At 69.5% G+C, this 110,461-nt stretch carries 127 protein-coding genes and 1 tRNA gene (1 of these 128 cut by a window edge); 49 read left to right on the forward strand and 79 right to left on the reverse strand.

Annotated features, from left to right (window positions below; all coding sequences use genetic code 11):
• Positions 1-526: 526 nt before the first annotated feature.
• The 10 genes from ACFYY8_RS32985 to ACFYY8_RS33030 form a co-directional block, all read right to left on the reverse strand.
• Positions 527-1,042, reverse strand: a complete 516-nt coding sequence (locus ACFYY8_RS32985; RefSeq protein WP_390047806.1) for a hypothetical protein — start codon at positions 1,040-1,042, stop codon at positions 527-529.
• Positions 1,039-1,548 carry a hypothetical protein gene (locus ACFYY8_RS32990; RefSeq protein WP_390047808.1) on the reverse strand — a complete coding sequence of 170 codons (510 nt, stop codon included), beginning with the start codon at positions 1,546-1,548 and terminating at the stop codon, positions 1,039-1,041. The genes ACFYY8_RS32985 and ACFYY8_RS32990 overlap by 4 nt, the downstream gene beginning before the upstream one ends.
• A 615-nt stretch (positions 1,549-2,163) precedes the next feature.
• Positions 2,164-2,556, reverse strand: coding sequence for a 50S ribosomal protein L7/L12 (gene rplL / locus ACFYY8_RS32995; protein ID WP_352014742.1), 393 nt, complete (start codon positions 2,554-2,556; stop codon positions 2,164-2,166).
• Positions 2,557-2,641: 85 nt separating this feature from the next.
• Positions 2,642-3,166 carry a 50S ribosomal protein L10 gene (rplJ, locus tag ACFYY8_RS33000; protein ID WP_352014741.1) on the reverse strand — a complete coding sequence of 175 codons (525 nt, stop codon included), beginning with the start codon at positions 3,164-3,166 and terminating at the stop codon, positions 2,642-2,644.
• Positions 3,167-3,545: 379 nt separating this feature from the next.
• Complete coding sequence (locus ACFYY8_RS33005; RefSeq protein ID WP_386188470.1) at positions 3,546-4,382, reverse strand: DUF1396 domain-containing protein; 837 nt, start codon at positions 4,380-4,382, stop codon at positions 3,546-3,548.
• A 152-nt stretch (positions 4,383-4,534) separates the two neighbouring features.
• Entirely contained in the window at positions 4,535-5,248 is a 714-nt protein-coding gene (gene rplA, locus ACFYY8_RS33010; RefSeq protein WP_352014739.1) for a 50S ribosomal protein L1, read from the reverse strand.
• A gap of 156 nt (positions 5,249-5,404) precedes the next feature.
• A complete protein-coding gene (gene rplK / locus ACFYY8_RS33015; RefSeq protein WP_184712590.1) occupies positions 5,405-5,836 on the reverse strand; it encodes a 50S ribosomal protein L11 in 432 nt (143 codons plus the stop codon).
• Positions 5,837-5,952: 116 nt separating this feature from the next.
• Complete coding sequence (nusG, locus tag ACFYY8_RS33020) at positions 5,953-6,738, reverse strand: transcription termination/antitermination protein NusG (protein WP_390047811.1); 786 nt, start codon at positions 6,736-6,738, stop codon at positions 5,953-5,955.
• A 66-nt stretch (positions 6,739-6,804) separates the two neighbouring features.
• Entirely contained in the window at positions 6,805-7,053 is a 249-nt protein-coding gene (secE, locus tag ACFYY8_RS33025) for a preprotein translocase subunit SecE (RefSeq protein ID WP_352014737.1), read from the reverse strand.
• Between the two features lie 75 nt (positions 7,054-7,128).
• Positions 7,129-7,201: transfer RNA gene (locus tag ACFYY8_RS33030), tRNA-Trp, on the reverse strand.
• A gap of 260 nt (positions 7,202-7,461) precedes the next feature.
• On the opposite strand from ACFYY8_RS33030, the gene ACFYY8_RS33035 reads away from it, so the two are divergent.
• Positions 7,462-8,667 (forward strand): pyridoxal phosphate-dependent aminotransferase, encoded by a 1,206-nt coding sequence (locus ACFYY8_RS33035; protein WP_390047814.1) that lies wholly within the window; start codon positions 7,462-7,464, stop codon positions 8,665-8,667.
• 136 nt (positions 8,668-8,803) lie between these two features.
• Positions 8,804-9,835: an adenosine deaminase gene (locus ACFYY8_RS33040; RefSeq protein WP_390047816.1), complete on the forward strand. Its 1,032-nt coding sequence runs from the start codon at positions 8,804-8,806 to the stop codon at positions 9,833-9,835.
• On the opposite strand, the gene ACFYY8_RS33045 is transcribed toward ACFYY8_RS33040, so the two are convergent.
• A complete protein-coding gene (locus ACFYY8_RS33045) occupies positions 9,832-11,697 on the reverse strand; it encodes an ATP-binding protein (RefSeq protein ID WP_390047818.1) in 1,866 nt (621 codons plus the stop codon). The genes ACFYY8_RS33040 and ACFYY8_RS33045 overlap by 4 nt on opposite strands.
• A 32-nt stretch (positions 11,698-11,729) precedes the next feature.
• Entirely contained in the window at positions 11,730-13,772 is a 2,043-nt protein-coding gene (locus ACFYY8_RS33050) for an ATP-binding protein (protein ID WP_390047820.1), read from the reverse strand.
• A 360-nt stretch (positions 13,773-14,132) separates the two neighbouring features.
• Between ACFYY8_RS33050 and ACFYY8_RS33055 the strand changes: the two genes are divergently transcribed.
• Together ACFYY8_RS33055 and ACFYY8_RS33060 are read left to right on the forward strand one after the other, a co-directional pair.
• Positions 14,133-14,864: a class I SAM-dependent methyltransferase gene (locus ACFYY8_RS33055; protein WP_352014732.1), complete on the forward strand. Its 732-nt coding sequence runs from the start codon at positions 14,133-14,135 to the stop codon at positions 14,862-14,864.
• Positions 14,865-15,056: 192 nt separating this feature from the next.
• Positions 15,057-15,209 carry a hypothetical protein gene (locus ACFYY8_RS33060; RefSeq protein ID WP_390047822.1) on the forward strand — a complete coding sequence of 51 codons (153 nt, stop codon included), beginning with the start codon at positions 15,057-15,059 and terminating at the stop codon, positions 15,207-15,209.
• Between the two features lie 51 nt (positions 15,210-15,260).
• Here the strand turns inward: ACFYY8_RS33060 and ACFYY8_RS33065 are convergent, their stop codons facing one another.
• The 6 genes from ACFYY8_RS33065 to ACFYY8_RS33090 form a co-directional block, all read right to left on the reverse strand.
• Positions 15,261-16,412: an acetyl-CoA C-acetyltransferase gene (locus tag ACFYY8_RS33065; RefSeq protein ID WP_390047824.1), complete on the reverse strand. Its 1,152-nt coding sequence runs from the start codon at positions 16,410-16,412 to the stop codon at positions 15,261-15,263.
• A 70-nt stretch (positions 16,413-16,482) separates the two neighbouring features.
• Positions 16,483-17,970: a DUF2079 domain-containing protein gene (locus ACFYY8_RS33070; protein ID WP_390047825.1), complete on the reverse strand. Its 1,488-nt coding sequence runs from the start codon at positions 17,968-17,970 to the stop codon at positions 16,483-16,485.
• A gap of 5 nt (positions 17,971-17,975) precedes the next feature.
• Complete coding sequence (locus ACFYY8_RS33075; RefSeq protein WP_390047827.1) at positions 17,976-18,785, reverse strand: class F sortase; 810 nt, start codon at positions 18,783-18,785, stop codon at positions 17,976-17,978.
• A gap of 12 nt (positions 18,786-18,797) precedes the next feature.
• Positions 18,798-19,703 (reverse strand): hypothetical protein, encoded by a 906-nt coding sequence (locus tag ACFYY8_RS33080; RefSeq protein WP_390047829.1) that lies wholly within the window; start codon positions 19,701-19,703, stop codon positions 18,798-18,800.
• Positions 19,704-19,882: 179 nt separating this feature from the next.
• Positions 19,883-20,665, reverse strand: coding sequence for a class I SAM-dependent methyltransferase (locus ACFYY8_RS33085; protein ID WP_390047831.1), 783 nt, complete (start codon positions 20,663-20,665; stop codon positions 19,883-19,885).
• Positions 20,666-20,793: 128 nt separating this feature from the next.
• On the reverse strand, positions 20,794-21,207 hold the full coding sequence (locus ACFYY8_RS33090; RefSeq protein ID WP_390047833.1) for a DUF4259 domain-containing protein: 414 nt from the start codon (positions 21,205-21,207) through the stop codon (positions 20,794-20,796).
• A gap of 156 nt (positions 21,208-21,363) precedes the next feature.
• Here ACFYY8_RS33090 and ACFYY8_RS33095 point away from each other — a divergent pair, with 156 nt between their 5' ends.
• A complete protein-coding gene (locus ACFYY8_RS33095) occupies positions 21,364-22,350 on the forward strand; it encodes an alpha/beta fold hydrolase (RefSeq protein ID WP_390047835.1) in 987 nt (328 codons plus the stop codon).
• Here the strand turns inward: ACFYY8_RS33095 and ACFYY8_RS33100 are convergent, their stop codons facing one another.
• Positions 22,351-22,878: a GNAT family N-acetyltransferase gene (locus ACFYY8_RS33100; protein WP_390047837.1), complete on the reverse strand. Its 528-nt coding sequence runs from the start codon at positions 22,876-22,878 to the stop codon at positions 22,351-22,353. It lies immediately after the preceding gene.
• 9 nt (positions 22,879-22,887) lie between these two features.
• Complete coding sequence (locus ACFYY8_RS33105; protein ID WP_390047839.1) at positions 22,888-23,805, reverse strand: hypothetical protein; 918 nt, start codon at positions 23,803-23,805, stop codon at positions 22,888-22,890.
• Positions 23,806-23,912: 107 nt separating this feature from the next.
• Between ACFYY8_RS33105 and ACFYY8_RS33110 the strand changes: the two genes are divergently transcribed.
• Complete coding sequence (locus ACFYY8_RS33110; protein ID WP_390047841.1) at positions 23,913-24,692, forward strand: methylenetetrahydrofolate reductase; 780 nt, start codon at positions 23,913-23,915, stop codon at positions 24,690-24,692.
• A gap of 27 nt (positions 24,693-24,719) precedes the next feature.
• Here ACFYY8_RS33110 and ACFYY8_RS33115 read toward each other — a convergent pair whose 3' ends face one another.
• The 3 genes from ACFYY8_RS33115 to ACFYY8_RS33125 all read right to left on the reverse strand — a co-directional run bounded on the left by ACFYY8_RS33115 (position 24,720) and on the right by ACFYY8_RS33125 (position 27,982).
• Entirely contained in the window at positions 24,720-25,685 is a 966-nt protein-coding gene (locus ACFYY8_RS33115) for a threo-3-hydroxy-L-aspartate ammonia-lyase (RefSeq protein WP_390047843.1), read from the reverse strand.
• Between the two features lie 181 nt (positions 25,686-25,866).
• The gene (locus tag ACFYY8_RS33120; protein ID WP_390047845.1) at positions 25,867-26,748 is read right to left on the reverse strand and encodes a class F sortase; all 882 of its coding nucleotides are present in this window, start codon (positions 26,746-26,748) and stop codon (positions 25,867-25,869) included.
• Positions 26,749-26,809: 61 nt separating this feature from the next.
• Entirely contained in the window at positions 26,810-27,982 is a 1,173-nt protein-coding gene (locus ACFYY8_RS33125) for a hypothetical protein (RefSeq protein ID WP_390047847.1), read from the reverse strand.
• A 466-nt stretch (positions 27,983-28,448) separates the two neighbouring features.
• Here ACFYY8_RS33125 and ACFYY8_RS33130 point away from each other — a divergent pair, with 466 nt between their 5' ends.
• Positions 28,449-29,594, forward strand: coding sequence for an acyl-CoA dehydrogenase family protein (locus tag ACFYY8_RS33130; protein WP_390047849.1), 1,146 nt, complete (start codon positions 28,449-28,451; stop codon positions 29,592-29,594).
• A 54-nt stretch (positions 29,595-29,648) separates the two neighbouring features.
• On the opposite strand, the gene ACFYY8_RS33135 is transcribed toward ACFYY8_RS33130, so the two are convergent.
• Positions 29,649-30,176 carry a hypothetical protein gene (locus tag ACFYY8_RS33135; protein ID WP_390047851.1) on the reverse strand — a complete coding sequence of 176 codons (528 nt, stop codon included), beginning with the start codon at positions 30,174-30,176 and terminating at the stop codon, positions 29,649-29,651.
• A 120-nt stretch (positions 30,177-30,296) separates the two neighbouring features.
• On the opposite strand from ACFYY8_RS33135, the gene ACFYY8_RS33140 reads away from it, so the two are divergent.
• A complete protein-coding gene (locus tag ACFYY8_RS33140) occupies positions 30,297-30,458 on the forward strand; it encodes a hypothetical protein (RefSeq protein ID WP_352014715.1) in 162 nt (53 codons plus the stop codon).
• Between the two features lie 61 nt (positions 30,459-30,519).
• Here the strand turns inward: ACFYY8_RS33140 and ACFYY8_RS33145 are convergent, their stop codons facing one another.
• The 5 genes from ACFYY8_RS33145 to pdxH form a co-directional block, all read right to left on the reverse strand.
• Entirely contained in the window at positions 30,520-31,296 is a 777-nt protein-coding gene (locus ACFYY8_RS33145; RefSeq protein WP_390047855.1) for an alpha/beta fold hydrolase, read from the reverse strand.
• A 137-nt stretch (positions 31,297-31,433) separates the two neighbouring features.
• Complete coding sequence (locus tag ACFYY8_RS33150) at positions 31,434-33,662, reverse strand: SpoIIE family protein phosphatase (protein ID WP_390047858.1); 2,229 nt, start codon at positions 33,660-33,662, stop codon at positions 31,434-31,436.
• Between the two features lie 120 nt (positions 33,663-33,782).
• A complete protein-coding gene (locus ACFYY8_RS33155; RefSeq protein WP_352014712.1) occupies positions 33,783-34,487 on the reverse strand; it encodes a metal-dependent transcriptional regulator in 705 nt (234 codons plus the stop codon).
• A gap of 172 nt (positions 34,488-34,659) precedes the next feature.
• A complete protein-coding gene (locus ACFYY8_RS33160; RefSeq protein WP_390047862.1) occupies positions 34,660-35,877 on the reverse strand; it encodes an MFS transporter in 1,218 nt (405 codons plus the stop codon).
• 91 nt (positions 35,878-35,968) lie between these two features.
• Positions 35,969-36,622 carry a pyridoxamine 5'-phosphate oxidase gene (gene pdxH / locus ACFYY8_RS33165; RefSeq protein WP_390047864.1) on the reverse strand — a complete coding sequence of 218 codons (654 nt, stop codon included), beginning with the start codon at positions 36,620-36,622 and terminating at the stop codon, positions 35,969-35,971.
• 168 nt (positions 36,623-36,790) lie between these two features.
• Between pdxH and ACFYY8_RS33170 the strand changes: the two genes are divergently transcribed.
• Entirely contained in the window at positions 36,791-37,897 is a 1,107-nt protein-coding gene (locus ACFYY8_RS33170) for a citrate synthase 2 (protein ID WP_390047866.1), read from the forward strand.
• Positions 37,898-38,054: 157 nt separating this feature from the next.
• A complete protein-coding gene (serC, locus tag ACFYY8_RS33175; RefSeq protein ID WP_362915210.1) occupies positions 38,055-39,164 on the forward strand; it encodes a phosphoserine transaminase in 1,110 nt (369 codons plus the stop codon).
• 138 nt (positions 39,165-39,302) lie between these two features.
• On the opposite strand, the gene ACFYY8_RS33180 is transcribed toward serC, so the two are convergent.
• Genes ACFYY8_RS33180 through ACFYY8_RS33195 form a run of 4 tightly spaced genes read right to left on the reverse strand, consistent with a single transcriptional unit; the run spans position 39,303 to position 42,336 of the window.
• Positions 39,303-39,884, reverse strand: a complete 582-nt coding sequence (locus ACFYY8_RS33180) for a TlpA family protein disulfide reductase (protein ID WP_390047868.1) — start codon at positions 39,882-39,884, stop codon at positions 39,303-39,305.
• Between the two features lie 14 nt (positions 39,885-39,898).
• A complete protein-coding gene (locus tag ACFYY8_RS33185) occupies positions 39,899-40,438 on the reverse strand; it encodes a MauE/DoxX family redox-associated membrane protein (RefSeq protein ID WP_390047870.1) in 540 nt (179 codons plus the stop codon).
• A 47-nt stretch (positions 40,439-40,485) separates the two neighbouring features.
• On the reverse strand, positions 40,486-41,679 hold the full coding sequence (locus ACFYY8_RS33190) for a sensor histidine kinase (protein ID WP_390047872.1): 1,194 nt from the start codon (positions 41,677-41,679) through the stop codon (positions 40,486-40,488).
• Between the two features lie 3 nt (positions 41,680-41,682).
• A complete protein-coding gene (locus ACFYY8_RS33195; RefSeq protein WP_390047873.1) occupies positions 41,683-42,336 on the reverse strand; it encodes a response regulator transcription factor in 654 nt (217 codons plus the stop codon).
• Positions 42,337-42,505: 169 nt separating this feature from the next.
• On the opposite strand from ACFYY8_RS33195, the gene ACFYY8_RS33200 reads away from it, so the two are divergent.
• From ACFYY8_RS33200 to ACFYY8_RS33230, 7 genes are all read left to right on the forward strand, one after another.
• Positions 42,506-42,982 carry a hypothetical protein gene (locus ACFYY8_RS33200; protein WP_390047875.1) on the forward strand — a complete coding sequence of 159 codons (477 nt, stop codon included), beginning with the start codon at positions 42,506-42,508 and terminating at the stop codon, positions 42,980-42,982.
• Positions 42,979-44,124 (forward strand): peptidoglycan-binding protein, encoded by a 1,146-nt coding sequence (locus ACFYY8_RS33205; protein WP_390047877.1) that lies wholly within the window; start codon positions 42,979-42,981, stop codon positions 44,122-44,124. Before ACFYY8_RS33200 ends, ACFYY8_RS33205 begins: the two co-directional genes overlap by 4 nt.
• Positions 44,121-44,798 (forward strand): ABC transporter ATP-binding protein, encoded by a 678-nt coding sequence (locus ACFYY8_RS33210; protein WP_390047879.1) that lies wholly within the window; start codon positions 44,121-44,123, stop codon positions 44,796-44,798. The genes ACFYY8_RS33205 and ACFYY8_RS33210 overlap by 4 nt, the downstream gene beginning before the upstream one ends.
• The gene (locus ACFYY8_RS33215) at positions 44,795-45,997 is read left to right on the forward strand and encodes an ABC transporter permease (protein ID WP_390047881.1); all 1,203 of its coding nucleotides are present in this window, start codon (positions 44,795-44,797) and stop codon (positions 45,995-45,997) included. Before ACFYY8_RS33210 ends, ACFYY8_RS33215 begins: the two co-directional genes overlap by 4 nt.
• 838 nt (positions 45,998-46,835) lie before the next feature.
• Positions 46,836-47,714 (forward strand): JmjC domain-containing protein, encoded by an 879-nt coding sequence (locus ACFYY8_RS33220; RefSeq protein WP_390047883.1) that lies wholly within the window; start codon positions 46,836-46,838, stop codon positions 47,712-47,714.
• 107 nt (positions 47,715-47,821) lie between these two features.
• Entirely contained in the window at positions 47,822-49,855 is a 2,034-nt protein-coding gene (locus tag ACFYY8_RS33225; RefSeq protein WP_390047885.1) for an ABC transporter ATP-binding protein, read from the forward strand.
• Positions 49,852-51,693, forward strand: coding sequence for a S9 family peptidase (locus ACFYY8_RS33230; protein ID WP_390047887.1), 1,842 nt, complete (start codon positions 49,852-49,854; stop codon positions 51,691-51,693). Before ACFYY8_RS33225 ends, ACFYY8_RS33230 begins: the two co-directional genes overlap by 4 nt.
• Positions 51,694-51,705: 12 nt before the next feature.
• Here ACFYY8_RS33230 and ACFYY8_RS33235 read toward each other — a convergent pair whose 3' ends face one another.
• From ACFYY8_RS33235 to ACFYY8_RS33280, 10 genes are all read right to left on the reverse strand, one after another.
• Positions 51,706-52,311, reverse strand: a complete 606-nt coding sequence (locus ACFYY8_RS33235; RefSeq protein ID WP_390047889.1) for a GntR family transcriptional regulator — start codon at positions 52,309-52,311, stop codon at positions 51,706-51,708.
• Between the two features lie 62 nt (positions 52,312-52,373).
• Complete coding sequence (locus ACFYY8_RS33240; RefSeq protein ID WP_390047891.1) at positions 52,374-53,009, reverse strand: rhomboid family intramembrane serine protease; 636 nt, start codon at positions 53,007-53,009, stop codon at positions 52,374-52,376.
• Positions 53,010-53,118: 109 nt separating this feature from the next.
• Positions 53,119-53,883, reverse strand: a complete 765-nt coding sequence (locus ACFYY8_RS33245) for a crotonase/enoyl-CoA hydratase family protein (RefSeq protein ID WP_390047893.1) — start codon at positions 53,881-53,883, stop codon at positions 53,119-53,121.
• 24 nt (positions 53,884-53,907) lie between these two features.
• Positions 53,908-54,681, reverse strand: coding sequence for an SDR family oxidoreductase (locus tag ACFYY8_RS33250; RefSeq protein ID WP_390047895.1), 774 nt, complete (start codon positions 54,679-54,681; stop codon positions 53,908-53,910).
• A 56-nt stretch (positions 54,682-54,737) separates the two neighbouring features.
• Positions 54,738-55,076 carry an STAS domain-containing protein gene (locus tag ACFYY8_RS33255; protein WP_352014697.1) on the reverse strand — a complete coding sequence of 113 codons (339 nt, stop codon included), beginning with the start codon at positions 55,074-55,076 and terminating at the stop codon, positions 54,738-54,740.
• Positions 55,077-55,346: 270 nt separating this feature from the next.
• Positions 55,347-56,096 (reverse strand): energy-coupling factor ABC transporter ATP-binding protein, encoded by a 750-nt coding sequence (locus ACFYY8_RS33260; protein ID WP_390047897.1) that lies wholly within the window; start codon positions 56,094-56,096, stop codon positions 55,347-55,349.
• Entirely contained in the window at positions 56,093-56,869 is a 777-nt protein-coding gene (gene cbiQ / locus ACFYY8_RS33265; protein ID WP_390047899.1) for a cobalt ECF transporter T component CbiQ, read from the reverse strand. Before cbiQ ends, ACFYY8_RS33260 begins: the two co-directional genes overlap by 4 nt.
• Positions 56,869-57,909, reverse strand: a complete 1,041-nt coding sequence (locus ACFYY8_RS33270; protein ID WP_390047901.1) for an energy-coupling factor ABC transporter permease — start codon at positions 57,907-57,909, stop codon at positions 56,869-56,871. The genes cbiQ and ACFYY8_RS33270 overlap by 1 nt, the downstream gene beginning before the upstream one ends.
• Before the next feature lie 69 nt (positions 57,910-57,978).
• The gene (locus tag ACFYY8_RS33275; protein ID WP_390047903.1) at positions 57,979-59,922 is read right to left on the reverse strand and encodes a glycosyltransferase family 2 protein; all 1,944 of its coding nucleotides are present in this window, start codon (positions 59,920-59,922) and stop codon (positions 57,979-57,981) included.
• A gap of 211 nt (positions 59,923-60,133) precedes the next feature.
• A complete protein-coding gene (locus tag ACFYY8_RS33280) occupies positions 60,134-60,679 on the reverse strand; it encodes a flavoprotein (RefSeq protein WP_390047905.1) in 546 nt (181 codons plus the stop codon).
• Between the two features lie 177 nt (positions 60,680-60,856).
• Here ACFYY8_RS33280 and ACFYY8_RS33285 point away from each other — a divergent pair, with 177 nt between their 5' ends.
• A complete protein-coding gene (locus ACFYY8_RS33285; RefSeq protein ID WP_390047907.1) occupies positions 60,857-61,027 on the forward strand; it encodes a hypothetical protein in 171 nt (56 codons plus the stop codon).
• Here ACFYY8_RS33285 and ACFYY8_RS33290 read toward each other — a convergent pair.
• The 4 genes from ACFYY8_RS33290 to kynU form a co-directional block, all read right to left on the reverse strand.
• Positions 61,021-61,566, reverse strand: coding sequence for a hypothetical protein (locus ACFYY8_RS33290; RefSeq protein WP_390047909.1), 546 nt, complete (start codon positions 61,564-61,566; stop codon positions 61,021-61,023). The two genes, ACFYY8_RS33285 and ACFYY8_RS33290, sit on opposite strands and share 7 nt — an antisense overlap.
• Before the next feature lie 82 nt (positions 61,567-61,648).
• Positions 61,649-62,347: an alpha/beta hydrolase gene (locus ACFYY8_RS33295; protein WP_390047911.1), complete on the reverse strand. Its 699-nt coding sequence runs from the start codon at positions 62,345-62,347 to the stop codon at positions 61,649-61,651.
• A 29-nt stretch (positions 62,348-62,376) separates the two neighbouring features.
• Positions 62,377-63,690, reverse strand: a complete 1,314-nt coding sequence (locus ACFYY8_RS33300) for an FAD-dependent oxidoreductase (protein ID WP_390047913.1) — start codon at positions 63,688-63,690, stop codon at positions 62,377-62,379.
• The gene (gene kynU / locus ACFYY8_RS33305) at positions 63,687-64,970 is read right to left on the reverse strand and encodes a kynureninase (protein WP_390047915.1); all 1,284 of its coding nucleotides are present in this window, start codon (positions 64,968-64,970) and stop codon (positions 63,687-63,689) included. Before kynU ends, ACFYY8_RS33300 begins: the two co-directional genes overlap by 4 nt.
• Before the next feature lie 201 nt (positions 64,971-65,171).
• Here kynU and ACFYY8_RS33310 point away from each other — a divergent pair, with 201 nt between their 5' ends.
• Positions 65,172-66,110: a 1-aminocyclopropane-1-carboxylate deaminase/D-cysteine desulfhydrase gene (locus ACFYY8_RS33310; RefSeq protein ID WP_390047917.1), complete on the forward strand. Its 939-nt coding sequence runs from the start codon at positions 65,172-65,174 to the stop codon at positions 66,108-66,110.
• A gap of 6 nt (positions 66,111-66,116) precedes the next feature.
• Here the strand turns inward: ACFYY8_RS33310 and ACFYY8_RS33315 are convergent, their stop codons facing one another.
• A complete protein-coding gene (locus ACFYY8_RS33315) occupies positions 66,117-66,857 on the reverse strand; it encodes a TetR/AcrR family transcriptional regulator (protein ID WP_390047919.1) in 741 nt (246 codons plus the stop codon).
• Positions 66,858-66,973: 116 nt separating this feature from the next.
• On the opposite strand from ACFYY8_RS33315, the gene ACFYY8_RS33320 reads away from it, so the two are divergent.
• From ACFYY8_RS33320 to ACFYY8_RS33335, 4 genes are all read left to right on the forward strand, one after another.
• Positions 66,974-67,693 (forward strand): DUF2306 domain-containing protein, encoded by a 720-nt coding sequence (locus ACFYY8_RS33320; protein ID WP_390047920.1) that lies wholly within the window; start codon positions 66,974-66,976, stop codon positions 67,691-67,693.
• Positions 67,694-67,843: 150 nt separating this feature from the next.
• The gene (locus ACFYY8_RS33325) at positions 67,844-68,665 is read left to right on the forward strand and encodes a protein phosphatase 2C domain-containing protein (RefSeq protein WP_390047922.1); all 822 of its coding nucleotides are present in this window, start codon (positions 67,844-67,846) and stop codon (positions 68,663-68,665) included.
• Positions 68,666-68,815: 150 nt separating this feature from the next.
• The gene (locus tag ACFYY8_RS33330; protein WP_390047924.1) at positions 68,816-69,253 is read left to right on the forward strand and encodes a MarR family winged helix-turn-helix transcriptional regulator; all 438 of its coding nucleotides are present in this window, start codon (positions 68,816-68,818) and stop codon (positions 69,251-69,253) included.
• Between the two features lie 107 nt (positions 69,254-69,360).
• A complete protein-coding gene (locus ACFYY8_RS33335) occupies positions 69,361-69,825 on the forward strand; it encodes a hypothetical protein (protein ID WP_390047926.1) in 465 nt (154 codons plus the stop codon).
• A gap of 230 nt (positions 69,826-70,055) precedes the next feature.
• Here the strand turns inward: ACFYY8_RS33335 and ACFYY8_RS33340 are convergent, their stop codons facing one another.
• The 3 genes from ACFYY8_RS33340 to ACFYY8_RS33350 all read right to left on the reverse strand — a co-directional run bounded on the left by ACFYY8_RS33340 (position 70,056) and on the right by ACFYY8_RS33350 (position 71,550).
• Positions 70,056-70,355, reverse strand: a complete 300-nt coding sequence (locus tag ACFYY8_RS33340; RefSeq protein ID WP_390047928.1) for a hypothetical protein — start codon at positions 70,353-70,355, stop codon at positions 70,056-70,058.
• A 178-nt stretch (positions 70,356-70,533) separates the two neighbouring features.
• The gene (locus ACFYY8_RS33345; RefSeq protein ID WP_390047930.1) at positions 70,534-70,839 is read right to left on the reverse strand and encodes a hypothetical protein; all 306 of its coding nucleotides are present in this window, start codon (positions 70,837-70,839) and stop codon (positions 70,534-70,536) included.
• Positions 70,840-71,187: 348 nt separating this feature from the next.
• Positions 71,188-71,550 carry an ATP-dependent metallopeptidase FtsH/Yme1/Tma family protein gene (locus ACFYY8_RS33350; RefSeq protein ID WP_390047932.1) on the reverse strand — a complete coding sequence of 121 codons (363 nt, stop codon included), beginning with the start codon at positions 71,548-71,550 and terminating at the stop codon, positions 71,188-71,190.
• 282 nt (positions 71,551-71,832) lie between these two features.
• Here ACFYY8_RS33350 and ACFYY8_RS33355 point away from each other — a divergent pair, with 282 nt between their 5' ends.
• The gene (locus tag ACFYY8_RS33355; protein ID WP_390047934.1) at positions 71,833-72,258 is read left to right on the forward strand and encodes a tyrosine-type recombinase/integrase; all 426 of its coding nucleotides are present in this window, start codon (positions 71,833-71,835) and stop codon (positions 72,256-72,258) included.
• Between the two features lie 207 nt (positions 72,259-72,465).
• Here the strand turns inward: ACFYY8_RS33355 and ACFYY8_RS33360 are convergent, their stop codons facing one another.
• Positions 72,466-72,918 carry a GntR family transcriptional regulator gene (locus ACFYY8_RS33360; protein ID WP_390047936.1) on the reverse strand — a complete coding sequence of 151 codons (453 nt, stop codon included), beginning with the start codon at positions 72,916-72,918 and terminating at the stop codon, positions 72,466-72,468.
• 93 nt (positions 72,919-73,011) lie between these two features.
• Complete coding sequence (locus tag ACFYY8_RS33365; protein ID WP_390047938.1) at positions 73,012-73,263, reverse strand: winged helix-turn-helix domain-containing protein; 252 nt, start codon at positions 73,261-73,263, stop codon at positions 73,012-73,014.
• An 84-nt stretch (positions 73,264-73,347) separates the two neighbouring features.
• Between ACFYY8_RS33365 and ACFYY8_RS33370 the strand changes: the two genes are divergently transcribed.
• Positions 73,348-73,494, forward strand: coding sequence for a hypothetical protein (locus tag ACFYY8_RS33370; protein WP_390047940.1), 147 nt, complete (start codon positions 73,348-73,350; stop codon positions 73,492-73,494).
• A gap of 889 nt (positions 73,495-74,383) precedes the next feature.
• Here ACFYY8_RS33370 and ACFYY8_RS33375 read toward each other — a convergent pair.
• Positions 74,384-74,635, reverse strand: coding sequence for a hypothetical protein (locus ACFYY8_RS33375; protein ID WP_390047942.1), 252 nt, complete (start codon positions 74,633-74,635; stop codon positions 74,384-74,386).
• The gene (locus tag ACFYY8_RS33380; protein ID WP_390047944.1) at positions 74,632-74,919 is read right to left on the reverse strand and encodes a DUF6247 family protein; all 288 of its coding nucleotides are present in this window, start codon (positions 74,917-74,919) and stop codon (positions 74,632-74,634) included. The genes ACFYY8_RS33375 and ACFYY8_RS33380 overlap by 4 nt, the downstream gene beginning before the upstream one ends.
• A gap of 130 nt (positions 74,920-75,049) precedes the next feature.
• Between ACFYY8_RS33380 and ACFYY8_RS33385 the strand changes: the two genes are divergently transcribed.
• Complete coding sequence (locus ACFYY8_RS33385) at positions 75,050-75,439, forward strand: hypothetical protein (protein WP_390047946.1); 390 nt, start codon at positions 75,050-75,052, stop codon at positions 75,437-75,439.
• Between the two features lie 10 nt (positions 75,440-75,449).
• On the opposite strand, the gene ACFYY8_RS33390 is transcribed toward ACFYY8_RS33385, so the two are convergent.
• The 3 genes from ACFYY8_RS33390 to ACFYY8_RS33400 all read right to left on the reverse strand — a co-directional run bounded on the left by ACFYY8_RS33390 (position 75,450) and on the right by ACFYY8_RS33400 (position 78,007).
• On the reverse strand, positions 75,450-76,010 hold the full coding sequence (locus ACFYY8_RS33390) for a hypothetical protein (protein ID WP_390047948.1): 561 nt from the start codon (positions 76,008-76,010) through the stop codon (positions 75,450-75,452).
• On the reverse strand, positions 76,007-76,528 hold the full coding sequence (locus ACFYY8_RS33395) for a hypothetical protein (RefSeq protein ID WP_390047950.1): 522 nt from the start codon (positions 76,526-76,528) through the stop codon (positions 76,007-76,009). The genes ACFYY8_RS33390 and ACFYY8_RS33395 overlap by 4 nt, the downstream gene beginning before the upstream one ends.
• Positions 76,529-77,299: 771 nt before the next feature.
• Positions 77,300-78,007, reverse strand: coding sequence for a GntR family transcriptional regulator (locus ACFYY8_RS33400; protein WP_390047952.1), 708 nt, complete (start codon positions 78,005-78,007; stop codon positions 77,300-77,302).
• Positions 78,008-78,196: 189 nt separating this feature from the next.
• Between ACFYY8_RS33400 and ACFYY8_RS33405 the strand changes: the two genes are divergently transcribed.
• The 22 genes from ACFYY8_RS33405 to ACFYY8_RS33510 all read left to right on the forward strand — a co-directional run bounded on the left by ACFYY8_RS33405 (position 78,197) and on the right by ACFYY8_RS33510 (position 90,846).
• Positions 78,197-78,442: a helix-turn-helix domain-containing protein gene (locus ACFYY8_RS33405; protein WP_390047954.1), complete on the forward strand. Its 246-nt coding sequence runs from the start codon at positions 78,197-78,199 to the stop codon at positions 78,440-78,442.
• Between the two features lie 33 nt (positions 78,443-78,475).
• Positions 78,476-78,736, forward strand: a complete 261-nt coding sequence (locus ACFYY8_RS33410; RefSeq protein WP_390047956.1) for a hypothetical protein — start codon at positions 78,476-78,478, stop codon at positions 78,734-78,736.
• A complete protein-coding gene (locus ACFYY8_RS33415) occupies positions 78,733-79,050 on the forward strand; it encodes a hypothetical protein (RefSeq protein ID WP_390047958.1) in 318 nt (105 codons plus the stop codon). The genes ACFYY8_RS33410 and ACFYY8_RS33415 overlap by 4 nt, the downstream gene beginning before the upstream one ends.
• A complete protein-coding gene (locus ACFYY8_RS33420) occupies positions 79,047-79,232 on the forward strand; it encodes a hypothetical protein (protein WP_390047960.1) in 186 nt (61 codons plus the stop codon). Before ACFYY8_RS33415 ends, ACFYY8_RS33420 begins: the two co-directional genes overlap by 4 nt.
• Positions 79,229-79,438, forward strand: a complete 210-nt coding sequence (locus ACFYY8_RS33425) for a hypothetical protein (RefSeq protein WP_390047962.1) — start codon at positions 79,229-79,231, stop codon at positions 79,436-79,438. The genes ACFYY8_RS33420 and ACFYY8_RS33425 overlap by 4 nt, the downstream gene beginning before the upstream one ends.
• Positions 79,435-79,842: an ATPase gene (locus tag ACFYY8_RS33430; protein WP_390047964.1), complete on the forward strand. Its 408-nt coding sequence runs from the start codon at positions 79,435-79,437 to the stop codon at positions 79,840-79,842. Before ACFYY8_RS33425 ends, ACFYY8_RS33430 begins: the two co-directional genes overlap by 4 nt.
• Positions 79,843-80,034: 192 nt before the next feature.
• On the forward strand, positions 80,035-80,253 hold the full coding sequence (locus ACFYY8_RS33435) for a hypothetical protein (protein ID WP_390047965.1): 219 nt from the start codon (positions 80,035-80,037) through the stop codon (positions 80,251-80,253).
• A 284-nt stretch (positions 80,254-80,537) separates the two neighbouring features.
• On the forward strand, positions 80,538-80,840 hold the full coding sequence (locus tag ACFYY8_RS33440; protein ID WP_390047967.1) for an HU family DNA-binding protein: 303 nt from the start codon (positions 80,538-80,540) through the stop codon (positions 80,838-80,840).
• A 64-nt stretch (positions 80,841-80,904) separates the two neighbouring features.
• The gene (locus tag ACFYY8_RS33445; RefSeq protein WP_390047970.1) at positions 80,905-81,081 is read left to right on the forward strand and encodes a hypothetical protein; all 177 of its coding nucleotides are present in this window, start codon (positions 80,905-80,907) and stop codon (positions 81,079-81,081) included.
• Between the two features lie 75 nt (positions 81,082-81,156).
• The gene (locus ACFYY8_RS33450; protein ID WP_390047972.1) at positions 81,157-82,173 is read left to right on the forward strand and encodes a DUF2637 domain-containing protein; all 1,017 of its coding nucleotides are present in this window, start codon (positions 81,157-81,159) and stop codon (positions 82,171-82,173) included.
• A complete protein-coding gene (locus ACFYY8_RS33455) occupies positions 82,173-82,574 on the forward strand; it encodes a DUF3307 domain-containing protein (RefSeq protein WP_390048235.1) in 402 nt (133 codons plus the stop codon). The genes ACFYY8_RS33450 and ACFYY8_RS33455 overlap by 1 nt, the downstream gene beginning before the upstream one ends.
• Positions 82,571-83,032 (forward strand): hypothetical protein, encoded by a 462-nt coding sequence (locus tag ACFYY8_RS33460; RefSeq protein ID WP_390047974.1) that lies wholly within the window; start codon positions 82,571-82,573, stop codon positions 83,030-83,032. Before ACFYY8_RS33455 ends, ACFYY8_RS33460 begins: the two co-directional genes overlap by 4 nt.
• A gap of 10 nt (positions 83,033-83,042) precedes the next feature.
• Positions 83,043-83,453, forward strand: coding sequence for a hypothetical protein (locus ACFYY8_RS33465; protein WP_390047976.1), 411 nt, complete (start codon positions 83,043-83,045; stop codon positions 83,451-83,453).
• 404 nt (positions 83,454-83,857) lie between these two features.
• Positions 83,858-85,357, forward strand: coding sequence for a hypothetical protein (locus ACFYY8_RS33470; RefSeq protein WP_390047978.1), 1,500 nt, complete (start codon positions 83,858-83,860; stop codon positions 85,355-85,357).
• Between the two features lie 11 nt (positions 85,358-85,368).
• Entirely contained in the window at positions 85,369-85,788 is a 420-nt protein-coding gene (locus ACFYY8_RS33475; RefSeq protein WP_390047981.1) for a hypothetical protein, read from the forward strand.
• A 10-nt stretch (positions 85,789-85,798) separates the two neighbouring features.
• Entirely contained in the window at positions 85,799-86,671 is an 873-nt protein-coding gene (locus tag ACFYY8_RS33480) for a hypothetical protein (protein WP_390047983.1), read from the forward strand.
• The gene (locus ACFYY8_RS33485) at positions 86,668-88,128 is read left to right on the forward strand and encodes a hypothetical protein (RefSeq protein ID WP_390047985.1); all 1,461 of its coding nucleotides are present in this window, start codon (positions 86,668-86,670) and stop codon (positions 88,126-88,128) included. Before ACFYY8_RS33480 ends, ACFYY8_RS33485 begins: the two co-directional genes overlap by 4 nt.
• Before the next feature lie 88 nt (positions 88,129-88,216).
• Complete coding sequence (locus ACFYY8_RS33490) at positions 88,217-88,828, forward strand: recombinase family protein (RefSeq protein ID WP_390047987.1); 612 nt, start codon at positions 88,217-88,219, stop codon at positions 88,826-88,828.
• Positions 88,829-88,921: 93 nt separating this feature from the next.
• Positions 88,922-89,383, forward strand: coding sequence for a hypothetical protein (locus ACFYY8_RS33495; RefSeq protein ID WP_390047989.1), 462 nt, complete (start codon positions 88,922-88,924; stop codon positions 89,381-89,383).
• 29 nt (positions 89,384-89,412) lie between these two features.
• Positions 89,413-89,664, forward strand: a complete 252-nt coding sequence (locus tag ACFYY8_RS33500) for a hypothetical protein (RefSeq protein ID WP_390047991.1) — start codon at positions 89,413-89,415, stop codon at positions 89,662-89,664.
• Between the two features lie 336 nt (positions 89,665-90,000).
• Positions 90,001-90,123 carry a hypothetical protein gene (locus ACFYY8_RS33505; protein WP_390047993.1) on the forward strand — a complete coding sequence of 41 codons (123 nt, stop codon included), beginning with the start codon at positions 90,001-90,003 and terminating at the stop codon, positions 90,121-90,123.
• Between the two features lie 114 nt (positions 90,124-90,237).
• The gene (locus tag ACFYY8_RS33510) at positions 90,238-90,846 is read left to right on the forward strand and encodes a hypothetical protein (protein ID WP_390047995.1); all 609 of its coding nucleotides are present in this window, start codon (positions 90,238-90,240) and stop codon (positions 90,844-90,846) included.
• Positions 90,847-90,851: 5 nt separating this feature from the next.
• Here ACFYY8_RS33510 and ACFYY8_RS33515 read toward each other — a convergent pair whose 3' ends face one another.
• From ACFYY8_RS33515 to ACFYY8_RS33530, 4 genes are all read right to left on the reverse strand, one after another.
• A complete protein-coding gene (locus ACFYY8_RS33515) occupies positions 90,852-91,115 on the reverse strand; it encodes a hypothetical protein (protein WP_390047997.1) in 264 nt (87 codons plus the stop codon).
• Between the two features lie 165 nt (positions 91,116-91,280).
• On the reverse strand, positions 91,281-91,694 hold the full coding sequence (locus ACFYY8_RS33520) for a hypothetical protein (RefSeq protein WP_386197128.1): 414 nt from the start codon (positions 91,692-91,694) through the stop codon (positions 91,281-91,283).
• Complete coding sequence (locus tag ACFYY8_RS33525) at positions 91,691-92,509, reverse strand: N-acetylmuramoyl-L-alanine amidase (protein ID WP_390047999.1); 819 nt, start codon at positions 92,507-92,509, stop codon at positions 91,691-91,693. The genes ACFYY8_RS33520 and ACFYY8_RS33525 overlap by 4 nt, the downstream gene beginning before the upstream one ends.
• A 53-nt stretch (positions 92,510-92,562) precedes the next feature.
• Positions 92,563-92,895 (reverse strand): hypothetical protein, encoded by a 333-nt coding sequence (locus ACFYY8_RS33530; protein WP_390048001.1) that lies wholly within the window; start codon positions 92,893-92,895, stop codon positions 92,563-92,565.
• A gap of 166 nt (positions 92,896-93,061) precedes the next feature.
• On the opposite strand from ACFYY8_RS33530, the gene ACFYY8_RS33535 reads away from it, so the two are divergent.
• Positions 93,062-94,048, forward strand: a complete 987-nt coding sequence (locus ACFYY8_RS33535; RefSeq protein ID WP_390048003.1) for a DUF4352 domain-containing protein — start codon at positions 93,062-93,064, stop codon at positions 94,046-94,048.
• A gap of 234 nt (positions 94,049-94,282) precedes the next feature.
• Here the strand turns inward: ACFYY8_RS33535 and ACFYY8_RS33540 are convergent, their stop codons facing one another.
• The 17 genes from ACFYY8_RS33540 to ACFYY8_RS33620 form a co-directional block, all read right to left on the reverse strand.
• Positions 94,283-95,404, reverse strand: coding sequence for a hypothetical protein (locus tag ACFYY8_RS33540; RefSeq protein ID WP_390048005.1), 1,122 nt, complete (start codon positions 95,402-95,404; stop codon positions 94,283-94,285).
• Positions 95,405-96,171: 767 nt separating this feature from the next.
• On the reverse strand, positions 96,172-97,164 hold the full coding sequence (locus ACFYY8_RS33545; RefSeq protein WP_390048007.1) for a hypothetical protein: 993 nt from the start codon (positions 97,162-97,164) through the stop codon (positions 96,172-96,174).
• 13 nt (positions 97,165-97,177) lie between these two features.
• Positions 97,178-98,050, reverse strand: coding sequence for a phage distal tail protein (locus tag ACFYY8_RS33550; protein ID WP_390048009.1), 873 nt, complete (start codon positions 98,048-98,050; stop codon positions 97,178-97,180).
• Positions 98,050-102,483, reverse strand: a complete 4,434-nt coding sequence (locus ACFYY8_RS33555) for a phage tail tape measure protein (protein ID WP_390048011.1) — start codon at positions 102,481-102,483, stop codon at positions 98,050-98,052. Before ACFYY8_RS33555 ends, ACFYY8_RS33550 begins: the two co-directional genes overlap by 1 nt.
• Positions 102,470-102,796: a hypothetical protein gene (locus ACFYY8_RS33560; protein ID WP_386197135.1), complete on the reverse strand. Its 327-nt coding sequence runs from the start codon at positions 102,794-102,796 to the stop codon at positions 102,470-102,472. The genes ACFYY8_RS33555 and ACFYY8_RS33560 overlap by 14 nt, the downstream gene beginning before the upstream one ends.
• Complete coding sequence (locus ACFYY8_RS33565; protein WP_390048013.1) at positions 102,793-103,293, reverse strand: hypothetical protein; 501 nt, start codon at positions 103,291-103,293, stop codon at positions 102,793-102,795. Before ACFYY8_RS33565 ends, ACFYY8_RS33560 begins: the two co-directional genes overlap by 4 nt.
• Entirely contained in the window at positions 103,290-103,775 is a 486-nt protein-coding gene (locus ACFYY8_RS33570; RefSeq protein WP_386197137.1) for a hypothetical protein, read from the reverse strand. The genes ACFYY8_RS33565 and ACFYY8_RS33570 overlap by 4 nt, the downstream gene beginning before the upstream one ends.
• A gap of 260 nt (positions 103,776-104,035) precedes the next feature.
• Positions 104,036-104,539, reverse strand: coding sequence for a hypothetical protein (locus ACFYY8_RS33575; protein ID WP_386197138.1), 504 nt, complete (start codon positions 104,537-104,539; stop codon positions 104,036-104,038).
• 16 nt (positions 104,540-104,555) lie between these two features.
• A complete protein-coding gene (locus ACFYY8_RS33580; protein WP_352015345.1) occupies positions 104,556-104,987 on the reverse strand; it encodes an HK97 gp10 family phage protein in 432 nt (143 codons plus the stop codon).
• A 4-nt stretch (positions 104,988-104,991) separates the two neighbouring features.
• A complete protein-coding gene (locus ACFYY8_RS33585; protein ID WP_390048016.1) occupies positions 104,992-105,453 on the reverse strand; it encodes a hypothetical protein in 462 nt (153 codons plus the stop codon).
• A 10-nt stretch (positions 105,454-105,463) separates the two neighbouring features.
• Positions 105,464-106,297 carry a hypothetical protein gene (locus ACFYY8_RS33590; protein ID WP_390048018.1) on the reverse strand — a complete coding sequence of 278 codons (834 nt, stop codon included), beginning with the start codon at positions 106,295-106,297 and terminating at the stop codon, positions 105,464-105,466.
• Positions 106,294-107,439 (reverse strand): hypothetical protein, encoded by a 1,146-nt coding sequence (locus ACFYY8_RS33595; RefSeq protein ID WP_390048019.1) that lies wholly within the window; start codon positions 107,437-107,439, stop codon positions 106,294-106,296. Before ACFYY8_RS33595 ends, ACFYY8_RS33590 begins: the two co-directional genes overlap by 4 nt.
• 24 nt (positions 107,440-107,463) lie before the next feature.
• On the reverse strand, positions 107,464-108,117 hold the full coding sequence (locus tag ACFYY8_RS33600) for a hypothetical protein (protein ID WP_390048021.1): 654 nt from the start codon (positions 108,115-108,117) through the stop codon (positions 107,464-107,466).
• Positions 108,118-108,130: 13 nt separating this feature from the next.
• Positions 108,131-108,388 carry a hypothetical protein gene (locus ACFYY8_RS33605; protein WP_390048022.1) on the reverse strand — a complete coding sequence of 86 codons (258 nt, stop codon included), beginning with the start codon at positions 108,386-108,388 and terminating at the stop codon, positions 108,131-108,133.
• A 60-nt stretch (positions 108,389-108,448) separates the two neighbouring features.
• Positions 108,449-108,853 (reverse strand): hypothetical protein, encoded by a 405-nt coding sequence (locus tag ACFYY8_RS33610; RefSeq protein ID WP_390048024.1) that lies wholly within the window; start codon positions 108,851-108,853, stop codon positions 108,449-108,451.
• The gene (locus ACFYY8_RS33615; protein WP_352015352.1) at positions 108,850-109,128 is read right to left on the reverse strand and encodes a hypothetical protein; all 279 of its coding nucleotides are present in this window, start codon (positions 109,126-109,128) and stop codon (positions 108,850-108,852) included. Before ACFYY8_RS33615 ends, ACFYY8_RS33610 begins: the two co-directional genes overlap by 4 nt.
• Before the next feature lie 56 nt (positions 109,129-109,184).
• Positions 109,185-110,461 carry the 3' portion of a phage major capsid protein gene (locus ACFYY8_RS33620; protein ID WP_390048026.1) on the reverse strand. The gene runs 208 nt beyond the window's last position, so the window shows 1,277 of its 1,485 coding nt (coding positions 209-1,485); the start codon falls outside the window, past its right edge — the gene reads right to left on this strand; its stop codon occupies positions 109,185-109,187.

Here is a 110,461-nt window from a genome sequence, read left to right on the forward strand (position 1 = left end):
TTCGAGCGGCTCCTGAATACGTGCGAACGACACGCGACGGGGACCAGCGGGTACGGCGGAGGCGTTGCGCGAGGCTGCCAACAGATGTCCTTCCGAGGGCTCGCGGCGGACTGACTACACGCACGCCAGACGACCATGCATCGGAGCACCAAAAGAAGCGGGTCGTCAAAGGGCAGCGCAAAGGGGCAGTGTAGCCGAACGGCATACACCTGTCCAGTTCACCCTCGCTGCGCTCTCCACGTTGGTCGCAGCATCGCCCGTCAGAGCCGAAACGTCAAGCCCGTGAGCCGACATTTCAGCCAAGGAACAGCCGAGCCGCTGGGAGTTTTCCCATCGTGTGACCTGCGCAACCACCAGCCCCAAGACGATACCCGCGCCTCGGGGAGGCTAACGCCTCGCCCTACGAAGCTTCGACCGTCAGGCGTACACACGACCGACGATCGACCCTGCGATGAACGATGTACCCGGCCACAAACCAGCTCTAAACGCAGACTTTGATAACAATTGAATGAAGCGCCACGCCAACCTAGTGAGGCGGCGGGTTTCCCAGCAGGGTGGACAGCTCGGAGACGAGCCAGTGGGAGTCCTGTCTGACCATGACCAGCCGGGCCCTGTTCTGCCTGATCTGGCGCCGGGGCTGCTTGTCCCCCGGCATGGTCCGCACGGTGTTCATGTTCACGAACAGCAGGACCTCGACCCGGTCTGCGCGCGCCGACTCGACCCCGGCCCCGGCCACCGTCGCCTGCTGGACGGCGCGCTCCTTCCTGGCCGTCGGCACCAGGCTCGTGGTGAGCTGCCGGTAGTACTGGCTGAGGTTTCCCGTGGTATATCCCCGAGCCCGTGCGAAATCCTGTTCGATAGTACGGTAGTCGTACGACAGCATGTCGGCGGCGACGGAGCGGGCGGTCGCGAGCGCCTCCCGTCCGGCGGCCTCGTCCGAACGCAGTCGGCTCAGATCCGCGAACATGATCCACACCACCGCGGCGAGCGAGAGCGCGACGGCGGTCATCACCCCGACCAGGAGGAGGGAGACCCGCGTCACAGGACCAGCTCCGTCTTCGAGACGAGCCAGGCGGTCCCGATCTTGGTCACTTCCATGTTCCACTGGTAGAACCGTTCCTGCGGGGGCTGTTTACTGCCCTCCCAGCGGATGACGGCGTCCCCGACGACCATCACCCTGGCGACGTTCCCCTTCATCGAGACGAGCCCGGAGGCACGGAGCGCGCCCGTCTGGAGAACCTTGCCCCTGAGCGTCGTCTCTTTGAGCGTCGTGACGTTCCTGGCGTACTCCGCCCTCGCCGCGCCGGTTGACGTGTCCAAGATGCGTTTGATGTCGGAGTCCACGGTCCGGTGACCGACCGAGAGCAGATCCAGGGCGTGTGATCCCGCCGCCCGTATCGCGGCCTCCCTGTCGTCGGCCTCCGCCTGGGCCTGCGCAAGCGCCGAGCGCAGCCAGAACGCCGCGCCGAGCAACGCCACGATCAACAGGGCCAGCACCAACCCGGCGACCCTCAGCGGGCGAGCCCGCCGAGCAGCGTTCACCGCCATGCGCTCTCTCCCATCGCGGGTCCGTCGGAACACGGACCGGTGATCACGTGGCGCCGGCCGTTCAGGCCGAAAGCTCCCCGATCGCCGGATCATAACCCGCCAAACGGATCGTCATGGAGGGCTTTGCCCACCTCCCCGGGAGCCGCCCTCTCATAACAGGAAAAAGATATCCCGAACCAGGCCGCTGATCCCGTGGCCCTCTCCATCCCGAACCACCGATCTCGTGGCTCAGGCGCTCGGGCACCACCGATAAACGACCTTCGGGCTCACGCGGGGAAATGCCACCCGGTGCCCCGCCGTACGGCCCGGCGAGCTCTTCGGGGCATCAGCCCAAACCCATTTCAGGGCATTTAATGGCGATTTAGCGAACAAACCGCCCATAAGACCATAAATCATGAGAAGTTCGTCACGAGGAAGCCGGCCGAAGGCATGAGAGCGTCGTACGGACGGCCCTCCGCCGAGCCCCTTACCTAACCCCAGGCAGGCTCTGACACGTCCTTGACGGGCCTCTGACGGGCCGGAAAAGCAGAAAGAGCGGGCCACCGGCACTAGGTGGACCGCTCTTTCCGTTGAGTCTCGTCGAGCTCTCCTACGAGGCCTTCAGGCCAGGTGGGACTACTTGACGGTGACGGTGGCGCCGGCGCCCTCGAGGGCAGCCTTGGCCTTCTCCGCCTGCTCCTTGTTGACCTTGCCGTCGAAGACGGGCTTGGGGGCGCCGTCAACGAGGTCCTTGGCCTCCTTGAGGCCCAGGCTCGTCAGGGCGCGGATCTCCTTGATGACCTGGATCTTCTTGTCGCCGGCAGCCTCGAGGATGACGTCGAACTCGTCCTGCTCCTCGGCCTCTTCGGCCGGAGCGGCGCCACCGGCGGCCGGGGCGGCGGCCACGGCGACGGGGGCGGCGGCCTTGACGTCGAAGGCGTCCTCGAAGAGCTTCACGAAGTCGGCCAGCTCAAGGAGGGTCATCTCCTTGAACGACTCGAGCAGCTCGTCAGCGGTGAGCTTCGCCATGATGATTCCTCCGTATGGATCAAAAAACTGAGAATTCGGGACCGCGGTATATATGCGCTAATCCCCTGAGTCCGCCAGCGCGGACCTACTCGCCCGCCTCTTCGCGCTTGGCGCGCAGAGCCTCGACGAGCTGAGCCATGTTGGTGGGCAGCGCGTTGAAGACGGCGGCGGCATGGGCCTGCTTCGCCTTCATGGCACCGGCCAGCTTCGCGAGGAGGACCTCGCGCGACTCAAGGTCGGCAAGCTTGCTGATCTCGGCCGGGTTCATCGACTTGCCGTCGACGACACCGCCCTTGATGACCAGGAGGGGATTGGCCTTGGCGAAGTCACGCAGACTCTTGGCGGCCTCGACCACGTCGCCTTCGACGAACGCGATCGCCGACGGACCCGCGAGCAGGTCGTCGAGCTCGCTGATCCCGGCCTGGTTGGCCGCGATCTTGGTCAGCGTGTTCTTCACCACGGCGAACTTCGCATGCTCACCGAGCGAGACGCGCAGCTGCTTGAGCTGAGCGACGGTGAGACCGCGGTATTCGGTCAGAACGGCAGCGTTGGAGCCTTCGAAGCTGCTCCGCAGCTCGGCTACAGCCGTCGCCTTTTCCGCCTTCGCCATGGGCCTCCTTCCAGATGTTGCCACCGGCAAGGGGCCACAGACGCGAACAAGCCCCGGGCGCAGGCGCACGGGGCTCACATGAGGAGGTCAGTCCAAATGGAAACTCACATCACACCTGCGCTGGTCGTCCACGAAGTGGAACCTTGGGTCGTCGAACCATGAGGCCTGACGACAACCGGCGGTCTTCGGCGTTGACAGCATACGCCCTGGCGGGAGGAACGCCAAACCGGGCTCCGCTCGGGAAGGAATCCGGGAAACACGACGGCCCGCCTCCCCCGGTGCGATGGGAGAGGCGGGCCGTACACGAGTCCCGTGGTCACCCCGGGCGGGGGTTCCACGAGCCTGTTCCCAGCGGGCCCTCAGTGGCCCTCAGTGGTCCTCAGTGGCCGCTCGGGACGGGGTTCTTCGGCAGGTCGCCCACCTGCTCGGCGGGCGGGGCCGCGATCGTCACGGGCTCGTTGAAGCCCTTGAAGAGCGCGGTCAGGTTGAACGACTCACCGTTCTTCGAGCCGCTGAGCGTGACCTTGCGGGGCAGGCTCTGACCGTCGGCCCACAGGTCGAACTTCACGTCCTTGACCGACGAGAGTCGCTCCTTGAGCGGCTCCTGCTTGGCCGGGTCGAGCACCTGGGCGGCCTCGGCCACCGGGAAGGTGCCGCTGTAGTGGGTCGTCTCGGTCCCGCCGACCGTCTCGGTGCCCACGGCCTTGACGTCCTTGGACGCGGTGAGCAGCTTGACCGTCGCGGCGAGGTCGAACTGCCTGGCCTGCTCCAGGAAGCTCCTGACACCCTTCTGGCCCTCGGCGTCGATGTCGGAGATCGAGGCCTTGAGCCAGGGCTTGTTCGCCCCCGCGAACCTGGCGAGCAGCTGCGACTTCAGGTAGACCGTGTCACCGGTGAAGATCGCCCTGGCTCCGCCGGGGACGTTCTGCCCGTCGAAGTTGATCGTGTCCAGCGTGATGTCGGTCGCCAGCTGAGGCTGGCTCTGGTAGACCACGCTGCCCTGGATCTTGCCCGCGCCCCTGTCGCCACCTGTGGCGTCAAGGACGAGGTCCGCGGAGTACGAGGTGACCTCCCCGGCCCTCTGCGCGCTCTGCTGAACCGCCTCGGCGGCGGCCAGTTTGACGTTTCCGAGGGTTCCGGTGCTCTGCGCACCGCATCCCGTGACCGCGATCAGAGCGGCCGCTCCCAGTGTCAGTGCGGGAGCCAATCGGCGCATTGGTCTTCACTCCTTCGTGTCCCCCGATGGACTTGTTTATGACCATACGCCGGGCAATCCCGGCACGCTTCCTCCATAGGAACGAAGAAAGGCCTCAACCGAATGGCCATTCGGTTGAGGCCTTTCCGAGAAGGCGTCTGCTAGCGGACGTCTCAGGCGTCGAGCTCGGCGGTCAGCGCCCGCGTCACGTTCGGGTCGACCGGGATGCCGGGGCCCATGGACGTGGAGAAGGTGACCTTCTTCAGGTAACGGCCCTTGGCGGCGGACGGCTTCAGACGCAGCACCTCTTCGAGGGCGGCGGCGTAGTTCTCGACCAGCTGACGCTCGCCGAAGGACACCTTGCCGATGATGAAGTGCAGGTTCGCGTGCCGGTCGACACGGAACTCGATCTTGCCGCCCTTGATGTCGGTGACGGCCTTGCCGACGGCCGGGGTGACGGTGCCGGTCTTGGGGTTGGGCATGAGGCCACGGGGGCCGAGCACGCGGCCGAGGCGGCCGACCTTGCCCATGAGGTCGGGGGTCGCGACGACGGCGTCGAAGTCGAGACGGCCCTTGGCGACCTCGTCGATCAGCTCGTCGGCGCCGACGATGTCGGCGCCCGCGGCGCGGGCCTCCTCGGCACGGTCACCGGTCGCGAAGACCAGGACCCGGGCGGTCTTACCGGTGCCGTGCGGGAGGTTGACGGTGCCGCGCACCATCTGGTCGGCCTTGCGGGGGTCGACGCCCAGTCGCAGCGCGACCTCGACGGTCGCGTCGAACTTGGTGACGCTGGTCCCCTTGGCGAGCTTCGCCGCCGCGGCCGGGCTGTAGAGGTTCTCGCCGTCGACCTGTGCGGCCGCCGCGCGGAATGCCTTGCTGCGCTTCACTTGCTCACTCCTGTGAATCCGAGTGTCCGTGGTGCGGGCCAGCGCCTGGCCCTTCCACTCACTTCGATGTCCTGGTGACGGACGCGACCACCGTCGTGTTCCGCCGTTTTCCGATCCGTCGCCGGATCACCGGCTCGGGATCGAGTCGCCCTGTCGTCAGTCGGCGATCGTGATGCCCATCGACCGGGCGGTGCCGGCGATGATCTTCTCGGCCGCCTCGATGTCGTTGGCGTTGAGGTCCTGCATCTTGGTCTCGGCGATCTGGCGCAGCTGCTCCTTGGTGAGCTTGCCGACCTTGTCCTTCTGCGGGACGGCCGAGCCCTTCGCCACACCGGCGGCCTTCTTGATCAGCTCAGGCGCCGGAGGCGTCTTCGTGACGAAGGTGAAGGAACGGTCCTCGAAGATGGTGATCTCAACGGGGATGATGTTGCCGCGCTGGGCTTCGGTGGCAGCGTTGTACTGCTTGACGAAGTCCATGATGTTGACACCGTGCGGACCGAGGGCGGTACCGACCGGCGGAGCGGGCGTGGCCTGGCCAGCGGGGAGCTGGACCTTGACCAGTGCCGCGATCTTCTTCTTAGGAGGCATGGTTCTTCTCCGGGTCCTAATCGGGGTGATGCGGCTCCCACGCAGACACGGGGAGCATGTCGGAAGGCCGTGCTTCGCGAGACACGGCCACCGAACGTCTTAGTTTATGTGATCGGTCAGATCTTCGAGACCTGGTTGAACGAGAGCTCAACCGGGGTCTCGCGACCGAAGATCGACACGAGGACCTTGAGCTTCTGCGACTCGGCGCTGATCTCGCTGACCGTGGCGGGCAGGGTCGCGAAGGGGCCGTCCATGACCGTGACGGACTCGCCGACCTCGAAGTCGACGGTCGCGGCCGTGGCCTTGACGGTCGACTTCTTGGCCTCTTCCGAGGGCTCGGGAGCCAGCAGCTTGGCCACCTCGTCCAGGCTCAGCGGGCTGGGCTTGTTCGACAGGCCGACGAAGCCGGTCACACCGGGCGTGTTGCGCACCGCGGACCAGGACTCGTCGGTGAGTTCCATCCGGACCAGCACGTAGCCGGGCAGCACCCGCTCCTTGACCAGCTGACGCTTGCCGCTCTTCACCTCGGTCACGTGGTGCGTCGGCACCTCGACCTGGAAGATGTAGTCCTCCATGTTGAGGGACTGCGTGCGGGTCTCGATGTTCGACTTCACGCGGTTCTCGTAACCGGCGTAGGAGTGGATGACGTACCACTCGCCGTACTGACCGCGCAGATGGCGCTTGAACTCCTCGACCGGGTCGACATCGGGCAGGACGTCGCCGTCCTCGTCGACCTCACCGGTCTGCCCGGCCTCTTCTGCCTCGTCCTCGTCGACGTCGGCCGTGACCTCGTCGGTCTCGGTGTCGGCGTCGAGCGAGTCCTCCGCGACGTCGACGACCTGCTCCGGCTCGTCAGTCCGCTCTTCGCGGGACTCGCCGGCCGGCTGTGGAGACTCGGACACGGTGGCTCATTCTCTTTCGTCGATGGGCTGATGAAATTACGGGGGGCGATCCGCCGGGGTCCGGCCTCAGGCTCCGCCGAAGATCCGCAGCACACCTTCGGTGAGCAACGCGTCGAGTCCGGACACGACCCCGACCATGATCAGAACGAAGACCATGACAATCGTGGTGTACGAGAGAAGCTCTTTGCGCGTAGGCCAGATGACCTTGCGTAGTTCAGCGATGATCTGCCGATAGAAAAGGGCGGGAGAAGTGCGCTTGGCCTTCTTCTCACCGCTCGGCTTGTCTGCGGTTTCGCCGCGCGTGTCGATCGCCACAGTCCTCACCTGCTTCGTCGAGTCCAACGCATGTCTGCGGCGCGCTAGACGCCCTGATGCGCGGACCGCTCCTCGCAGGGCACGAGGGACTCGAACCCCCAACCGCCGGTTTTGGAGACCGGTGCGCTACCAATTGCGCTAGTGCCCTAAGACATGAACCACCATACATCGGTTGGACCGAAGTTTGTCCGTGGCTCACGGGTCCCGGCCGCCGAGTTCGTGCACGCGGCGGTTAGGAACATGCGGGAGTCTACGTGGGAATGGCCCCCACGTCGAACCGGCAGGTGATCGACCTCTCGCCTCCCCCTGATCTCCCACGTCACAGCCCTTCCCCTCCCGTACGGCCCGCCGTACGGGAAAACCGACGGGAGGCGGGGTGCGCCTCACAGATCTGTAACCATGGAAGGCATGACCCGTCCTCGCATCTCAGCGCGCATCTCCGCGATCTCCGAGTCCGCCACACTCGCCGTGGACGCCAAGGCCAAGGCCATGAAGGCGGCGGGCCGCCCGGTCATCGGCTTCGGTGCGGGCGAGCCGGACTTCCCGACTCCCGACTACATCGTCGACGCCGCCGTGGAGGCCTGCCGCAACCCCAGGTTCCACAAGTACACCCCGGCCGGGGGCCTGCCCGAGCTGAAGCAGGCCGTCGCGGACAAGACACTGCGCGACTCCGGCTACCAGGTCGACGCGGCCCAGGTGCTGATCACCAACGGTGGCAAGCAGGCCGTCTACGAGGCCTTCGCCACGCTCCTCGACCCGGGTGACGAGGTTCTGGTCGTCGCCCCCTACTGGACGACCTACCCCGAGGCCATCAAGCTCGCGGGCGGCGTCCAGGTGGACGTGGTGACCGACGAGACCACCGGTTACCTCGCGAGCGTCGAGCAGTTCGAGGCGGCCCGCACCGAGCGCACCAAGGCCCTGCTGTTCGTCTCCCCGTCCAACCCGACGGGTGCGGTCTACTCGCCCGAGCAGGTCGAGGCGATCGGCCGCTGGGCGGCCGAGCACGGGCTGTGGGTGGTCACCGACGAGATCTACGAGCACCTCACCTACGGCGGCGCGACGTTCGCGAGCATCGCGACCGTCGTCCCCGAGCTGGGTGACCGGGTCGTCGTGCTGAACGGCGTCGCCAAGACCTACGCCATGACCGGCTGGCGGGTCGGCTGGCTGATCGGCCCGAAGGACGTCGTCAAGGCCGCGACCAACCTGCAGTCGCACGCCACCTCCAACGTCTCGAACGTGGCCCAGGCCGCCGCCCTGGCCGCCGTGTCCGGTGATCTGTCGGCCGTGGCGAAGATGCGTGAGGCCTTCGACCGCCGCCGCCAGACCATGGTCCGCATGCTCAACGAGATCCCGGGCGTGCTCTGCCCCGAGCCCAGGGGCGCCTTCTACGCCTACCCGTCGGTCAAGGAGCTGCTGGGCAGGGACTTCGGCGGCAGGCGTCCCGAGACGTCCGCCCAGCTGGCCGAGCTCATCCTTGAGGAGGCCGAGGTCGCCCTCGTTCCCGGCGAGGCCTTCGGCACCCCCGGCTACTTCCGTCTCTCCTACGCGCTCGGCGACGAGGACCTCGTCGAGGGCGTGAGCCGGGTGGCCAAGTTCCTCGGCCAGGTCGGCTGAGGCTCACCTGAGAACGGTCTGAGATCCACCGCCGGGCGGCGTGCACCGCGCCGCCCGGCGTCCCGCCCTCAGGCGCCGTGGGAGCGGGTTCGGCGTGTGGCACCGTGCGGTGCCCGGCATACGGCACCATATGGAAATGCCACGCCCGCTCACCGACCTGCCAAAGGCCCACCTCCACCTGCACTTCACCGGCTCGATGCGGCACACGACCCTGATCGAGCTCGCCCGTGAGCAGGGTCTGCACCTGCCGGACGCGCTTGAGCAGGACTGGCCGCCCCGGCTGCGGGCGACCGACGAGCGGGGCTGGTTCCGTTTCCAGCGGCTCTACGACATCGCGCGGGCGGTGCTGCGGCGGGAGTCCGACGTCTACCGGCTGCTGCGGGAGGCCGCGGAGGACGAGGTCGCCGAGGGGTCGCGCTGGCTGGAGATCCAGGTCGACCCCTCGGGATACGCCCACCGGTTCGGCGGTCTCACCCCCACCCTTGAGCTGATGCTCGACGCGGCACGCCAAGCCTCGGCGCACGCGGGCATCGGAGTGGCGCTCGTGGTCGCCGCCAACCGCACGAAGCACCCCCTGGACGCCAAGACGCTCGCCAGGCTCGCCACGCACCACATGGACCAGGGCGTCGTCGGTTTCGGGCTGTCCAACGACGAGCGCAGGGGCCGGGCCCGTGACTTCGACGGAGCCTTCAGGCTTGCCAGGCGGGCCGGGCTGCTGGCCGTACCGCACGGTGGGGAGCTGATGGGGGCGGCCAGTGTGGCCGAGTGCCTCGACGAGCTCGGCGCCGACCGGGTCGGACACGGCGTACGGGCGGCCGAGTCGCCACGGCTGATGGAGCGTCTGGCGGACCGGCAGGTCACGTGTGAGGTCTGCCCGACCTCCAACGTCGGCCTCGGAGTGGCCGAACGGCCGCAGGACGTGCCGCTGCGGCGGCTGTTCGAGGCGGGGGTGCCCATCGCGCTCGGTGCCGACGACCCGCTGCTGTTCGGCGCCAGGCTGCTGCCCCAGTACGAGCTGGCCAGGCAGGTGTACGGCTTCCGCGACGCGGAGCTGGCCGAGCTGGCCCGGCAGTCGATCAGGGCCTCCGCCACCCCCGAGAGCGTCCGCAAGGGGATCCTCAGGGAGATCGACGAGTGGCTGGCCTCCCCTGACCCCGAGGGCGTCTAGGGCTCTTTGAGGGCCAGGCTGGTGGCGGCGTCGAGGGGCAGGCCCTCGACGGGGAGGGCCTCCGGGACGGCGATCGAGGCCAGCAGCGGCGGGCGCAGGTGCTCGCCGCCGAGCGCCGTCCAGGCGTCGCGGGCCGCGGCCAGCAGTTCCAGGCCCTCCTGTGACCGCCGTTCGGCGACGGCGAGCGCGCCGAGCAGTTCGACCCCGGCGGCCTGCGCCGTACGGTCGTCGAACAGGCGGGCGGTGCGCAGGGCCTCGCGGGCGTGCTCCCCGGCGGCGGTGAGGTCTCCGCGCAGATAGTCGGCGTGGGCGCGCAGGTGGCACAGGTGGGAGCGGGTCCACAGGTCCTCGTAGGTCTCGCAGAGGTCGAGCCCCTCGACGAGGACGCCGACGGCCGCCTCGACGTCTCCCAGGGTCAGCAGGCAGGCGGCCACCACGGCGTAGCCGGGCAGCAGGCCGGGGAAGGCGCGTCCCGCCGAGTGGTGGCGGTCGCGGGCCGCCCTGATGCCGAGCACGGCGCGGGTGGCCTGCCCCCGCTGGGCGGCGACCTGGGCGGCCAGCTGGGCCACGTAGGCGCCCGCGTGGCCGCCGGGGTCGGCCTCGCGGCACTCGGAGAGCCGCTCCTCGGCTCCGAGCAGGTCTCCCTGGAGGCTGGCGACCCAGGCGCAGACCCACAGCGCCCTGGTCCGCGCCGGTCCCCGCCGAGGGTCCGTGGCGAGGGCGCGGTCGAGATAGCCGCGCCCCTCGGCGTGCATCCCGCAGCACACCCACAGGATCCACAGCGCCCCGGCCAGTTCGAGACCGGTCCCCGCCTCCAGGCCCGTCTCCAGTGCCTGGGCGAGGTTGGCCGCCTCGACGCGGAGCCTGTGGTGCCAGCGCACCTGGCGGCGTGGCCACTCGCGTTCGGCGTTGCGGGCCAGGGCCAGGTAGAAGTCGTGGTGGCGCAGCCGTACCTCCTCCTGCTGACCGAGCAGGGCCAGCCAGCCCGCGCCGAACTCGCGGGTGGCGCCGGGCATCAGGAAGCGGACCCCGGCGTGGGTCTCCCTGCGCAGCAGCACGGACTTGTCGACCAGGCCGGTGACCACGTCGATCATGTCCTGGGCGCGCAGCGTCTCGTCCCGGCAGACGTAGGTCGCCGCCTCCAGGTCGAACTCGCCGGGGAAGACCGAGACGCGGGCCCAGAACAGTCGTTCCCGCTCGGTGCACAGCTGGTGGCTCCACCCGATGCAGGTGGCCAGCGCCCGGTGCCTTGAGGGGCCCTGCCGCTCCTCGTCGACGAGCAGGGCCAGGTGTTCGCCCAGGTTCGCGACGAAGTCCGCGACGGGCATCGTGCGCAGCCGTACGGCGGCCAGTTCGATCGCCAGTGGCAGGCCGTCCAGCCTGTCGCACACCTCGGTGAGGCTCTCGCGCGTCCCGGCGGGCCAGGCGTCGCCGAGACCGGTGAGCAGGGCGTAGGCGTCCGGGGTGGGGAGGCCGGCCAGCACCCACAGGTGTTCGCCGGGGACGGCCAGCGACTGGCGGCTGATCGCCAGGATGCGGAGTTCGGGGTCGGTGGCGAGCAGTTCGCCGACCAGGGAGGCGACGTCGTCCACCAGCGCCTCGCAGGTGTCGAGCACGAGCAGGGATCCGGCCGAGACGGCCAGGGCCTCGGTGACGGCGGGGGCCAGCGCCTGCGGTCCGCCGACCTCGGCGACCTCCGCGACGTCGACGACCGCGGGCTCGGGGACGAGTGTCCTGGCGAGTTCGAGGCCGAGCCTGGTCTTGCCGACACCGCCCGCCCCCGACAGGGTGACGAGCCGTACCCGCTCGAAAAGGGCTGTGATCTCCGCGACCTCGCCCTGCCTACCGACGAATGCACTCATTCCGCAGTCTCCTCGCGGCGTGGGCATTCATGCTAAAGGTGACCGAAGCCGTCTGTGTCCCGGATGCGGGCGACAGTGGTGTCGATGTCCATGGCCATTCCCCTGGCGAACGCGCGTTCGTAGGCGAGGTCTCCGAGCAACGCCCTGGCCCGGCGCTCCGTGCGGGCCCTGGACGTCGCGTACGGCGAGGCGTCGGGAGTGGGCAGGCCCGCGGTCGTCCACATCCGGGCGGCCGCGCCGAGCAGGCGGGCGGCTCTGCGCCCGTCACCGCGCGCCACGGCGGTCGCGGCGAGCTGGTCGGTGGCCGCGGCCACGCCGAGCGGGTCGCGCAGGCACCACTTGGCGTCAAGCGCCGCGCGGGCGTAGGCCTCGGCCGCCTCGATCTCCCCTCTGCCGAGTTCGGCGAGCGAGCGCACGTGGTCGCCGTGGGAACGGGCCCACAGCTCGCCCCGTTCGGCGCACCTGGCCCACTGGCGCACGAGGACCTCGACGGCCGGGCCGAACTCCCCTCTGAGGCTGTGCGCCATCGCCAGTGTCGTCTCGGCGACGGGGAGACCGATGTGGGCGGCCCGTTCCGGGGCGGCCTGCTCGAACAGCCCGGCGGCCTGGGCGGCCAGACGCGCGGCCCCGTCGAGGTCGCCGAGGGCGAGCGCGGTCGCCGCCGCTCCCTGCCGGGCGCATCCGGCGGCGGCGAGGTCGCCCTCGGCCGTGGCCGCCGCGTACGCCTCGGCGGCCCTGCGCCTGGCCTCCGAGGTGTCGCCCGCGGCCAGCGCCGCCCATGAGCACACCCACAGGGCCTTGGTGCGGGCCGGGCCGGGGGTGATCTGCCGGTTGAGCAGCCGGTCCAGGTGCCGGTGTCCGAGGCCGGCCCTGCCGAGACAGCACCAGACGAACCAGAGCGAGGTGGCCATGTCGAAGCCCTCGTCGCGGGCCAGCGCGGCCTCCAGGTCCGGCATCGCCCGCCTGGCCCAGGCCGCCCAGCGGGCCTGGCGCGGGCCGTACCACTCGGCCTCCGCCCTGCGTGCCCCGGCCAGGAAGTGGTCGTGGTGGCGGGCGAGAACGGTCTCCTCCTCGCCCAGCAGCCGCAGCCACTGCCTTCCGTAGTCGCGGATCGTGCCGAGCATCCGGTAGCGCGGGCCGTCAGCGACCAGGATCGACCGGTCGGCGAGTCCGGACAACGCGAGCGTGGCCAGTCGTCCGTCGGCGCACACGGCCCACGCGTCGTCGGCGTCGAACCAGCCCTCGAAGACCGAGAGGCGGGCCCACAGCAGGCGTTCCCTCGGGTCGGACAGCTCGTGGCTGAGGCCGACCGCGGTGCGCATGCTCCGGTGCCGCCCGAGTGGGGCGCGGCTGCCGCCCTCCAGCAGGGCGAAGCGGTCGTCGAGCCGCTCGGTGAGCTGTGGCACGGACAGCGCCCGCAGCCGCCGTACGGCCAGTTCGATGGCGAGCGGGATGCCGTCGAGGCCGCGGCAGAGCCCGGCCACCTCGTGGGGGTCGAGGGCCGCGCCGGGCACCAGGGCCCTGGCCCGCTCGGTGAACAGCCGGACGGCGTCGCAGGTGGCGGCCTCGGCCCCCTCGGGTACGGGGAACGGCTCGACCGGCATCAGCCGTTCCCCGGCGAGCCCCAGAGGACCGCGGCCGGTGGCCAGCACCCGGATGTGCGGCGCCCGTGCCAGAACCTGGCGCAGCAGTTCCGCGCACGCCTCGGTGAGGTGGTCGCAGTCGTCGAGGACCAGCAGCAGCCGCCGGTCGGCGAGGAAGTCGGCGAGGACCTCCGCCTGGGGCCGTACGGCCTGCTCCGGCAGGCCGAGCGCGGCGGCGACGGTGTGGCCGACCAGGGCGCCGTTCTGCTCGGCGGACAGCGCGACGACCCACACCCCGTCGGGGAAGTCCCCGCGGAGCGTGGTCGCGGCCCTGAGCGCGAGTCTGGACTTGCCGACCCCGGCGACCCCGGTGAGGGTCACCAGAGGAGAGTGGCCGATCAGTGCGGCGAGTTCGCCGAGTTCCGCCTCCCGTCCTACGAGGTCACCCGTCTCCGCCGGCACGTTGTCCCGGCGCGTGCGCGTCTCCTCCACCGATTCCTCGCCCCTCCGCGTTAGATGGCCAGCCAACCATGGGAGCGCGGCCATCTCGGCCTGACGGAGGGTTCGCGGTTGTCCGTTCTTCTCCCGGGGCGCATATCTCACGCCGATACGCAGGTCAGCGGCCTTTTGCCGAAGTCCTTCGGGGTGGGATTCCTCCTCCGGGCCCTTCACCGTTTCGTCGGTGTCCGGTGTCTCCCCGGCCGTCGTGAAGGGGTTCCCAGGGGCGTCATGGGGGCGTTTCCGGAGTCGCCGCGGGGGAAGCGACACTAGACTCTTGCTGTTTCCCGGCCGTGGACGCCCTCCAAGTCGTGGGCGACGCGGCTCCCCGATGAGTGAGCTGGACGGAACCGCATGTCTGGGTATGACCGCGTAGTGCAACCGGCGGCCGGTGACGAGGCCCTGGAGAACCACCTGGGTGGGGACGAGGCCAGGAACTACCGGCAGTACGAGCTCGACATGGTCGCCCCGCACGTGGGGAAGTCCATGCTGGAGATCGGTTCGGGTCTCGGGCACTTCGCCGAGTCGTTCCTGCCCCGCCTGGACAGGCTGGTGGTCAGTGACTTCGACCCCTACTGCGTCGAGCAGCTCAACAAGCGCTTCGCCGAGCGCGACGACGTGGACGTGCTGCAGTTCGGCCTGCCGACCGACATCCCGATCGGTGAGAAGGTCGACACGGTCGTGATGATGAACGTCCTCGAACACATCGAGGAGGACGTCGAGGCGCTGCGCTCCCTGGCGAAGGTCACCGCGCCCGGCGGCCGGATCGTCATCTGGGTGCCGGGCTACATGCAGCTCTACGGAGACTTCGACCGCAAGGTCGGCCACGTCACCCGCTACACCCCCGCGACCCTGCGCAGCACGGTGTCCAAGGCGGGTCTGGACATCGACGTGCTCAAGCCGATCAACTTCCTGGGCGGCATCGCCTGGTGGGTGGCGGTCCGCAGGGGCGGTGTCGGCTATCCCGACCCGCGTCTGGTCAAGATCTACGACCGTACGGTCGTCCCGGCTACCCGGTTCATCGAGCGTTTCGTGCGTCCGCCGTTCGGCCAGACCGTCTTCTGCGTGGCCCGCGTCCCCCGGTAGAAAAACCCGTTGCACCGTACGGCGGGCCCGCCGTACGGTGGTCCGCATGTGGATCAACTCCTAGAAAGCAGGCGTTGACCGGCCGTCGCCGGTCCGCCCGCGCTCAGCTCTCTGGCCCCGTTCGTCTGACGCGGCAGCTGAGGTTCCGGCACGGCACAGACCGCGTCGTCATGATCTTCCTAAGGAGTCCATATGCGAATTCACGCTGCCAAAAAGCACCAGACCGTCACGCCTCGTATCCCGCTGCCCGAGCGGGCTCCGGCGCCCAGGCGGGTGCCGCTGCCGCCCGTTCCCGCCCGGCCCACCCGGCAGCCGCGCCGGATTCCCGGCCGGGGCGGTCGCTGACGGCTGACCGAAGGCGGTGTCCGCCCTGTTCCGGGTGGACACCGCCGGGTCTCAGCCGTCGAGGCGTTCGATGACGGTGACGTTGGCCTGGCCGCCGCCCTCGCACATCGTCTGCAGGCCGTACCGGCCGCCGGTGCGCTCCAGCTCGTGCAGGAGTTTGGTCATCAGGATCGCCCCGGTCGCCCCCAGGGGGTGTCCCAGAGCGATCGCGCCGCCGTTGGGGTTGACCCGCTCCGGGTCGGCGCCGATCTCCTTGAGCCAGGCCAGCGGCACCGGGGCGAAGGCCTCGTTGACCTCGAAGACGTCGATGTCGTCCACCGTGAGCCCGGCCCTGGCCAGGGCCTTCCTGGTCGCCGGGATGGGCGCGGTCAGCATGTAGACCGGGTCGTCGCCGGTGAGTGTCAGGGTGACGACGCGGGCCCTGGGGGTCAGGCCGTGCTCACGGACCGCCCGTTCCGAGGCGACCAGCAGGGCTCCGGAGCCGTCGGAGATCTGCGAGGAGGTCGCCGCGGTGATCCGGCCGCCCTCCCGCAGGGTCTTGAGGCCCGCCATCTTCTCCCGGGTGGTGTCCGCGCGGGGGCCCTCGTCGTTCTCGACGCCCGCGACGGGGACGATCTGGTCGCGGAAGCGGCCCTCGGCGACGGCTTCGAGCGCGCGCCGGTGGCTCTCGCAGGCGAAGCGCTCCAGTTCCTCGCGGCTCAGGTCCCACTTCTCGCACATCAGCTCGGCCCCGCGGAACTGGGAGATCTCCTGCCTGCCGTACCGCTCGGCCCAGCCGTCGCCGAACGGCGAGGGCAGGCCCTTCTCCAGGGCGGTGGTGACGGGGGAGCCCATCGGCACGACGCTCATGGACTCGACCCCGGCGGCGACCACGAGGTCCTGGGTGCCGGAGAGCACTCCCTGGGCGGCGAAGTGCAGCGCCTGCTGGGAGGAGCCGCACTGCCGGTCGACGGTCACCCCGGCGACGCTCTCCGGCAGCCCGGCCGACAGCCAGGCGGTGCGCGCGATGTCCATGCTCTGCGGGCCGAACTGCATGACACAGCCCATGATCACGTCTTCGATCGCGGACGGATCGACGCCGGTGCGCTCGACGAGCGCCCTGAGCGCGTGGGCCGCCAGGTCCGCGGGGTGGACGGTGGACAGCCCTCCTTGCTTCCTGCCGACCGGGGTGCGGACCGCCCCGACGATGTACGCCTCTGCCACGGTGCCTCCTGCTCACAGAACCGAGCATTGTTCGGTTACCAGCAGGTTACCTCGGTCGGCGTGGCGGTGGTCAGGACCGCTTGAGGACGACGTAGCCATCCCTGTCGAACACCTTGGTGTAGCCCGTGCGCAACGCCTCGTCCACCCGCTGCTGCTGCACCTCGGGACCCCCGAAGGGGAAGGTCCAGCGCGCCACGTCGGCCACGATCCACGGCGCGCCGTACGCCTGCGGGCCCCACAGCAGCACCGTCGTCCTGGCGCTGAGCGCGGGACCGACGTTGTTGGCCGCCTCGACCACCACCCCGTCGGGAACCGTGGCCACGGCCTCGCGCGCCGCCGCGACGGACGGCTCCTCGGTGAAGAAGGACGACTCGACGAGGTTGCCCAGGGCGAAGCGCGGCACGAGGGTGAGCCCGATCACGCAGACCGCGAAGGCCCAGTGCCCGGCCAGCGCCCGCGACCGCTCGGGGAAGCGCCCGCGCAGCCGCCCGGAGAGCCGGTGGACACCGTCCACGGCGGCGCAGACGAGGATGGCCGCGAGGAAGGCGTTGTACTGGAAGTCGGTCCCCCACCACTGCGGCCGGTCGGCCAGGAACCGTTCGACCAGCAGCGGGACGGCGACCAGGACCAGCGGGGACAGCAGCGCGGTCAGCAGCATCGGCCACAGCAGGAAGGCCATGGTGTCCACCTTGACCTCGGGGCTGACCATCTGCCACAGCGTGCCGAACGGGTCGCGGACGATGGACAGCGCCACCTCGCCAAGGGTCGCGCCGCGACTGCCGTACGCCCAGTGGAAGCCCTCGCCGCCCGAGCCGATCATCGGCATCACCACGCCGCGGATGAGCAGCAGCGCGCCGCCGCCCATCAGGACGAGGGCCGTCCCCTCAAGCCTGCGTCTGATCAGGAACAGGTAGACCCCGAACCCGGCGACCAGCAGGCCCATGTCCTCCTTGACCAGCAGGATGCCGACGGCGGCGAGGACGGCGTAGCGCGTCCTGCCCGCGTCCGCCCGCTCGATCATGATCGCGCTGAGCAGCGGGACGAACGCCACCTCGTGGAAGTCGAACCCGGCGGCCTGCGCGACCGGCCAGGAGACCAGGTAGGCGACCGCGACCAGGTGCGCGGGGACCGGGCCGAGACGGCGGCTCGTGTAGTGCCAGACGGGGACGGCGGCCAGCGAGAGCAGCGCCGCCTGCGCGACGATGAGGGTCCGCGGGTCGTCGTACACCCAGTACAGCGGGGCCAGGAAGGCCAGGATCGGCGAGAAGTGGTCGGCCGGCTGGACGAAGTCCATTCCCTGGTTGTAGAACATGCCGACCGAGGGGGCGACCGGCGGCCCGAAACTCGCGTACCCGCGCACCGCCTGGTCGAAGATGACCAGGTCGAAGATGCTCGCCTTGAACGCAGAGAACTTGACCAGCCCGAGCACGCTGTAGGCCGCGGTGGCCAGGGCGACGAGCACGCCGAGCGTCAGACCGTGCCGCCGCTCGCGCAGGAACGCCGGGACGTCGCGTGCCTTGTCCGTCCTGTCGACCGGCTCCTCTGCGGTCGTGGTCACCGCGCTCATGCTCTGCGGGTGCTCGTCATCGTCGCGTAGGCGATGACGTTGTCGGTGTAGTGGCCGGTCGTGCGGTTGTAGGTACCGCCACAGGTGATCACATGAAGCCGGGGGATCGGCGAGTCGCCGTATACGCGCTGTGTCGGGAACACCGTCTTGTCCGCCTGTTCGAGTCCGTCTACCGTGAAAACCGCGATGATGCCGTCCTGCCGCCGGACTTCGATCTCGTCGCCGTTCCTGATCTCGGCCAGGCGGCTGAAGACCGCGCTTCCCGAGCGCGTGTCCTTGTGCCCGAGCATGATCGCGGGACCGGCCTCGCCCGCCGTCGGCCCCGAACGGTACCAGCCGACCAGGTTCGGATTGCCGACCGACGGCACCTCGATCGCGCCTTTTTTGTCGAGCCCGACCGAGGTGATCGGCGCGTTGATGTTCAGCCGCTTGATGACCAGGCGCAGCGGGGTCGAGGGCTGCATCGCGGGGGCGGGAGGCAGACGCGGCTCGGGCGGCGGCGCGGTCGGATCGGCCCTGAAGTAGGGGTCGGCGGGCGTGGTCGCGTTGACCGCGCTGCGGGGCGGCAGCGTCGTACGCTGCTCGGCCAGGCCGTACCCGTCCGGGGAGACCGCCATCATCAGCAGGCCGACCAGCACCGTGACCACCCCGGCCGCCCCGGCGAGGATGAGCACCGAGCGCAGGATCCTGCCGCCCCCGGCCCGGTCACCGTACGGCTCCTCGTACTCCGGGTAGGGGTAGTACCCCTGGTCGTACGGCTGCGCGGGGTGCTCCGGCGGCCAGCCTTCCGGTGGCGGGGTGGTCATGCGGCGCCCCGGTCAGCCCCGGGTCGCCGTACGGCGCCGCAGCATCAACCCGCCGATCCCCGCCGCCATGATCATCGCCGTCCCGCCGAGGACGAACATCCTGGCGTCGGGACCGGCGTCTCCTCCCCCGCCCGTCGAGGCGCCGCCGCCGGGGGTCTCGGCGACGTGTCCGGACTTCCTGGGCTTGGGGGGCTTGGCGGTCTTGGTCTGGGTGATGGTCACGACCGGCTCGGGAGTGGTCGTCTCGGCCGGGGTGGTCGTCGGGGTGGTGGTCGCGGTCGTGGTCGGCGTGGTGGTGGCCGCGCCGGTCGGCTTGACGGTGACCAGCAGCGCGGCGGCGGTCGCCTCCGCCGGGGTGGCGATCAGGCAGTCGTAGATGAGGGTCTCCGTCCCGGTGCCGGTGCCCGTCTGGTGGCTGACGGAGAAGGCGTCCGGCCGGACCGTGACGACCCCGGCCGCGGTCGGGACCACGGTGACCAGCACGGTGGGCAGCGGGGGCAGCACCCCGTTGACGGCCACGACCCCGGGTGTCGTCGTGGCCAGGACCGAGTGGATGTCCCCCGTGGTGGTCGGCACGGGCCCGGAGATCGACGTGTCCGCCTCGATCACGATCCGGTCCCCCGCGGCGATGGCCACCGGGGCGACCAGGTTCGGCGGCGCGGGGGGCTGACCGGCCTTCCAGGTCACCACGACGGTCGCGCTCGGAGTGGGGGCCGTGAGGGGGCCCGACAGGTCCATCTGCATCTTGTAGGGTCCGGCGGTGCCGGCACCCGTGCCCGCGGTGCACGTGTAGGTGACCGGCTTGGCCACCGCCGTCATCGAGGCGATCGCGGGAACCGCGCCGAGGAGGATGCCCGCGCCGACCACTCCGGCTGCCGTCTTCGCCGCGACGCGACGACGCGTCTTGGACCTCAGCACAGTTACTCTCCGTTTCGGCACAGCTGACCGCTTTGGCGCGGTTGCCCACGATTCCAGGCGATGGTCACAGTCCGGCATAGATCCTATGAACACAAGCAGAGAGATGCACGTGTCTTGGCAAAACGGGCATAAATTCCGTCCTGTCTCATCAAGACAGTGCACGCCAGGAAAAAGACCTCTCAGGCGCGTAGTGCTCGGATCACCACCGTGGTGATCGGCAGCTCGAACTCACCCCGCGCGGTCTCCGGGGTCGAGCGCAGGTAGTCGGCGATCCTGCCCAGCAGTTCGGCGCGGTCTCCCTCGGGGAGCGTCAGCACGTGGGAGTGGGTGGCGATCGTGGCGACCATCGACTCGGCGGTCCTGCGCTGGCTGTGCGGGAACCAGGTCTGCTCGACAGGGCCGAACCACGGCTCCCCGAGTTCGAGCACGTCGGGACGCCACTGCGTGCGGGAGACCGTGCTGCGCGCGACCTCCTTCAGCCCGTTCACCCACGGCACCTGGTCGTCGTCGAGGTTCCACAGCCCCGCGACCACCCCGCCGGGCGCCAGGACCCTGGCCATCTCCGGTGCGGCCCGGTCGAGGTCGAACCAGTGCATCGCCTGCCCGACCAGGACCGCGTCGACCGAGCTGTCCGGCAGCGGGATCCGCTCCGCGCCGCCCGGCAGGGCCTCGACCCTGGGCAGCCGCACACGGAACTGGCGGAGCATGGCCGGGTCCGGCTCGACCGCGACGACGTCGGTGACGTGCCTCAGCAGCACCTCGGTCAGCTTTCCGGTCCCCGCGCCCAGGTCGAGGACGCGCGGGGGCCGCGAGCCCGTGACGGGTTCGAGCGCCCACAGCACGGCGGCGTCGGGGTAGTCGGGCCGCTCCCGCGCGTAGGCCTCAGCCTGGCCGCCGAACGATGACGCCCTGCGGGCCGCGGACTCGGGGTCGATGCCGGGGAAAGCACTGGGTCCACCCATGCCATCACGATATAGGTCCATATTTCATGGCTCATCGTGAAAAAAAGGGTTTTCTTGGTAAAGCGCCTGGTGAGCGCCGGTGAACCTCCCGGTAAAGCGGCCATACCATCACTCCGGGTGACCGTCGATCACCCGGCCAGCGCCCGGCGGTAGGGAGTCAGGGTCGCGAGCCACTCGTCGAGGGAGTCCGCGTCCTGCCACAGGTCGTACAGTTCGTTGTCCCCGGGGCGGGCCGCCCTGTCGAGAAGGTCGGCGGCGAGCCCGCGCAACGCCGCGTCCACCTGGAACGGGTTGCCCTCAAGCCATCTGACCGCCACCGGGTCGGTCAGGGCGACGGACTCGACACCGGCCAGACGGGCGATCGTGAGACAGGCCATCGCGACCGCGCCCGCCATGTCCGGCCCCTCGACGTAGTCGTCCTGGTCGAGGATCTCCCGCAGCGCCTCCGACAGGGCCGCCGCCGGGTCCGCCGTACCGTCGAGATGCGCCAGCAGGTCGAGTGCCCCGTCGTTGTCGAACGGTCCCAGATCCCAGGCTCCCATGCCGCACCTCTCCTCACCGGCCTCTTCCGCGGTTCGGAGCCTAGGCGGCACCTCCGACAAATCACCCAAAGTTCTCCTTCCACCGGATGAGGGGGCGTGAACGGGTCCCCCAGCGTGGAGGAGGAAACGGGCCATCCGCGTCCCTACCTTCGAGACATGGCGGACAGAAACCCAGAACGCACCACGAAACCACGCCCCGGCAGGGGCCGCAGGCTGCTGCGGGCACTGCTTCGGGCAGTGGCCTTCGCCCTGGTCCTGCTCGTGCTGGCCTCCGGAGTGGGGTTCGCCTACGAGTCGAACGCCTCACGGGCCGACGCGCGGGAGCACCGGGCACCGGGACGGCTGGTCGACGTGGGCGGCCACCGCCTGCACCTGTACTGCACCGGCCGGGGCGCCCCGACCGTCGTGCTCGAAGCGGGACTGGCCGAGTCGAGCGCGAGCTGGGAGGTGATCCAACGCCGCCTGTCCGCCCGCTCCCGGGTGTGCTCCTACGACCGGGCGGGATACGCCTGGAGCCAGGAGGGGCCGTCCCCCCGTACGGCGGAACGTCTGGCCGGAGAGCTGCACGCGCTGCTTGCCGCCTCCGGGGAGGCCGGGCCGTACGTGCTGGTCGCGCACTCCTTCGGCGGCAACGTCGTGCGGGTCTTCGCCGACCGCCTGCGGAACCTGACCGCCGGGCTCGTGCTGATCGACGTCACCGACGAGACGGCCCTGACGGCGCTGCGGATCTCCCGGCCGCTGCTGGCCGTACAGCTCGGCGTCAACCAGTTCGTCGCCAGGGTCGGGTTGCTCAGGCTGCGCGGCGACGCCCTCGTGCCTCCGGAGGCGACCCCGACGGCCCGCGCGAACGCCACCGTCGTCTACGGCTCGGGCAGCATGGCGGCGGCCCGCGCCGAGGCGTGGGCGTCGGTGGACAGCGCCGCCCAGGTGGCCGCGACGGTCCGTCCCGGGGCGTGGGGCGACCTGCCGGTCACATTGATCGTCCCGGCGGGGCAGCCGGAGGAGGACACCCGGCACGCCAGGAGCCTGGCGGCGCTGTCGAGCCGGGGTCGCCTGGTGACGGCCTCGACCAGCGAGCACTACGTGCAGAACGCCCAGCCCGACCTCGTCCTCGCCGAGATCGCCAGGGTCGCCGCCGGGTGATCAGCCGGGCAGGTCGACCTCGTCGCGCAGCACGCTGTAGATCACCCCGTCACGCCAGTGGCCGTTCCTGAACGAGTAACCGCGCAGCACGCCCTCCCGGGTGAAGCCCGCCTTCTCCAGCGCGCGCTGCTCGGCGAGGTTGGCGTCCTCGGTGACCGCCTCGACCCTGACGACCTGCGTGTGCGCGAACAGGTACTCCACCAGCAGGCGCTGCGCCCGGGTGCCGAAGCCCCGGCCCCTGGCCTCGGGCAACAGGGCGATCCCCAGGTTCCAGCAGTACGAGGTCCGCGCGGTCAGGATCCTGCGCCAGGTGACGAAGCCGAGCCGCTCCGCGTCGTGGACGACCAGCAGCCGACCACCCTCGGCGTCGAGAAAACGGTTCTCCTCCCACAGCTGACGCCACCTGCCGGGGTCCGACCAGCCGAGCCAGCCGAACAGCCCCGCCGCCTCCGGCTCGACGGAGAAGCGCTCAAGCGTCTCCAGGTCCTCCGCGACGATCGGCCGTAACGTCACCTGATCAACACTCATGCCGTCACGCTACGAACCGCCGGCCGAACCGTCCAGATGCCCGAAGACCTCCCGCGCGGCCCCGAGGCTGTCCCGCAGCGCCCGCTCAAGCTCGTCGGCCTCCTCGGCCAGCCGCCCAACCTCGGGTACGGCCAGCGCGTCCGCCCCCGACTCGGCGAGCAGCTCCTCATAGCGCGGCAGTCGTTCGGCGAACGCCCGCAGTTGGTCATGCGCCCGCTGGGCCTGTTCCGCCCGCGCGACATGGGCGGCGTAGCGTTCGATCGCCTCGACCCTGGCGACGACCGCCTTCTCGCTCTCGGACAGCACCCGTTCCAGGGGCCGCACCGCGGCCGAGACCTCCGGGGTCACCCCACCGGCCATGAGCGTCCTGTGCTCCGCGCGCAACGCGGACAGCTTGGCCAGCAGACGTGCGATCTCCCACTCCTGCGTGGGCAGGACCACCGAGTTGCGCACGTCGTCGAGAAGACCCTCGGCGTTGACCCGCGAACCGAGAATCGAACCGGCCGCCGTCCTCGTCCTGACGAGCAGTTCTCTCGCCGCGTCGTCGAAATCCTCCTCAAGGAGATAACTCTCCCGGCAGTCTTCGGCGAGGCCGTACAAGGCGTGTTCCGGAGAAAGGCGGTCCTCCGAATCACCGGCGGCCCGTATCGCGGCGACGACAAGACCGGCCAGCGTGATGGAAAGCACGATCTCGATCAGGAGACCGGCGCCGACGAAAACCGCGGCGACAAGGGCCAAGGCCGTCAGCATCCCCTTGACCGCGAGGGAGGCGGCCGAGCGCTTCTTGGGCTCCGGCAGTGGTTTCCAGCCCTTTCGCACCTTTTCGAGCATGAACACGTTGTCACCGAGGGCGGTCGCCGTCTCCTCGGGAAGGGCGGGGTCGACGATTATCCGGATTCTACGGTTGCCGGCCCGCGTAGTCGCCATGTGCTGGATCCTAACCGTTTCAGAAATGCGATTTCCGTTTTCCCGCAGCGCTTTATACGCGAGGAAAGCAGGTGGCCTCCCCGCTTCGGTCTGCCTACATTTGGTCCATGACGACTTCCCCGTTCCAGGTGATCTGCGAGATCGAGCCGCCGACCCGGCCCGACCTGATGCACGTCCGGCACCAGATCGGAACCCTGAGCAAGATCTCCGACACCTTCCTGGTGCCCGACAACCACATCGGCCGTGCCACGGTCTCCAGCGTGGCGGTCGCGCACGAGGTCGAGGCGATGGGAGGTCGTAGCATCGCGTGCCTCAACTCACGCGACCGCAATCTGCTGGGGTTCCGCCGCGACCTGCTGACCGCCGCGGCCTACGGCGTCGACCGCTTCCTGTTCGTCTACGGGGACAAGCCGACGACGGGCAACCGCACCGGTGACCTGAACGTGCGCGCGATGATCGAGGAGGTTCGTGCCCTGCCGGACGACCCCGCCTTCTCCGGGGTGCGCCCCTTCCAGGTCGGTACGGCCGCCGGCCTTCGCCCGCTGCCCGCCTGGAAGCACGCGGCCGACTTCGTCTTCGTCCAGGTCGGCTTCTCCCTGGAGACCCTGCTGAGGTGGCGGGAGGCCAACCCCGTCGAGGTTCCCGTCTACGCGGGCGTGATGGTCCTGGCCAGCGAGAACCACGCCCGGCGTCTCTCCGCCGCGATCCCGGACATCGACATCCCCGAGGACCTGGTCCGCGCGGTCGCCGCCGACCGTCAGGCCGGGGTCGAGGCCACCTGCGAGCAGGTCCTCAAGATCCGCGACTCCGGTGCCTTCGACGGGGTTCACCTGATTCCGGTCTCCCGCTACCGTCAGGTCGCCGCCCGGCTTGAGGAACTGCTCTGACGGGTCCGTCCCAGGACGCCCGGCCGGTCAGCGGCCGGTCAGCAGTGCGGCGAAACGGTCGACGTCGACGTTGCCGCCGCTGATGATCACACCGATCCGCCGTCCCGCCAGGTCTCCCGAGAGCCTGCGGACGGCGGCGAGGCCGAGTGCGCCGGTGGGCTCGACGACGATCTTCATCGTGGCGAAGAAGGTCCGCATGGCCTCGACGAGCTCGGCGTCGGTCACGGTGACGATGTCGTCGACGTCGCGACTGATGATCGCGAAGGTGTGGGCGCCCAGATGCTGGGTCTGCGCGCCGTCGGCGATGGTCACCGGGGTGTCGATGTGGACGACGCTCCCCTGGCGCAGGGACCGCAGGCCGTCGTCGCCCGCCTCGGGCTCCACGCCGTACAGCGCGCACGCCGGCGACAGCGTCTTGGCCACCAGCGCGGTGCCGGACAGCAGCCCACCCCCGCCGAGCGGCACGAACAGCGCGTCGAGGTCTCCGACCTCCTCCAGCAGTTCCAGGGCGGCGGTGCCCTGCCCCGCGATGACGTCCGGATGGTCGTACGGCGGGATCAGCGTGAGCCCGTGTTCCACGGCCAGCGCGCGGCCGATCTCCTCACGGTCCTCGGCGTAGCGGTCGTAGCCGACGACCCGCCCGCCGTACCCCTTGGTCGCGGCGACCTTCGCGGCGGGCGCGTCGTGGGGCATGACGATCGTGGCCGGGATGTCCAGCATCCTGGCGGCCAGCGCCACGGCCTGGGCGTGGTTGCCCGAGGAGTAGGCGACCACGCCCGCGCGCCGCTGCTCCGGGGTGAACCGGGACAGGGCGTTGAACGCGCCACGGAACTTGAAGGCGCCCATGCGCTGGAGGTTCTCGCACTTGAACACCACGTCGGCGCCGACGCTCTCGTTGATGCGGCGTGAGCGCAGCACGGGGGTGCGGTGCGCGTGGGAGGTGATACGGGCGGCGGCGTCCCGGACGTCGTCGTAGGTCGGCAGCTGGAGCATCGGCGGCTTCTCCCCTTTGGGGTTCTTCGACGGTTCGCAACGATCTTCGACACGACCACGGTAACCGCCCCGGCCGTTCGCGTCAGCCTTCCCGCCGGTCCGCCTCCCGGTCGGGCCGCACAGACCCGGGTCCCGCAGACCGGGCTTCGCGGGGCGTTCCCCGCAGGTCAGGCCTTACGGCTCAGGCCTTGCGGGTGGCCGACAGGGTCGCGTAGACGATGATGTTGTCGGTGTAGTGGTGGGTCCGACTGTTGTAGACGCCGCCGCAGGTGATCAGGCGCAGAGTCGCCTCTCCGGTGTTGCCGTAGACCCGCTTCGACGGGAACGACGTCTTGCTGACCTGTTCGACCCCGTCCACGGTGAACTCCACGATGGTCCTGTCCGACCTGGAGACCTTGATCTTGTCCCCGCGTTTGATCTCCTTCAGGCGGCTGAAGACGGCCGCCCCGCTGCGGGTGTTCACGTGCCCGAGCACCACCGAGGGGCCCTGCTGCCCGGGGACCGGGCCGTTCTTGTACCAACCGGCCAGGTTCGGCTTGCTCAACGGCGGGGTCTGGATCTCCTTCTTGGCGTCGACGCCCAGCGCCATCAGCGGAGCCAGCAGTCCGATCTTGGGAATGGCCAGCTTGTTCGGCCGTACCCCCGTGCTCTTGAGCGGCGCGGGCGGCTTGACCACGGGCAACGGCGGACGAGCGGTGGGAGCGGCGGCCGTCAACGGCGTGTCGAGCCCGCCGTGCCCCACCTCGGCGGGGGCGGCCGCCGCGACCGGCTCCTGCGGCTGCGGATCCTGCGGCTGCTCCGGCTGTACGGCCTGCGTCTCCTGACCGCCCTGGGTGGGAACGTCCTGCACGATCATGCTGTCGGCCGCCTGCGGCACGGGCGGGCCGTACGGCTCGTCGTCGGCGACCGGCGTCAGGTAGGTCAGCAGCCCGGCCATGATCGCGGCGACCCCGCCGAGCGAGCCGACCACCAGCAGGGTGGGCAGCAGCAGGCCACCGCCCTTCCTGGGCGGACGGCCGCCTCCGTAGTAGGGGCCCTGACCCTGTGAAGGCCCTGGATACATCCGGCGCCTCCTTACCTGTCCCCGCGCATGCGCCTACTGTCTCCTACCGACCCGCTTCGCGTCAGCGGCCCTGGCTGTGCGCCGCACGCCGCCGCCTCAACGCCACTCCGCCGACCACGCTCGCGAGCACCATCGCCGTCCCGCCGCCGATCAGCCCCGCGCCCGAACGCTTCTCGTCGGGAGCCTCACCCGTCTGCGCGCCACCGCTGGGCGTCACGACCACCTGAGGAGCGGTCGGCGTCGGCCGGGTGGGGGTCACGGTCGCGGTGACGGTGAGGGTCGGCTTGGGGGTGGCGGTGTGGGGCGGCACGGTCGTGTAGTGGGTACTGGGCACCACGGTCGGGGTCCTGGTGGGGGTGGGGGTCGGAGTCGTGGGGGTAGCCGTCGGAGTAGGGGTCTTCTCGACGGTGACCTTCACCGGAGGAACCGGTGCGCCAGGGGCAAGCTCACAGTCCACGCGATAGGGGGAAGACGCATCATGCGTCACCGTTGAGGAGGTAACCCTGAAGGCGTCAAGACGCATGGGCTTGTCTTCGTTGTTCGTCAACTTCAGCACATGCTTGCCGTACCCCAGCGAAAGCGGCGACCTCCACAACGTTTCCTTCACGTAGACCTTCGGAGAATCGGTGGAGGTGGGACTCGGGGTCGGAATCGGGGTTCCGTCCTTCTGCGAAGGCGCCACCTTTTCCGTGATCACATCGAGGTTGAGGCGGGGGTCCGGCCTCAATGACACTCCGACCTCTCCCAGACCGATCGTCCGCTCACCGATGTATTCGATACCCGTTCCGATGAACTCGATCTCAGCCGTTGCGTCCTTCTGTGAGGCTTCCCAAAGCTCATCTCCGTAGGCTTGCTCGACAGAGTTGGCCGGGGGCCTATCGACTTTCTTCCAGCCTCCCGAAGGGCTGTAGACAATCTTGTGAAGAGGGCTCGTCCCGTCAGGAACGTCAGCACTGTTGACCAGGCGCTGAGAAGGAACAAAGTCAACGACAATCTTCTCAGGGACGATTGTCGCATCCCCAGTCTTGGGAGCGGTGAATTGCCCTCTCAGGTTCGGAACGATAATGGGCTTTGGCGTTCCCGTAGACGCTGGAATGTCAATTTTACTCTCCGAAGGGAGAATAAGAACCGCCTGCCCCTGTTCCCAAAGTCCATTGATTCTCGATGTCGCGGTCGCCAGAAGGTGTCCACCGACCTGAAAGTCTTTGTTCGCAGCAAGGGCGAGCTGGTTCAACGTCCAATTCACAACCAACGGCCCATTCGCGTAGACAGGCGTCGCCACAGACACGCCTACCGAGACAGTTACGTTCCCGGACACACCAGGGCCGTGGCAAATATACGAGTAGGGCTGAACCTGAGTGTCGGCCCGCGAGGCACCTGCGGGAATCACGACCAGTCCGGCACAGGCAGCCCCAAGGGCCGAAGCCACGATCGTCCCCCTGAGCTTTGCTCCCCAGCGAAACACCGCAACACTCCGATCCTCGGTACCAAGCCATAAAACCGGTCATAAAGTCACAACTCGCTCCGGATCGTACTGCCCAGCCCCAGCATGACGCAGGAAGATGACAAGACCCCCAGCAGACTGTGGCGGACTTGTGATCCGCCGAATCTCCGGCGGAGGCCGTACAACGCCCGTCACCTGGGTGTACCTATGGGTAACAGAATCGTATTCTGTCCTCGTATCCCAAGGAGGCAAGCCCATGCGACGAGACCTCTTCCAGGAGGAGCACCTCCTCTTCCTGGAGACCGTGCGCGAGTTCATGGCCCGCGAGGTGGTTCCCCACCACGACCGGTGGGAGAAGGACGGCATCGTCCCCCGCGAGGTGTGGAAGAAGGCCGGGGAGATCGGCATGTTCGGCTTCGGAGTGCCCGAGGAGTACGGCGGCGCCGGGATCAAGGACTTCCGCTACAACACCGTGATCGTCGAGGAAGTCATGCGGATCGGCGCCACCGGTCTCGGCTTCTCCCTGCACAACGACGTGATGGCGCCGTACTTCGTCGACCTCACCGACGACGACCAGAAGGCCCGCTGGCTGCCCGGGTTCGCCTCGGGCGAGCTGATCACGGCCGTGGCGATGACCGAGCCCGGCGCGGGCAGCGACCTGCAGGGCATCAGGACCACCGCCAGGCGCGAGGGCGACCACTACGTCGTCAACGGCCAGAAGACCTTCATCACCAACGGCATCAACTCCGACCTCGTCGTCGTGGTCGCCAAGACCGACCCGGAGGCGGGCGCCAAGGGCGTCTCGCTGCTGGTCGTCGAACGGGGCATGGAGGGCTTCGGCCGGGGCCGCAACCTGGAGAAGATCGGCATGCACGCCCAGGACACGGCGGAGCTGTTCTTCGACGACGTACGGGTTCCCGTGGCCAACCTGCTCGGCGGACAGGAGGGGCGGGGCTTCTACCAGCTCATGGCCAACCTGCCGCAGGAACGCCTGTCGATCGCGGTGATGGCGGTGGCCTCGGCGGAGGCCGTCCTGGCGCAGACCGTCGAGTACTGCAGGTCCCGTACGGCCTTCGGCCGCAGCATCGGCAGCTTCCAGAACACCCGGTTCGTCCTGGCCGAACTGGACACCGAGCTGGAGATCGCCCGTCACTACGTGGACAAGTGCGTCCTCGCCCTCAACGCCGGGGAACTGAGCGCGGTCGACGCGGCCAAGGCCAAGTGGTGGACCACGGAGCTGCAGAACAAGGTCATCGACCGCTGCCTGCAGCTGCACGGCGGCTACGGCTACATGATGGACTACCCCGTGGCCAAGGCCTGGATCGACAGCCGGGTGCAGACGATCTACGGCGGCACGACCGAGATCATGAAGGAGATCATCGGCCGCTCGTTCGGCTTCTGACCCCTCGGAAACGCCGGGACGCCGCCCTCCCGCCACGGAAGGGCGGCCTGCCCCTCAATCCTTGACGATCTCCTCGACCTTGATCGCGTCACCCTCCGAGATCAGCACCCTCGCCTCGAACGTGACCCCCGCCTTGAGCGCCTTGAACAGCTCCGCCGACGTGCAGCGGTGCGGAACGGCCCCCTTCTGGCAGACACTCCCCTGTGTGTCGAGCACGACCGTGTCACCGGTGAGGTGCACCTCGTGCGGCCCGTCAGGAGCGTCGACCACGACCGACTCCTTCCCCAGCGGGCTGAGCCGCCCCGTCACGTCGTCGACCCGCGAAATACCCCCGGTGCGTGTCGGCGTCGCCGTGGGGGTGGGGCTCGGCTCCACCGGAACGTCCGGCACGCTCTCGCTGGGCGACGCCGACGGCACCTGCGACACGTCGGCGGTGGCGGCCACAGTGGGCGACGCGGCAGCCGAGGGGCTCTCCCCCGAGACTCCCGAGGTCCCCGAACCTCCCGAGGAGCAGGCCGCCAGGCAGGCGGCGAGCGCGACGGCGAGCACGGAGCCCCGGACGGCCGAAGGAACGCGTGTCACTTTCACCCATCTACTCACGGACAGCACCATTCCACGAGAAACGGTGTCGTGGTTAATCGCCACAAGATCCTCACGGCCGACGCATACTGGTCACCGTAGGCTCCCCCTGAGGCGGTGTTGATGGACAGCGGACTGATCCTGCTGGTCTTCCTGGCGTTCCTGTTCGCCTGGGGGCTCAACCGGGTACGGCGCGCGATGCGGCTCGGCACGGTCGCCTACGCCGGCATCATGATCGTCTTCATCCTGGTGATGCTCGCCCTCTGGGGCCAGACCTTCCGCTAGTCCACCGACCCGACGAGGCCGGCCCCGCACGCCGTACGGAGCGGGGCCGACGGTCCCGTCGTCAGCTCCGTGACCCCTCAAGCACCACCCGCGCGACCAGGGCCGGATCGTCGTTCATCGGCAGGTGACCGCAACCCCGCAGCAGTCGCACCCGCTGCCCCGACCACCTGGCGGCCCGTACGGCCTGCCGCCGGGGGAACAGCCGGTCGCGATCGCCCCAGGCGATGGTCACCGGCGTCTTCGGCGGCGCCGGAGGCATCAGCCAGACGAACGAGTCGAGGGTGTCGTCGAACCCCGGCGCCTCCCGCAGCGCCCGCCTGGCCGAGGAGAGGTCCTGCGCGGAGAGCCTGGACGGGCGGCCGACGAGCAGCCCGGCGGCCAGCGTGTGGCCCAGCGGGTTCGCCGCGAGGGCCTCGCCCCGCTCCGAGTCGAGCGCGAAGGCCAGTGCCCGGAACGTCCTGAGCACCGCCCGCGAGTACACCAGCTCGCTTCGGTTCCAGAATCCGACGGGCGACAGCGCCGTGGCCGTACGGACCGTCCCCCGCGAGGCCAGCTCCAGGGCCACGTACCCGCCGAGGGAGGTGCCCGCGACGTGGGGTTCGCCGAGGCCGAGCCTCGCGCAGAACATCTCGACCGCGTCGGCGAGGCTCTCCACCGTGTACGGCGAGCCCGGCGGCAGCGGCGGGGAGGCGCCGAAGCCGGGAAGGTCGACGGCGATCACGTCCCGTTCGGCCGCGAGCAGGTCGAGCACCGGCAGCCACGCCTGCCAGTGGTGACCGATTCCGTGCAGCAGGACCAGGGGCTCCCCTGTCCCGCGACGTTCGAAGGCCAGATCCATCCCCCGAGTGAAGCACCGATCGTCCCCGGCTTCTATGACGAGGGCGCCATGCCCTGACCGCTTCACCGGCCCAGGACGCGTAACCTGCGGGAAATTCCGGACAAGCTCACGAAACCTGGCAGTGATCTTGATTCTGGTCAGCGTGACTTGGTGGGGATCTCGAACCAGACGGCCTTGCCCTCCCTGGTCGGGCGGGAACCCCAGCGCTTGGCGAGCTGGTCGACGAGGTAGAGACCTCGGCCACCCTCGTCGTTCTCCCCCGCGCTGCGGATGCGGGGAAGGCGCAGGTCCTGGTCGAAGACCTCGACCCAGACGGATTCGCCTCCCCTGCGGAGCCTCAGGGTGAACTCCTTCTCGTTGACGACCTCGTCCTCGAAGCCCGGGATGTCCCACGACTCGTCGAAGGAGAAGGGGGTGGTGGTGTCGATCACCAGGTCACGGCGGGGGACGCTGGCGTTCGCCGCGTGCAGCACGACGTTGGTGACCACCTCGGAGACCAGCAGGCAGGCCAGCTCGGCGCGCTCCTCGGGGACGTTCCAGCCGCTGAAGGCCTCCGCCGCCATCCTGCGGGCCTCGCCGACCATGATGGGCTGGGCGGGGAAGGTGCGTTCCTCGACGTCGAGCTCATCACGGGCGGACCTGACGACCAGGATGGCCATGTCGTCGTCGATCTCGCCGGGGACGGCGTCCGTCGCGGCCTCGGCGATGTTCTCGACCGTGTCGTCGGAGATCTCGATGAGCTTGCCGAAGAGCGCGGCGAGGGTCTCCTCGTCGCTCGGCGGCCTGCCGTCGGCGTCGCGCAGGGGGCGGCGGTCGACCAGGCCGTCGGTGTAGAGCAGCAGCGCGGCCCCCGCGGGCAGCGTGCGGGTCTCCTCCTTGTAGACCAGGTCGGCGTTGATGCCACGGGCGCGGACGCCCAGGGGCTTGCCGACCTCCTCGATCTCCAGCTCGCTGCAGGTGCCGTCGACCAGGAGCAGCGGCGGGGCGTGCCCGGCGTTGGCGAAGGACAGCTGGCGCGACCAGGCGTCGTAGACGAGGTACTGGCAGGTGACGATGGGCGGGACGCTGATGTCGGCACCGCTGTCGTCCCACTCGGGGGTGGCGATGCTGTGGGTCCAGTCGTCGAGCCTGGCGAGGATCTCCGCAGGTGGCTTGTCGTCCTGGGCGAAGGCCCGCAGCGCGGCCCTGAGCTGGCCCATGACGGCGGCGGCCTTGGCCCCCCTGCCCTCGACGTCGCCGATGACGATGCCGACCCGGCCCGCGGACAGCGGGATGACGTCGTACCAGTCGCCGCCGACCTGGGTCTGGATGCCCTGGCCGTGCGAGGCGAGCGGCGCCGCGGGACAGTAACGGACCGCGATCTCCAGGCCGTCGAGCTCGGGCAGCGGCGCGGGGGGCAGCAGGTTCTTCTGGAAGGACTCGGCGGTGTGCCGCTCCTCCTCGAACAGCAGCGCGTTGTCCACGGCGAGCGCGACCCGGGTCGCGACGGCTCCGACGAAGTCACGGTCGAAGGCGTCGTAGTGCGGGCTGCGCCGGTCGGTCAGGTTGGACAGGCCGAGGTACATCAGCCCGAGGATCTCACCGCGCACGCACAGCGGAGCCACGATCGCCGAGGTCATCCCGATCTCGGCGGCGAGGCGGGTGCTGGCCTCTCCCGGGCTGGGGTAGTTGGTCTGGGAGAAGTCCTCGACGAGGATCGTCTCCTGGCGCCGCAGCGCGATCTCGGCGTAGTGCCCGGTCGGGTAGTTGATGTCGGCGCCGATGGGGGCCCAGGTGTTGGGCGGCGGGCTCCAGCCCGGAACGTGGCTGGAGACCTTCCTGGTCAGCCTGCCGTTGTCCATGAGCTCGATGAAGCAGTGGTCGGCGAACTGCGGGACGAGCATCTCGGCGACGCGGTTGAGCGTCTCCTCGACGTACAGCGAGCCCGCGAGGCGCTCGCCGATCCGTTCGAGCAGGCCGTAGCGGTCCTTCTCGCGCTCGTTGCTGCGCATCGCCTCCCTGGCGGTGATGACGATGCCGGTGACCGAGCCCGACTGGTGCCGCAGCGGCACGGCCTGGGCCCGGACGTAGATGATCGTGCCGTCGCCGCGCTTGACGTCGAAGGTGCCCTCCCACACCCCGCCCTTGAGCACGTGCTTGGCGAGCTCGACGGCGAGGGGGTGGTCCTTCTCCATGATGCCCAGGGAACGTGACTGGTCGCGGGCCGCAGGGCCCGGCCTGCCGAACAGCCGTTCCGCGAAGGGGTTCCAGTAGACGACGTTGCTGAAACGGTCGGTGACGACCACCGCCATCTCGGCATGGTCGAGGACCGAATGCGCCGAGAGGTGGTCGGCGGTGTCCTGTGAGAGATCCCCCCACCGTTTCATCCAGCGACCACCCCTTGGGGACGGCTTTGCGCAAAGCGAACCACGGTTGCTCCTGCTGCGGTCTCGGCAGGGGAGTGGAGGGTCTCCCGGGGGGATTTCAACCAAGCAGATAGATCTTGGTCATCGGGTGGAGACGAAGACATGCGCGGCGATGTCTCGCGGGAGGTCCGCCAGAGTATTCTCCGCCTTGTCGTCACCTGTCACCCGCACACCGTCGTCGCTTGCCGCGAGCGTTACCTCGCGTCCGGGTTGTATCCCAACTTGCTTGAGTTTAAGCATCACAGCCGGATCACTTTGCACTTGTTCGCTAATTCGGCGGACGACAACGGGTATATCCCTGGGTCCGGCCAACGCCGCCATCGACGGCAGTGACTGCCAGGCCGCGCCGTCCTGGGCCGCGACGCCCAATTCCTCAAGGCCCGGGATGGGGTTGCCGTGCGGGTCCTCCTTCGGGTGGTTCAGCAGCGTGACCAGCCTGGCCTCGACGGACTCGGACATGACGTGCTCCCAGCGGCAGGCCTCGACGTGCACCTCCTCCCAGGGCAGGCCGATCACCTGGGTGAGCAGGCACTCGGCGAGGCGGTGCTTGCGCATGACGCGCGTGGCGAGCGTGCGTCCCAGGTCGGTCATCGTCAGGTGCCGGTCTCCCTCAACCCTGACCAGGCCATCGCGCTCCATCCGGGCCACCGTCTGGCTGACGGTGGGACCGCTCTGCTGAAGCCGCTCGGCGATGCGCGCACGGAGAGGGGTGATTCCCTCCTCCTCCAACTCGAAGATCGTGCGGAGGTACATCTCCGTGGTGTCGATCAGGCCGTGTGCGGTCAAGGCTCCTCCCGTCCTTATCTCGTTCCAAGGCCGGTCGCGGCGTCCTCCCCTGGGGACAGCGACAGACCTGAAGTCCTTGGACTCTGACCCTATTGCGAGATCCGCCCACAGCGGCCAACGATGGCAACATCGGGGGCAGGTAAATCCTTCCCAACCTGCCCAAACACTCTGATCACTTGGACACCGCGGCAGCGGAACGGTAACGCCTGAAGGCCGGTACGGCCAGCCCGACCGCGAGCACCGTCACGGCGCACGCGATCCCCCCGCCGACCCAGGAGGCCGTGGCGCCGAACCACACGGCCGTCGCGCCCGCCCTGAGGTCGCCGAGCCTGGGGCCTCCGGCGACCACGACCGTGAACACGCCCTGCATGCGCCCGCGCATGTCGTCGGGCGCGTGGGTCTGCAGGATCGTCTGCCGCCAGACGGCCGAGACCAGGTCGGCGGCGCCGCCCAGGGCCAGCAGGGCGATCATCAGCCACAGCTGGCCGACCAGTCCCGCCAGGGCGACGCTGACGCCCCAGGCGGCGATCACGAACGTCAGGGCGAGCCCCTGGCGGCTGATCCGGCCGACCCAGCCGGACAGCAGGCCGCCGAGGACCGCGCCGATCGAGATGCTCGCCGAGAGCCAGCCGAACGCGAGCGGGTCGCCGCCGAAGCGTTCGGCGACGATCTCGGGGAACAGCGCCCTGGGCAGCGCGAACGCCATGGCGATGATGTCCACGACGAACGACATCATCACCACGGGGTGGCCGGAGATGTAGCGCAGGCCGTCCACGACGGAGCGCAGGCCGGGGCTGGTCACCGCGCCGACCGGTTCGAGGCTCGGCAGCCGTACGGCGGCGTAGAAGCCGACGCCGAACAGCAGGGCGTCGATCAGGTAGGCGACGGCGACGCCGCTCTGGGCGAGCACGAAGCCCGCGATCAGCGGGCCGATCACGGTTCCGAGGTTGCCGACCAGGAAGTTGAGGGTGTTGGCGGCGGGGACGAGCTCGGTGGGGACGAGCCTGGGGATGATCGCCCCCCGGGTCGGGCCCGTGATGGCGAACCCGGTGGCGTGGACGGCGACGGTGGCCAGCAGCAGGCCGACGCTCGACACCTGCAGGAGCGCCTGGGCGAGCAGGGCCAGCGTCGCGCTCCAGGCGATCAGGGAGCCGATCAGCAGCAGTTTGCGCCGGTCCACGGCGTCGGCGACGGCCCCGCCCCACAGGCCGAAGGCGACCAGCGGGATCAGGTTGGCCGGGCCGAGCATGCCGACCCAGAAGGAGGAGCCGGTCATGCCGTAGATCTGGGCGCTGACCGCTACCGAGGTGAGCTGGAAGCCGATGAACGAGACGCCCTGACCCATCCAGAGCCGCCGGTAGGCCGAGACTCGCAGTGGACGGGTGTCCACCGCGAGTCTCCTGACGAGATTCCTGACCGCCACATATCCCCCTCAGCCCTTAGGACATATGGGGATATATCAGTAGTGGCCAGGTAACAAGTCACGGGGCCAGGCGTTCGACGGTCCACGAGGCGCCCGTACGGCGGTAGCGAAGACGGTCGTGCATGCGGTCGAGCTGGCCCTGCCAGAACTCCACCTCCGACGGCACGACCCGGAAACCGCCCCAGAAGTCGGGCACCGGCGGATCCTCCGGCCAGCGCTCGGCCAGCTCCGCGTAGCGCTCGTCGAGCTCTTGCCTGGAATGCACGACGGCCGACTGCCGCGAGGCCCACGCCCCGATGCGCGAGCCGTAGGGGCGGGACCTGAAGTAGGCGGCCGACTCCTCCCGCGGCAGCCGTACCACGTGGCCCTCGATCCTCACCTGACGGCGGATGGAGTGCCAGGGGAACAGCAGGCCGGCCCTGGGGTTCTCCGTGAGGTCGCGGCCCTTGCGTGACTCGTAGTTGGTGTAGAAGACGAATCCGTCCTCGTCGTAGCCCTTCAGCAGGACGGTCCTGGCCGTCGGCCTGCCGCCCGCCGAACTGGTCGCGACGACCATCGCGTTCGGCTCGGGAAGCTCGGCCGCCACGGCGTCGTCGAACCATCGGGCGAACTGGCTGACGGGGTCGGGAGCGAGATCTTCCTCAAGCAGAGGGAGACCTTCGTAGGTGCGGCGAAGCCCGGCAAGCGAAGGCGGGCGCGAGGTGGCATCCACGGGAAGGTATTCTCCCGTGCTTGACGGAGAGCATGCGCACCGCCCCCACCTGGGACGATCGCGTTCCGGCGGGTCCGGCGGCACACCACCGCGCCCTAGGGGGTTGAATATGACCCGCCGGTATCTCGACATCAAGGCTTTGACTTCAAGAAAGGGAGGCGGCCGAGAATGTCCGACTTCAAACCCGGGCTCGAAGGCGTGGTGGCCTTCGAGACGGAGATCGCGGAACCGGACAAAGAAGGGGGCGCCCTTCGTTACCGGGGCGTCGACATCGAGGAGCTTGTCGGTCGCGTTCCCTTTGAACGCGTGTGGGGCCTGCTCGTCGACAACACGTTCGAGCCGGGCCTGGCCCCGGCCGAACCGTACCCCATCCCTGTCCACTCCGGTGACATCCGCGTCGACGTACAGAGCGCGCTGGCCATGCTGGCCCCCGCGTACGGCTTCAACCAGGCGCTCGACATCGACGCCGAGCAGGTACGCGCCGACCTGGCGCGCGCCAGTGTGACCGCCCTCAGCTTCGTCGCCCAGTCGGCGCGTGGCCTCAGCCTGCCGATGGTCCCGCAGAGCGAGGTCGACAAGGCCGGGAGCATCGTCGAGCGGTTCATGATCCGCTGGCGGGGCGAGGCCGACCCCAAGCACGTCAAGGCGATCGACGCCTACTGGACGTCCGCCGCCGAGCACGGCATGAACGCCTCCACCTTCACCGCCCGGGTGATCGCCTCGACCGGCGCCGACGTCGCGGCGGCGCTGAGCGGAGCGGTCGGCGCCATGTCCGGTCCGCTGCACGGGGGCGCCCCCGCCCGTGTGCTGCACATGATCGAGGGCGTCGAGAAGCTGGGCGACGCCAAGAAGTGGGTCCAGCAGGAGCTGGACAGCGGCCAGCGGCTCATGGGCTTCGGCCACCGGGTCTACCGGGCCGAGGACCCCAGGGCCCGCGTGCTGCGCCGTACGGCCAAGGAGCTCAACGCGCCCCGTTACGAGGTCGCCGCGGCGCTCGAACAGGCCGCTCTCGAAGAGCTGCACGCCCGTAAGCCCGACCGGGTGCTCGCCACCAACGTCGAGTACTGGGCCGCGGTCATCCTGGACTTCGCCGAGGTCCCCGCCAACATGTTCACCTCCATGTTCACCTGCGCGCGCACCGCGGGCTGGGCGGCTCACATCCTGGAGCAGAAGCGCACGGGCAGGCTGGTCCGCCCCAGCGCCAAGTACGTGGGTCCGCCGCAGCGTTCGATCAACGACGTCCCCGGCGCCGCCGAGGTCCTCGCCTCCTTCTGATCCCCCGATCAGTCTCGTACGGCTGTCGCGCGACGCACTCTCGCGCGGCAGCCGTCTCGTGTTTATCGGGTGATTTCAGTCTCATTCCGGACACCACGCACGTCTCGAAATACGGACCCCGAGCGGGATCGCACGGCGGGCTCAGTACGCTGTTCAGGTGGCTGACATCGTGATTCCCTCTGACATCAAGCCCGCCGACGGCCGTTTCGGCTGCGGGCCCTCGAAGGTACGACCTGAGCAGCTGGCGGCTCTGGCCGCCTCCGGTTCCACCCTGATGGGCACCTCCCACCGGCAGAAGCCCGTCAAGTCGCTCGTCGGGCGCGTGCGCGCGGGCCTGCGGGAGCTGTTCTCCCTCCCCGAGGGGTACGAGGTCGTCCTCGGCAACGGCGGCACCACCGCGTTCTGGGACATCGCCGCCTTCGGGCTCGTCCGTGAGAGGTCGCAGCACCTGCACTTCGGCGAGTTCTCCTCCAAGTTCGCCTCCGTCGTGGCGAAGGCCCCGTGGCTGGGCGACCCGACCGTGATCAAGTCCGAGGTGGGCAGCCACCCCGAGGCCCGTCTCGAAGAGGGCGTGGACGTCTACGCGCTCACCCACAACGAGACCTCGACCGGCGTCGCGATGCCGATCAAGCGGGTCGGCGAGGAGGGCTCGCTGGTCCTGGTCGACGCCACCTCCGGCGCGGGCGGCCTGCCCGTCGAGGCGAGCGAGTTCGACGTCTACTACTTCGCCCCGCAGAAGAGCTTCGCCTCCGACGGCGGTCTGTGGCTCGCCCTGATGTCCCCGGCCGCGCTGGCCAGGGTCGAGGAGATCTCCGGCAGCGGCCGGTACGTCCCCGAGTTCTTCAGCCTGCCGACGGCGATCGACAACTCCGTCAAGGACCAGACCTACAACACCCCGGCGGTGGCCACGCTGTTCCTGCTGGCCGACCAGCTCGAGTGGATGAACGGCAACGGCGGTCTGGCCTGGACCACCGCCCGCACCGCCGACTCGGCCCAGCGGCTCTACACGTGGGCGGAGAAGACCTCCTACACCTCGCCGTTCGCCGCTCCCGAGTTCCGCTCGAACGTGGTGGGCACCATCGACTTCTCCGCCGAGGTCGACGCCGCCGAGGTCGCCAAGGTCCTGCGCGCCAACGGCATCGTGGACACCGAGCCCTACCGCAAGCTCGGCCGCAACCAGCTGCGCATCGCGATGTTCCCGGCCATCGACCCCGACGACGTCGAGGCGCTGACCAAGTGCATCGACCACGTGGTCGAGCGGCTCTAGCCCTTCTCGGGGCTGTCCGGTGGGGGAAGCGCGACGTCCTTCCCCCACCGGAGGCCCTGGTGACCACGCGGGCACCCGCGGAGGCCGGAGGCCGAGCCCTTTCCGGGGTCCGCCGGGAAACCGGCTCCCAGCGCCCTCTCAGCTCCGTCCCGAACCCTCGTGCTCCAGCGGCTCGGGGATCTTGTGGAAGGTGAAGCCGGAGGCCGCGACCGCCCCGGCGGCGTCCAGCACGCAGATCACCGGCAGGAACGTCACGTTGAACGCGGCGGAGACCGGGCCGCCCGCGGGCTCGACCACCACCCGGGCGACCGCGGACAGCCTCGCCACGTAGGCGAGCGTGTCCCCCGTCTCCTCCCCTACGACGACGGCCAGCGCCTGCTCGCGTCCCGCGGGCATCCCGCCGGCCCGCCGTACGAACTCGGGCTCCAGTTCGGCGCAGGGCGCACAGCCGACCGAGAAGAACCCCACCAGCGTGTCGCCGGAGAGCCGGTCCCGCGAGATCCGCTCCCCGTCCACGGTGACGGTCGTGAAGTCGGCGGGCCTCCTCCCCACCGCGGGCAGAAGGGCTCCGACGCCCGTCTCCCCCTTACCCGGTTCCCCGGGCCTGGCCGCGAGCAGTCTGGAGTGCTCACGCAGGCGTCTGATCACGCCCAGCACGAGCGCCAGATTCAGGATGCCGAGCAGTCCCAGTGGAATCACGAAGACGAGCTGTGCGGACATGGCTGCCTACCTTCTCAGTGAGGCGTGCGGGGATCGGGGGACGCGCCGAACAGATCGACGATGTCGTCGAGCCGGGCGACGACCAGCGCCACCGCTCCCCCGGTTATGAACGCGACCGCCGTACCCGGTGCGAGCAGCCGCTGGTCGTGACCGGCCACCGCGACGAAGACGGCCACCAGCGCGAGGAGCACGTTGCGGACGACGTGCGCACGGCCCAGCGGTCGCGTCGAGGCGCCGAAGCACCGGCAGCCGGCCGAGCCGCCCCGGGACGTCGACCAGGCGATGACCACGGCGAAGACCGTCAGCAGGGCCGCGGACAGAAGCGCTCCCCCGGTCGCGGTGGCGTCGAAGACCAGCAGGACACCGCCTGTCGCCTCGGCGGCCACGATCAGGGCGGCCGCCGCCGTCTCCCGGCCCGCGGGCAGCACCCGCAGGTCCCGCAGCGACTTCGCGAACGCGCGGAACAGGACCGGGGAACGCGCCTTGCCCACCGTCGACATCAGGAAGACGACGGCGAGCAGGCACCTGCCCCCGACGTCGAGGTAACCCGACATGACACGCCCTTTCGGCTCGGTTGTCCCCGGCGACCGGCCGGGCCCGGCTAGCCGCAGCCCACCGCGGCGGCCGACAGCGTCGCGCTGACCTCAAGGCCCCCGCCGGAACGGGCGCGGGCGACGACCACGCCGCTGTGGGCGGCGACGATGGAACGGACGATCGACAGCCCCAGACCGGCGCCCTCCCTGGGGCCGGACCTCGCCTCGCCGAACCGGACGAAGGGTTCGAACAGCTCGTCGACCTTGTCCGGGGGGATGTCCTGGCCGGTGTTGCCGACCGTCAGGTCGCCCGACGCCGTGACGGTCACCTCGACCACACCGCCGGGACGGTTGTAGCGGATCGCGTTCTGCACCAGGTTCATGAGGAGCTGCGTGATGAGGACCCGGTCGCCGGAGATCTCGACCGGCGCGGCCCTCAGCTCCGTGCGCACACCGGCCGAGGCGGCGACGTCGGTGTACTGGGCCAGGACCTCCCCCGCGACCTCGTGGAGCGGGATGGGCTCCCTGCGCGCCAGGCCCCGGTCGCTCTGCGCCATGAGCAGCAGTCCCTCGATCAGCCGCTCGCTGCGTTCGTTGATGGTCAGCAGTTCCCGTCTGGCCCGGACCACCTTCTCCGACATCGGCCCGGCCAGCCCCAGCTGGAGCACCGTGCGCTGGACGGCCAGGGGGGTCCTCAGCTCGTGGGAGGCGTTGGCGACGAAACGACGCTGACTGTCCGCGGCCTGCTCGATCCGGGCGAGCATGTCGTCGAAGGTGTCGGCGAGCCTTTTGAGCTCGTCGTCCGGCCCCCTGAGTTCGATGCGCTCGTGCAGGTTGTCCAGGCAGAGGCGCCGCGCGGTCTCCGCGATCTGGTTGAGCGGCCTGAGCATCCTGCCCGCCAGCCACCAGCCGATGAGCGCGGCCATGATGACCAGTACGGCCAGGCAGGCGGCGGACGTGGTGAACAGCTGGTGCAGCAGTTCGTAGCGGGCCTGCGCCAGCCGCCTGTCGATGGCCTCGGTCGTGTAGGACCTGGCCATGGAGACGATGACGTCCACCGACTCGCCCGGCGGCTTCGCGGTCGACTTGTTGGTGAAGGAGATCACCTTGACCTTGGAGTCGACGCTCCGTGCCAGCAGGAAGTAGACGACGAAGATGACGACCGTCCCCGCGGCGAGGATGAGCCCGCCCTGCACCGCGGCGAGCCTGACCCTGACCGGCAGGCCGAGCCACCGTGCGGGCACCCGGCGCGACGTCGCCACGGCTCAGATCCGGTATCCGGTGCCCAGCACGGTCTCGATCACCGGCGGGTCTCCCAGCTTGGCCCTCAGCTTGGCCATCACGACACGGACGGCGCTGGTGAACGGGTCGGCGTTCTCGTCCCACGCCCGTTCGAGCAGTTCCTCGGCGCTGACGACCCGTCCCTGAGCCGACATCAGCACCTCCAGGACGGCGAACTCCTTGGGGGACAGCGCCAGCGGGACCCCGTCACGGGAGGCCTGCAGCCGTGAGGTGTCCAGCGTGAGGCCGCCGCACCGCAGCACCGGGGGCAGCGCCGTACCGGTCCGCCTGCCGAGCGCCGACACCCTGGCGAGCAGCTCGGAGTAGTCGAACGGCTTGGGCAGGTAGTCGTCGGCGCCCAGGCTGAAGCCCTGGAGCCGGTCGCGGACGCTGCCCGCCGCGGTGAGCATCAGCACCCTGGTCCTGCTGCCCTCCCTGGTGAGCTCCTCGCACACCTGGTCACCGGAGACCCCGGGAAGGCCCCGGTCGAGGATCACCACGTCGTAGTCGGATCGGGCGAGCCGTCTCAGCGCATCGGTCCCGTCGTAGGCGACGTCCACCGTCATGTTCTCTCCGCGCAGCCCGTCGGCGACGTAGTCGGCCAGCACACGCTCGTCCTCGACCATCAGCACGCGCATGGCACGCCTCTCCTCAGGTGGGTGTGCCGCCACAGTAGGACGGCGTGGATAAAGCCGATGTTTCCAATGACGGAAACGTCAGCCGAACGCCCCCGTCTGTAGACCTGTGGAGCACGGCGCCGCCGTTCACGGCCGCGCCGTACCGCGAAAGACGGAAGGTCGAAAAACCATGAGAACTCCCCGGCTCAGCGGAGCCGTGATGATCGCCGCCGCGCTGGTCCTGACGGGCTGCGGCACGGACTCCGGCCAGAACGCGCAGACCGGTACGAGCACGCCGAACGTCCAGGACCAGGGGGTCGCCTACGCGCGATGCATGCGGGAGAACGGGGTGAACATGCCCGATCCCGACCCCAACCGGCCCGGGGCCATCACCATCCCCAAGTCGGGGAACACCGCCGCCCTTCAGGCCGCGATGAAGGCGTGCCAGCAGTACCTGCCCGTCAAGGCGCAGGAGAAGATGGGCGGTTCCGAGGACATGGATCGGATGGTCGCGATCGCCCGGTGCCTGCGTGAGAAGGGCGTCGACGCGCCGGATCCCCAGCCGGGGCAGGGACTCACCATCCGCGACCGGCTCAACGACCCCAAGGTGCAGCAGGCGCTGATGGCCTGTCAGAAGTCCTCGTCGTCCTCCGGCGGCGCGGGATGAGGGACCCCTCCTCCGACGACTCCCCCGGCGACGGCACCGCGCCCGGACCCGCCGCCAAGCGGCACCCCCGGCGCCGTCGCCGCCTGCTGTGGGCCGCCGCCGGTCTCGCGGTCGCCGTGGCCGCGACCGTCGTGGTCGTGACGCGGCCGCCGTCCCGCGCCCCGGCGCCACGGGAGGCGACCGTGACCACGGCCCCGGTGGTCCGCACCGACCTCGCCGACCACGAGGAGATCGACGGGACGCTGGGCTACTCCGGCACCTACCTCGTCTCGGCCGGCGGAGGCACCCTCACCTGGCTGCCCCCCACCGGACGGACCGTACGCCGGGGGCAGCGGGTGTACGGCGTGAACGGGCGCTCCGTACCGCTCTTCTACGGGGCGACACCGCTGTGGCGCCCGCTGCGGCAGGGGGTGCGCGACGGGCAGGACGTCGCCGTCCTGGAGAGAAACCTGGTGGCGCTGGGCTACGGGCAGGACGTCACGGTCGACAGGCACTTCGGCTACGCCACCTGGCGTGCCGTCCGGCGCTGGCAGCGTCACCTCGGCGTCGAACAGACCGGGGTGGTCAACCCCGGCGACGCCGTCGTCGCCCCGGAGGCCCTGCGGATCGCCGCCGTGCCCGGCGTCTCGGGCGGCACCGCCGGCGGGGTCGTCGTCAGGGCCACCGGAACCCGGCAGGTCGTCAACGTCGACCTGCCGGTGAACCAGCGGCAGCTGGCCGTCAAGAACGCCAAAGTGAGCGTCGACCTGCCGGGCGGGCGGACCGTGCCGGGACGCATCCGGCGGGTGAGCACGGTGGCCACCGCCCCGTCGGGCTCCGCCCAGGACCGGCAGCCCGGTCAGGCCACCGGCGACGCGACCGTCCCCGTCGAGGTGAGCCTCACCGGGCGTAAGGCCGCAGGCGGGCTGGACGGCGCCCCGGTGACCGTGAGCTTCACCAGCAGGGTGGACCGGAACGTGCTCGCCGTACCAGTGGCCGCGCTGCTCGCCCAGAGCAAGGACTCCTACGCGGTCCGCGTCGTCGACGCGTCCGGCGCCGGGCACGCCGTCCCGGTACGGCTCGGCTCCTTCGCCCTCGGGCTGGTCGAGGTCAGCGGCCCCGGGATCACCGAGGGCTTGCGCGTCGAGGTGCCGTCGTCATGACCGCCGTGATCACCGCTGAGAAGGTGTCCAAGACCTATCCGGGCGGGGTGGCGGCGGTGCGCGAGGTGTCGCTGTCGGTGCATCGCGGGGAGCTGCTGGCCGTCGTCGGCCCTTCGGGTTCCGGCAAGTCGAGCCTGCTGCACATCCTGGGGGCGCTCGAACTGCCCGACAGCGGAACCGTCCGGATGTTCGGGCACGACCTGGCGACCCTCCGCGACCGGCAGATCTCCGCGGTCAGGGCGAGCTGGATCGGCTTCGTCTTCCAGCAGTTCTTCCTCACACCGCACCTCAGCGCGGTCGACAACGTGGCCACCGGGCTGCTCTACCAGGGCGTATCCGCCGGGACCCGCGCCCGGCGCGCCACCGCGGCCCTTGAGCGCGTCGGCCTGGGCCACCGGCTCGGTCACCGGCCGCACGAGCTCTCCGGCGGCGAACGGCAGCGGGTCGCGGTCGCCCGCGCCCTCGTCGCCGGTCCCGCGGTCGTCTTCGCCGACGAACCGACCGGCAACCTCGACTCCGCCTCGGGCGCCGGCGTGCTGAGCCTGCTCCGCGAGCTGCACGCCGACGGCACCACGATCGTCATCGTCACCCACGACCTGGAGATCGCCCGCAGCCTGCCGCGCCGGGTGGAGATCCTCGACGGCCGGATCAACTACGACGGGAAGGGCTCATGAGCTCCATACCGCTTCCTCCTTCGGCTCGGCTCTCCGCCGCCGTCGTCTTCCGGGTGTCGCTGGTGGGGTTGCGCGGACGGCCGTTGCGGGCGGCCCTCTCCGCGCTCGGCATCGCCATCGGCGTCGCCGCCATGGTCGCCGTGCTGGGCATCGGCGCGGCCAGCAGACAGCAGCTGCTGGACCAGATCCGGATGCTGGGGACCAACATGCTCACCGTCCACCCCGGTCAGAGCCTGTTCGGGGAGAACGCCAGGTTGCCGGTGGAGTCGGTGGGCATGGTCGCCCGTGTCCCCTCGGTCCGGTCGGTCACCGCGGTCGGCGCCGTGGAGAACGGCACGGTGCGCCGTACCGACAAGATCCCGGCGGCGGACACCGGCGGGATCGCGGTGGCCGCGACCAAGCTCAACCTGCTCACCACGCTGGGGGGATCCGTACGCTCGGGGGTCTTCCTCAACTCCGCGACCGAGATGTATCCGGCCACGGTGCTGGGCTCGGTCGCCGCCGGCAGGCTCGGGGTCGGACAGCCCGGCGACCAGGTCTATCTCGCCGGGCACTGGTTCACCGTCATCGGCATCCTGAACTCGCTGCCGCTCAACCCCGAGATCGACCGGTCGGCCCTGGTCGGCTGGCCGGTCGCCGAGGGCCTCCTGAGGTTCGACGGTCACCCGACCACCCTGTACGAGCGCTCCGACGAGGAGGCCGTCACGGCGGTCAGGGAGGTGCTCGCCTCCGCGGTGAACCCGCGCAACCCCGAGGAGGTCCAGGTCAGCCGCCCCTCGGACGCCCTGACCGCCCAGCTCGCCGCCGCCTCGACCTTCAACTCGCTGTTTCTCGGCCTGGGCGCGGTCGCCCTGCTGGTCGGCGGCGTCGGGGTGGCCAACACCATGGTCATCTCCGTGCTGGAACGCCGCCAGGAGATCGGGCTTCGCCGCGCCCTCGGCGCCCACCGGGGTCAGATCCGGCTGCAGTTCCTGGCCGAGTCGGTCGTGCTGTCCCTCCTCGGCGGTCTGTCCGGCGTCCTGCTCGGCGTCCTCGTCACGCTGGGCTACGCGGCGTCCCGTGGCTGGCCGTTGGTCCTGCCCGTCCAGGCCCTGGCCGGCGGGGTCGTCGCCTCAATGCTGATCGGCGCGGTCGCGGGCCTCTATCCGGCGCGCAGGGCGGCCAGGCTCACACCGACCCAGGCGCTCGCCACCGGATGACCCGACTTCGGAACGATGCCCGAGAAAGGGGAACCGACTCCACTTGTAACACCTCACCCACTGCGATTAGGTAAGCCTTTCCTTTTTAATTCGGCCAGGGGCAGGAGGGTTCACCCCGCCACACCCTTGCAAATTTAATGGATGCCAACGATCTCCGATACAGACCGGTTCAAATAAATAAGGAGCCGCGAAAAAAGCATTTCTAAACGATGATCCATCTCCTCCCGAATTGCCCGAAATAGGGCTTGTTCCGCCAGAGGGCGCCATGCATACTGGGGAAGCGCTGAAGCGCGGATGCAAAATCGTGCGAACATTCAAGGAGGAGAGAAATGGCGGAAACAAAGACCCTTAGGTCGGAGGACATCGCGGTCACCACGCAGGGGGTCCTCACCTCGAACGCGGGTTTCACGGTCTGCAACACGGACCCGACCGACCCTTGTGTCGTCATCTGCAACCCCGACCCGAGTGACCCCTGCATCTAATTATGACGTCATCTGAGAACAAGGGCCCGAGGGGGGCAGGCGCGGAGAACCGGCCCCCCTTCGGCCTTTCCCGGCTGATCGACCCGATCGATCTGGAAACGTTCAGGGAACTCTACCTTGAGAAGCAGCCTCTCTACGTGAAGAGGCAGGATCCGCACTACTACGCGGACATTCTCACACTGACCGACGTCGATGAGATACTCTCCGCCTCAAGCCTTCTCACAACGGACATCCGGCTCGTTGAGAATGGCCGTGAGATATCACTTTCCGACCTTTTCCCCAACGAGGCGGAAGGGCGGGCGAACGGCCTTGAGGCACTTTACGAAAGTTATCGGAACGGCGCGACCGTCAATCTGATGTTCCTGCACGAGCGCTGGCCTCCGCTGAAGCGGGTGTGCCAGTCGCTCGCCGCGGAGCTGACCGTCGGTGTCCACGGAAACGTCTACCTGACTCCCGCGGGGGCACAGGGGCTCCAACCGCACCATGACACGCACGACGTGTTCGTGCTGCAGCTCTACGGCACCAAGCACTGGCGCCTGTACGAGCCACAGACCCGTCTGCCGCTGCAGTCCCAGCTCTACCGGCACACGGGCGAGGACCCCGAGGTCGTGACACGCGAACTCGACCTGTCCCCCGGCGACCTGATGTACCTGCCGCGGGGGACCGTCCACGCGGCCACGGCCAACGAGGCGGCGTCCCTGCACCTGACGATCGGGGTCGTGCCCGTCGTCTGGGCGTCCCTCCTGCGCAAGGCCGTCGACCAGGCGGTCGCGGAGGACTCCCGGTTCCGGGAGGCCCTTCCGATGGGCTTCGCGCTGGACGAGACGACACGCAAGGAGGCGAAGGAGCGTCTGAGCGGGCTCTTCGACGACCTGCGCGGTGCCCTCTCGGCCGACGCGGTCGTCGAGGAGGCGGCCAGGACCGTGCTGCGGCGCAGGCAGCCCGCCCTGCTGGGCCACCTCCAGGATCTGGAGGCGGTGGGGGCGATCGACGTGACCACCCCGCTGCGCCGGCGGCCCGGCCTGCTGTGGCACCTGGCCAGGGAGGGTGAGCAGGTCATGCTCACCTTCCACGGCAAGGTGGTCAGCTTCCCCGCGCACGTCGAGGACGAGCTGAACTTCCTCGGCACCGTCGACGAGTTCACCGGCGCGGGCATTCCGGGAGCGCTCGACGAGGCGGGACGGATGGTCCTGACCCGCCGGCTGCTCCGCGAGGGTTTCCTGACGCTCGCCTGAGATCACCCCGATCCGATTCCCGGTGGGCGCGCCGCGGCGTGCCCACCGGGACGATCTCCGCCGGACCGGTCCGGCAGGACGACACAGCGACGCGGAGCCGGAGACCCATGGAGTTCGTCTATTCCGAGAAATCAGGCAAAGGGGTGTCGAGCGTCGGCCAGAGCGGGCTCAGCGGCTCCCCCGACATCCCGGAACCACCCCCGGACGACGGTGAACGCGGCCTCCACGCCCGGCTGCGACGCCTGCGCCGTACGGTCACCGGGACGATCAGCGGCCTGCCCCGTGTGTTCCACCTGGCCTGGCAGGCCGGTCCCCGGCTGACCGTGGCGCTGGCGGCGGCCACCGTCGTCGCCGGGCTGACGCCCGCCGCCACGGCGTACACGGCGGGGCTCCTGACCGACACGATCGTGCGGGCCATCCAGGTGCGCGCGGCCGGGCTGCCGGACGTGACCGCCCTGAACCTTCCCCTGCCCGGTCCGGCGCCCGAGACGACCACGACGTCCGCCGTCGTGATCCTGGCCGGTGTCCAGTTCCTGGTCTTCGTCGTCATGGCGCTCGCGAACGTGGTCATGACGATCACCAGGCAGCTCCTCCAGGAGAGGCTCACGCAGACCGTCCAGCTCAAGGTCATGGTCCACGCGAACGGGATGGACCTGGGGTTCTTCGAGACCGCCCGCTCCTACGACCTGCTGCGGCAGGCCCAGCAGGAGGCCGCGACCCGCCCGGTCACCATGATCGCAAGCGCCTTCGGGCTGGTCCAGAACGCCATCTCCTTCGCCGGGGTGGTCGCGCTGCTGGCCTCACTGAACCCCTTCCTCGCCCTGGCCGCCCTGCTCGCGCCCATCCCCGCCTTCGTCTCCGACTCCCGGTACGGCATGCGCGGCTTCGTCATCTCGCTGTGGGCCTCCCCGATCCGCCGCCGCATGCAGTACCTGAACACCCTGGTGACCACCGACGCCTTCGCCAAGGAGGTGAGGCTCTTCGGCCTTGGCTCCTACTTCGTCGACCGCTTCCGCGCCCTGGGCGGGGTCTTCTACGAGCGTCAGCGCCGCCTGGTCGTCACCCGCTACCTGGCGGGCGGCGCCTGGGGGCTGATCAGCACCCTGACGGGGTCCCTCATCTACCTCTTCATCGCGCTGCAGGCGGCCTCGGGGCAGCGCACCCTGGGGGACCTGGCGCTGTACACCGCGGCCGCCGCCTCCCTGCAGACGGCCGTCCAGGGGCTGTTCCAGAACACCTCAAGCATGTACGAGAACAACCTCTATCTCGGCACCCTGTACGAACTGCTGGCGACGCCCTCTGCCGCCCTCCCGGAGAACCCCCGGCCGCTGCCCACACCGGTACACGGCCACATCGTGTTCGAGCACGTGACCTTCACCTACCCCGGGGCGGGGCAGCCCGCCCTGAGGGACGTCAGCTTCGAGGTCAAACCAGGCCAGACCATCGCCGTGGTCGGCCGCAACGGGGCGGGCAAGACCACCGCCGTCAATCTGATCTGCCGCCTGTACGACCCCGACGAGGGCCGCGTCCTGCTGGACGGTGTCGACATCCGCCGGCTGGACCCCCAGGAGCTGAGGAGCACCGTCGCGGCCATGTTCCAGGACTACGTGACCTACCAGGCGACCGCCGCGGAGAACATCGGCCTCGGCGACGTCGGGCACGTCGAGGACCGTCCCCGGATCGAGGGCGCGGCGGCCAGGAGCGGGGCCGACGGGCTGATCACCGGGCTGCCCTCGGGCTACGACACCCCCCTGGGAAAGTGGTTCGACCAGGGCGTCAACCTGTCCGGGGGTGAGTGGCAGAAGGTGGCGCTCGGCCGGGCCTTCATGCGGGACACGCCGATCCTGCTGCTCGACGAACCGACCTCGGCCCTCGACCCGCACAGCGAGTACGAGCTGTTCGAGAACCTGCGGCGCCGTTCAGAGGGGCGTACGGCCGTCTACGTCTCACACCGCCTCTCCACCGTTCGCCGGGCCGACCGGATCCTGGTCTTCAAGGAGGGCCGGATCTCCGAGGAGGGCACCCACGCCGAGCTGATGGAGCTGGAGGGCGACTACCACGGGCTCTTCACCATGCAGGCCTCCGCGTACGTCGGCACAGCGGACCAGGAAACCCCACAGACCCCTGAGGAAAGACGATGACCGACGCCCAGTTGATCCCTCTCGACCTGCTGTTCGGCGAGCCCGCGTACCTGAGCCCCGCGCTGTCGCCTGACGGAACCCACATCGCCTACCTCGCCCCGCACAACGGGGTGCTCAACATCTGGGCCGGCCTCAGGGGGAAGGACTTCTCCCCGGTCACCGACAACCACGGCCGGGGCATCCTCGGCTTCTGCTGGGCGCACGACGGCCGCCACCTGCTGTACATGAGCGATCACGAAGGCGACGAGCAGACCCATGTCCACGCGGTCGACCTGGTCGGCGGCGGCACCCGCGACCTGACCCCCTTCGACGGCGTACGCGCCTACATCGTCGGGATCGACCGGCGCGTCCCCCGGTACGTGCTGGTGGGGATGAACCTGAGGGATCCCAGGCGGCACGACGTGTACCGGGTCGACCTCGCGGGCGGCGAACCCTCGCTCGTCGCGGAGAACACCGGTTTCTCCGGCTGGATCGCCGACCGCGAGCTACGGATCAGGGGAGCGCGTGGTTTCGCCCCCGACGGCGGCTCGTCGATCATGGTCCGGGACACCGAGGAGGCGGACTGGCGGACCCTGCACGTGATGGACTACGAGGACTCCATGACCTCGCAGGCCATCGGGTTCACCGACGACGGCCTGAGCCTTCTCGTCCTGTCGTCCGTGGACTCCAACACGACCCGGCTGCTCAGGCTGGACGTGGCCACCGGAGTCGCCGAGGTTCTCTACCAGGACCCCCGCCACGACGTGCGCACGGTGAACCTGCACCCGCTGACGCGCCAGGCCGACCTGGTCGTCGTCGAACGCGAGCGCAACCACCTGGAGGCGCTCGACCCGGCCGTCGCCGACGACGTGGCGCGGATCCGCGCGATCGGCGACGGCGACATGATCCCCCTCGGCCGGGACGGCACGGGGCGGACATGGCTGGTGCAGGAGAACGTCGACGACGCCCCCGCCGGCTACCACGTCTACGACGGTGAGAGCGGGGAGACGGAACTCCTGTTCACCCACCAGCCGGAGTTCGCGCGGTACCCGCTGGCCCGGATGGAGCCCTTCTCCTTCACCGCGAGGGACGGGCTCACGATCGACGGCTACCTGTCCTTCCCTCCGGGCCTCGACCGGCGCTCGCTGCCCGCCGTACTCAACGTGCACGGCGGGCCGTGGGACCGCGACCGCTGGGGTCTGCGGGTCGAGTCACAGTGGCTGGCCACCCGGGGTTACCTCTGTGTCCAGGTCAACTTCCGCGGTTCGAGCGGGTACGGCAAGGACTTCCTCAACGCCGGTTCCGGCGAGTGGGGCGCCCGCATGCACGACGACCTGATCGACGCGGTGCGGTGGGTCACCGCGCGGGGCTTCGCCGACCCGGACAGGATCGGCGTATACGGCACCTCGTACGGGGGGTACGCGGCCCTGGTCGGCGCCGCCTTCACCCCGGAGGAGTTCCGCTGCGCCGTCTCCGTGGCCGGTCCCTCGAACCTGCTGACCTTCGTCGAGTCCGTCCCGCCGTACTGGGGGCCGGTACTCGCCCGGCTGAAGCGGTACATCGGCGACCCGGAGACCCAGGCCGATCTCCTGTGGTCGCGGTCCCCGCTCTCCCGCGTCGGGGACATCCGGATCCCGATCCTGATCGCCCAGGGGGCCAACGACCCGAGGGTGCGTCCCCAGGAGTCCGAGCAGATCGTCGCGGCCCTGCGGGAGAAGGGCGTTGCGCACGAGTACCTGCTCTTCGACGACGAGGGGCACGGGTTCGTGAACCCCCGCAACCGGCTGACCTTCTACGCCGCCGCCGAGCGCTTCCTCGCCCGGCACCTCGGCGGAAGGAACACGACGCCGGGACGCTGACCCCGGCCCCGGTCAGAACTCGTCGGCGCCGGTGACCTGGGCGACGACGAAGACGTGCCGGGAGGCGGCGCAGATCGTCTCCAGCACGTGGACCGGGGTGTCGTCGTCTCCGTAGCTCGCGCGCAGCACCTGCACGATCCACTCGCCGGGGTCGAGTTCCAGGGTCACCGCCTCGAAACCGCTGGGCGGGCGGGCCACCAGGTGCTCCTCCGCGTGGCCGAAGCGGTGGCCGAGGGCCTCGATGCCCGCCTGGAGCGTGGGCCGTACGAAGTCGGGGTCACACAGCGGGGTGCCGCCGAACAGGTCGAGCCTGAAGTAGCTCGTGGCGATCCGCACCGGGACGTCACCGGCCAGCAGCAGCTTCCTGCGGGCCAGGACGTCGGTGCCCGGCTCGACGCGCAGCGCCGCCGCGACGTCGCCGGAGGCCGGCTCCCGGCCGACGCCCAGCATGCGACGGCCCGGGGTGATCCCCTGCGCGGCGGCCTCGGTCATGAAGAGCGAGGCCGAGCCGCGTACGGCGGGCTGGGTCGGCAGCGAGCGCCGCACCACCACGCGGGGCGCCCTGTGGCCCGTGGCGCCGCTCTCCCGGCCCGGGTCCGCTGTCTCCTGAGATCCCACTGAAAGCTCCTCCACGGCGTTCCTGGCACCGGCTGAGGCCGTCCCCCGACCCTAGTGGAGTGTCAGTAGGCGGGCAGCGTCCGTCGCCTGCGGCGCAGCGCCCAGGCCGCCAGGACGCCGCCGACCAGCCCGAACAGGTGCCCCTGCCAGGAGATGCCCGCCTCCCCCGGCAGCACGCCCCAGATGATCGAGTAGTACGCCACGGCGACGCCGACCGCGATGACGATGTCGAGAACGCTCCGGTCGAACAGGCCCCTGGCCACCACGAAGCCGAAGTAGCCGAAGACCAGCCCGCTCGCCCCGACCGTGACCACGTACGGCGAGCTGGTGAACCAGACGCCGAGGCCGCTGACCACGATGATGATCAGGCTGGCGAGCAGGAACCTGCCGATCCCACGCAGCGCGGCGAGGAAACCGAGGATCAGCAGGGGCAGCGAGTTGGCCATGAGGTGGCCGAAGCCCGCGTGCAGGAACGGCGCCAGGAGGATGCCGCCCAGCCCCTCGACGTCCCACGACCTGATGCCGTAGGCGTCGAAGTCACCGGGCAGGACGTAGTCGGCGACCTCGACCGCCCACATGCCCGCGACCAGGAGGATGACGAGGATCGCGGCTCCGGCCGCGCCAGCCGCCAGCTCACCCGCCCCGCGTCTGAGCCGCTCACCGGCCGGGCGTTCCGCCGGGGGAAATCGGTCGTCCATGCACTCTCCTGGCCTTCGGGAGCGGTCGCCACGCCCTTCCACCGTACGCACTCCAGGCGGGAAGTGCGCCGGGCGCGACCGTACAGCCGTGCCCGGCGGTCGAACGGGACTACTCGCCCTTCCAGACCGGGGCGCGCTTCTCGGCGAAGGCCGCCGCGCCCTCCTGCGCGTCCTTCGACGCGAACACCGGGTCGATGATCTCCGCCTGCCTGGCGAACATCTCCCCCGCGCTCCAGTCGGCGGACTCGACGATCACCCGCTTGGTCGCGGCGAGCGACAGCGGGGCGTTGGCCGCGATCCGCCCGGCCAGCTCGACCGCCTTGGTCAGCGCCTCGCCCTCGGGCGTGACGTGGTTGACCAGGCCGACCTCGCGCAGCCGTGCGGCGGGGAAGTGGTCGCCGGTCAGGGCGATCTCCATCGCGACGTGGTAGGGGATGCGCCGCGGCAGCCGCATCACGCCCCCGGCCGCCGCGACCAGGCCCCGCTTGGGCTCGGGCAGACCGAAGACGGCCTTCTCCGAGGCCACGATGATGTCGCAGGCCAACGCGAGCTCGAAGCCTCCGGCCAGGGCGTAGCCCTCGACGGCGGCGACGATCGGCTTCCTCGGCGGCGCCTCGACGATGCCGCCGAAGCCCCTGCCCTCAAGGAAGGGCAGGTCTCCCTTGAGGAAGCCCTTCAGGTCCATGCCCGCGCAGAAGGTGCCGCCCGCCCCGGTCAGCACGTAGACCGAGACGTCCGCGCGCTCCTCGAACTCGTCGAGCACCGCGGCGATCCCTCTGGCGACCGCGCCGTTGATCGCGTTCCTGGCCTGGGGGCGGTTGATCGTGATGACCGCGACGCCGTCGCCGACCTCGGCGAGTACCTCATCAGACACCGGTTGACTCCTCTGGGCGGGGAACTACTTGGGCTGGAAACGGATGCCGCCGTCGAACCGGACGGTCTCGGCGTTCATGTAGTCGTTCTCGATCAGGGAGCGCACCAGGTGGGCGAACTCCTCCGGCCTGCCCATGCGCTTGGGGAAGACGACGGGGGCCACGAGCCTGGCCTTGAACTCATCGGCGTTGTCGTTGAAGGCGTAGATCGGGGTGTCGATGATGCCGGGGCAGATCGTGTTGACGCGGATGCCGACGGGCGACAGGTCGCGCGCGGCGGGCAGGGTCATGCCGACGATGCCGCCCTTGGAGGCCGAGTAGGCCACCTGGCCCGTCTGGCCTTCGAGGGCCGCGACGGAGGCGGTGTTGACGATCACGCCGCGCTGGCCGTCCTCGTCGACCGGGTCGGTCTTGGCGATGGCGGCGGCGCCGATGCGCAGGAGGTTGAAGGTGCCGATCAGGTTGACCTCGATGACCTTGCGGTAGGAGGCCAGGTCGTGCGGTGAGCCGTCCCGGTTGACCGTACGGCCCGCCCAGCCGATGCCCGCGCTGTTGACCACGACGCGCAGCGGCCTGCCGGTCGCGACCGCCGCGTCGACCGCCGCCTGCACCTGCTGCTCGTCGGAGACGTCGGTCTTGACGAAGACTCCGCCGATCTCCTCGGCGACGAGCTTGCCGCGCTCCTCGTTGAGGTCGGCGACGACCACGGTGGCGCCGTGCGCGGCGAGATGACGGGCCGTGGCCTCACCGAGGCCGCTGGCACCGCCCGAGATGACTGCTGCTGCTCCGTTCAGGTCCATGAGCGGACTCTAACGCGGATACCGAATGAAGTTCTATCAGGGGTGCCCGTTGGATTTCAGCCCTCGCCGACCGCGGTGACCACGTCGGGATAGACCTTGATGCGGCGGTCGAGGCCGGTGGTGCGCAGAATCCTGGCCACCGGCGCCTGTGGAGCCGCGAGGCTGACGCCACCCCCCTCGCCCGTGGCCAGCCGCCATGCCTCGATGAGCACGGACAGGCCGCTTGAGTCCATGAACGACAGCGCGGTGAGGTCGAGGATCAGCCGGGACCCGTCGAGCTTGATCGCATCGCGAACCTCGTCTCGCAGAAAGGGGGCGGTGAACAGATCGAGTTCGCCCTCGACGGCCACCACCACGGCGTCACCGACGGCGCGGCGAGCCAGCCGTAGCTTCATCAGTCCTCCTCGCCCATGAGGCAGACCCACTTTACTTCGCCATCACCGTATGTGAGGTCCCGCGACTCTATGATCATTCGCACTGGGCGGAGGAAGAACCGCAAACGCCACACATCACCCTCACCCCGTTCCGCTTCCCCGTCAATGGAGCCACGGCCCACCCGGCCCAGCCACGGCGCCCCCGCCGATTTATACCGGAAAAATCACGAATAACGTGGAACAAAGATCATATAAACCGCTATCACAGCGAATCGATACACATGTTGACGATCATGAGGAATGCTCCGCTCGCGGGAGGGCGAAGCCGTACGGCAGTTCGAGACGGTGGGCGGCGAGCAGGTCGGAGTCGGCGAGGATCTTCGCGGTCGGCCCGTCGGCGGCGATCACGCCACCGGACAGGATGAGCGCCCGTTCACACAGCTCCAGGGCGTACGGCAGGTCGTGGGTGACCATCAGCACGGTCACGTCCAGCCCCCTGAGGATCTCGGCCAGCTCGCGTCTGGAAGCCGGGTCCAGGTTCGACGACGGCTCGTCCAGCACCAGGATCTCCGGCTCCATCGCGAGCACGGTCGCCACCGCGACCCGGCGGCGCTGACCGAAGGACAGGTGGTGCGGCGGCCTGTCGATCGCCTCCAGCATGCCGACGCGGTCGAGGGCCTCCTCGACCCGGCGCCGCAGCTCCGGCCCCTTGACGCCGAGATTGGCCGGGCCGAAGGCGACGTCCTCCCGCACCGTCGGCATGAACAGCTGGTCGTCGGGGTCCTGGAAGACGAGCCCGACCCGCCTGCGGATCTCCTTGAGCGACTCCTTGCCGACCGGCAGCCCGGCGACCGCCACCGTGCCGTGCCCCGGGGTCAGGATGCCGTTGAGGTGCATCACCAGCGTGGTCTTGCCCGCGCCGTTCGGGCCGAGCAACGCGACCCGCTCCCCGCGCGCGATCTCGAAGTCGACGCCGAACAACGCCTGGGTGCCGTCCGGATAGGCGTACGCCAGGCGGCGCACCTCCAGCGAGGCGGTCATCGCAGGCCTCCGTTCACGAGTGTCGTGCCGAGCAGCACCACGAGCGCCGCGCCCGGCAACATACCCGCCGTGAGCCACTGACGCGAGGAGGCGGACAGGTCCTGGATGACCGGCATCGAACCGGTGTAGCCCCGGCTCAGCATCGCCAGGTGCACCCGTTCGCCGCGCTCGTAGGAGCGGATGAACAGTGCCCCCGCCGATTTGGCGACCGCCGGGATGTGCCGGACGTCCCTGGCCGTGAAGCCCCGCGACTCCCTGGCCACCCGCATCCGGCGCATCTCGTCCACGATCACGTCCATGTAGCGGAGCATGAACATGGCGATCTGCACCAGCAGCGGCGGCAGCCGCAGCCGCTGGGCGCCGAGCAGCATCAGTCTCGGTTCCGTCGTCGCCGCCAGCAGCACACTGGCGACCACCCCGAGCGTGGCCTTGGCCAGGATGTTCCAGGCCGCCCAGAGCCCCTCGACGCTGAGCGTGATTCCCAGGAACGGCACCCGTTCGCCGAACCCGATGAACGGCAGCGCCACCGCGAACACCACGAACGGCAGTTCGATCACCATCCGCCGCAGCACGAAGCCCGGCGGGACCCGGGCGGCGGACGCGACCACGCCGAGCAGGACCACGTAGATCCCGAAGGCCCACAGCCACTCACGCGGGGTCGCCACGACCACCAGCGCGAAGGCCGCGACCGCCGCCAGCTTGCACTGGGGTGGCAGCCGGTGGACGAGGGTGTCCCCCGGCCGGTAGAGCTGGTGGCTGTGGCCCGCCCCCACTACGCGGTGACCTCGTCCTTCGCCGAGTCGTCACGGGACTCGCCCTGGTTGCGGCGCCGTACCGCGAAGAACAGACCGCCGCCGACGGCGAGGGTCACCCCGACGCCGACCAGGCCCGCGACGCCGACGGGGATGCCGCCGACCTCGCCGTAGTCGGCCAGCGGCTGGTCACCGAGGGCGTGGTCACCGGCCTGGCCGCTGAAGCCCTTGTCCTCGGCCACCCGCTCCAGGCCGTCGGGCGAGGAGGAGGCGTAGAAGCTGACGATCCCCGCCAGCAGCGCCGCGACCAGGACGCCCGCGGGCAGGAACCAGCCGATACGGCGCGGGGCCGTCACCCTCGGGGCCGTGTCCACCGTGGTGGCCGCGCCGTCGGCGCCCCTGAGCACCAGGGGCGCGGCCAGCCCGCGCGCGCCGTAGACCAGGTCGGGCCTGACCGCGAGCACGGTGCTGACGGTGACCGCGGTGATCAGGCCCTCGCCGATGCCGATGAGCACGTGCACGCCGCCCATGGCCATGGCGACCGTGCCGACCTCGATGGGCGCGGTGCCGCCGATCCAGAACAGCAGCGCGAAGGAGATCGCCGAGACCGGCACCGAGACCAGCGCCGCGACGAAGGCGCCCGCGACCACCGTGGCCTTCCCGCGCGCCCTGCTCGTGATCAGGCGGAAGACGGCCCAGCCCGCCAGGACGGCGACGATGCCCATGAGGGTGATGTTCACCCCGAGCGCGGTCAGGCCGCCGTCGGCGAAGAAGAAGCCCTGCACCAGCAGGACGACGGCGACGCACAACACCGCCGTGTACGGTCCGACGAGTATCGCCGCGAGCGTGCCGCCGAGCAGGTGCCCGCTGGTGCCCGCCGCGACCGGGAAGTTGAGCATCTGGACGGCGAAGATGAAGGCGGCGACCAGGCCCGCCATGGGCGCGGTCTTGTCGTCGAGCTCCTTACGAGCCCCCCGCAGACAGATCCCCACGCCGGCGGCCGCGACGGCCCCGGCCGAAATCGACACGGCTGCGTTGAAGAAGCCATCGGGTACGTGCACGGCAAGCCTCCGGGAATGCGAAATCCTCCTTACCTTAAGCCATGGGCTTGCACTTGCAAGAGAGTGGCATTAGCGGAAGACGCGGCGGGCGAACGACCTCGGGGTGAACGTCCGCACGACCGCGCTCAGCCGCCCCTTGCCCGTGGTCGCGTAGGGCCTGACGCTGCGTCTGATCAGCCCACGCCACCAGGTGCGCGGCGGCGCGACGATCTCGGCGGGCGCCTCGACCCTGAACCGCGCGGGCGGTCCGCCCAGGTCGAGTTCCAGGTAGGCGTCCCAGGTGCCGGGTCCCAGTCTGCCGAGTGCCTGCCGCATGGCGAACGTCCCCCCCTCCTCGACCTCGACCGGCTCGCGCCATTCCTTCCCCGACCACCGCTCCCGCCACACCAGGTGCCGTACGGCCCGCGTCCCCGGCGCCGCCGAGCCGACGCTGACCCGCCCGTCGAGCGCCAGCCGGTGCCCGGCCGTCCAGCGGGTCCCGGTCAGCCGGACACGGCCCGGCACCTTCACCACGTGTCCGCCGACGTCGAGGCTGAGGTTGCCGTGCGACCTGGTGAAGTACGGCAGGGCGACGACACCGCCGATCACCCGGGGGGCGGGCCGGGTGATCGGCTCGTCCCGGTCGGCGCCGAGCCGTACCAGACGGGTGACGCCCTCGCACTCGACGTTCAGATAGACGTCCCAGACCCCGGAGGACAGCGTGGTGACGTCCACGACGGCGGTGAAGCCCTCGTGGTCGCCGCCGACCGGGAACACCCGCTCGACCGGACGCCCCCGGTCGCCCTCCACAGCGCCGCCGCGCAGCCGCAGCACCAGGTCGAGGCCGCTCGCGACGAGGTCGGGGCCTCCGTCCCGTTCGAGGGCGTCCAGCGCGACCCGGCCCGTGACGACCAGCCCGTCCCGCGGGTCCCAGTGCAGGCCGGTCAGCCGCCTGCGGACCACGGCCGACTCGATGTGCGCGAGCCGTACCAGGCGGTCGATGTCCTGGAGGGCGGTGACGCGGCCCCGGTCGATGGGGTTGAGGCGTTCGCGGACGCCGTCGGTCAGCCACCGCTCGCACATGTCGGCGACCTCGGCGGCGATCTGCCTGCGCGTCTCCTCCCCGGCGTCGAGGAAGGGCCCGCCGAGGTTGCTCAGCGCGTCCATCCTGAAGTGCCGCCCGAGCAGGTGGTCGCGGAGCGCCCCGGGACGCACGTGGCCGACCATCAACTCGACCGACTTCTTGATCATCCGAATCCAGGCGACCGGGTCGCGGCTGCCCGGCTGCTGCATGATGCTGCTGCCGTCCGGCCTGGCGACCAGGTGGTAGCAGTCGTAGTCGGCGACGACGGAGATCACCTCCGCGTGGCAGTAGGCGTGGGTGGTGAAGAACACGTCCTCCCCGACCAGCAGCGTCTCGTCGAAGCGGATGCCGTACCGCTCGATCATCTCCCTGCGGAAGAGCTTGAAGCAGCTCAGGCTGTTGTAGACGCGGCTCTCCTCCAGCGTGACCCGCTCGGCGTTCTCCCGGAACATCGAGACAGGGGCCCTGCGGTCGTGCCCGACGATCTTTCCGAGCACCATGTCCGAGCCGTTGCGCTCGGCCATCGCGAGCATCCGTTCGAGCGCCTCGGGGCCGAGGTAGTCGTCGGCGTCGCAGAAGAACACGTATTTGCCCCTGGCCAGGGCCAGGCCGACGTTGCGGGGACGGCCCGCGCCACCGGAGCGCTCCAGGCGGACGACCCGCACGACCCCCCGGTGGTGGGCGGCGTAGAGGTCGAGCAGTTCGGCGCCGCCGTCGGTCGAGCCGTCGTCGACGACGATGATCTCCCTGTTGACCCGCTGCACCAGCAGCGAGGTCAGGCACCTGTCGAGATAGGGGCGGCAGTTGTGGACCGGGACGATCACGCTGACGTCGATGTCGGGGTGCCGCGCCTCCTCCCGAGCCGCCCAGCGCCCGGGCCCCGCGGCCTCGTCTCCGGCCGCACGCTCACCGCTTCCCGCGCGGACCGCTTGAATGATCGTCCCCGTCACCGCTGTGCCCCCCGTCGGTTACTCAACGTCACGCAGCGTTCCAGTATGTGACGATGGGCCGCGCGTGTGGGGCGGATCCGGTTTCTTGGCCCTCTCCGCCTTCGCCCGGCCTCGCCGCACCTGGTGAAAACCCCCTTTTTCTTACGGCTTCGCATGGCTTGGCGTTTCGCGCGCCTTGTCGCCTTGTCGCCCTTTGGTACCACCGGGTCCGTCACCCTGCGTCGTCGCGCCGGAGCCTCTCAAGTTCCTCGATCGCCTCCAGCGCCGCCCGCCACGGCTTGGAGCCGTTCCAGGCCTCGTTCGCCGGGTCGAGGAGCACACGCACCCCCTCGGCGCGCAGCGTCTCGACACCGCGCAAGAACGGCAGGCGGGAGGCCAGGGCCGCGTTGACGAAGGGCACGACGACCACCGGGATGCCCAGGCCGGGAGCCTCGGCGAGCAGGCCGAGCGCGTAGGTGTCGGCGATGCCCTGGGCGAACTTGTTGACGGTGTTGTAGGTGGCCGGGGCCACGACGATCGCGTCGGCCCTGGGCGGCTTCGGCTCGTCCGGCCTGCGGTAGCGGCTCTTGACGGGACGCCCGGTCAGTTCCTCGAAGGCGGGGACGTCGAAGAAGCCCGGCGCCGAAGGGGTGGCGACGACCTGGACCTGCCATCCCTCATCGAGGGCCGCCGTGACCAGGCCCTGTGCCGTGGGAGCCGCTCCGGCCGCGCATACGATCACGTAGAGGACGCCCTTGGGCGCCGGGGGACGGTTCATGGGACAAGTCTCGGACACCCGGAAACAGCCTTGGAGCCGGGACGGCTATCGACATCTCACCCGAAATCACGAAAAATCCGTATGTTTCCGTGTGACTTGCCCGGGAATTTCCATGCCGTTCCGTTATGAGAAGAAACCCGTGTGGCCCGTGGGACGTCTTTTCCAACAGGAGGGCACATGGCAGCACTCGACGATCTTGTGGACGCGGACCTCCTTCTGGAGCTGCTCCTCGTCGAGGCGTTGCACGTCGAGGCCGAGCGCCTCGCGGCCGGCCGAAGGACCGGCCCCGACTCCGGCGAGGGGAGCCGGGGCCTCGGGTCCACGCCGCGCCGCCAGCGGGGTCAGTGAAGATGGATCATCCCCCGGGCGGCCATCTCCTCGATGTACCTCGCCCAGTCACGTGTGATCTTGTCTTCGAAGTCGGCGTGCACCACCTCACGCTCCCTCGCGGTCAGGTGCTCCTGCTCCCCTCCGGAGTAGGTCACCGTCGCCCCGTCCGGTGAGCCGTCCAGCAGGAACAGGTAGCCGCGCCTGCTGACCTCCAGGAACATGCCGAACGTCGGCAGTTCCTGGATCTCGCGCAGCGCCGCCTCCCAGTCCACCTCGACCCCCTGCCAGCTGTTGTCCCGTTCGGCCAGCCACCGGGTGAGGTCGCTGAACCAGACACCTCTGCGGCCGGGGTTCTCCTTGACGTGGAAGTGGGCCACCGCGAAGACCCCTTCCGCGTTCTCCGAGACCTGGCTCCTGGGGACGAGCGGCGGCGCGACGACGTAGGCGGCCTCCGCCGTCGCGGCGTCCTGCCGGGAGTCGGGCCAGGGCAACGCGAAGATGAGCCAGTACGCGGGTTCCTGGAGCTTTCTCAGTTCCTGCGAGGTTGGAGAGGTCATATGCGGTTTCTCCTTTGGGGGCTGAGATCACCGTACTGATCGAACCCCCAGTAACCCGGAGAACCACCAAAAAACCACCGTGTTAACGGGCGAGAGCCGCCAATTCCCTCAGGACAACCGGCCAAGCCTCACTTTCCGGGTCAATAACCACAAAATGCCCGGCGTCGGGAATCCGCACCAGCGAGACCTCGGGGTGGACGGCGACGTAGGACTCGGAGACCTCGACGGGCACACGCTCGTCGTCGGTGCCGTGCACGAGCGTCACCCGCCCGGCGCCGGGGCGCAGCCGTACCGGATCGAGGTCGGGGCGCTCGTCCGGCGGGCGGCCGAGGAAGTCGGCGACCGCGCCTTCGTCGAGGTCGAGCCGGTGCGCGAGCCGCAGGTCGGCCACCGGGGCCAGGGCGAGGACCGCGGCCTCCCTCGGGCTCGCGAGCAGGGCCAGGTGGCCGCCGGCCGAGTGACCGGCGACCACCATGGGACCGGACGCGGGACCGAGCGCGGCGAGCGCGGCACGGACGTCCTCGACCGCCGCGTCCGGACGGCCCGGCTCGCGGCGGTACTCGATCGCGGCGACGTTCCAGCCCGCCTCGCGCAGCGCGTTCGCCATCGGACGCAGGTGGACCCGGTCGTACTCGGGGCGCCAGAACCCGCCGTGGACCAGCGCGACCGTCGGCCCCGGCCCGTGCCACAGGTCGCTCACCTGGTCGGGGGCCGGGCCGTACCCGACGGTCTCGTCAGGACCGGGCGCGTCCCTCTCAAGGACCGACCTGTCCTCGCTCACGACGACCTCACGACGACCTCATGATGGCCTCACGACCTGCGCCTGAGCCCGGCCAGGCCCGCGACGACCGCCCCGGCCAGTACGGCCGCCGCCCCGGCGAGCAACCGCTGCTGGGCGCGCACCCGGCGCCTGACCTGGGCGTAGGGCACCGTGGAGAAGGAGACCAGCTCGTACCGGGACACGTAACGGCCGGGCAGCGCCCGCTCCAGCCGGTGCTCGACCCCCTTGACCAGCCGGAACACCGGAGAGGCGACCTTGTCACGCATCTCGATGAAGTTGTCCAGGGCCATCTCGGCGATCGCGTCGGCGTTCTCCTTGCGCCGCCGTTCGAACAGCGGCAGGGCACTGGACCAGGAACCGCCGGTCTCGTCGAGACACTGGTCGAGCACGACCACGTCCTCGAAGCCGCAGTTGGCTCCCTGGCCGTAGAACGGCACGATCGCGTGCGCCGCGTCGCCGATCAGGCCGACCCTGCCGTCCGACTGCCAGGGCGCGCAGCGGACCGTGCCGAGCAGGCCGACCGGGTTGTGCGTGTAGTCGTCGACCAGGGTCGGCGCCAGCGGCACCACGTCCGGGTAGTTGGCACGGAAGTGACGTTCGACGGCCGCCGGGCTGCTCAGCGAGGCGAAGCTCCCGGTGCCGCCGGTCGGCCAGAACATCGTGCAGGTGAAGGACCGGTCGGGGTTGGGCAGCGCGATCATCATGGAGGTGCCGCGCGGCCAGATGTGCAACGCGCCCGGGTCCAGCGCGAACTCCCCGTCGACCGCGGGGATCGTCAGCTCCTTGTAGCCGTAGTCGAGGAAGTCCAGGCTCTCCTCGATGTCCCGGTGCGCGAGCAGCTGCCCCCGTACGGCGGAGCCCGCCCCGTCCGCGCCGAGCACGACGTCGGCGACCGTCTCGACCGGCCCGTCGGCCGTCTCGAAGGTCATCGCCCCGGTCGCCGGGTCGAGCCCGGTCAGCCGGTGACCGAAGAAGACCTTCACCCCGGGGGCGGCCTCCGCGGCGTCCAGCAGCGTGTTGTTGAGCGCTCCACGGCTGATCGAGTTGATCGCCATCTCGCCGTCGTGGCTGTAGGGCTGGAAGTCGAGCGGGCCGCTCACCGGGTGGATCATCCGGCCGCGCATCGGCAGCGCGTCGGCCATGACCCGTTCCTCAAGGCCGATCCTGCGCAGGGCGTCCCTGCCTCGCTCGGAGATGGCCAGGTTGATCGACCGGCCACGCTCCGGCCTGCCCGTACGCGGGTCGGGGCGGCGCTCGTAGACGGTCACGTCGAGGCCGCGACGGGCCAGATAGCAGGCGAGCAGGCAGCCGGTGAGCCCGGCGCCGACGACGGCAACGGTCACGACTCCTCCTGGACACAGTCGGCCAGCGCGACGGCGGCGCGCCAGCAGTCGTGGTAGGTCGAGTAGAGCGGGGTCGGCGCCATCCGGACGATGTCCGGCTCACGGGCGTCGGTGACGACCCCGTGCTCCCGGCGCAGCCGCCAGGCCAGCTCCGCGGCGCTGCCGCTCCCGATCCGCAGGGAGAGCTGGCAGCCCCGGCGCTCCGGGTCGCGCGGGGTGACCACGCTGAGCGGCCGGGAGGGGACGACCACGTCGAGCAGACTCTCCAGGTATCCGGTGAGCCGCACGCTACGGGCCCGCAGCTCGGCCATCCCGATCTGGTCGAACAGTTCGAGCGAGGTGCGCACCGGGCCCATGGCGTAGATCGGCGGGTTGGAGATCTGCCAGGCGTCGGCGGTCGCGGGCGGCCGGGAGACCGGGGCCATCTGGAAGCGGGTCTCCTGCTCGGTGCTCCACCAGCCCTCGAAGCGCGGCAGCGTGGGGTCGCCCAGGTGCCGCTGGTGGACGAAGACGCCGCCGAGGGCGCCGGGCCCGGAGTTGAGGTACTTGTAGGAGCACCAGGCGGCGAAGTCCGGCCCCCACTCGTGCAGGCTCAGCGGAACGTTCCCGGCGGCGTGCGCCAGGTCCCAGCCCACGACCGCCCCGGCCGCGTGCCCGGCCGCGGTGATCGCGGGGATGTCCATCAGCTCGCCGGTCAGGTAGTTCACCCCGCCGAGCATCACCAGCGCGACCGTCTCGCCCTCCCGGGCCAGGAAGTCGAGGACCTGCCGCCCGTCGCGGAGCCGTACCACCGTGGTCTCCGGGTCGAGCCCGTGGAAACGGGCCTGGCTGCGCACCGCGTAACTGTCCGAGGGGAAGGCCGTGTCCTCGATGACGATCTTGGTGCGCCGCCCCTTGGGCCGGTAGAACGACACCATCAGCAGGTGCAGGTTGACCGTCAGCGAGTTCATCACCACGGTCTCCTCAGGCAGCGCGCCGACCAGACGGGCGGCGGGCTCGGTGAGCAGCTCGTGGTAGGGCAGCCAGGGGCGTTCGGCCTCCATGTGGCCCTCGACGCCGAGTCTCGCCCAGGCCTCCAGGTCGGCGAGCAGCTCCGTCCTGGTCGCCCTCGGCTGCAGGCCGAGCGAGTTGCCCGCCAGGTAGGCGCTCTCCGGGTGGTCCCCGCCCTCCGCCGGCGGGACGAGGAAGAGGTCCCGGTTGCCGGGATCCTCCGCGTCGCGCCGCAGTGCCTCCTCCTGCGTCTCCTGGATCGACGGGCCGGTTCTCAACGAGTGGGTCATACGTCTCTCTCTTCACACGTGGGCTACGAACCGGCCGCGGCGAGGTGCGGGCCGCTGGTTCCCCCATGATGACGGCGTACGGCGGGGCAAAGGAATGCCATATCAACGGGTGTATCTGGATATAGGTGCTGATTGGTGCTTACATTGCGGCTTTCACCTTCCGAATGGAAGGGGCACCGCCCGAGATGGCATCCTGATGCGGTGATCCGCCCAAGGCCGTCCCTCTCCCCGTCCCCTCCCACGGCCTCCTCGGTGATCGCGCCCGTGGCCCCCTCTCCCCTCACCGAACTGCACGACCCCCGCCTCGCCAGGGCCGGTGTACGGCTGCTCCTCAAACGTGATGATCTAATCCACCCCGATCTTCCTGGCAACAAGTGGCGCAAGCTCCGATACAACCTGACACGGGCCGCCGAACTGGGGCACGACACGCTGCTGACCTTCGGGGGCGCCTACTCCAACCACCTGCGGGCCGTCGCCGCGGCCGGTGCCCGCTTCGGATTCCGGACCGTCGGGGTCGTGCGCGGGGAGGAGCACCTGCCGCTCAACGAGGTCCTGGCCTTCGCCGTCGAGCGCGGGATGCGGCTGACCTACCTCGACCGCACCACCTACCGGGCCAAGCGCACCGTCCCCGTCGTCGAGACGCTGCGGGAACGGTTCGGCCGGTTCTACCTGCTGCCCGAGGGCGGCAGCAACGCGCAGGCCGTACACGGCTGTGCCGAACTGCCCGGGGAGATCGCCGTGCCGTACGACGTCGTCTGCTGCCCGGTCGGCACCGGCGGCACCCTCGCGGGTATCGCCGCAGGTCTGGAGCCCGGACGGCGGGCCCTCGGCGTCTCGGTGCTCCGCGGCGGGGGGTTCCTCACCGAGGAGGTCACCCGCCTGCAGACCGAGGCGTACGGCCGCGCCTCCGGCAACTGGTCGATCGCCCTCGACTACCACTCGGGCGGCTACGCCAGGAGCGACGCCGTCCTCGACGCGTTCGTCACCGACTTCACCGCCCGGCACGGCCTGCGCCTGGACCGGATATACGTGGCCAAGATGATGCGGGCGATCTTCGCGATGACCGAGGACGGCGCCTTCCCGCCCGGCACGGTGCTCGTCGCCGTCGTCACCGGCCCCATGACCCCTCTCCCTGGCTGATCCGGCTCAGCTCCGGGCGACGCGTTCGATCGCCACCCCCACCCCGTCGAGCAGGTGGTCCAGGCCGGCGCGGAAGTCGTCGCCAGGACCGGCCCCCGGGTGGGGGGCGAACGCCCCGGCCCGCACGGCGCCGGCCAGCGCGGGGAACCGGCCGGGGTCGGCCAGCTCGGTGAGCAGGGCGGCGTAGGCCTCGTCGGCCCCCTCCCCCGGTTCTGCGGCCATGAACGTCAGGAGCTGGGCCGCGCCGCGCACGTAGTGCGTCACCAGCATGACCACCGAGATCCGGGTCCTCGGGTCCAGCGGTGTGCCGCCGAGGGTGCGCAGCGCGGCTTCCAGCCAGGCGAGCTGGCCGGGGTCCGCCGGCGGGGAGTTCACCAGCTGGACGATCCACGGATGCCGCATGTAGACGCCGAACAGCTCGACGGCCCACCGGGTGAGTGAGCCGCGCCAGTCGGCCGGTGCCGTGTCGAACTCCGGCGGCGGGCCGGGGGCGGCGTCCAGCATGAACAGCTGCAGGTCGTCCTTGCCCGCCACGTGCCGGTACAGCGACATGGGCGCGCAGCCGAGCCGTTCGGCGAGCCGGGCCATGGACAGCGCGGCCAGCCCCTCCTCGTCGGCGAGGGCGACGGCCGCCGCCACGATCCGCTCCAGGCTGAGCGCGGGCGCGCGCCCCCGCCCCTTCGGCTTGGCCCGCCCCCACAGCACGTTCAGCGCGTGCGGCAGCTCGTTTCCGGTGTCGTCCCGCATTCCAGGAGCCTATCAGTTTGCGTATGACATACGCCTTGCGTAGGTCGTACTCATTGCGTATAAGGTACGCAATAAGCGTATGTCATACGCATCCACCTAACCCCCTTGGAGTCGTCATGCACACGACGATCGACAGCCCCCCACCGGCACCGGCCCGCCGCCGCCCATGGTGGAGACGCCCCTGGACTGCGCCCCTCGGTCTGGTCATGGCCGGGTTCCTCGCGTTCTCGCTGCCGCCGTACCTGACCGGCGACCCGTCGCAGTCCCGGGTGCCGCAGCCGGAGGGGTTCGGCCTGCACTACCCCCTGCTCGTGGCGCACGTGCTGTTCGCCACGATCGCCATGGTCACCGCGTTCTTCCAGGTGTGGCCGTGGTTCCGCAAGCGACACCCGGTGTGGCACCGGCGCGCCGGACGGGCCTACGTGTTCGCCGGAGTGTTACCGGCCGGGCTGACCGGCCTGGTCATCGGGGCGCGCTCCCCGTTCGGGCTGTTCCTCGCGGTCAGCGACGTGATCCTCGCCCTGCTGTGGCTTGCCTTCACCGTGGCGGGCTGGCGCGCCGCCCGCGCCCGCCGGTACGCCGGCCACCGGCGCTGGATGCTCCGCAGCACCGTGCTGACCTACTCCATCATCACCAACCGGGTGTGGACCGCGATCCTGATCATCGCCCTGCCCCCGCTGCAGGACACCGTCTTCCACGGCGACCCCGACCTGATGGCGTGGACGATCTCCGGCCTGTCCGGCTGGCTCGGCTGGACGGTCCCGCTGCTGATCGTGGAGTGGTACCTGGAGCGCGAGGTGGCCCGCCGTGGCCGCCGCACCACACTCGTGGCCTGACCCCGGACCCCCGGAACCACCGCAGCCGGTTCCGGGGCGTTCGCCTCATGATTACCCCGAATCCCAAAACGGCATATCTCCCGCTATTCGCGGGCATGCCATCCGGCGTCGAGTACGCCTCCATCCGACCACGACACGAGGACGACGGACATGCGGCTCACCCTCGCCACCGACCCCGCCTCCCCGGACCGCCCCAACGAGGACTTCGTCGGGGTCACCTCCGGGGCGGTGGTTCTCCTGGACGGGGCGGGCATCCCGAGCGGCATGGAGTCCGGCTGCTCACACGGGGTCGCCTGGTACGCCCGAACGCTCGGCTCCACCCTGCTGGCCGAGGTGACCCAGAGCGCCGACCCCCTGACCGAACTGCTCACCAGGTCGATCAAGGCCGTCGTCTCGCTGCACGACTTCACCTGCGACCTGTCCCACCCCGGCACCCCCTCGGCCACGGTCGCGATGCTGCGCCGTACGGACGACACCCTGGAATGGCTGGTGTTGGCCGACTCCGTGATCGTCATCGACACCGGTACGGCGGAGCCGACCGTACTCAGCGACGACCGGCTCGAACGGACCGGCGCGCTCCACCGGACCGAGCTGGACGCCCTGCCGAGTGGAACCCCCGAACACTCCGAGGCGTTACGCCGCTACATCGAGATCATGCGTGGCCACCGCAACCGCGAGGGCGGATTCTGGGTCGCCTCGGCCGACCCCCTCGCCGCCGAACGCTCCCTGACCGGATCCGTCCCCACCGAACGGGTACGGTCCGCGGCCCTGCTCAGCGACGGCGCCTCCCGCCTGACCGACCTCTTCGGCCTGGTCACCTGGCGGCAGCTCCTCGACCTCCTCACCCACGAAGGCCCGCATGAACTGATCGCCCAGGTGCGCGCCGCCGAACGCGACGACCCGTACGGCTCCCACCGGCCCCGCCACAAAACCCACGACGACGCCACCGCCGCCCTCTGGACGTTCCGGTGAGCCCTCCCGCTCAACCAGATCGCGGCTCGACGAAAAACCCCGATGTCCTCGGCCCTTCGCCCACGACGGCCCGCGGCCGCGCCGTTCCGGCACGGTGGCGGTGGCCCCATGTCCGTGCGAAGTGCCCGTCGGACCGGGGACACTGGAACGGTGTCTGAGACCTCCCGTCCCGCGCCGCCCGTGACCAACATCTCGATCGTGGTCCTGACGCTGGCGCACCAGGTCGAGGCGGAGCTGAACAGGGCTCTGGCGCCGTTGGACCTGACGGTGAGCAGACTGGGGCTGCTGGCGCACATCAGGGCCGTGCCCGGGGTGTCGTTCAGCGACCTGGCACGCATGTCGGGGATCACCGTGCAGAGCGTGCACACGGCGGTGAAGACGCTGGAACGAGCGGGACTGGTGCGCGACAGCAGTGCCCGCGCCGGCTCCGCGTCGGTCATCGAGGTGACGCCCGAGGGCGCGCGCCTGCTGCGGGCGGCACAGGAAGCGGCGGACCAGGTGGACGAGCACCTGTTCGGCCCGGACTCCGATCCGACACGCCGGCGGGTGGGCGAGGCCATCCGGGCCGCCTTCCGCACCGCCGGCTGATCCCTCCTCGGCGGCCTGGCCGCCGTACGTCCGCGGATCTCATCTTTCAGGCTGACTGAAGCATGGTCTAGGCTTCAGCTAACCTGAAGGTTGAAGGGAGACCATCCGTGCTGGAAGACGTCCTGCTGGTGGTACATGTCCTGGCCGCCATCGTGTTCGTCGGCGGCTCCGCCGTCGCGACGAGCCTGTTCCCCCGCTACGCGCCTCTCGCCGCGGCCGTTCCCCCAGATGCCCCATCCGACCAGGGAGAACGCAGTCCCGCTGTCGCGACCGCGATGCACCGCATCACCCGGGGCTACGCCGTCGCCGGTCTCGCCGTTCCCGTGGCCGGTCTCGTCCTCGCAGGCGTGCAGGGCCGGACGGGAGAGATCTGGATCATCCTGTCGATGATCCTCACCGCGGGAGCGGCGGGCCTGCTGGTCACCCAGATCGTCCCGCGCCAACGGGCGGCGCTCGACGTCCCCGGCCCTGCCGCACCACTGCGCAGACTGTCCATGCTCGCCGGGCTGTACAACCTGATCTGGGCGATCGTCGTGATCATGATGATCGTCCGCCCCGGATCCGAAGGATGAGCCGTGCGCCTCTCGGCATACCGCGCCGGGCAGGAAGGAGCCATCCTGACGAGTCCCTCCCCAGGCCAGGCGCTCCTGGAGCCCACCCGATACGCCGAAGGCTCCGGAAGTGGAACCGGTGCGGTTCCCGCCGGGCGTGCGCGGTTCCGAACCGCCCCGGCCGGGCCGGATCGTCCCCCCCGCACACCGACCGAACGGCGGCCACGGCACGCGCCGCCACCGACTCCCGGCTACTGGATGGAGACGCTGCCGATGAACTCCCATGTGTTGCGCTGCGCAGGCCCGAGAGCGCCGAGTATCCGGCTGTTGCACCTGTCGCCCCTGTAGAGGATGGCCGCCGTGTTGGTGCGGTTGGTCGCCGAGAGCCGCCCCATGACGGTGTAGCAGCCGCTGGGGTTGTGGTGGCGTCGGCCGTTGATCCACAGCGTGCCCTTCGCCGCCCAGGCCGAGCCGGACGGAACCACGACCACGGCTGTGGCGGCGAAGAGAGTGGCCAGGGCGGTGGTGAACAGAGGGCGGGTCAGGCGCACGAGACGGTCCTTCCGTGAGGTGGATGACCTCACGGAACATAACCAGACGTAACTAAAAATAGTCGATCAAGCGCTCGGTGTTTCGGTAAGGGTGTCACCACCTCCGCCCGCACGATCCGGATGAGCCGATCGTGAGCGCTGTCGTAGTGCGACGATTCGGCAGTGGATGCCGGTGACCTCACACCCAACCATCCAGAGCCGCCATGAACTCCTCATGTCGGCCGTACCACACGCTGTGGCCGGCCCCCGTGACAGAGCGCACCTCGAACCCGCCGGCACGGAGGTGGTCGGCGGCCTCCTGAGAGATGTACCGGCTGGGCTCGGCGCGGATCATGAGCGAGGGAACGACAAGAGGAGGGGTGTCATCCGGACCCCCACGCGCGGCGTGCAGGCTCACGGTCATGGCGACGTCGAACAGCTTGGCCGCATCCGCTTCGACCGCGATGTCGCGCTCGCTCCGCTGAACAGCAAAAGGCCAGGACATCCGAACGACGGACGACCTGGCCTTCTGTCTATGAGCCGACGAGGGGAATCGAACCCCTGACCTACAGTTCACAAGATCTCGGCACGCGACCCGCTGACCTGCTGCACCCCAGGTCAGCAGGCTTTTCGTGTTCCCGTGACTCCCCCTGATTCCCTCCTGTTCCCCGGTCTTACTGGCACGCGAATGGCACGACTGAGCGACCGATGCTCAGCCCCGTTACCCGGTGGGCTGGGGCTGAGGAACGAAGTCCCAGACCTTCGATCGCCCCCGACCACGTACGGTGAGCAACCACAGCAAGGCGATCGTGAGGGCTGCAGCACATCTCAGCTCAGCGAACGCTTCCTGGAGTCACCACCAGGATTTAGGAACCTCTACCGAGTACCCGCCCGGAAGTTGGGCCTTCGTGAGCTCATCGATAAGAGCTACACCCTGGTTGCCATGCTCGCTCCAGTAAGAGTGAAAGCGCTTCTTGTCCACCGTGGTGATTTCAATTCGCCGCTCGGCATCGACAACCTTGGCTGTCCAGACCTTGCCCGACTGGACCTGCTCCAGCACGGTAGACAGGTCCACCTGCTGGGAGTCGTCACAATTGATCAGAAACAGACCACAGGCGAGCACCAAGCCTGCGATGACGGCGCACACGATGAACGTCCTGGCACGCAAGGCTTTCCTTATGCGTTCACGGTCGATCATGGTTCGCTTCTCGGCCATGTATGTAGCATGCCAGTCGATCTACTGCTTCAAAAAGATCCGAAATTGGATCTGATGAAAAACCGGTGATTGGAGTAGCTGACTCTTCGCCCCGCCTGCTTTTCGTAGCGCCTTTGGCTGATGAGGCGTCATGATCATCCAAAGCGCAAGCGAGGCGGTTCGGTCACGATGACATGCGCAACAGTGAAACCGGGAGGGCGGCGGTGCGGCTCATGTGCGGCGGCCGATGGTCAAGTACGGCGCGCGGGCGGTGCGCTGGTCGAGATCGGCAGCGGGAAGGTGGTGAACGACTCCCCCAAGTCCCGGGCCGGTCGCCGCGTGGTCGCCCTCCCTCCGGAGATCATCCCCGACCTCCGGGCCCACCTGGAGAGGTTCGCCGAGACGCACGAGAACGGGCGGGTGTTCACCGGTCCCAACGGTGGTCCGTTGAAGCACTCGGGGTTCCGCCGGACCTGGCACCGGACCTGTACCGCGGTCGGCCTTCCCGATCTCCACTTTCACGACCTCCGCCACGTCGGCAACACCCTGGCGGCCTCCACCGGGGCGAGCCTCAAGGAGCTGATGTCCCGCATGGGGCACTCCTCGACGCGGGCGGCGCTGATCTACCAGCACGCCAGTCAGGGCCGGGACCGGGCCATCGCCCAGGCGCTCGGCAATGCCTTCCAGGTGGCACGGGAAACGAAGATCGAGAACGCTAGTGGCACGTAGGTGGCACGCGGCCGCCGGAAGGCCCGGGAACGACAAAGGCCCAGGCCTGGGGATCATGCCCCTGACCTGGGCCTTTGCTGTACGAGCCGACGAGGGGAATCGAACCCCTGACCTACAGTTTACAAGGCCTATCCGGGCGCCTTTTCTACCTGCGGAAACTCTATTTCCGCAGGTAGAGGGCGCACCCCTAGCGCAGCTCAGCGCACTTCAGGCGCCCTCAGGGGAGGCCGGATCTCCCACTCGTCTCCCAGTGGGAGACGCCCCGACGATCACCCACCGATCCGCCGCCAGCACCTCCGGATCCGCGCCGCCGGCCCGCTCTACCACCAGGACTGGAGTCCCCTCCCGGATGCCGAGCCGCAACCTCGTCGCCGGGTCGGGTATCCGGGCCGTCACCCGGTCGTCCGGCCCGAGCACGAGCTCCTGGCGCTGCCGCTCGACGCGGACCCTGGACCCGCGGGCCGTCGTGGTGATCAGCCCCTCGGTCCGCAGGAGCCCCATGGCGCGGCGGACGGAGTCCCTCGAGATGCCGTAGCGGTCGACGTAGTCCTTCTCCGCCGGCAGTCGCTGGTCGGGTTTCAGCCTGCCGCGGCGGATCTCCTCCCGCACTAGATCCGCGAGCTGCTTGTAGACAGGTCTGTCGGCCTCCAGGTCGATCATGGCGAGGACCGTATGTACGGACGTAGCCAGGTATGGATGTGCGTACGTACGTACAACTCGACGAAGATGCTGGTCAGCGCGGTGCTTATGGCGCTACTTGGGCCAGTTCTCCCGGTCTGCGACGAAACTACCGCGCTGCGGCATCGTGACCACGTAGCCCTCTTCGCGCAGCAGCAGGACGGCTGCCCTCGCGGTGTCGCGGGCGACGCCGTGGTCCCGGACCATCTCCGACTCGGACGGGATCGGGTCGCGGGGCTGCAGCTCGCCGGACAGGATCCGGTCGCGGACCGCCCGGGCGACCTGCTGGTAGATCGGCGTCCGGTCGAAACGGTCGACGGTCATCATGCGCCGACAGTACGGACGTCGCCCACGCTGCTCATATGGGCGACGAGGTAGACGAGCTAGACGAGGGCAACATATGGTCGGTCCGTGACCGCCCGTAATGGTGAGGACAACGCAGCAGATCAGGACCGGTACACCGGCCCTCTCGACTGGCGCACCGGGCACCCGGACTCCCCGGAGATTCGGGCCGGGGTGGTCGCCGCGACCCTGGCGGCCTGGGGGGTTGAGCGGTGAACGTTGATCCCGAGTCCTGGCGGAGATTGTGCGGGCCGTACGACCCGTCGGACTCTTACCGGGTTCGCGTCCCCGATGACCTCACCCAGGTTCGGGGCGTCCGGACCTGCGTGCACTGCAGGCGGAAGATCGTGCCTACGGACTCGGCGTTGGGGCGGCTGTGGGTAAGCGCCCGCGGGGTGGCCAGCTGCCCGGAGTCGCCAGACGGAGGGCACCAGCCCGCCGATGACCAACCACCAGCTCCCGGCTCGGCCTGAACTCCGACCAGGCCCGGCCGGGAAGCGGCCCCGCACCCTTCGGAGGGGAGGTGCGGGGCCGCCTCGATTTCGGGCCTAATACCGCAGTACTACAAGCGCTGTAGTACTACACGGCTTGTAGTACTACAGCAATTGGCGTAAACGATTTGCCGCCATCTTCGGATCAAGCCCAGCATTTCCTGCTAGCTTCGGGACGGTTCGTAAGCGCAGCACATGCCTTTCCTCTCAGTCGATGGCCATGGGATCGACTGAAGCCGGAGTCATCCCCCCATCGCGGGCATACCGGCCGGGAAAGGAATCTCGTGGCGAAACACGCGAAACGAATCGTCAGGCCAAACCGCCTTGGTTGGCGATGGATCCCCATCGTTGGGGTCGTCGTGGCGGTAGCGGCCTGGCTGCTCAGGCGTCGCAGATCCAGCCAGCTCAACCGCTAGCTAGACCTACGACACCAGGCGAGGCGAGGCCCCGGCTATCGATTCCACACGGTGCCGGGGCTTCGTGCTGTACAGGGGTCTTTAAGCGCCGCGATGAAGGGCACTTCATAAGACGCCCGGCACCACAGTAGACGATTAACACGTGCTGGATGGTACCTATTGCAATACACCGATCGCAGAACGGCGCGAACATCGTCTTCAGCCCACCCAGATGATGTCGACCACACGAACCACCTCGACCGCGTCGAGGATGAGGAATGTGACGAACCCGCGGCCCTCGCCGAAGTCGACGCGTCGTACCTGTTCGTCGCCGGTGGCCATGGTGGTGAGCGGGTCGTAAGGGTCGTCGCACACGTCGGCCATGGCCGCGGCGAGCGCTCCGAGGGCGTCGACGGGGAAGCCGCCGAGCTGACTGAGGGCCCGCTCGGACAGGTCGGGGCGGTAGGTCACCGGCGGCGGGCCACCTCAGCCTCGAGCGCCTCCATCAGCGGCACACCCGGCCCGGTCTTCGCCTGCTGGATCGCCTCGTAGTAGCCGGGCCTGGTCGTGGCGATGACGACCAGGTGCCAGCGGTACAGCAGCCGGTTGAGATCCTTGTAGCGGGCGACGTCGTCCCGGGCCGCCTCGGCGGCTGCCCGGTACTGGCGCAGGAACTCGGTCCGTTCCCGGGCGGGCAGGTCGCGCAGGATCACCTGAGGGTCCTGCGGGTCCTCCTCGACGGGCTGAGCGCTCATGAAGCCACCGTACCCGCGGGGGGAGCGCAAGGGGAAAGCCTCACCGAGGCATGCGGACAGAGTGTGACCGCATCCGGACGACTTGCAGGAAGCCCATTGCAATCCGCCATTGCGCGATCACCATGACGTGGTGAACGATTCCCGACGGATCCCCAGCGCTATCGCTCTTGGCCTGCTCTTCTTTTCCTCGACCGCGTGTTCAGTTGCGTCATACGACGAGAAGATGGCCTACCTCCGCACAGTTGCCAAGCGTGGTGTCGAAATACACAACCTCCTGGCCAGCCAGGGTGCGGCCATTGACGCCAAGCGCTGCACGACCGCCTATGAGGGGCTGAACGACGACCTTCCAAGGGACGAGGTAACTGACGGCCTGTCGCAGGAGTGGATGACTCAGGTGCAAACGTTCTTCGTCGACAGCTGCGTGTCCGGCCTGCCGAAGCCCGTCCCCGGGCAGATGCCCGCGCCGCCCCAGTCCCCCACCCCGAGCGGTTCCCCATCCCCGAGTGTCTCCTCCAACTGATGCGGCTGGCTCAACAGTAGTCAGCGACCGTGGTGGCCCGGCCAGCAGCATGATCGCGGAGCATCCGCTCCATCGCCTGGGCGTGCTGGACGAGCACGGCCAGTTCGTCGGCCTCCTCCAGAAGTTCCTCTGAGGTGGCCACTCGAAGGCCGGAGCGGCCGAGTTCGCGGTCGTCGATCGGGTAGTCGCCGATCGTTGCGGATGCCAGTTCCTCGCGTAGAACGTTGCGCTCGTAGACCGGGACCATGTCTTGCCAGGAGTCCCGGGCGGCCAGGGCGAATTCGTTCGCGTGGGGCCATTGCTCGCCGTGCCCGTTCACCAGGTCCCACTCGGTTTCGAGGAGTTCGTGGGCAGGTTCAGAGAGAGCGGCACGCAGGTTTGCAAGTTCGGCCACGTCGGCGGCCCGCTCAGGCAGGGGGTAAAGATCGGCCAGCGGGTCGCCGGCCGCTCTGGCAGCGGCGACACGAGGGGCCTTTTCCGTGAGCCAGGCGGCGAACGTCTCGGGGGTGTGAGTCTCGCAGGGGCTAAGGCCAGGGTCGTGAGCGTGGGCTTCGCACATGCAGGCAGTCATGCCTTCTCCTTGGCGGGGGTTCGGTGGGCTTGGGCGAGCTGGTTGGCGAGGATCACGACCTCGTCGCGGTGAGCGTCAGGGCCAAGTTTGCCGTAGGCGGCGTCCATCCACCGGCCGAAATCACCATGCCGGGCAAGGCCAGCACGGGCCTCGGCGACTTCCGCAGGCTCGGCCTGTTCGGGTACGACCAGCCGGGCCTTGGGCGTGCTATGGCCGACCCGGCCCCGAGCGTGGGCGATGGCCTTCTCGCGGTCCGTCAGCTCCTCGTCTCGCTCCTCGGGCGGGGCGGCGGAGGTGCGGCGCTGGGCGAGCACGGCGGAGGCGGGCGGCGGGATCGGCGTCTCGCGCGGTACGGCCGCGCGCTCTCCGGCCCGGACTCGGTCCCGGAGGAGGGCCAGGGTGCCGTTCCCGGCCATCCTGGCGAGGTATGCGGAAAGTGTTTCGATCTTGGGATTGTCCGTCTCAAGGATCCGGATCATCTCTCTCGCCTCATCGGCGGTCGCCTCGACGGCGCGCATGATCTGTTGCGCGGGCGCGCTGAGAGAGTTTTCTTCTCTGTTTTCTAAACCCGTTTTCTTATTAGACGTACCAGCGTGTGGTACGTCGGTGCGACCTGGGGAAATAGGTGTTTCCGCAGGTCGCACCAGGATGCCACCTGGCGGTACGTCGGTGCGACCTGGGAAGACACTCGTTTCTCCTGGTGGCTCCGACGTACCACACGCTGGTACGTCGGCAGGCGGCACCGACGTGCCACACGCTGGTACGTCGGTGCGACCTGCGGAAACGTTCGTCTCTCCAGTTCGCGCCGACGTACCAGATGCCGGTACGTCGGTGTGAGCTGCGGGAACGTCGTAGAGAGTGAGGACCGTCCCGAAGCGGCCGGACGCCAGGCGCTCCCGGGAGGCAACGAGGTACCCCGCCGCCTTCAGTTCGGCGAATGCCGCTCGGAGGTCGCGGCGGCTCTCGCTGGATGGCCCCCGTTCTTCCTGGGCGCGGCGCCACAGATCGTCGGCGGTTGCCTCCCATCCGTCGGGGCGGCTCAGCAGTTCAACGAGGACGCCGCGCGCCATGTAGCCCAGGCGCTCGTCGCGGGCCGCCTGGTTGGGAACCTGGACGAAGTCGGCCGTGAGCCGGGAACGTCGAATCCTCATCGGGCGTCACCGCCTGGACGCGTGCCAACACGCGCGGGCGCGCACGATATCGTGCCCACTGGGTCTCCTCCTGGTTGAGTCAGGATGGTGATCAAGGGCCTGTCCCGGTGTTGACCGCACCGGGCAGGCCCGCTTTTGTCAGGCTGAATCCACCGTCTGCTGATACTCCAGCTCATACAGGTGTCCGGGCTTGATCAGCACGGAAACCTCTACTGGCCGCTCTCCGTCGGTATGCACCGTGCGGAACTGACGCAGTACCGGTACTCCCTGCGGGATCTCCAGGACCTCCGCCTCCTCGGGGGTCGGCGGCCGGGTGGAAATCCGGTCTGTCCACCCCCGCTCCGGGTAGCCCAGCTCGGCGAGCGCCGCTGGAGCACCGCCCCGAATCTTCCCCCGCCCAGCCAGCACCGTCCCGTCCGCGATGGACGCCGGGTAGTACGAGCGCGACAGCTCGACCGGCGTCTCCCCCCGGAGCATGAGGCGACACCGGCACACGGCCAGGTCCTCGCCCAGAGCGGCGGCTACGTCGACCGGAGCCGGACCATCCGCCACGTCCAGCAGCTTGTACGTCACGCCTCGATCCGCCGGGTTGAAGTAGGCCGCGGCTCGCACTGTGAAGGGGTTGCCCTCGCGCACGTAGACGCCGGCCCCGGCGCGGCTGAGTAGGAAGCCTTCCGCCTTCAGGGTTCTCAGGGCGCTCTGGATAGTGGTGGTCGAAGCGCCGTATTCCTCGGCGAGCCGAGGGATGGATGTGAGCTGGTGGCCAGCCGGGAGGAGTCCGGCCATGATCTGCGCTCGTAGGGTAGCTGCGATCTTCTCGACCTGGGATCTGGTGTCCGGCTTCATAGCAGGTCGTCTCCGCTCGGTTTAGGTGACCATGCCACCCTAACCGCAGGGCAACAAAGCCATCCATAGCGGCGTTCCATGCGAAGAACCTTGTCAGCATGCCGTCACAGTACTACAGTCGGACTCAGAAAGACCTTGCGAGTCTCCGCTTGGTCCCGCATTCCTCTATGTCCGAATTGGAGGTGTCTCGTGAGCGCCGACCCCGTCGTTCGCCAGCGCAAGTCGTCGCTGATGAACGTCACCGAGGTGGCGGACTTGTTCGACGTCCATCCGAAGACCGTCCGGATCTGGGTCCGCGACGGCAAGCTCACGGCCAGCCGAACGCCCGGCGGCCGAGACTTTCGCTTCCTTCGGGCCTACGTCGAGGCCCTCGCCGACTCCCCCCGGAACGAAAACGGGCCCGTCCTGGCGACTGCAACGCCGGACGAGCCCTAAGCCCACCCACCTGCCCAACAGGAAGGAAGACCCGTGCACGAGCGTACCGCGCTCAAGCCGCAGACCCAGTGCCAGCCGTGGTGCACCGACCACCACTCCGGCGGCCCCGACGACGCCCAGTGCCGCAACCGCGTCATCACCTCCCACGGCCAGACCGTCATGGTGCAGGACGCCGAAGACACCCGAATCTGGGTGTTCACCAACGAGCCCGACCTCACCATCGCCGCCGCCGAACAGCTCGCCTACTCCCTGCTCGCCCAGGTCGCCGCAGCCAGGACGGCGGTAGCCGCATGAACGCCTGCCCCTCCTGGTGCCGCACCACCCACGCCCCCACCGGCAGCCGCATCCACCGCAGCGACCTCCTCGTGATCGCCGGACCGCCCGCCCTCACCATCCACCTCCTCCAGGGCCAGGCCGCCAGCGGAGACCTGGGCGACCCCACCGTCCGCGTCTTCTACGACGTCGACACCCAGACCCGCGTCATGGACCTCACCCCCCAGGCCTCCGCCGACTGGAGCGACGTCCTCAACGTCCTCGACGTCGCCACGCTGCCGCTCGTCGCCGACGCACTGAGCAGGCCGTACGAGATGGCGGGAGGTGCGCTGTGAGCCCCCAGCAGAGGCGGGACGCCGTGGAGCGCGCCCTCGCCACCAAGGCCGCCGACATCACCAAGACCGTCACCAAGAGCGTCGCCGCCACCACCGCCCGCACCACCATGTGCGCACCCAAGCCCGCGTTCACCACCAGCGGTTGCACCTGCGACAACTGCACCACGGGGGGCAAGAAGTGACCACCCTCTCCCCGGACTTCGACGTCAACGAGAAGACCCGCGACCAGCTGATCGAGCACATCGACGAGTGCGACGACTGCGGCAGCGACGACCCGCAGGAGCAGGAGAGCACCCGCGACGACTCCCTCCCCATCGACGAGCTGAGGGACTACATCACGACGGCCCACGACCCGCGCTGGAAGGCCATCGCCGGGAGGACGAAGTGACCCCCGAGGTTGAGATCGTGAGCTTCGGCTACGGCCACGACGCCCCGCCCCAGGCGGACCTGACATGGGACGTCCGCACCTCCCTCCGCGACCCGCACGTCGACCCCGCGATGAGGCAGATGACCGGTCTCGACAAGGCGGTCCAGGAGCACGTCCTTGCCACTCGCGGCGCGATCTCCGGCGTCCGCGGCTTCGCCTCCGCCGCGCTCGGCATGCGCGTCGCCCTCGACACCCCCGACAGGCGGCGGCCCGTGCAGATCGCCATCGGCTGTGTCGGCGGCCGGCATCGGTCCGTCGCGCTCGCCGAGGCGGTGGCCGACGTCCTCAGGCGAATCCACGTCACCGCCGCCGTCACCCACCGGGACGTCCACCGCCCCCTGATCCAGAGGGAGGCGGCGCGATGACCCCCGCTGAGCGGCTCGCCGCCGCGCTCGTCGCCATGAACGCCCTGGACAGCGCCATGGCGAAGACCCCGACCACCACGCAGGACGACACCTCCGACGACGAGGAGTAGCGCACTGTGCGGGTGCTCGCCCAGCCTCCCTCAGCTGGGCGGGTGCCCGGAGCAGACGCTCCCCACTCCCGAGGAGACCCACATGGAGAACCACACCAGCATCGGCGACGGCCTAACCCTCGGCCGCCTACGGGCCGCCCTCGCCAAGATCGACCACCTGCCCGACAACACCCCGGTCCTGCGGGGCGAGGACGACGGCAACGAACCCGACAGCTACGCCCAGATCAAGGACCTGGAGGTCGCGTACTGGGACGGCGAGACCCAACATCCCGCCGGTCGCCTGTCCCTGTTCATCTGGTGACCCGCTGAGGTTGCGGATCCCGCCCAGCAGGGCTGGGCGGGAGTCCGGAGCAGAGCGCTCCACCACCCACGAAGGAGATGACCATGCGTCGTCCTACCGCTTTCAACATGATCACGTTCGCGCTGGTGTTCATCCTCGCCAACGTCGGCCTGATCGCACTCCTGAACGCGCTCATCAAGTAGCGCCCAGTCCGGCCAGCAGGCACCCAGGTGCAAGCCCTGGGCGGACACGGAGCAACAGCTCCAACCATCGGCGCCGCACGCGCCCTCATCAAGGAGAGCCTCATGAACAAGCGCGAGCTCATCGACACCGTTGCCGAGCACACCGGCGTCACCAAGGACGTCGTCGCCCAGGTCCTCGGCGGAATCCTCGACGCCGTGCAGCTGGCCACCGCCACTGGCGACAAGGTCGCCATCACCGGCTTCGGCTCGTTCGAGGCGGTGCACAAGCCCGCCCGCACCGCGAGGAACCCGCAGAACGGCGCCGAGATCAAGGTCGCCGAGTCCTGGGCGCCCAGATTCCGGCCGGGCTCCGACTTCAAGGACCTCGTCAAGGAGAGCCGCTCCACCGCCCTCGCCCCCGCCTGACCACCTGCTGCGGGTCGCGACCGGCCCAACCGGCCGGGTGCGCCCGGACCTGAAAGGACCACCCATGAAAAACGTCATGAACTGGAACACCCCCGGCGGCGCTGGAGTCCGCTGGGAGCGGGACGGCGCCGAGGGCGTGTACGGCCACTACGACTGCACCGGCTGCGATGCCGAACGCGTCTTCAGCAAGCCCGAGGGCGCGCAGATCCACGCCCTCGGCTGCCACGTCCTCCCGGACTGACGTCGATCCCGGGCCGCGGTGAAGACGCGGCCCGGGACCTCAACCCCGCACCCGTACCAGGACAAGGACTGTGTGATGCACGACCTTACGGAACCCCGACCGGCCACGCTGGGACAGCGCGCCCACCGACTGCTGACCACGCTCCGGCGCCGCCCTGCGGCCACGCCCCAGAACCACCCCCAGACGGCCCCCGCGACACACGACCAGACCGGTACAAGCATCATGGCTGACCGCGTCATCCGCGGCGTCGCCATCACCATCCTGCTCGCCGTCGCCGCCGCCGCGGCCTACGTGTCGTACCACCACTTCTACGGCCTGGCCATCGCACTCGGAGAACGCCGCGACATGGCGATCCTGTACCCGGCCATGTCCGACGGCGTCATCGTCATGGCGTCGCTGGTGATGGTCTACTGCTCGCGCCGACGGATGCCCGTTCCAGCCGGTGCGTGGCTCGCCCTCATCCTCGGCTGCACCGTCACTCTGGTGGCGAACGTGGCACACGGCTGGCATGGTGGAACAGGATCACGCCTGCTCAGCGCCCTCGCACCGGTGGCATTCGTCGGCGCGTACGAGCTGCTGATGTGGCTGGTGCGCACCGCCCGCCGCGCCGCCGTGGCCGTCGAGGAGACGCCGGTTTCCGAGCCGGTGGAAGAGCACGTGTGCCAGCCGGAGACGGTCGTCGAGACGGTCACCGTGGTGGAACGGGTGGTGCCGCTGGACCGGTTCGAAGCGGCACGGCTGGCCTACGAAGACAGCCTCAAGCCCGGCTGCAAGCGGATCGGCTGGAGACCCCTGTCGAACCGGTGGGGGATCGAGGTCGGCGAGGCCAAGGAGATCATCGCCGAGGTGGACCGGGAGCGCACCGAGCAGGCCGCCGCCGAACCCGAGCAGGAGGCCGAACCGGCCACCGCGCAGCCCCTGCCCGTACCGCTGCCGAAGCCTCCCGCCGCGTCCGGCGAGGAGGCGGCGATCGACCACATGTTCCCGCCGGCCAACCCCGGCGAATGGCTCATGGGTCAGGTCCTGGCCGAGTCGGCGACGGCGTCGGTCAACGGCTCCCACCACAGTGGCTCGACGGGTGGTGAGGCGTGATGCTGGCTGAGGCGTTCATCGCGCACCTGGCGGGCGACTACGTGTTCCAGTCGCATTGGATGGCGACGGAGAAGGTCAAGAGGTGGTGGCCGGCCGTCGTGCACGGCGTGATGTACACGCTGCCGTTCCTGCTGATCACGCGATCGCCGTGGGCGCTGCTGATCATCGGCGGGACGCACGTCGTCCTGGACCACTACCGCGCCGCCAAGTACGTGATCTGGGCGAAGAACCTCATCGCCCCCCGGGCCAGCCGAACCCCCTGGAAGGAAGCCGCTGACAACCAGGGCTTTCCTGCCGGGACGCCCGCGGGCCTGGCGACCGCGCTGCTCATCGTGGTCGACAACACCATCCACCTGGCCATCAACGCGGCCACCCTGATCATCTTCGGAGGCGCGTCATGAGCGAGAAGTCGGGATGGTCCGGAGAGATGCTGGACCGCCCGGAGATGGTGGAGGCGTTCTCCACCCAGCTCCGAGGCGGCCTGGCGCAGTACGTGGACTACGTGGCTCGCATCCGTCGGGACGCCGAGGCGATGTGGCGGGCCAACCCGCCCTCCGAGTACGGGTCGTTCGAGGCGTGGTGGCGGCACCACCGGACGTGCGCGCCGTTCGCCAAGCTCCAGGAGCACCTGGAGGAGGCGGTGAAGCTGACCTTCGAGCTCGCGGCCCAGCACCGCAGGCAGCGGCACGAGATCCCCGCCGCGCGAGCCGAGGCCAAGCAGGCCGCCGCCCAGCAGCAGGCGGCTCTCACCCGCGGCTCGGCGCCCGCCCGGCGGCCGGCGCCGAGGGCCGAACCCCGCGCACCGGCACCGGCCGAGACGGACTTCATGGACCTGATCCGCCGCGACCGGTCGGCATGAGAGGAGAGCCGTGACCTACCGAACGCTCGCGAAGACCAGCGTCGACGCCCGCGCCCGGCACTGGGCGGCCCGGCGTGAGCAGCACCTCACGCTGGGCCCGAAGGGGGTCGCCTTGGCTTGGGGCGACCAGGTGCGCGCCCTCGCCGCCGCCCAGGCCCGCCGCGGCGACCACACCAGGTGGACCGCCCTCGCCGCGACGTTGGAGGTGTTCTGCTCCCGTTTCAAGCCGGGTGGTACCCGGCGTGCGGCCAGCCAGCTCCATCACTGGGAGTCACGGCTGGCCGCGCTGTACGGCGCGTCCCCGAAGGTCGTCGCGCTGGCCTGGTGGGACCGGGCCCGCGCCGTGGCCGGTGATCAGGATGGCGATGAAGGTTGGTCTGATCTGGCGCGGACGCTGCAGAACCTGCATGGCGGTGGGTGAGCTCATGTTCATGTTCATCATCGGCTCTGGCGGCCTCGCGCGCGCATTATGCGGACGCGCGGACGCGGACGCGCGCGGACGCACGCGCGCGCGAATCCCATATCGAGCGTCTGGCGTCAAGAGGAGAAGCTGTGTCTGACGACACCGAAAATGTGATCATTTTACGGCCCCGGGGCGCCTCGGCTCCGCCGCCTCTTCCGCCCTCGATGCCGCCTGCTCTCCGCCCCGACCCCCCGGCGCTCCCTGCGGCTCCGCCTACGGTCAGTGACGATCGGGACGACGTCGAGGTCGCCCTGCCGAGCCTTCCGGCGCCTACCGGCATGCGGCCTCCTCTGCCTGCGCCGAGCGCGCCGCCCCTCCCTATGCCCGTCGACGACGAGGGCCAGGGCGATGGCGAGCTCGTCTTGCCGACGCCCGCAGACCCCGAGTCCCCGACCATCAGCGAGACCCTGGCGGTCGCCGTGGCGCTGATGACGGCCCTCGGAGTGGCCGCCGCGCGGGCGATCTGGCAGCGGGCACAGGACCGTAAGGGACGCACGGATCGGGGTCGCGACCACGCGGGCAAGACGTCCGCTGGCGGCTCCGGCTCCGGAGCTGGTGGTGGCCGAGGGTCACGGAATGGGGGGCTCAAGAGCCCTTCGGGCCTGAAGTCTCTGGGCGGTTCCCCGAAGGGCAAATCCCCGAAGTCCTCGCGCAGCCCGTCCGGCCTCGGCGCGGGCACCAAGCCCCGGTCCGGAAAGGGCCTCGGCGGATCGGGAGGCGGGTCCCGTAAGGGACCGGAGGGCGGCAAGAAGACCCCGGGCGGCAAGGCCGTCCCCAAGGCTGCCAAGGGCGGCAAGACGGCCTGGGAGGCGGCGAAGAAGCTCCGCCGCCGCAAGAAGGGCGACGGTGACGGCCAGGCGCCTAAGCCCAAGCAGCCCGGCAAGGACAGCACCGCCAAGCCCAAGGCGGTCCAGCGCCCCCTCGCCCGCAAGCTGACCTGGAAGGCCCCGAAGAAGGGCGAAGAGGAGAGCGGCCGTAAGCGCTGGAAGCGCACGGACGACGGCGGCAGCGGTGGCAAGAGCGGTTCGAAGGTCAAGCGGCGCCTTGGCGGCTGGTGGAAGCGTTGGAAGAACCGCGCCACCCCAGATCCGGCCGCTGACCCGGCCGCCGAGGCGACGCAGCCGACCGCGGACGAGGACGGCCAAGAGGAGGAGGCGGAGCAGCAGGAGGAGGCGCAGCCAGAGGCGCCGGAGGAGGAACAGACGGAGGCCTCCCCGCCTCCTCCGCCACCGCCTCCTCCAGGGCCCGGCGGCATGAGACCACCCCCCGGAGCTGCGCCCCAGGAGACGACGTGGACGGCCGAGCAGATCTTCCCGGACCCGCCGCCGCCGCGGACCCCGGAGGCGGTCACCGGGGCGCCTCCGACGGGACGGCTCGCTCTGGGCCCTCCGGTCAACGTCGCAGACGACCCCGAACCGCCGCAGCCCGCGCAGCAGGAAGGACCACCCGTGAGCACACTCGCCAGGACGGCCCCGTACTCCTCCGGAGGGCAGGTGGACCTGACCGTCTACGACGTCATCGAGGCCGACGCTGACATGGAGGCTGAGATCACTGACGGCGTGGCTACGGCGTTGGGTGCCGCAGACGGTTGCGAGCGGCTCAGGACCCGCCTGGAAACCCTTCGCGCGAAGGTCATCGACCTGAAGGTGCCCGGCAGCTTGGAGAGCGACGTGCTGGGGCTCATGGAGCTGGTCGACACAATCCGGATCGCCGCGCAGTCCATCGCGTCCACCCTTCCCACCGCGGCGGAGGCGATCTCCGTCGCAGGGGCGAACGCCGCAGCCCGTCACAAGGGCCTGGCCGACGTGACCCGCGACATGGGTCACGCCCGCCCGGCGGAACGTCCGTACCACGACGAGTAGGAGCAGGAGACATGGGAGAGCTGGAGCGAAGCGAGACCGGTGCCGCCGAGGTCGGCGTGCTGGACGTGGTGGCCTACGGCATCGTCGTGCTGCAGCTGGCGCTGGCCGGGGCCAAGCTGCGCAGACTCGGCGATCAGGTGCGCTCCGCGTACTCGTACGTGGAGGGCTGTTCGGCCTCCGTCGACCGGCTGGCCGACCAGATGGCGGCCCTCGAGGTCGACCCCGACACGGTGGCCGAGCACCGGGAGGCCGCCGCCGTCATGCGGCGTGCCCTCGCCGAGGCGGAGCGGATGGCCGCCGTAGCTGAGGACCTTGCGCTTGGCTTCGCCAACGCCTCCGCCACGCACGAGGCCGAGTACGGGCCCGTCGCGGAGGCGGCGCGGGCGATGCCGGTCCCGATGGCCCACTCCGCGTTCTACGGAAACCGCTGAGGAGATGACGATGGCTCGCCCCCTGTTGAAGGTGGACATCGAAGTCCCCGCCTGGCCTGCGGTGGACCGAGCGCGCTGGCATCTGGCCGCCCTGCAGGACTTCACCGGCCGGGCCGCGACCGTGGCCGGCGCCGGACTGGCCGGGGCCGGACTGCTGGCCGACCAGGCCGTCACCGGCCCGGCCCTTGTCGCAACCGCCGCGGCGACCCTGGCGGGCCTGGTGACCCTGCGGGCCTGGCGCCCCGTCGGGCACCAGCGCGCCACCGCCAGCGTGCTGTACCTGATGCCCGGCGCGGGCTTGGCCGTCCTGCTGGCCACCGAGCGAATCGTGCCCGGCCCACACTGGGGTGAGGCCCTCGCGCTGGCCGCCTGGACGGTCTGGACGTGGGTGGTCCGCCCGGCCCAGCTCGCCCGCCGCATGCTCGCCCCGCTGCCCGCGCCGGTCGTCCCGGCCGACGAGGACGAGGTGGAGGAGCCGCTCGGCAGCCACCCCGCTGCCCGCTGGTGGGCTGCGAACGTCGCCCGCGAGGGTGGTCCGGCGGCCGGCACCGCCCTGGAGGGCATCGAGGTCACCGGGGAGCGGGCCATGCGGGCGATGATCCGCTCGACGACCCCGGGCACACCGGTGCCGGACATCTCCATCCGGCACCTGTCGGCCCTCATGGACCTCCCCGAAGACGACATCGCGATCACGTCGGTACCGGGCCGCGGCGCGGGAGTGCGGCGCCTGACCATCGGCCAAGCCACCGAGCAGTTCGACCCGGCCACCGTGTGGGCGCAGCGGATCGCGCCCGTCGCCATGCCCGGCGCGGTGCTGACCGGTATCCGTGTCGGCCGCCCCGGCGCCCCCGTAGCCGCGAACACGAAGGAGAGCACCTCATGAGCACCCTGGCCGTCGCCACCGACGAGGTGGTCGAGCTGACGCTGGAAGCGCCTCAAGGCCAGATCGTCCGCTACGACCTTCCCCGGCTGTGCTCGGCCCTGGGCATCGACGACCCCACCCGGGTAGCGGTCGAAACCGACGGGGGCCGGCACGCGCTCGTCACGGTCTACCCGTCCAACCCACTCGCGTCGGTGCGGGCCGTGACCCGCGAGGACCTGGTGATGGACCGGCACGGCCGCATCACCGTGGGCCTCTACCACAACGGCCGCCCGGCTAAGAAGAGGCTGTTCGACCCGAGCACCGGCAGCGCCCAGCGCTTCCTGATGTTCGGCACCACCGGTGCCGGGAAGAGCCGTGCACTCCAGTTGGAGTTGGTCGCCGAGAAGATCAACGGGATCGTGAGCTGGCTCGCCGACCTCAAGGAGGGGCAATCGGTCCCCGAGGCGCGCGACCACGTCGACTTCTACGGCACCAGCCAGGAGGCGGCGATCCTGATTCTGCGCGCGGGGGTTGCGGTTGCCCATGAACGGATGCGTCGCTACAGCGCCGCCGGCCGCAACGCCTTCCTCCTCGGCGGCGGCGACCCACTGCTGCACGTGCGCATCGACGAGGCCAACCGTCTGCTGGAAAAGGGGGCGCCCTACCGGGACGAAGCCACCTATCTGATCAAGGAACTGGGCAGGACCGGCCGGAGCGTGGGTGTCGGCATCGGGCTCGCTGCACAGGCATCCCACCTGGAGGAACTCGGCGGGTCGGACACGCTCAGGGCCATGCTCAAGGAAGGCTGGGTCACCCTCCTTCGCTGGACGTCCAGCATGATGCGGCAGCTGGTGGCCGACGGGCTACTGCCGGCAGGAGACCAACTCCAGCCCATCCCCAGAACCCTCCAGGTGCGCGAGCTGCGTTCCCAGTTCGACGTCGACGCTGAAGAAGACGAGGAAGACGGCCCCGGCACCCAGGGGACCGGCTACCTGCTGTCGGGTCCGCGACCCAACGCGATGATGCGGCACCTACGCATCGGCTCCATCGCCCCGCTGCCGGGCCTGGACCCGGAGATTCTCGCCCTGTACGGCTCGGAGGAACCCACCCGCCTGGAGAAGGCGTCGTGGGCGGCGGCCGGTGAGGCGTACGCCTCCCGCCACGACCCGGACGCCATGGCCGTGCTGTGCCGGGTCGTAGCGGAGGAGCAGCAGGGGGCCGCCGGACAAGGTGCAGGAGGCGGTACGGCCGAAGGAGGAAGCGGGGGCGGCTCCGGCAAGACGCGCCTCCTCGCGGATCGCATCCTGGCGGCCCTGGCCGCAGCCGACGCCCCGATGGCTGCTGGCGACATCCTCGACGCCGTCAACGCCGACGGAGGCCGGGAAGTCTCGCTGGGCGGGCTGCGCAACACCCTCGGCGGCCTGGCCGACCGCGGCGACGTCGAGCGTCTGGAGCGCGGCCTGTATGCCCCCGCCTGACTACCGGGCCGCACTGTGTCGACAAACGATCGTCTGTCGTCACAAGTGATCGTTTCGCATTCCACGAGGTCCCGAATGACGGAAACCCGTGACGGAAATCTATGACGCCAAAGGAGCCTTTCCCGTCATGCTTATCGGCTACGGGCGGGTCAGCACCCGCGACCAACACCCCGAGAGTCAGCACGACCGCCTGACGGCCGCCGGGTGCGAACGCATCTACATCGACAAGGCCAGCGGAACTCTCTCCAGCCGCCCCGAATTCGACCGCGCGCTCGACGCCCTCCGCCAGGGCGACGTCTTCGTCTTCACCAAGCTGGACCGGATCGGCCGATCGGTGAAGATGCTCAAGGACACCGCCGACCGCGTCCAAGCCGCTGGCGCCGGACTTCGGGCGCTCGACCAGAACATCGACACCACCACGCCCGAGGGCCGCCTCTTCTTCCACATCCTCGCCGCGTTCGCCGAGTGGGAGCGCGACATGATCGTGGCCCGCACCATGGACGGCCTGGCGGCTGCTCGCGCCCGCGGCCGGACCGGCGGGCGCAAGCCGAAGCTGAGGCCGTATCAGGTGGAGCGGGCACGGGCGATGTACGAAGAGGTTGGCGAGGACGGGCGACGGCGGTGGACGGTGCAGCAGATCGCCGACGAGCTGGGCGTGAAGCGCACCACCCTGAACGGTCATCTGAACCAGAGCACCTGATAACCGCGATTATCGGGCCGCCTTCGTGATCTTGGAGGCGGCCTGTCACCGGGCCGCCGTACGATCCGACTATCTCCCTCTGGAGGGAATCCCTTGAAGATCCGCCTTCTCGGCCTGCCGGACGAGACCGCCCAGGCCGTGGACCTGCTCGCCCAGACCTTCGACGTGATCGATGTGTCCGACCCCTACCCGATGCGGGGCGCCAGTCGGCAGGTCCGCGTCTACATCGAGATTCGCCTGCCCCAGAAGCGACAGGACCGCCCTGTTCCGCTCCGGTCAGCCGCCGGACCCGCCCCCCTCACCCCCGAGAGGACGCACCCCACGACATACACCCTGTCAGTCATCGACTGCGACGCCGGTCCCAACGTCCGCGGTCAGGAATTCCCGGAGTGGCTGATCGCCCACTCCAAGGAGGCGAGCTGGGAGGTCCTCGCGTGGCTGATCGCCATCGGCTACGACGACAGCAAGCCTGACTGGTGGGTCCTCATCACCCCCACCGGGGAGGACCCCTCCGCGCTCAACGTGATCGATTCCCGCAGCAACATCGCACTGTGAACCTGTGTCGGGTCTGACAAGGAGGAATCATGGTCCAAGTACGCGTCGTGGACACCAGCGAGGAGGCGGTCAGCGAGGTCATGGACATCCTGCTGCCCCTGCTGCGGCAGTGCCCGAACCTCGTGATCGCTAACCGCCCGAAGGACGTCGTCGGGGACGGCGAGGTGGGTGTCGTCTTCGAGCTGCGCCCTGTGGGCAGCTCGCCCTTCCAGGCCGACCGCGGCGGCAGCCGTACCTCAAGCCGGCGCCAGACCACCGCCCGCCACCCACGGATCGGATAACTGCTTGCACAGCAGGGCGCCCCCGTCCTCCGTAGAGGCGGGGGCGTCCTGTTGTCCGACTGCCCTGCCCGGTCGCCGGACCGTACCCTGGCCACGAAGGAGGATCATGCCTGCGTTCGAAGTGTTCCGCCCCACCCGCCGACGAGGCCCTCGTCCCCGAAGTGAGCGGCTCGTCACCCGGCTCGATGACCGAGACGATCAAATCCGTCAGGCGGCTGTCGACGGCGCGCCACCCTCTGATCTGGCGGAGCGATGGGGTCTCAGCCTCGGACGCATCTACCAGATCGTGGGGGACGCGCCTGCGCACGATCACCCGGCCGGGCGACCATGAACGGCATGACACCCGACGACGACCCGATGCCCGACAGCGTCCTGCAGGATGCCCTCGCCGTGCTGGAGCCGTACCGCGAGCAGGTGGAGCCGCTGCTGCGGGCGGCCGAGGTCGAGCTCGACGAGTAGCTGCTCAGCGGAGAGCCCTCGCCCCCACGGCGAGGGCTCTTTTTCGTGCTACCCATTACGGAGAGCCCGTATTACGGTAAATGCCACCATCCCACTGCCCCACCGAGGAAACCAATGACGTTTTCCGAAGGCTGGCAGGCCCGCGCCATAACCTGGCGCATAGCGACCACGCTGGCATTATTCGCACTCGCAGGACTGGCCTCCTGGATGAACCGCCCCCGCGCCTGGCCGACCGTCATCACCGCCAGCGCATGCATCTGGTTCGCCTACTGGCTACAGAGCAACATCTCCACCTTCACCGACCCCCGACACCTGCGCGCACTACGCGCCGCAGTCAAGGCCGCCCGCCCGAAGACAGCGCTTCGATACGGCGACGTCCTGCTGGACGTGAGCAAGCCCTCATGGTGGGACACGACGATCCACCGCATCACCGAGACGGACCTCGCCGACGCCCGCGCCGACCTGCTGATGGGGGCGCAGGTCACCACAGTGAGATACGAGGTGTTCTTCCTCCGGGGCCGCTACACCATCATCGGCTTGCGAGGCGCCCACGCCGCCAAGGCCGGAGCGGACGGAGAACTGGAGATCATGCCCTCGCCTCGGATGTCGTCTTACAGGCGCATGCGGGCAATGCAGTCCGCCGGCCGGTCAGGCGCCCTGCACGTCACCCCCGCCGAGATCGCTGATCTACTACATCAGCTCCAGCAGGCCGAACCGATGTAAGCCATTCAGCTCTCCTCCCGAGCGGCCTTCCTCAGCGCGACCTGCCGATCATGGCGCTGGCCCGTACCGCCCCACCACTCATCCTGATACAGCGTTTCCAGCGCGGCCATCTGCGCTGATCGCACCTCAGCCAGCTGGGTTCGCTGCTCGTCGGTCATCTCCAGCGACGGCGGCAACTCCCGGCACAGCTGCTCCACCGCGTCCGTCGCCGCCCAGAAAGCGCGCTGCGCCTGAATGAGGCGTTCCGGAAAGTCGTAGGTGTCGGACATAGCTCTCCCCGGGGTGGCGCGTGGTACGGCGGCGATCCTATGAGGAGTGCTCGGACAGCACGAAAGCGCCCCGCCGCCCTCCGCGCAGGAGGACGAGCGGGGCGCTGCAGTCTGGGTGGGGTCCCGACCGGCTTGGCCGCACGTCCGGGACCCCACAAGCTGAGACTACCGCTGCGACAGCGGCAAATCCGGGCGGGGCGTATGACGGGCCATGAAGCCGGACACCGCCGTGATCGCCGTCGGGATCAGCGGCACGGTGATGGTCTCCAGCCAGTCCGGCCAGAACGCGATCAGCGACAAATCGCTGTTCACCGCCTGCAGCACACTCAGCGCGGCCACTGACCCCAGGTAAGTTCCCAGCGTGGCCCACTTCACCTTGGCCTCCACCGCCGGCCGCGACGTCGTGATGGGCTCTCCGTGCATACGCTCCTCCTTGGGGAGACCACCGCCCTCTCGGGGCGGAAAACAAGAAGACCAGCCCGAACGTGGCTGGTCAGGGTCGTGCGGTATGCGATCTGGTATGAAATCGGGCCGTTCATCGCGGCCCAGCAGGTAGGCGAGCAGCGCCCCCTCGATCACGGCGCCGCGGGCTCCTCGGGTGTGGGCTCAGGTTCGGCCGGCGGCTTCCACGCCCACGTCGACTCCCACGTCGTCCGATCGACGACGCCGGTGACCGGCAGGCCCACCGCCCGTTGCCAGGACCGGCACACCGTCCGCGACTGCGGGCCGTACCAGCCGTCGACGTCGAGCCGCCACCCGCGCCGGACGAGACGCTCCTGCCACGCCTCCACGTCCTCGCCATGCAGCATCGGATCCTCGACCTGCAGCACACGGCCCGGCCACAGGGCGACGCCGTCGCGCACGACGACCTTGATGGGCTTCGCCTCGTCGCCCCGCACCATCGCCATGAACTCGTCCCACGGGAAGCTGCTCCCCGGGTCTGAGTGGTCCGTCTGCTTGAAAGCCGCCGACACGTCCACGTGCCCGCAGATGCCCCGCTTGCCCGCCCGCACCTCAGCCACCGACAGGCGTCGCAGAGGCACATCCCACCGGGCCGCGACCTGCCGCACCAGCACCGCCGCCCGCCGCAGCATCTCCTGGTGGTCGTCATCAGCCCACCGGGACGCCGGGCCCTTCTGCGGGTCGCACAGCTCGACGCCGATCGAGCCGGTGTTCGGCGGGGCGTGGTACGCCACCGTCGTCTCCCGCACCGCCGCCACCACCTCGCCCGGGTCCACGATGTAGTGCGCACTCCCGCCCGCCGAAGACGACTGGAAGTACCGCGCGACCGCCTTCGCACCGCCCTCCACACACGGGCTGACGGTGGCGTGAATCACGATCCGCGACACTGACGTCTGGCCGCCACCATGCTTCGCGGCCTGCACGAACCTCATGACCGCTCCTCCTTCTTTCGCTGACGGCGCCTTTGCGCCAGGTCTGACCGCCGTCAGCGGATCAGGCTGATGACGACCGGGATGAGCACGCCGGCCGCAGTCACCAGCAGACCGACAACCGCAAGGATCTGCCGAGTCCGGTCGGCCAGCTGGGGCCGGGTGACGACGTCCCGTTCCAGCGCGTCCAGCCGGGTTTCCAGCGCCTGGCCGCGGGCTTCGGCGACGGCACGGTCGGCGTCAACGCGCTTGGCGAGGTCGGCGTGGCGCCCGTCGGCATGGTCCAGGCGCTGCAGGATGAGAGCGTTCTGGCCGGCGGTGCGTTCGAAGCCGACCTCTACCAGCCGCCGTATCTCGGCCAGCGCGCTATCGACGCTGGGTTCCTGCATGGGCCCCGCCCCTCCCTCGGGTGGCCGAACACGGCCACGACGTAGCCCGGCCGGGTGGCTCAGGCGTCACACACCGCACCCTTCGCGCGCACCAGGAGAAACCGTGTCGTACCCACCCCAATACGACCCTTACGGACGCCGCCCGCTTCTGTCCCCCATAGCCATCGTGCTCGGGACAGCCCTCCTGGCCGGGGCTGCGGTTCTCGCGATCATCCTCGTGCTCAGACCCCCCACGAGCTCCTCAGGCACCGCCGCCGCCAACGGCACCGAGGTCGCGCAAGACCTGGGGACCCAAGAGCAGACCGAGGACGGCGCCCGCGCCGCCGCGCAACAGACGCTGGACGCGTACGCCGGGGGCGACTACGGCGCGTTCTGGGACCGCTGGACAACCGCCTCCCAAGCCCTGATGGGGCGCGAGGACTTCATCCGAATGCACACCGAGTGCGCCCAGCCCGCGCAGGGAGTGCGTTTCGTGGTCGGCGCCGTCACCGTGACCGGCACCACCGCACGAGTAGGAGTCACCCGGCTCATCGCCGCCACCACCTTCGATTTCACCTTCGAAGACGGGGCCTGGCGGTACGTACTGCCTGCAGAGCAGCAGGCCGAGTACCGGAAGGGCGTCGATCAGATCGTGCGGGAGAGGAAGGCCTCCAACCAGTGCGGCCGAGACGCGCTGAAGCTCACCCCGGTTCCGATGCCAACGCCATCTTCTGACGCGCCGACATCCGCTGCGCCACCCGCCGCCGCAACAAAGGTCGGCCAGCCGGTCCAGGTCGGGGATCTGACCTTCACCGTCACCCGAGTCGAGCAAGGCGCCCAGCTGAAGGAGCCCATCACGAACAAGCCGGTGCAGGCACAAGGCCAGTGGGTGCTGGTGCACGTCTCCGTCACGAGCCACGCCAGCAAGGCCATACCGATCCTCGGCGGCCGCCAAGCCCTCGTCGACGATCAAGGCCGGGCATACCGGCAAGATGCACAGGCTGCGAACTACGACATGGGCGACCTGGCTCTCGTCATCAAGCCGATCAACCCGAACCAGACGCTCACCGGGGCCTTCGTGTACGACGTGCCCGCCGGCAGCAGGCCGACGGCGCTGGAGTTGCACGACTACGCCCAGGCCGACAGCCCGGCGGTGAAGGTCTCCCTCAGCTAGTGAGCTGATGCACTGACCCGTCCGCCTCTCGGCAGTACAGGTGGCCGGCCTTCGCGTACAGGATCACCCCGGACGGTGGCGGGGCAGGGTCCGCACCGAGGTTCGGCAGGATCAACCCCTGCGACGCGCGCGCGAAGGGCGCCCTCGACTGCCCGGCGGTCTGCGCCGCGGTCCGTGCCGTCCGCGCATCAGCCAGCTCATCGGCGGCGGTGCGCGGGTATCGCGGTGTCGCCATCAGGACGCCTCCTCGAAGATGAGTTCTGCTCTCTCCTCCTGGTCGTCGGCCGTCGGCGGCTTGAGGTCCATGCCGACGATCCGCCACTCCTTCACGAAGGTGGGCGCGCCGAACGCGTCGAGCGGGAACCAGTTGTTGACCAGGGTGAAGCGCGCCTTGTCGCCCAGGAAGTTGGGGTCAATGCTGAACGCGTCGTCGAAGTGCACGACGATCCGAGGAATCGATACCGACCCGCTCCTGGTCGCAGCCAGCGTCTGCGCGTACCCGTTGAGGGTCGCCTGGTCGCGGACGCTGCTGTAGTCCACCGTCTGATCCAGCAGCGGATACCCGGCGGCGAGCTTGGCGGCGTCCTCGTACACCGTGCTCATGAGCGGCTCGCTCGCGGTGCTGAGGTCGTCCTGGATCGTGTCGCCGCGCGCCTGCCAGGCGGTCGCGGCCTGCGTCGCGTCGGACGGGTACGACCAGGACTTGATCTTGCCCGGCTGGCTGATGTCCCGGGTGATCGTCGGCGACCCGAGCGTCGGGTACCCCCACACCCACTGCCGGACGCGTTCCCCGGTGGCGGGGTCGATGTAGGTGCGGATCATGTACTCACACCCATCGGCGACGTTCGCCAGCTGCTCCAGCCGCTCGCCGTACGTGGCCGACTCCGACGCCCGGTAGGTCCGGTCCCGCGTCACGCCGCTGTTGCCCGGCGTGAGCACCAGACCAAGGTCCCCCTCGGGCCGGGCCGCCATGTGGGTGAGGAGCTGCCGTGCGATCTCGATCTGGTCCTGGCCCGTGTAGCTCAAATTGGCCCGGATCTTCCGCCTGTACGCGTACGACTCCAAGGCAGCACCTTGGATCTTCAGGGTTAGGTTGCCCTGCTCGTCCATGGCGGGCTCGGTGTACCAGATGGGGTAGCTGCCCCAGATGTCGTAGCCGCGCATCACGTGGATCACGGTTCGACCGTCGACGATTTTCCGGGCCTTCTCGGTCTGGGCGAGATTCGGCAGCGCGGCGGTCGCCCGGAAAGCCCCGGGCACGATGATCCGGCGCTGGCATGTCTCGACGGACAGCTCCATCTCGGTCAGCGTCTGATCCGTGAGCAGGTCCGCGATGACGCAGTGGCGAATAGTCATTTCACCCCCATCGCAATGGCGCACCAATCAACATGCCGACAGACAAAGATGCCTAGAAAGCGATCGGCACACCCCAAAACCCCCGAGGGATAGGAGTTCCGATATTTATCGTAAACCCGTGATATGAATACAATGATACCGTTGAAGTGAAATAAAATACGCCAGTCGCGCCACTGCTGTTCAGCGTCCTGGTTGCAGTTGACATACTCACATCAGTGTCAACCTGGACATCGGTGCGTTCCGTAAACCCTGTTGGAGGCGTCCATGACATCGCCGAGCTGGTGTAGTGAGCGGCCACGCATCGGATCTCAAGGTCATCCGAACCATTCGGCGTGGTCGATGGGGTCGGAATGAGAGTCGCCCCGCCCCCTCCTCCGACCTGCGCGATTACCGGAACATCTGTAGAGGCGGCCTGCGCTGCGACGATAGAAACTGCTCCCGAAAACGGAGTGGCCACTTGAGTGAACCCGTAGCTTGACGGCTCGCTGGCCCCGGCGATCTTCCACCATATTTTGGTGCCGCCCGCAAAGGTACTTTCTGCTGCCCGCGAGGCCAGAAGGGTCCAGGTAGCCCCTCCTGTGGGAGTGGTCATGTCCGTCAAAGTTCCGTCGCCTGTCGCCTGGAACGCCACCAGAATGTCCCCCGCAACCACTCCGGTGGGCTTAGCACAGGAGAAACTCGCCGCCCCTGACGCTACTTGAGACGCCGCGCGAAAAGTCGGCACCGGCTACCTCCAAACAATCGCATGAATATGCGGGCCCGCCTGACTACACCGCGATCTGCACCGTTAAATCCCCGCCAGGAACGGTTGACCCAACCTGATCTACGTCCACCGTCAGATAGCCACCATTGGGCCAGCTGGTGACGTTCATGTTCGTGACCAGCCCGCTGGTGAACCCAGAAGCAGCGATAGCAGGCCTGTTCGCCTGCGTGGTGAAGATGGTGGTTCCCGACAGGTTGACGTCAATCAGAATGCTCGCCCCTGTCGGAGCGGTGCCCACCGATGCCCGAACGCTTTTGATCGTCAGCGCCTGCCCCGAGTCGTTATAGAACCGGGTTTTCCCGGTGCCGGTGATCAAAGTCCCGACCATCGAGAGAGTGGGAGTTCCAAGGCCACCGCCGCCGCTGATCTGTCGCCAGGCGCCAGACCAGTACTGTTCGACGTTGCCGGTGTCCAGCCGCAGAACCTCCAGTCCCGGGATGGTCGGCAGCGCGTCCCGCTCGGTCGAGGAGTTGACCGGGATTCGCATCGGGGTTCCGGTCCAGGTCCGCTTGTCGGTCCGCGCCGACGCGAACGTGATGCTGGAGGCTCCGATCGGGACGGTCACCTCCCACAGCAGGATCGACGACGCGGGGACCGGGTTGGCTGCGCCGGTCGAGGTGTTGCCCTTGACGACCACCACCCGCGCGTCGGTCGAGCCCGACGCGTCGTAGGCGTTGTCCCTGACCTGCAGCACGACCCTGTCGGTGCGCGCGACGGATGCCTCACCCGCGCTGAAGGTCAGCGGCTCGTTCGCGTCCACCACGACGATGATTTGCCCTTGCAGGCTGTTGCTGGTGCCGTCCACCACCGCGATGAACGGCGCGACGTTCGCCTGCAGGGCGGAGGCTCCCGTCAGGTCCGCCGCCCCCGGGTAGTAGCAGACCCCGGCTCGGCGTTCCAGCACAGACGCGCCTGGCGCGAGGAAGGCCCCCAGTGCCAGGCGGTGATCCTGGAGGCTGGTGGTGGCGCTCGCCAGCGCCAGCGTGCGAATCGTCACGGTCAGTCCTCCATCACAGGTACGCCGACTTCCAGGTCACGGTCAGACTCGCCCCGGTCCCGAAGGAGGCCGCGAGCAAGGTGAGGTTGTTGTCTCCGGGGTAGAGCTCGAAGTACTCCACCGGCACCGACAGGTTGCTGCGGGTGTAGAGACGGTCAGAGCCGTTCAGCAGCACCGTGCCCGCGTCGGCGTCCACGACCAACGTCTGCCCCGCCAGCACATCCACGGCGAACTCCAGGCCATAACCGAGCGTCGTGTTGACCAGTCGCGGCGTCGTGATCGGGCCCGTGAACGTCAGCACGGGACTCGTGGGCTCGTTGCCTACATTCGCCGCCGTACCGTTGTTCGCACTGCCCGCCGTGCCGTACGTCAGCGGGTAGCTCAATGGATAGACCAGGCCGCCACTACCGGAAGTGCCCGGGGTGATCGTCAGCGACCTCTCGGTCAGCTCGTATCGGCGAGGGTCCGAACACAGCCACTGCAGCGTGGCGGACGGTGCCAACGCCTGACTGTAGGCGTGATCCACGAGGACGAGGCGATTGGAGACCTTCCCAAGCGCGACCGTCGTCTCGCCCCGCAAGCGGATCGCCAGCGGCGCCTCGTCCGCCGTCGTAGACCTCGACGTCGCAGCACGTAGCGCCGCCACCACCTCGTCCATCCGGTCGACGGTCGCCCGGAATTCCAGTTCCACCGTGACGATCCGCGACTGAGGGCGAGGCGCCCCCGGCCAGGAGCCGGGCCGAGTCGGTTTGGCCGCAGCCCCCATGTCGAGACCGGGCAGGTCCTCCCAGCCCGAAATCCGCTGAATGCTGTACGGCGTTCCGGTGCCGATCAGGAAGCCGCCCCACTCCAGTTGCCAGGGCGCCGTGATGAGTTCCCCAGCCATCAGTAGCCCCGCGAGATCGACAGCAGGTAGACCTCCTCGGCCACGGCGCGCGGGTCCTGGGCGGGCGCGGCGTGGATCTCGAAGTTGAAGTTGGCCGGTTCGCGGCGGCGCGACTGCGGCGCGGCCACCTGCTGGACTGGGGCCGTCACAGCCCCCATGGGCCGCAGGTACATGCCGCCGAAGTCGGAGGCGACCTGCGCGAGCAGGCTTTCGGCCCGAGGCCGGTAGGCCGAGTCGTACGGGATGAACGCCTCGTCGTCGCGGCCCTCCCCGAACAGCACCATCGGGCGCCCAGCGATCATCGGCCCCGTCGGCCGGCGCAACCCGCCGACCGCGTACCGCTCGATACCGCCGCTCTCGTACCGGTCAATCCCGCCCGAGGCGTGAGAGAGGCCGACGGCCGCACGCAACGCCTCACGGGACAGATCATCCTGGTAGTCGGTCTTCACGAAGACCGTGATCTCGCGGTTCTTACCGATGCCGTTGTCGATCTCGACGCCGATCCGCCGCGCCGCTTCGAACACGCTGGTGCGCCCGCCGTCCATGCCCTCACGCACCCGGTCGGCGATCTCCTGACCTCGGGTCTGGGCGATCGAGCGCAGCACGGGCCCCGCCGCGGCGAGGTTCTCGGCGAAGGTGTCGCCCGCCTCCTTGCCGCTCTTCCCGTGCAGGGCGATGAACCGCTGGAGCTCCTCGCCAGACATCTGGGTGGCCAGCTGGACGACCTTCGCCCCGCCCGGCCCGAGCTCGGCGAGCTCCTTGAGCATCTCGTCCGGCACCCGGCCCGCCAGGCTGATGAGGTTGTCGGCCCAGTTCTCCTGGTCCTTGACCTGCTTCTCCAGCTCCGCCAGGTACTGGGTCGTGGTGACGGCCACCGTGCCGCCCAGATCCACCCAGGAGTCCCGAACGTCCTGGTTGGCCTTCACGGTGTCCCGCGCCGCGTCCTGGCGGGCCTTCCGTAGCGACTCCTCGGCGTCAGAGATGTCCCGCGCCGCATCCCGGGTCGCTTTGGCTGCTTCTTTCTCCGCGTCCGCGATGTCCTTACGGGCCTTCAGCACATCCTGTGCACTGGCGGCGCGCGTGCGGTCCAGCTCGACCGCGGCCTCCGCTGCGGCCTTCTCGGCATCGGAGATGTCCTTCTGCGCCTTCAGGATGTCCTTAGCCCCGTCGATGCGCGTCCGGTCCAGTGCCGCCGACGCGTCCGCCGCTTCCTTCTGCGCGTCGGAGATGTCCTTCTGCGCCTTCAGGATGTCCTTAGCCCCGTCGAGGCGCACCTCAGCCAGCGACGCCTCAGCCTCCGCGAGAGAACGCGAGGCATCCTCCTGCTGGCGGGCCGCGTCCCGGCGGGCGTCAGCCAGGGCCTGCTCGGCGTCAGCGACCGCGCGGGCCGCCTCCTCGCGCTGCTTGGCCAGTGCCGCCTCGGCCTCCCGCTCGGCCTCGATCGCCGCGGCGATGCGCTCCTTGGCGCCGATGACCTCGGTGCTGCCCTCGATGCCCGCTTCGTTGGCGTCGGCGAGCTCCTGTTTCAGCTCGGAGTTGCGCCGCTGGATCTCCTCCAGGCGCTCCTTGGCGCGCTTGAATGCGAGATCGGCCTCGCGCCGGTCCAGGCTCGACGCCTCCGGGTCGGCGGTGATCTCGTCGAGGCGCTCCTTCGCCCGCTCCAGGGCGATCTGCGCGCCCTCCTCGTCGAGCTCGCCGGTGAACTGCGCGCGGGCGAGGTCCTCCAGCCGCTGCGCCGCCCGCTCCCGGGCCTCGACCAGGTCCTGCTCGGCCTCGATCGTGCGCTGGTGGCTGTCCTGCAGCCGCCGCTCCGCCGCGATCTCCCGCTGAGCCGCGTCCTCCTGGACGTCGGCCACCCTCCGCGTTGCCGACTCAATCTTCCGCCCGGAGTCCTCCGCGACGTCAGCGACCCGCTGCCGAGCATCCGCGATCTTCTGAACCGCGTCGGCCTCGCGCTGCGCGGCCCGCTCCGCCGCCGCGGCCAGCGCCTCCTGCCGCTCACCGATCTTCTCCTGCGCGTCGGCGACGCTCTGGGCGGCATCAGCCTCCTTGCGCGCCGCCTCCTCCGTCGCGGTGGCAAGAGCCTCCCTGCGCTCGGCGACCCGCTCCTGGGCGTCCGCCACCGCCTGGACCGCGTCCGCCTCCTTACGGGCAGCCTCCTCTGTCGCGGCGGTGAGGGCCTCCTGGGCGTCCTTGATCCGCTCCTGCGCCTCAACCGACTGCTCGGCCGCCTGCTCGTGGGCGTCCGCCACATCACGCTGCGCCCGCTTGATCTTGTCTGCGCCGGTGCGCTGCACCTCCGCCAGGCGCTCGACGGCAGCCGCCTGCCGGTCAGCAGCCGAGGAGCCACCGCCACCGGACGACCCGAGGTCCTGCAGCACGCTGGACATGTCGCCGAACTGGCTGAACGCGCTCGACCACGAGTCCAGCATCTTCTGGGCGGCCTTCGAGGCGTCATCCCCGACCAGGCCGTACGTGGTGGCCAGGCCCTGCATGAAGGAGGACAGGTCACCCGCCACCCGGCCCTGACCGCCCATCTCGACGGACAAGCCCTTCATGGCGGTTTCCAGGCTGTTGACCTTCACCTCGGCCTTGCCGCTGACGTCAGCATGGTCCTGGGCCTTGCCCTTGGCCGCGTCCAGCTGGCGGCCGTACTCCCCAAGGGAGTCCTTCAGGGTGAGGATCGCGTCCGTCTCGTTCTTGATCTTCCGCGCGTCTTCATCCCATGGGAACGCGATTCCAGAGGACTTTCCCATCCGCGCTTCGAACATCTCGTCCAGCTGCTTGGTGAGCGCTGCGGCCTGCTCCTTGTTCCCGCTGAACGCCCCCGTCACCAAGTCCAGGTTCAGGCCGAGCTGCTTCGCCGACTCGATCAGGCCGTCGTCGACCAGACGAAAGGCGATCTTCTCCTTGGTCAGAGCGGCCACGACGCCGTGGTCTTCGATGATCGCGTCGGTGAATTCCTTGACGCGGCCCGCCGCCTCCGCCTGCATGTCAGCGAATGCGATCGTGAGCACAGTGGCCGCCGCCAGCGCCGCCCCCCACGGGCCCATCAAGAACGAGCCGACGGCGCTCAGGCGGGACGCCATCGCGGCGCCGCGCGGCCCCATCCCCTCCAACGTCTTGGTGAAGTCGACCATCTTCGGTACGGCGATCATCGCCGCGCCGCCCGCCAGCGTCACGACCCCGGCCAGGCCGCCCACCACGCCGCCCGCAGCCTTCACCGGCTCCGGCAGGTCCTGCAACAGCGCGATCCAGCCCGAGGTGTGCTCAGCCGCCTCCCCGAGCACCGGCAAGAACGTCTCGCCGATCGTGATGCCCAGGTCGGTGACGTTGTTCTGAGCGACCTTCAGCTTGCTTGCGGTCGTCTCGTAGCGCTTCGCCGCTTCCTCCGCGAGCGCCGTGTTATCCGACCACGCCTGCTCGCCGAGTCGCAGCGAGTCGGTCAGCAGGCTGCCCGCCTGCGCGGTGCGCAGGAGAGCGTCGCGGACCTCGATCTCGCTGAAACCCAGCTGCTGCAGGGTCTGGAACAGGCTGCCGCCGGATGCCTCGACCCGCCCGAGCCCCTCGATGAAGGCGCCCAGAGCTGATCCCGCGTCCTCGCGGAATGCGGTCGAGAACTCGTCGGCCGACATGCCCGCGACCTGGGCGAACCGCTCCACCTGCTGGCCGCCGGCGTCAACCGCCTGGGCGATCGTGATCATGACACGGGAGATCGACGAACCGCCGGCCTCCGCGTTGATGCCGACGCTCGACAGCGCGGACGCGAACCCCAGGACCTGGCCCTCGCTGAGCCCGATCGTCTTGCCCGCACCGGCGATGCGCAGCGCCATCTCGACGATCTCAGACTCCGTCGAGGCGCCCGCGTTGCCCAGCGCCACCAGGGACGCGCCCAGGCGTCCGACCTCCTGCTGAGGGGTGCCCATGATGTTGGACAGCCGGGCCAAGGCCGTGGCCGCCTGCTCGGCCGACAGGTCCGTCGTCTCACCAAGGGCGACCATGGTCCTCGTGAAGCCGATGATGGACTCACGCTTGATACCGAGCTGCCCAGCCGCCTCCGCCACCGCCGCGATCTCCGCGTGGGTGGCCGGCAGTTCCCTGGCCAGGCTGCGCAGAGCACCTTCCAGGGCGGCCATCTGCTGCGGGGTGCCCTCAACGGTCTTGGTCACCCCGACCCACGCCGACTCCCAGTCCACGGCCGCCTTGACCGCCATGCCAATCCCGGCCACCGCCGCCGCGCCGAAGACCGAGACGGTCTGCCCCGTCGCCTCCATCTCAGCGCGAGCCTTGGCCGCGGCACGCTCCATCCGCTCCAGCTCACGCTGGCTGCGCTTGGCGGCCTCCTCCGTCTTCTTCAGCGCCTCCTCGGCCGCCTTGGAGCCCCGCTCATCCCAGCGGCTCTTGATGTCGATGATCAGGTCACGAACGGCCACGGGACTCCCTCACCTCCTTGCTTCGGATGAGCACCATGCGCTCTCCGCGGATGCGGCCCGGATCTCCGGCCAAACTGGCCTGGGCGCCCTGCAGGACCTCGCACCCACGGCACAGCTCGCGCTCGGCAAGGTATGCGTTGCGGTCACCGCCACGCTTCGGATCCCACTCGTCAGGCCTCGTCCCGCAGTCCCTGCACGCCTGCCGCTCTCGGATGTACTGCCAGATCGCCTTGTCGCGGTCGTCGGCATCCCAGCCGAGGAACTCCGAGTGGCGGATGCGGTAGGCGGCGCAGACCGCCAGCTCGATCGTCAAGCCTGGGTCTGCGTCCAGCCTTTTGGGAGCGTGGTGTCCGGGACCCGAACGTTGACCCGGATCGCCGCAGTGCACAGCTCGCCCCGCTCACCGGCCGAGAGGACTTCCGCCCAGACCTGGTCCCACTCGGCCGGCGTCAGGTCGGACTCGACGCACTCTCGGAAGCAGGCCTCCGGGAAGGTGTCGAGGTTCCAGGTTCGGTCCTCGGTCCCTTCCCGCGGTTTGTGCTTGCCGATCAGCGCCTCGAAGTCGTCCGGCCGCATCGCCCGCAGCACCACCGGCTCGTAGCAGGCCGCCAGCGAGGCCTCCGCCGAGGCCAGGGCGGCCTTGGCTGCGCGCACGGCCGACTCATCGGCCGCCTCCCCCTGGAACTGCAACACCCGCAGGGTCGTCCGAGCCGCCTCCAGCGCCTTGCGCGGCTCGGTGTCGTCGTCGATCCGCAGCGAGTACGTGTCGAACGGCCGCGGCCGGGCGAGCAGCCTCTCACGCAGACTCACGCCGGGATCACCACGTCCTCAGCAGGCTCAGCACCGACGGAGTACTGGATCACCAGTCGGGCCGCTTCCGCGCCCATGGTCCGCTGCTTGCCGACGGACAGGACGCGGACAGGGAAGACGTCCATCTTCCGACCGGCGACGTCGCCTCCGTCGAGCCACACGATGTGCCCCTCCGTGTCGCGCGGCATCAGGCCGCCCACGTCCTGGCTGTCTTCTCCCTGGTAGAAGGTGATCGCGGACTCCGCCGCCGACGTCAAGCCCGGGATGTTCGAGACGAAGCGCGAGTTGAGGTCCGGGGTGTCGATCTTCTGACCGCTGACCATCCATCCAGAGATGTCGGCGATGTCCTTGCTCAGGTCGGATCCGGCATTCAGTTCCGACCTGGTCGGAGCTGAGATGTTGGCGATGGACACGACCCAGTAGCACTTCGTGATACCCGGCCTGAAAAACCTGTTCGCGGGGGTGACCGGCGTGGCGACCATCTCTACTTCTCCTCCGTGCTCGCGCGCCGACGCCTCGGCGACTCGTCCTGCAATGCAGAAGCCCCGGCGCCTGCCGGGGCTTCTGAGGTCTGATCGGATGTGCCGTCCGGGTCGAGGACCGGCGGCGGGGGTGGCGGGGGTGGGTCGGTCTGCTCCCACCCGGCCCGCTGATGCTGCGCCAGGGACGACGCGGGCACCTCGACCGGCGGGGAATCCGGCAGTCGCGGGTGCGAGATCCACACGGTCTCCATGAGCACCCCCTACGAGCTCGCGCCGACGATGTGGATGTCGTACGTCACGCTCGTCCCGGCGCCGCTGTTGACGATGTTCAGCAGGTCACCGGTACCGGCCGTCACGACCACCCCAGCCGCGCTCGGGTCGTACCAGAACAGCATCCCGCCCGGCTTCACCGCGATGCCGTCGCTGGCCGCCAGGAACAGGGGCACGCCATTCGAGCCGGGCATGACGACGTTGACGTTGTTCGTGTTGCCCGCCGCCGCCACAACCAGCAGCATCTTGATCCGGGCGAACGTCAACGTGCCACCGAACGGCCCGCTGAGTGAACCGGCCAGGTCCAGCGCATCGGTACCGCTCGCGGCGATCGTGCGCTGGTCCGACCAGATCATGTCCGCCTGACCGGCACCAGCCCCCTGCTTCAAGTTCATCTGCCGCGCGAACCGCACCAGGTTCGTCGGCGTCGACAGGTCGAGCGGCGAGGTCACCTCGGCCTCAAGCTCGAACGCCGACGTCAGCCTAAACGCCATCTGCTGCCTTCCCTTCTCATCGGAAGCCCTGCTCACGGGCGACCTGGTCCACCGCGGCCGCCGCCGCGTCCAGCACCCCGCCCATCCCTGCTTCGGCCGCCGGCGCCAGATACGGCCGAGTTGCCTGAGTCACCCAGCGCTTCCGGTCGCCGAAGAACGGGTGCCGGAAGGTGCCCTTACCGGTGATGCCTTCGTACATTCGCGCGATCGGCGCCTTCGTCTGGCGGGCACGGACATACACGCCTGGATTACGTGCGCTCACCCGAACGCCCAAGGTGATCGCCGCAGGAATGCGGCGCGACCAGGAGGCTCGCCTTCGTGCGTCGGCGGCGATCGGCTCGGCCGCCGCCTTCAGCGCGGGCCGTATCGCTTTACGCAGTTCAGGCGGGATCTTCCCCAAGTCCTTGGCCAGCTTGCGGATCTCCTCGGCTGGGTTTCCCGTCGCCATGCCGTCACGCCTCCATGAACGCGTCGACGTGCACGGTGAAGCGGATCGTGCACACGGGGCCGCTGGAGGCCTGGTCGGCCACCATGTCGAGGGTCGACATGCGGGCCATCATCACCGCCCCGTCCAGCCGCGAGTCCTCCGCCAGTTCCCGGCGAATCCCGGCCAACATTTCGAACGCCCGCTCCCGGACCGTGCGCGCATCCGGCTGCCCGTCGCGATACGCGTCTCCACGCCAGGCCGAGAGCATGCAGAGGATGTCGTAGCGCTCCAGGTCGGGCTGGACGGACAACTGCTCGGCCGACAGCGTGCTGCGCACGTCCGCCTCCTCCGGAGAGCCGCTGTAGCCGATCGCGATCACGTCATCGCGGACCTCGGTCGTCGGGCCGCCGTCGAGGACCTGCACGTCCGGCCACGCCCGAACGGCGATCGCGACGAGGGCATCGAGCGCCGCAGGAATCGTGGACATGGTGCCCCTCTCAGCCGACCAGCGGCTCGTCGTGCTCCTGGTGCTTTTTCAGGCCCAGCAGCTCCATCACCCTGAAAGGCATGGCAAATGGCCTGACGGACGCCGCGATGGCGTCCGTCTCGCCGAGCGCGGGCCTGCTGCCGGCCTGGTTGTGCTGCGACCCCCGCCACAGGTGCGCGACCAGCTCGAGGGCGGCCATCCGAAAGTTGGGCGGCAGCGGTGTGCGACCCGCCCGGTAGGTGACCCGCACCCGACCGCCGAAGCTGCCGGTGTGCCGCAGCACGCCCTCCGAGCCGTCCAGCCACCAGCCCGCCGTCCCGGCCACCCCATCGGCCGCCGGGAGCACCTCACCCCCGGGGAGCCGCTCCACCGTGGTGACCGCGATGACCGGCCGCCGAGGGAGCACGATCGTGTCGCCGTACCGGGTGACGTCGTGGGTGAAGGCGGCCGGGGTGACCTGCCCCATCCGGTCGGTGATCATCTGGCAGGCGGTGACCACGAAGGCCCGCAGTTGGTCGTCGTCCTCGGTCGTCGTCTTGCGCATGTGCGCCTTCACGTCCGCTACCGAGACGAACCCCGCCTCGCCCCATATCGGCGCGACGTCGAAGGTCTCCTCGTCGGAGCCTGCCGGACCCGTCGTCACCCACCGGGCGATGTGCTGCCCGGCCTGCGTCGGCGCGTAGTCGTAGTGGTACAGGCCGACGCCATCGGCGACCGGCGACAGTGGAGTGACGGTGCCGTCCGGGAGCATCACGGAAAGCGCGATCGACGCGGGCGTCGTCAGCACCCCGCCGACACGCACCTCCTGCGTGAGCCGTATGGCGGCACCGAACGCGTAAGTCACTCGACCCCTCCTCGGAAGGACGCCAGCGGGCGAGACCCGGATGTGAGACGAGCAGGCGCGAGCCCGACCGTGAGATCCATGCGGGCGGCCAGCAGCAGCACTCCGCGCCCGGCCGCCCCGGCGACCCGGCGCGGCGCCCCAGCCCCCGCCAAGAGAAAACCGGCCGAACTTGCCGACGTCGCCCGATGCCCATTCGCCGCGGCGCCCGTCAGCGCGACGCCACCGACGCTCGACGGCGCCGCGACGTGCCGCGCCGACGCAGAACCAGCGAAGGCCAGCGGCACCAGGTCGGTGACGCGGGAGACCTTCGCGGCGACGCCCCGTCCGGTCGCGGCCAGGGAGGAGATGCCGGCCACGGCCCGGCTGATCGCCTGCGCATGACGGCCGCTCAGCAGCACGTAGGGCGCGCCCGCCGCCACGGTGACCTTGCGAATCACTCCGGAGCCGGCCAGGACCGCGCCCGTCACCCCGACCATGGGGGCGACCTTGCGGGCGGCGCTCGCACCCGCGATGCTCACGTCCGCCCGGCCGATGATGCGGGCGGCTTTCCGCGCCCCCGCCGCCCCGGCGAGTGTGAAGCCCCCGTAGGCGGTGACGGCGGACGCCGACGTGTCCGTCAGCGTGCTGGACGACAATCCTGTAGCGCCATCCCACGACGCGCCAGCGGAGTCGCCGTCGAAGTAGGCGTCAAGGGTTCCGGCCTCTTCGATCAAGACGGCGGTGAAATCCCCCGGGCTGATCGGGAAATTGATGCCATCGATGATGACGCGAGCCGCGACGGCGCCTTCAGGGGCGGCGGCGGTGACGCTGATGCGCGTCACCGTGTTGAAAGGGGCGGACCAGCTCGCGGCTGGGTAGCCGAACCCGGATCCTCCCGCGTTGATCCACTCGATGTAGATGCTGCCCGAGTTGACCTGGAAGGTGTTGCTCCGCGCGTAGGCCGACACCGTGTAGGTCGCGCCCACCGTGACCGCCCCAGTGGAAGTCGCCGCACTGGAGGCGAAGGTCCCGCTTGCGTACTCGGCGGCCCAGGGCCGGACGAACCCGGTGACCGCTGTGCGGGTCGGTGCGGCGCCTCCGCCCCACCCGGTGGCGTCCACCGACAGCGCAGGATTGGTGCAGAGATTGCGCCGGGTGGCCATACCGTGCCCCTTCCCCTACCGGGTTCAGATGCCGGTGGCGTCCAGGACCAGGGCGCCGATAGCCACCGTGATCTGCCCCTGCGAGCCGAAGACCTCGGGGACGACCCTCTGGAAGAACCCTTCACCGCCGCCGACCGCGGTGATGTCCACCGCCGACCCGCCGAGGGTGGCGCTCACCTTGAAGGTGTTCGTGGTCGACCCGACGACGTAGTAGACGGTGCCTTCGGTGAGGCCCGTGGGCAGCGACTCGGAGAAGACGTTGAACAGCTGCACCCTGTCGCCGTCGGCCAGCCCGTGCGCGACGGACAAGAGCTGGTCGTTCGTCAGCGTGGTGTCCACGCTGAAGAAGCCCTTCACCGACCCGTTGAGCGGCAGGTAGCCAAGGTAGGTGTTCGTGTTACCCGAGCTCGCATTGAACAGCAGCAGGAAGCCGTAGCTGCCCGCGGGTACGTCGAATGTCAGCGCACCGCTGTTGGCCTTCTGGCCGCCGGAGGCCGCGCCCCACGTGACCGCCTGCCGGGCGTACGCCGGGGATCCGCCGGTCGCCTCGGTGCCCGCGTAGTTCGTGCCCGTTCCCGGGTCGGTCAGGTTGCCGACGCCGATGTGAGTGATGGCGCCGGATACGGATTCGTCGAGCCCATCGAGGGCCTTGTTCTTGCCGAGGTCGTTGAACGGCACCGCGGATCACCTCTCAGGCGGGAGCGCCGCTGATCGGGGGCAGCGTCGCGACGGTAAGGGACTCGGGGTGGGTTCTCTCCAGGCGAGCGCCTTCCTCGTCGAGGTCCCACACCTCGTACGAAGCGCTGCGGTCAGGCCACACCGTGAGTCTGGGGCCCCGGGTCCGGTCGATCCCTTCGTCGGCCAGCCACACCGTGAAGAGATCCTGGGGAGGGGAGTGCAGGATGCCCGCCATGGTGGCAGGGCCAGCGACCAGGTACGGATCAGACATGAGACTCCTGTAGTGACGGTGGGGCCGCCGCTCGCGCCGGCGGCCCCACAACCTTGTGGCCTACGGCCTCTGAACCGGCCTCACACCGAGCAGAACCAGCGCGTCCACGTACCCGCCGGTCGTCGCGGTGGCCGTGGTGAGCACCGGGCGGATGTACCGCTTGGAGCCGACGTAGCCGATCTCCCACAACTTGTTGTCGTCGGACCCGCCGATGGCCGGTGGCGCGCCCTGAAGATCGGCAGTGGCTACGGCGGTCCAGTCGGTGCCGTTGTCGGACTCCTCGACGGTCACCGTGTGCGTCCCATCGGTGATCGCGCCACTGTGGACCACGATCATCGCCGACCTGAACCACACGCCCGCCTGGAGCCGATCCACGGCCGTACCGTTCACCGCGCCGTTCGTACGCTGCGCGCCCGGAGCGATCACCTGCACGACCTTGACGCTGTTGTAGACGGTCTGCCTCACTCCTCCGCCTCCTTACCGGTCTCGCCCTTACCCTCGGACGCCTTACCGCGAGCGCGGCCGGGCCGTACACCGCTGATCGAGCGGCGCTCGCCCGGTGCCGCGGTGGCCTGCTCGACGGCCGGTTCCCGCCGGGCCAGGTGCGTCTCCACGGGCTCGAACAGATGCTCACGGCCGACCAGCAACGGGTCGCCGTCCTCGACCAGGTGGCCGACCGGAACGACCCTCGGCACACCGTCCACCACGGCGGCGAACGAGGAGGTACTGCGCTTGATCATCAGATTTCCTCCCGGCGGGCGGGCGACCTCCCGGCCGCCCGCACCGCTTTCGCAGATCAGGCGGTCGTGGCCAGGTTCAGCAGACGCATCCCGCCGTCGTGGACCGAGTCGGCCCCGACGCGGTACCAGGCGTACCAGCCGCGCTGGCCGGTCGGCCGACGGTTGGCGCCGACCAGGTGCGGCAGGAACTCCACGCTCATGCCGATCCTGTCGGCGATGACGTAGTTGGACAGGTCGCCGAAGACGGCGATGTAGTTGTTCGCGGTCGCGGAGGTGTTCCACGTGCCGTCCATGTCCTCGGCTTCCAGGGCCGGGTAGCCCAGCAGCTCGTTCGGCTGGCCGTTGCCGATGCGCTCCCACAGTTGCGCGCCGCCGCTGGTGTCGAACTGCCTGATGAGGTTGTAGATCCTCTTGTTGGCCACCCAAGAGGCCATCGACCGGTAGCGGGCGGGCAGCGACTCCTCCATCTTGTAGATGTCGGCCGCCGCGAACGTCTCCGCGGTGGTGGGCGCCACCTCGCTGGCGCCGCCCGCCAGGGCGGTCACGATGCCGGTCGGCTTGCCGGACCCGTCGCCGGTGGCGAACGCCGCCGCCTCCAGCGTGTCCTTGCCCGCCGCGAGCAGCCGGCCGACCTCCGTGGTGACGTTGGCTTCGTCGCTCAGCGCCTCGATGCTGATCGGGACGAAGCCGTCGGCCTTGTGAATCTGGACCGTGGGCTGGTCAAAGGTCGGCGAGTTGTCCCCCGCCTCGGTGCCCTCGGCCGCCCACCGCCAGGTCACCTCGCCCGCGCTGACGCCGTGCCACACGTCGCCGGTGGCGACCACGTTGCGGGCCGCCCGGCGGATGTCGCTCTTGGATCCGCTGGAGGTGAGGATGATGGTCGGGTCGAGCTGGAAGGGGACGAGATACCCCCCGGCCGAGTCCGTGAGGCTCATCGCGCGCTCCAGGGCACGCTGCTCCTCCGGGGTGATCATGTGGCCGAGGCCGCGGGCCATCTTGCTCCAGGCCCTCAGGTACTCCGGCGAGCTCGTGGCCAGGCACATGCGGGCGATGCTGCCCGCCTCGTCGTCGAACCGCTCCAGGATGTCCGTGGCGGTCGACCGGATCGCGTCGTTCGCGCCGCGCATCTTGGTGATGGCGCACAGAGCGCGGGCGCGCAGTTCGGCACCGACCTCCTCCTTGCTGCGCCCCCAGGTCCGAACGTCTGACAGGTCCCACGGGTTGCGGAACCTCAGGTCGTCGACGCTGTCGGGGTGCAGGATCGGGTCGGCGTCGTACCCGTCGGCGCCGTACGGCGTGCCGCGCTCGATCTTCAGGGCGGCCGGACCGCGCT

Origin of the sequence: Streptosporangium sp. NPDC001559 (genome assembly GCF_042893955.1) — a bacterium.
GTDB lineage: Bacteria > Actinomycetota > Actinomycetes > Streptosporangiales > Streptosporangiaceae > Streptosporangium.

Coding starts and splice junctions, on each gene's coding strand:
- ACFYY8_RS32990 (WP_390047808.1), bottom strand. CDS start 1,548: ATGGCGGTGAACGCTGCTCGGCGGGCTCGCCCGCTGAGGGTCGCCGGG.
- rplL (WP_352014742.1), bottom strand. CDS start 2,556: ATGGCGAAGCTCACCGCTGACGAGCTGCTCGAGTCGTTCAAGGAGATG.
- rplJ (WP_352014741.1), bottom strand. CDS start 3,166: ATGGCGAAGGCGGAAAAGGCGACGGCTGTAGCCGAGCTGCGGAGCAGC.
- ACFYY8_RS33005 (WP_386188470.1), bottom strand. CDS start 4,382: ATGCGCCGATTGGCTCCCGCACTGACACTGGGAGCGGCCGCTCTGATC.
- rplK (WP_184712590.1), bottom strand. CDS start 5,836: ATGCCTCCTAAGAAGAAGATCGCGGCACTGGTCAAGGTCCAGCTCCCC.
- ACFYY8_RS33035 (WP_390047814.1), top strand. CDS start 7,462: ATGACCCGTCCTCGCATCTCAGCGCGCATCTCCGCGATCTCCGAGTCC.
- ACFYY8_RS33040 (WP_390047816.1), top strand. CDS start 8,804: ATGCCACGCCCGCTCACCGACCTGCCAAAGGCCCACCTCCACCTGCAC.
- ACFYY8_RS33045 (WP_390047818.1), bottom strand. CDS start 11,697: ATGAGTGCATTCGTCGGTAGGCAGGGCGAGGTCGCGGAGATCACAGCC.
- ACFYY8_RS33055 (WP_352014732.1), top strand. CDS start 14,133: ATGTCTGGGTATGACCGCGTAGTGCAACCGGCGGCCGGTGACGAGGCC.
- ACFYY8_RS33060 (WP_390047822.1), top strand. CDS start 15,057: ATGCGAATTCACGCTGCCAAAAAGCACCAGACCGTCACGCCTCGTATC.
- ACFYY8_RS33075 (WP_390047827.1), bottom strand. CDS start 18,785: ATGACCACCCCGCCACCGGAAGGCTGGCCGCCGGAGCACCCCGCGCAG.
- ACFYY8_RS33085 (WP_390047831.1), bottom strand. CDS start 20,665: ATGGGTGGACCCAGTGCTTTCCCCGGCATCGACCCCGAGTCCGCGGCC.
- ACFYY8_RS33090 (WP_390047833.1), bottom strand. CDS start 21,207: ATGGGAGCCTGGGATCTGGGACCGTTCGACAACGACGGGGCACTCGAC.
- ACFYY8_RS33095 (WP_390047835.1), top strand. CDS start 21,364: ATGGCGGACAGAAACCCAGAACGCACCACGAAACCACGCCCCGGCAGG.
- ACFYY8_RS33100 (WP_390047837.1), bottom strand. CDS start 22,878: ATGAGTGTTGATCAGGTGACGTTACGGCCGATCGTCGCGGAGGACCTG.
- ACFYY8_RS33105 (WP_390047839.1), bottom strand. CDS start 23,805: ATGGCGACTACGCGGGCCGGCAACCGTAGAATCCGGATAATCGTCGAC.
- ACFYY8_RS33110 (WP_390047841.1), top strand. CDS start 23,913: ATGACGACTTCCCCGTTCCAGGTGATCTGCGAGATCGAGCCGCCGACC.
- ACFYY8_RS33115 (WP_390047843.1), bottom strand. CDS start 25,685: ATGCTCCAGCTGCCGACCTACGACGACGTCCGGGACGCCGCCGCCCGT.
- ACFYY8_RS33120 (WP_390047845.1), bottom strand. CDS start 26,748: ATGTATCCAGGGCCTTCACAGGGTCAGGGCCCCTACTACGGAGGCGGC.
- ACFYY8_RS33130 (WP_390047849.1), top strand. CDS start 28,449: ATGCGACGAGACCTCTTCCAGGAGGAGCACCTCCTCTTCCTGGAGACC.
- ACFYY8_RS33140 (WP_352014715.1), top strand. CDS start 30,297: ATGGACAGCGGACTGATCCTGCTGGTCTTCCTGGCGTTCCTGTTCGCC.
- ACFYY8_RS33145 (WP_390047855.1), bottom strand. CDS start 31,296: ATGGATCTGGCCTTCGAACGTCGCGGGACAGGGGAGCCCCTGGTCCTG.
- ACFYY8_RS33150 (WP_390047858.1), bottom strand. CDS start 33,662: ATGAAACGGTGGGGGGATCTCTCACAGGACACCGCCGACCACCTCTCG.
- ACFYY8_RS33170 (WP_390047866.1), top strand. CDS start 36,791: ATGTCCGACTTCAAACCCGGGCTCGAAGGCGTGGTGGCCTTCGAGACG.
- ACFYY8_RS33180 (WP_390047868.1), bottom strand. CDS start 39,884: ATGTCCGCACAGCTCGTCTTCGTGATTCCACTGGGACTGCTCGGCATC.
- ACFYY8_RS33185 (WP_390047870.1), bottom strand. CDS start 40,438: ATGTCGGGTTACCTCGACGTCGGGGGCAGGTGCCTGCTCGCCGTCGTC.
- ACFYY8_RS33195 (WP_390047873.1), bottom strand. CDS start 42,336: ATGCGCGTGCTGATGGTCGAGGACGAGCGTGTGCTGGCCGACTACGTC.
- ACFYY8_RS33200 (WP_390047875.1), top strand. CDS start 42,506: ATGAGAACTCCCCGGCTCAGCGGAGCCGTGATGATCGCCGCCGCGCTG.
- ACFYY8_RS33205 (WP_390047877.1), top strand. CDS start 42,979: ATGAGGGACCCCTCCTCCGACGACTCCCCCGGCGACGGCACCGCGCCC.
- ACFYY8_RS33210 (WP_390047879.1), top strand. CDS start 44,121: ATGACCGCCGTGATCACCGCTGAGAAGGTGTCCAAGACCTATCCGGGC.
- ACFYY8_RS33215 (WP_390047881.1), top strand. CDS start 44,795: ATGAGCTCCATACCGCTTCCTCCTTCGGCTCGGCTCTCCGCCGCCGTC.
- ACFYY8_RS33220 (WP_390047883.1), top strand. CDS start 46,836: ATGTTCCTGCACGAGCGCTGGCCTCCGCTGAAGCGGGTGTGCCAGTCG.
- ACFYY8_RS33225 (WP_390047885.1), top strand. CDS start 47,822: ATGGAGTTCGTCTATTCCGAGAAATCAGGCAAAGGGGTGTCGAGCGTC.
- ACFYY8_RS33230 (WP_390047887.1), top strand. CDS start 49,852: ATGACCGACGCCCAGTTGATCCCTCTCGACCTGCTGTTCGGCGAGCCC.
- ACFYY8_RS33240 (WP_390047891.1), bottom strand. CDS start 53,009: ATGGACGACCGATTTCCCCCGGCGGAACGCCCGGCCGGTGAGCGGCTC.
- ACFYY8_RS33250 (WP_390047895.1), bottom strand. CDS start 54,681: ATGGACCTGAACGGAGCAGCAGCAGTCATCTCGGGCGGTGCCAGCGGC.
- ACFYY8_RS33255 (WP_352014697.1), bottom strand. CDS start 55,076: ATGAAGCTACGGCTGGCTCGCCGCGCCGTCGGTGACGCCGTGGTGGTG.
- ACFYY8_RS33260 (WP_390047897.1), bottom strand. CDS start 56,096: ATGACCGCCTCGCTGGAGGTGCGCCGCCTGGCGTACGCCTATCCGGAC.
- ACFYY8_RS33280 (WP_390047905.1), bottom strand. CDS start 60,679: ATGAACCGTCCCCCGGCGCCCAAGGGCGTCCTCTACGTGATCGTATGC.
- ACFYY8_RS33285 (WP_390047907.1), top strand. CDS start 60,857: ATGGCAGCACTCGACGATCTTGTGGACGCGGACCTCCTTCTGGAGCTG.
- ACFYY8_RS33290 (WP_390047909.1), bottom strand. CDS start 61,566: ATGACCTCTCCAACCTCGCAGGAACTGAGAAAGCTCCAGGAACCCGCG.
- kynU (WP_390047915.1), bottom strand. CDS start 64,970: ATGACCCACTCGTTGAGAACCGGCCCGTCGATCCAGGAGACGCAGGAG.
- ACFYY8_RS33315 (WP_390047919.1), bottom strand. CDS start 66,857: ATGCGGGACGACACCGGAAACGAGCTGCCGCACGCGCTGAACGTGCTG.
- ACFYY8_RS33320 (WP_390047920.1), top strand. CDS start 66,974: ATGCACACGACGATCGACAGCCCCCCACCGGCACCGGCCCGCCGCCGC.
- ACFYY8_RS33325 (WP_390047922.1), top strand. CDS start 67,844: ATGCGGCTCACCCTCGCCACCGACCCCGCCTCCCCGGACCGCCCCAAC.
- ACFYY8_RS33345 (WP_390047930.1), bottom strand. CDS start 70,839: ATGTCCTGGCCTTTTGCTGTTCAGCGGAGCGAGCGCGACATCGCGGTC.
- ACFYY8_RS33350 (WP_390047932.1), bottom strand. CDS start 71,550: ATGGCCGAGAAGCGAACCATGATCGACCGTGAACGCATAAGGAAAGCC.
- ACFYY8_RS33360 (WP_390047936.1), bottom strand. CDS start 72,918: ATGATCGACCTGGAGGCCGACAGACCTGTCTACAAGCAGCTCGCGGAT.
- ACFYY8_RS33365 (WP_390047938.1), bottom strand. CDS start 73,263: ATGATGACCGTCGACCGTTTCGACCGGACGCCGATCTACCAGCAGGTC.
- ACFYY8_RS33380 (WP_390047944.1), bottom strand. CDS start 74,919: ATGAGCGCTCAGCCCGTCGAGGAGGACCCGCAGGACCCTCAGGTGATC.
- ACFYY8_RS33390 (WP_390047948.1), bottom strand. CDS start 76,010: ATGACTGCCTGCATGTGCGAAGCCCACGCTCACGACCCTGGCCTTAGC.
- ACFYY8_RS33395 (WP_390047950.1), bottom strand. CDS start 76,528: ATGCGCGCCGTCGAGGCGACCGCCGATGAGGCGAGAGAGATGATCCGG.
- ACFYY8_RS33400 (WP_390047952.1), bottom strand. CDS start 78,007: ATGAAGCCGGACACCAGATCCCAGGTCGAGAAGATCGCAGCTACCCTA.
- ACFYY8_RS33415 (WP_390047958.1), top strand. CDS start 78,733: ATGAACGCCTGCCCCTCCTGGTGCCGCACCACCCACGCCCCCACCGGC.
- ACFYY8_RS33435 (WP_390047965.1), top strand. CDS start 80,035: ATGGAGAACCACACCAGCATCGGCGACGGCCTAACCCTCGGCCGCCTA.
- ACFYY8_RS33440 (WP_390047967.1), top strand. CDS start 80,538: ATGAACAAGCGCGAGCTCATCGACACCGTTGCCGAGCACACCGGCGTC.
- ACFYY8_RS33445 (WP_390047970.1), top strand. CDS start 80,905: ATGAAAAACGTCATGAACTGGAACACCCCCGGCGGCGCTGGAGTCCGC.
- ACFYY8_RS33450 (WP_390047972.1), top strand. CDS start 81,157: ATGCACGACCTTACGGAACCCCGACCGGCCACGCTGGGACAGCGCGCC.
- ACFYY8_RS33455 (WP_390048235.1), top strand. CDS start 82,173: ATGCTGGCTGAGGCGTTCATCGCGCACCTGGCGGGCGACTACGTGTTC.
- ACFYY8_RS33460 (WP_390047974.1), top strand. CDS start 82,571: ATGAGCGAGAAGTCGGGATGGTCCGGAGAGATGCTGGACCGCCCGGAG.
- ACFYY8_RS33475 (WP_390047981.1), top strand. CDS start 85,369: ATGGGAGAGCTGGAGCGAAGCGAGACCGGTGCCGCCGAGGTCGGCGTG.
- ACFYY8_RS33480 (WP_390047983.1), top strand. CDS start 85,799: ATGGCTCGCCCCCTGTTGAAGGTGGACATCGAAGTCCCCGCCTGGCCT.
- ACFYY8_RS33485 (WP_390047985.1), top strand. CDS start 86,668: ATGAGCACCCTGGCCGTCGCCACCGACGAGGTGGTCGAGCTGACGCTG.
- ACFYY8_RS33500 (WP_390047991.1), top strand. CDS start 89,413: ATGGTCCAAGTACGCGTCGTGGACACCAGCGAGGAGGCGGTCAGCGAG.
- ACFYY8_RS33505 (WP_390047993.1), top strand. CDS start 90,001: ATGACACCCGACGACGACCCGATGCCCGACAGCGTCCTGCAGGATGCC.
- ACFYY8_RS33510 (WP_390047995.1), top strand. CDS start 90,238: ATGACGTTTTCCGAAGGCTGGCAGGCCCGCGCCATAACCTGGCGCATA.
- ACFYY8_RS33515 (WP_390047997.1), bottom strand. CDS start 91,115: ATGTCCGACACCTACGACTTTCCGGAACGCCTCATTCAGGCGCAGCGC.
- ACFYY8_RS33525 (WP_390047999.1), bottom strand. CDS start 92,509: ATGAGGTTCGTGCAGGCCGCGAAGCATGGTGGCGGCCAGACGTCAGTG.
- ACFYY8_RS33530 (WP_390048001.1), bottom strand. CDS start 92,895: ATGCAGGAACCCAGCGTCGATAGCGCGCTGGCCGAGATACGGCGGCTG.
- ACFYY8_RS33540 (WP_390048005.1), bottom strand. CDS start 95,404: ATGACTATTCGCCACTGCGTCATCGCGGACCTGCTCACGGATCAGACG.
- ACFYY8_RS33550 (WP_390048009.1), bottom strand. CDS start 98,050: ATGGCTGGGGAACTCATCACGGCGCCCTGGCAACTGGAGTGGGGCGGC.
- ACFYY8_RS33570 (WP_386197137.1), bottom strand. CDS start 103,775: ATGGTCGCCACGCCGGTCACCCCCGCGAACAGGTTTTTCAGGCCGGGT.
- ACFYY8_RS33575 (WP_386197138.1), bottom strand. CDS start 104,539: ATGGCGTTTAGGCTGACGTCGGCGTTCGAGCTTGAGGCCGAGGTGACC.
- ACFYY8_RS33580 (WP_352015345.1), bottom strand. CDS start 104,987: ATGGCGACGGGAAACCCAGCCGAGGAGATCCGCAAGCTGGCCAAGGAC.
- ACFYY8_RS33585 (WP_390048016.1), bottom strand. CDS start 105,453: ATGTCCACGATTCCTGCGGCGCTCGATGCCCTCGTCGCGATCGCCGTT.
- ACFYY8_RS33595 (WP_390048019.1), bottom strand. CDS start 107,439: ATGGCCACCCGGCGCAATCTCTGCACCAATCCTGCGCTGTCGGTGGAC.
- ACFYY8_RS33605 (WP_390048022.1), bottom strand. CDS start 108,388: ATGTCTGATCCGTACCTGGTCGCTGGCCCTGCCACCATGGCGGGCATC.
- ACFYY8_RS33615 (WP_352015352.1), bottom strand. CDS start 109,128: ATGATCAAGCGCAGTACCTCCTCGTTCGCCGCCGTGGTGGACGGTGTG.